This is a genomic window from Streptomyces sp. BRA346 (assembly GCF_052851135.1).
The window spans coordinates 1-113,333 of the sequence record NZ_JAIWIH010000025.1; the positions used below are offsets into that span (position 1 = coordinate 1).

Annotated in this window: 107 protein-coding genes, 1 tRNA gene and 2 pseudogenes (1 of these 110 running past the window's edge); 55 read left to right on the forward strand and 55 right to left on the reverse strand. The window is 70.7% G+C overall.

Features of this window, described 5'->3' with window-relative positions:
- Positions 1 to 719: 719 nt before the first annotated feature.
- Complete coding sequence (locus tag LCH29_RS27130) at positions 720 to 1,331, forward strand: hypothetical protein (RefSeq protein WP_446464340.1); 612 nt, start codon at positions 720 to 722, stop codon at positions 1,329 to 1,331.
- A 17-nt stretch (positions 1,332 to 1,348) separates the two neighbouring features.
- On the forward strand, positions 1,349 to 1,762 hold the full coding sequence (locus tag LCH29_RS27135; protein ID WP_446464341.1) for a hypothetical protein: 414 nt from the start codon (positions 1,349 to 1,351) through the stop codon (positions 1,760 to 1,762).
- A gap of 100 nt (positions 1,763 to 1,862) precedes the next feature.
- Here LCH29_RS27135 and LCH29_RS27140 read toward each other — a convergent pair whose 3' ends face one another.
- Positions 1,863 to 2,153 carry a hypothetical protein gene (locus LCH29_RS27140; protein ID WP_446464537.1) on the reverse strand — a complete coding sequence of 97 codons (291 nt, stop codon included), beginning with the start codon at positions 2,151 to 2,153 and terminating at the stop codon, positions 1,863 to 1,865.
- A gap of 575 nt (positions 2,154 to 2,728) precedes the next feature.
- Complete coding sequence (locus tag LCH29_RS27145; RefSeq protein ID WP_446464342.1) at positions 2,729 to 3,007, reverse strand: hypothetical protein; 279 nt, start codon at positions 3,005 to 3,007, stop codon at positions 2,729 to 2,731.
- 79 nt (positions 3,008 to 3,086) lie between these two features.
- Here LCH29_RS27145 and LCH29_RS27150 point away from each other — a divergent pair, with 79 nt between their 5' ends.
- Complete coding sequence (locus LCH29_RS27150) at positions 3,087 to 3,842, forward strand: GntR family transcriptional regulator (protein ID WP_446464343.1); 756 nt, start codon at positions 3,087 to 3,089, stop codon at positions 3,840 to 3,842.
- Between the two features lie 124 nt (positions 3,843 to 3,966).
- On the opposite strand, the gene LCH29_RS27155 is transcribed toward LCH29_RS27150, so the two are convergent.
- Both LCH29_RS27155 and LCH29_RS27160 read right to left on the reverse strand, forming a co-directional pair.
- Positions 3,967 to 4,053 (reverse strand) — tRNA-Ser (locus LCH29_RS27155).
- Positions 4,054 to 4,092: 39 nt separating this feature from the next.
- On the reverse strand, positions 4,093 to 5,673 hold the full coding sequence (locus LCH29_RS27160) for a S1C family serine protease (RefSeq protein ID WP_446464344.1): 1,581 nt from the start codon (positions 5,671 to 5,673) through the stop codon (positions 4,093 to 4,095).
- A 218-nt stretch (positions 5,674 to 5,891) separates the two neighbouring features.
- Between LCH29_RS27160 and LCH29_RS27165 the strand changes: the two genes are divergently transcribed.
- The 3 genes from LCH29_RS27165 (at position 5,892) to LCH29_RS27175 (ending at position 8,688) form a co-directional block, all read left to right on the forward strand.
- Positions 5,892 to 6,725, forward strand: a complete 834-nt coding sequence (locus tag LCH29_RS27165; protein WP_446464345.1) for a glycerophosphodiester phosphodiesterase — start codon at positions 5,892 to 5,894, stop codon at positions 6,723 to 6,725.
- A gap of 140 nt (positions 6,726 to 6,865) precedes the next feature.
- Positions 6,866 to 7,540 (forward strand): ATP-binding protein, encoded by a 675-nt coding sequence (locus LCH29_RS27170; RefSeq protein WP_446464346.1) that lies wholly within the window; start codon positions 6,866 to 6,868, stop codon positions 7,538 to 7,540.
- Between the two features lie 179 nt (positions 7,541 to 7,719).
- Positions 7,720 to 8,688 carry a DUF5926 family protein gene (locus LCH29_RS27175; protein WP_446464347.1) on the forward strand — a complete coding sequence of 323 codons (969 nt, stop codon included), beginning with the start codon at positions 7,720 to 7,722 and terminating at the stop codon, positions 8,686 to 8,688.
- A 380-nt stretch (positions 8,689 to 9,068) separates the two neighbouring features.
- Here LCH29_RS27175 and LCH29_RS27180 read toward each other — a convergent pair whose 3' ends face one another.
- On the reverse strand, positions 9,069 to 9,743 hold the full coding sequence (locus LCH29_RS27180; RefSeq protein ID WP_123106177.1) for a bifunctional DNA primase/polymerase: 675 nt from the start codon (positions 9,741 to 9,743) through the stop codon (positions 9,069 to 9,071).
- A gap of 575 nt (positions 9,744 to 10,318) precedes the next feature.
- Between LCH29_RS27180 and LCH29_RS27185 the strand changes: the two genes are divergently transcribed.
- The 3 genes and pseudogenes from LCH29_RS27185 to LCH29_RS27195 all read left to right on the forward strand — a co-directional run.
- Complete coding sequence (locus tag LCH29_RS27185; RefSeq protein WP_446464348.1) at positions 10,319 to 11,902, forward strand: SpoIIE family protein phosphatase; 1,584 nt, start codon at positions 10,319 to 10,321, stop codon at positions 11,900 to 11,902.
- A gap of 94 nt (positions 11,903 to 11,996) precedes the next feature.
- Positions 11,997 to 13,505 (forward strand): aminopeptidase P family protein, encoded by a 1,509-nt coding sequence (locus LCH29_RS27190; protein ID WP_446464349.1) that lies wholly within the window; start codon positions 11,997 to 11,999, stop codon positions 13,503 to 13,505.
- Positions 13,506 to 13,715: 210 nt separating this feature from the next.
- Positions 13,716 to 14,063 (forward strand): annotated as a pseudogene (locus LCH29_RS27195) (PLP-dependent aminotransferase family protein); the annotation flags it as partial.
- On the opposite strand, the gene LCH29_RS27200 reads toward LCH29_RS27195, so the two are convergent.
- Together LCH29_RS27200 and LCH29_RS27205 are read right to left on the reverse strand one after the other, a co-directional pair.
- Positions 14,050 to 15,765: a serine/threonine-protein kinase gene (locus tag LCH29_RS27200; protein ID WP_446464350.1), complete on the reverse strand. Its 1,716-nt coding sequence runs from the start codon at positions 15,763 to 15,765 to the stop codon at positions 14,050 to 14,052. The pseudogene LCH29_RS27195 and the gene LCH29_RS27200 overlap by 14 nt on opposite strands.
- 30 nt (positions 15,766 to 15,795) lie before the next feature.
- Positions 15,796 to 16,299, reverse strand: a complete 504-nt coding sequence (locus tag LCH29_RS27205; protein ID WP_123105525.1) for an ATP-binding protein — start codon at positions 16,297 to 16,299, stop codon at positions 15,796 to 15,798.
- A gap of 201 nt (positions 16,300 to 16,500) precedes the next feature.
- Here LCH29_RS27205 and LCH29_RS27210 point away from each other — a divergent pair, with 201 nt between their 5' ends.
- The 9 genes from LCH29_RS27210 to LCH29_RS27250 all read left to right on the forward strand — a co-directional run bounded on the left by LCH29_RS27210 (position 16,501) and on the right by LCH29_RS27250 (position 26,460).
- Positions 16,501 to 17,313, forward strand: a complete 813-nt coding sequence (locus LCH29_RS27210) for a hypothetical protein (protein ID WP_446464351.1) — start codon at positions 16,501 to 16,503, stop codon at positions 17,311 to 17,313.
- Between the two features lie 91 nt (positions 17,314 to 17,404).
- Positions 17,405 to 18,151, forward strand: coding sequence for a YcnI family copper-binding membrane protein (locus tag LCH29_RS27215; RefSeq protein ID WP_446464352.1), 747 nt, complete (start codon positions 17,405 to 17,407; stop codon positions 18,149 to 18,151).
- 109 nt (positions 18,152 to 18,260) lie between these two features.
- Positions 18,261 to 18,923, forward strand: coding sequence for an SCO family protein (locus tag LCH29_RS27220; RefSeq protein WP_446464353.1), 663 nt, complete (start codon positions 18,261 to 18,263; stop codon positions 18,921 to 18,923).
- Positions 18,920 to 19,381, forward strand: coding sequence for a copper chaperone PCu(A)C (locus LCH29_RS27225; RefSeq protein WP_446464354.1), 462 nt, complete (start codon positions 18,920 to 18,922; stop codon positions 19,379 to 19,381). The genes LCH29_RS27220 and LCH29_RS27225 overlap by 4 nt, the downstream gene beginning before the upstream one ends.
- A 6-nt stretch (positions 19,382 to 19,387) precedes the next feature.
- Positions 19,388 to 21,511, forward strand: coding sequence for a copper resistance CopC/CopD family protein (locus tag LCH29_RS27230; RefSeq protein ID WP_446464355.1), 2,124 nt, complete (start codon positions 19,388 to 19,390; stop codon positions 21,509 to 21,511).
- Entirely contained in the window at positions 21,508 to 22,803 is a 1,296-nt protein-coding gene (gene efeB, locus LCH29_RS27235) for an iron uptake transporter deferrochelatase/peroxidase subunit (protein ID WP_446464356.1), read from the forward strand. Before LCH29_RS27230 ends, efeB begins: the two co-directional genes overlap by 4 nt.
- 93 nt (positions 22,804 to 22,896) lie before the next feature.
- Entirely contained in the window at positions 22,897 to 23,832 is a 936-nt protein-coding gene (pheA, locus tag LCH29_RS27240; RefSeq protein ID WP_446464357.1) for a prephenate dehydratase, read from the forward strand.
- A 544-nt stretch (positions 23,833 to 24,376) separates the two neighbouring features.
- Positions 24,377 to 25,654 (forward strand): serine--tRNA ligase, encoded by a 1,278-nt coding sequence (gene serS / locus LCH29_RS27245; protein ID WP_446464358.1) that lies wholly within the window; start codon positions 24,377 to 24,379, stop codon positions 25,652 to 25,654.
- Positions 25,651 to 26,460 (forward strand): HAD family hydrolase, encoded by an 810-nt coding sequence (locus tag LCH29_RS27250; RefSeq protein WP_446464359.1) that lies wholly within the window; start codon positions 25,651 to 25,653, stop codon positions 26,458 to 26,460. Before serS ends, LCH29_RS27250 begins: the two co-directional genes overlap by 4 nt.
- A 101-nt stretch (positions 26,461 to 26,561) precedes the next feature.
- Here the strand turns inward: LCH29_RS27250 and LCH29_RS27255 are convergent, their stop codons facing one another.
- Both LCH29_RS27255 and LCH29_RS27260 read right to left on the reverse strand, forming a co-directional pair.
- Positions 26,562 to 27,014 carry a phospholipase gene (locus LCH29_RS27255; RefSeq protein ID WP_446464360.1) on the reverse strand — a complete coding sequence of 151 codons (453 nt, stop codon included), beginning with the start codon at positions 27,012 to 27,014 and terminating at the stop codon, positions 26,562 to 26,564.
- Positions 27,015 to 27,251: 237 nt separating this feature from the next.
- Entirely contained in the window at positions 27,252 to 27,803 is a 552-nt protein-coding gene (locus LCH29_RS27260; RefSeq protein WP_446464361.1) for an Lrp/AsnC family transcriptional regulator, read from the reverse strand.
- A gap of 48 nt (positions 27,804 to 27,851) precedes the next feature.
- On the opposite strand from LCH29_RS27260, the gene LCH29_RS27265 reads away from it, so the two are divergent.
- The 3 genes from LCH29_RS27265 to LCH29_RS27275 all read left to right on the forward strand — a co-directional run bounded on the left by LCH29_RS27265 (position 27,852) and on the right by LCH29_RS27275 (position 29,630).
- Positions 27,852 to 28,238, forward strand: a complete 387-nt coding sequence (locus LCH29_RS27265; RefSeq protein ID WP_446464362.1) for a hypothetical protein — start codon at positions 27,852 to 27,854, stop codon at positions 28,236 to 28,238.
- 277 nt (positions 28,239 to 28,515) lie between these two features.
- Positions 28,516 to 29,268, forward strand: coding sequence for a hypothetical protein (locus tag LCH29_RS27270; protein ID WP_446464363.1), 753 nt, complete (start codon positions 28,516 to 28,518; stop codon positions 29,266 to 29,268).
- Positions 29,269 to 29,405: 137 nt separating this feature from the next.
- Complete coding sequence (locus tag LCH29_RS27275; protein ID WP_446464364.1) at positions 29,406 to 29,630, forward strand: hypothetical protein; 225 nt, start codon at positions 29,406 to 29,408, stop codon at positions 29,628 to 29,630.
- A 15-nt stretch (positions 29,631 to 29,645) separates the two neighbouring features.
- On the opposite strand, the gene LCH29_RS27280 is transcribed toward LCH29_RS27275, so the two are convergent.
- The 4 genes from LCH29_RS27280 to LCH29_RS27295 are packed head-to-tail and all read right to left on the reverse strand — an operon-like array spanning position 29,646 to position 33,229.
- Positions 29,646 to 30,371, reverse strand: a complete 726-nt coding sequence (locus LCH29_RS27280) for an ABC transporter permease subunit (protein WP_446464365.1) — start codon at positions 30,369 to 30,371, stop codon at positions 29,646 to 29,648.
- Positions 30,372 to 30,385: 14 nt separating this feature from the next.
- Positions 30,386 to 31,312 carry an ABC transporter ATP-binding protein gene (locus tag LCH29_RS27285; RefSeq protein ID WP_446464366.1) on the reverse strand — a complete coding sequence of 309 codons (927 nt, stop codon included), beginning with the start codon at positions 31,310 to 31,312 and terminating at the stop codon, positions 30,386 to 30,388.
- On the reverse strand, positions 31,309 to 32,211 hold the full coding sequence (locus LCH29_RS27290; protein WP_446464367.1) for an ABC transporter permease subunit: 903 nt from the start codon (positions 32,209 to 32,211) through the stop codon (positions 31,309 to 31,311). Before LCH29_RS27290 ends, LCH29_RS27285 begins: the two co-directional genes overlap by 4 nt.
- Positions 32,201 to 33,229 (reverse strand): ABC transporter ATP-binding protein, encoded by a 1,029-nt coding sequence (locus LCH29_RS27295; RefSeq protein ID WP_446464368.1) that lies wholly within the window; start codon positions 33,227 to 33,229, stop codon positions 32,201 to 32,203. The genes LCH29_RS27290 and LCH29_RS27295 overlap by 11 nt, the downstream gene beginning before the upstream one ends.
- A 112-nt stretch (positions 33,230 to 33,341) precedes the next feature.
- Between LCH29_RS27295 and LCH29_RS27300 the strand changes: the two are divergent.
- Positions 33,342 to 34,259: pseudogene (locus LCH29_RS27300) on the forward strand (alpha/beta fold hydrolase); the annotation flags it as partial.
- 70 nt (positions 34,260 to 34,329) lie between these two features.
- Here the strand turns inward: LCH29_RS27300 and LCH29_RS27305 are convergent.
- The 4 genes from LCH29_RS27305 to LCH29_RS27320 form a co-directional block, all read right to left on the reverse strand.
- A complete protein-coding gene (locus tag LCH29_RS27305; protein ID WP_179935433.1) occupies positions 34,330 to 34,893 on the reverse strand; it encodes a hypothetical protein in 564 nt (187 codons plus the stop codon).
- Positions 34,894 to 35,021: 128 nt separating this feature from the next.
- A complete protein-coding gene (gene pspAB / locus LCH29_RS27310) occupies positions 35,022 to 35,612 on the reverse strand; it encodes a PspA-associated protein PspAB (protein WP_123100611.1) in 591 nt (196 codons plus the stop codon).
- A gap of 6 nt (positions 35,613 to 35,618) precedes the next feature.
- On the reverse strand, positions 35,619 to 36,527 hold the full coding sequence (gene htpX / locus LCH29_RS27315) for a zinc metalloprotease HtpX (protein WP_446464369.1): 909 nt from the start codon (positions 36,525 to 36,527) through the stop codon (positions 35,619 to 35,621).
- Between the two features lie 119 nt (positions 36,528 to 36,646).
- Positions 36,647 to 37,555, reverse strand: a complete 909-nt coding sequence (locus tag LCH29_RS27320) for an LLM class flavin-dependent oxidoreductase (RefSeq protein WP_446464370.1) — start codon at positions 37,553 to 37,555, stop codon at positions 36,647 to 36,649.
- A 100-nt stretch (positions 37,556 to 37,655) separates the two neighbouring features.
- Here LCH29_RS27320 and LCH29_RS27325 point away from each other — a divergent pair, with 100 nt between their 5' ends.
- Positions 37,656 to 38,537, forward strand: coding sequence for a Cof-type HAD-IIB family hydrolase (locus LCH29_RS27325; protein ID WP_446464371.1), 882 nt, complete (start codon positions 37,656 to 37,658; stop codon positions 38,535 to 38,537).
- A gap of 70 nt (positions 38,538 to 38,607) precedes the next feature.
- Here the strand turns inward: LCH29_RS27325 and LCH29_RS27330 are convergent, their stop codons facing one another.
- The 6 genes from LCH29_RS27330 to hisC form a co-directional block, all read right to left on the reverse strand.
- Positions 38,608 to 39,438, reverse strand: coding sequence for a hypothetical protein (locus LCH29_RS27330; RefSeq protein ID WP_446464372.1), 831 nt, complete (start codon positions 39,436 to 39,438; stop codon positions 38,608 to 38,610).
- A 168-nt stretch (positions 39,439 to 39,606) separates the two neighbouring features.
- Entirely contained in the window at positions 39,607 to 41,292 is a 1,686-nt protein-coding gene (locus LCH29_RS27335) for a sensor histidine kinase (RefSeq protein WP_446464373.1), read from the reverse strand.
- Positions 41,293 to 41,363: 71 nt separating this feature from the next.
- Positions 41,364 to 44,957, reverse strand: a complete 3,594-nt coding sequence (cydD, locus tag LCH29_RS27340) for a thiol reductant ABC exporter subunit CydD (RefSeq protein ID WP_446464374.1) — start codon at positions 44,955 to 44,957, stop codon at positions 41,364 to 41,366.
- 28 nt (positions 44,958 to 44,985) lie between these two features.
- The gene (gene cydB / locus LCH29_RS27345) at positions 44,986 to 45,987 is read right to left on the reverse strand and encodes a cytochrome d ubiquinol oxidase subunit II (protein WP_446464375.1); all 1,002 of its coding nucleotides are present in this window, start codon (positions 45,985 to 45,987) and stop codon (positions 44,986 to 44,988) included.
- Between the two features lie 25 nt (positions 45,988 to 46,012).
- Positions 46,013 to 47,608, reverse strand: a complete 1,596-nt coding sequence (locus LCH29_RS27350; RefSeq protein ID WP_446464376.1) for a cytochrome ubiquinol oxidase subunit I — start codon at positions 47,606 to 47,608, stop codon at positions 46,013 to 46,015.
- A gap of 228 nt (positions 47,609 to 47,836) precedes the next feature.
- The gene (hisC, locus tag LCH29_RS27355; protein WP_446464377.1) at positions 47,837 to 48,916 is read right to left on the reverse strand and encodes a histidinol-phosphate transaminase; all 1,080 of its coding nucleotides are present in this window, start codon (positions 48,914 to 48,916) and stop codon (positions 47,837 to 47,839) included.
- A 403-nt stretch (positions 48,917 to 49,319) separates the two neighbouring features.
- On the opposite strand from hisC, the gene LCH29_RS27360 reads away from it, so the two are divergent.
- The 4 genes from LCH29_RS27360 (at position 49,320) to LCH29_RS27375 (ending at position 53,839) form a co-directional block, all read left to right on the forward strand.
- Positions 49,320 to 50,420, forward strand: a complete 1,101-nt coding sequence (locus LCH29_RS27360) for a LacI family DNA-binding transcriptional regulator (RefSeq protein ID WP_446464378.1) — start codon at positions 49,320 to 49,322, stop codon at positions 50,418 to 50,420.
- A gap of 231 nt (positions 50,421 to 50,651) precedes the next feature.
- Complete coding sequence (locus tag LCH29_RS27365) at positions 50,652 to 51,749, forward strand: metallophosphoesterase (RefSeq protein ID WP_446464379.1); 1,098 nt, start codon at positions 50,652 to 50,654, stop codon at positions 51,747 to 51,749.
- Between the two features lie 189 nt (positions 51,750 to 51,938).
- Positions 51,939 to 52,787: a hypothetical protein gene (locus LCH29_RS27370; protein ID WP_446464380.1), complete on the forward strand. Its 849-nt coding sequence runs from the start codon at positions 51,939 to 51,941 to the stop codon at positions 52,785 to 52,787.
- Positions 52,788 to 52,933: 146 nt separating this feature from the next.
- A complete protein-coding gene (locus tag LCH29_RS27375) occupies positions 52,934 to 53,839 on the forward strand; it encodes a BRO-N domain-containing protein (protein ID WP_446464381.1) in 906 nt (301 codons plus the stop codon).
- Positions 53,840 to 53,914: 75 nt separating this feature from the next.
- Here LCH29_RS27375 and thiC read toward each other — a convergent pair whose 3' ends face one another.
- Positions 53,915 to 55,678, reverse strand: a complete 1,764-nt coding sequence (gene thiC, locus LCH29_RS27380; protein WP_446464382.1) for a phosphomethylpyrimidine synthase ThiC — start codon at positions 55,676 to 55,678, stop codon at positions 53,915 to 53,917.
- Between the two features lie 178 nt (positions 55,679 to 55,856).
- Between thiC and LCH29_RS27385 the strand changes: the two genes are divergently transcribed.
- Entirely contained in the window at positions 55,857 to 57,323 is a 1,467-nt protein-coding gene (locus tag LCH29_RS27385) for a YibE/F family protein (protein WP_446464383.1), read from the forward strand.
- Between the two features lie 36 nt (positions 57,324 to 57,359).
- On the opposite strand, the gene LCH29_RS27390 is transcribed toward LCH29_RS27385, so the two are convergent.
- From LCH29_RS27390 to LCH29_RS27400, 3 genes are all read right to left on the reverse strand, one after another.
- A complete protein-coding gene (locus LCH29_RS27390; RefSeq protein WP_009716535.1) occupies positions 57,360 to 57,794 on the reverse strand; it encodes an SsgA family sporulation/cell division regulator in 435 nt (144 codons plus the stop codon).
- Positions 57,795 to 58,165: 371 nt separating this feature from the next.
- Positions 58,166 to 58,417 (reverse strand): DUF5326 family protein, encoded by a 252-nt coding sequence (locus tag LCH29_RS27395; protein ID WP_446464384.1) that lies wholly within the window; start codon positions 58,415 to 58,417, stop codon positions 58,166 to 58,168.
- 286 nt (positions 58,418 to 58,703) lie between these two features.
- A complete protein-coding gene (locus LCH29_RS27400; protein ID WP_446464385.1) occupies positions 58,704 to 59,021 on the reverse strand; it encodes a cupin domain-containing protein in 318 nt (105 codons plus the stop codon).
- 66 nt (positions 59,022 to 59,087) lie between these two features.
- On the opposite strand from LCH29_RS27400, the gene LCH29_RS27405 reads away from it, so the two are divergent.
- The 5 genes from LCH29_RS27405 to LCH29_RS27425 all read left to right on the forward strand — a co-directional run bounded on the left by LCH29_RS27405 (position 59,088) and on the right by LCH29_RS27425 (position 62,857).
- Complete coding sequence (locus LCH29_RS27405; RefSeq protein ID WP_446464386.1) at positions 59,088 to 59,468, forward strand: phage holin family protein; 381 nt, start codon at positions 59,088 to 59,090, stop codon at positions 59,466 to 59,468.
- 87 nt (positions 59,469 to 59,555) lie between these two features.
- On the forward strand, positions 59,556 to 60,050 hold the full coding sequence (locus LCH29_RS27410; protein WP_446464387.1) for a low molecular weight protein-tyrosine-phosphatase: 495 nt from the start codon (positions 59,556 to 59,558) through the stop codon (positions 60,048 to 60,050).
- The gene (locus tag LCH29_RS27415) at positions 60,047 to 61,180 is read left to right on the forward strand and encodes a cystathionine gamma-lyase (RefSeq protein WP_446464388.1); all 1,134 of its coding nucleotides are present in this window, start codon (positions 60,047 to 60,049) and stop codon (positions 61,178 to 61,180) included. The genes LCH29_RS27410 and LCH29_RS27415 overlap by 4 nt, the downstream gene beginning before the upstream one ends.
- Before the next feature lie 231 nt (positions 61,181 to 61,411).
- Positions 61,412 to 62,308, forward strand: a complete 897-nt coding sequence (locus LCH29_RS27420; RefSeq protein WP_446464389.1) for a LysR family transcriptional regulator — start codon at positions 61,412 to 61,414, stop codon at positions 62,306 to 62,308.
- Between the two features lie 60 nt (positions 62,309 to 62,368).
- Positions 62,369 to 62,857, forward strand: a complete 489-nt coding sequence (locus LCH29_RS27425) for an NUDIX domain-containing protein (RefSeq protein WP_446464390.1) — start codon at positions 62,369 to 62,371, stop codon at positions 62,855 to 62,857.
- Between the two features lie 30 nt (positions 62,858 to 62,887).
- Here LCH29_RS27425 and LCH29_RS27430 read toward each other — a convergent pair whose 3' ends face one another.
- From LCH29_RS27430 to LCH29_RS27440, 3 genes are all read right to left on the reverse strand, one after another.
- Positions 62,888 to 63,775, reverse strand: a complete 888-nt coding sequence (locus tag LCH29_RS27430) for a pyridoxamine 5'-phosphate oxidase family protein (RefSeq protein WP_446464538.1) — start codon at positions 63,773 to 63,775, stop codon at positions 62,888 to 62,890.
- A 108-nt stretch (positions 63,776 to 63,883) separates the two neighbouring features.
- A complete protein-coding gene (locus LCH29_RS27435; RefSeq protein WP_446464391.1) occupies positions 63,884 to 65,386 on the reverse strand; it encodes a globin domain-containing protein in 1,503 nt (500 codons plus the stop codon).
- A 351-nt stretch (positions 65,387 to 65,737) separates the two neighbouring features.
- Entirely contained in the window at positions 65,738 to 66,370 is a 633-nt protein-coding gene (locus LCH29_RS27440) for an HAD family hydrolase (protein WP_446464392.1), read from the reverse strand.
- A gap of 271 nt (positions 66,371 to 66,641) precedes the next feature.
- Here LCH29_RS27440 and LCH29_RS27445 point away from each other — a divergent pair, with 271 nt between their 5' ends.
- The gene (locus LCH29_RS27445) at positions 66,642 to 67,178 is read left to right on the forward strand and encodes a DUF2269 domain-containing protein (protein WP_446464393.1); all 537 of its coding nucleotides are present in this window, start codon (positions 66,642 to 66,644) and stop codon (positions 67,176 to 67,178) included.
- Complete coding sequence (locus LCH29_RS27450) at positions 67,175 to 67,633, forward strand: N-acetyltransferase family protein (protein WP_446464394.1); 459 nt, start codon at positions 67,175 to 67,177, stop codon at positions 67,631 to 67,633. The genes LCH29_RS27445 and LCH29_RS27450 overlap by 4 nt, the downstream gene beginning before the upstream one ends.
- Positions 67,634 to 67,645: 12 nt before the next feature.
- Here the strand turns inward: LCH29_RS27450 and LCH29_RS27455 are convergent, their stop codons facing one another.
- Complete coding sequence (locus LCH29_RS27455) at positions 67,646 to 69,028, reverse strand: serine hydrolase domain-containing protein (protein ID WP_446464395.1); 1,383 nt, start codon at positions 69,026 to 69,028, stop codon at positions 67,646 to 67,648.
- Between the two features lie 55 nt (positions 69,029 to 69,083).
- On the opposite strand from LCH29_RS27455, the gene LCH29_RS27460 reads away from it, so the two are divergent.
- Together LCH29_RS27460 and trxA (LCH29_RS27465) are read left to right on the forward strand one after the other, a co-directional pair.
- Entirely contained in the window at positions 69,084 to 69,554 is a 471-nt protein-coding gene (locus tag LCH29_RS27460; RefSeq protein ID WP_446464396.1) for a MerR family transcriptional regulator, read from the forward strand.
- A gap of 5 nt (positions 69,555 to 69,559) precedes the next feature.
- Positions 69,560 to 69,898 (forward strand): thioredoxin, encoded by a 339-nt coding sequence (trxA, locus tag LCH29_RS27465; protein ID WP_446464397.1) that lies wholly within the window; start codon positions 69,560 to 69,562, stop codon positions 69,896 to 69,898.
- Positions 69,899 to 69,941: 43 nt separating this feature from the next.
- Here trxA (LCH29_RS27465) and LCH29_RS27470 read toward each other — a convergent pair whose 3' ends face one another.
- The 3 genes from LCH29_RS27470 to LCH29_RS27480 form a co-directional block, all read right to left on the reverse strand.
- Positions 69,942 to 70,589 (reverse strand): class I SAM-dependent DNA methyltransferase, encoded by a 648-nt coding sequence (locus tag LCH29_RS27470; protein ID WP_446464398.1) that lies wholly within the window; start codon positions 70,587 to 70,589, stop codon positions 69,942 to 69,944.
- A 48-nt stretch (positions 70,590 to 70,637) separates the two neighbouring features.
- Positions 70,638 to 71,240: a class I SAM-dependent methyltransferase gene (locus LCH29_RS27475; RefSeq protein ID WP_446464399.1), complete on the reverse strand. Its 603-nt coding sequence runs from the start codon at positions 71,238 to 71,240 to the stop codon at positions 70,638 to 70,640.
- Between the two features lie 122 nt (positions 71,241 to 71,362).
- Positions 71,363 to 71,920 (reverse strand): winged helix-turn-helix domain-containing protein, encoded by a 558-nt coding sequence (locus LCH29_RS27480; RefSeq protein WP_446464539.1) that lies wholly within the window; start codon positions 71,918 to 71,920, stop codon positions 71,363 to 71,365.
- Positions 71,921 to 71,997: 77 nt separating this feature from the next.
- On the opposite strand from LCH29_RS27480, the gene def reads away from it, so the two are divergent.
- The gene (gene def, locus LCH29_RS27485) at positions 71,998 to 72,582 is read left to right on the forward strand and encodes a peptide deformylase (RefSeq protein ID WP_446464400.1); all 585 of its coding nucleotides are present in this window, start codon (positions 71,998 to 72,000) and stop codon (positions 72,580 to 72,582) included.
- Between the two features lie 60 nt (positions 72,583 to 72,642).
- Here def and LCH29_RS27490 read toward each other — a convergent pair whose 3' ends face one another.
- On the reverse strand, positions 72,643 to 73,611 hold the full coding sequence (locus tag LCH29_RS27490) for a cupin domain-containing protein (protein ID WP_446464401.1): 969 nt from the start codon (positions 73,609 to 73,611) through the stop codon (positions 72,643 to 72,645).
- Between the two features lie 181 nt (positions 73,612 to 73,792).
- On the opposite strand from LCH29_RS27490, the gene LCH29_RS27495 reads away from it, so the two are divergent.
- Positions 73,793 to 74,545, forward strand: a complete 753-nt coding sequence (locus LCH29_RS27495) for an NmrA family NAD(P)-binding protein (RefSeq protein WP_446464402.1) — start codon at positions 73,793 to 73,795, stop codon at positions 74,543 to 74,545.
- Positions 74,546 to 74,711: 166 nt separating this feature from the next.
- Here LCH29_RS27495 and LCH29_RS27500 read toward each other — a convergent pair whose 3' ends face one another.
- Genes LCH29_RS27500 through LCH29_RS27510 form a run of 3 tightly spaced genes read right to left on the reverse strand, consistent with a single transcriptional unit; the run spans position 74,712 to position 75,843 of the window.
- Positions 74,712 to 75,107: a hypothetical protein gene (locus tag LCH29_RS27500; RefSeq protein ID WP_327373075.1), complete on the reverse strand. Its 396-nt coding sequence runs from the start codon at positions 75,105 to 75,107 to the stop codon at positions 74,712 to 74,714.
- Between the two features lie 39 nt (positions 75,108 to 75,146).
- The gene (locus tag LCH29_RS27505) at positions 75,147 to 75,449 is read right to left on the reverse strand and encodes a hypothetical protein (RefSeq protein ID WP_037645701.1); all 303 of its coding nucleotides are present in this window, start codon (positions 75,447 to 75,449) and stop codon (positions 75,147 to 75,149) included.
- A gap of 58 nt (positions 75,450 to 75,507) precedes the next feature.
- Positions 75,508 to 75,843, reverse strand: coding sequence for a hypothetical protein (locus tag LCH29_RS27510; protein WP_285340249.1), 336 nt, complete (start codon positions 75,841 to 75,843; stop codon positions 75,508 to 75,510).
- Between the two features lie 186 nt (positions 75,844 to 76,029).
- Between LCH29_RS27510 and LCH29_RS27515 the strand changes: the two genes are divergently transcribed.
- A complete protein-coding gene (locus LCH29_RS27515) occupies positions 76,030 to 77,271 on the forward strand; it encodes a hypothetical protein (protein ID WP_446464403.1) in 1,242 nt (413 codons plus the stop codon).
- 199 nt (positions 77,272 to 77,470) lie between these two features.
- Here the strand turns inward: LCH29_RS27515 and dnaB are convergent, their stop codons facing one another.
- Positions 77,471 to 78,961, reverse strand: a complete 1,491-nt coding sequence (gene dnaB, locus LCH29_RS27520) for a replicative DNA helicase (RefSeq protein ID WP_446464404.1) — start codon at positions 78,959 to 78,961, stop codon at positions 77,471 to 77,473.
- 475 nt (positions 78,962 to 79,436) lie between these two features.
- On the opposite strand from dnaB, the gene LCH29_RS27525 reads away from it, so the two are divergent.
- On the forward strand, positions 79,437 to 80,777 hold the full coding sequence (locus LCH29_RS27525) for an MATE family efflux transporter (protein WP_446464405.1): 1,341 nt from the start codon (positions 79,437 to 79,439) through the stop codon (positions 80,775 to 80,777).
- A 159-nt stretch (positions 80,778 to 80,936) separates the two neighbouring features.
- Here LCH29_RS27525 and rplI read toward each other — a convergent pair whose 3' ends face one another.
- From rplI to rpsF, 4 genes are all read right to left on the reverse strand, one after another.
- A complete protein-coding gene (rplI, locus tag LCH29_RS27530) occupies positions 80,937 to 81,383 on the reverse strand; it encodes a 50S ribosomal protein L9 (protein ID WP_123102847.1) in 447 nt (148 codons plus the stop codon).
- A gap of 18 nt (positions 81,384 to 81,401) precedes the next feature.
- The gene (gene rpsR, locus LCH29_RS27535; RefSeq protein WP_003978893.1) at positions 81,402 to 81,638 is read right to left on the reverse strand and encodes a 30S ribosomal protein S18; all 237 of its coding nucleotides are present in this window, start codon (positions 81,636 to 81,638) and stop codon (positions 81,402 to 81,404) included.
- A 96-nt stretch (positions 81,639 to 81,734) separates the two neighbouring features.
- The gene (locus LCH29_RS27540) at positions 81,735 to 82,325 is read right to left on the reverse strand and encodes a single-stranded DNA-binding protein (RefSeq protein ID WP_009716509.1); all 591 of its coding nucleotides are present in this window, start codon (positions 82,323 to 82,325) and stop codon (positions 81,735 to 81,737) included.
- 81 nt (positions 82,326 to 82,406) lie between these two features.
- A complete protein-coding gene (gene rpsF, locus LCH29_RS27545) occupies positions 82,407 to 82,697 on the reverse strand; it encodes a 30S ribosomal protein S6 (RefSeq protein ID WP_123106135.1) in 291 nt (96 codons plus the stop codon).
- Between the two features lie 227 nt (positions 82,698 to 82,924).
- On the opposite strand from rpsF, the gene LCH29_RS27550 reads away from it, so the two are divergent.
- The 3 genes from LCH29_RS27550 (at position 82,925) to LCH29_RS27560 (ending at position 85,588) form a co-directional block, all read left to right on the forward strand.
- On the forward strand, positions 82,925 to 83,242 hold the full coding sequence (locus LCH29_RS27550; protein WP_446464406.1) for a hypothetical protein: 318 nt from the start codon (positions 82,925 to 82,927) through the stop codon (positions 83,240 to 83,242).
- 117 nt (positions 83,243 to 83,359) lie between these two features.
- Positions 83,360 to 84,478 (forward strand): lipid II:glycine glycyltransferase FemX, encoded by a 1,119-nt coding sequence (locus tag LCH29_RS27555; RefSeq protein WP_179935470.1) that lies wholly within the window; start codon positions 83,360 to 83,362, stop codon positions 84,476 to 84,478.
- A 78-nt stretch (positions 84,479 to 84,556) separates the two neighbouring features.
- A complete protein-coding gene (locus LCH29_RS27560; RefSeq protein WP_446464407.1) occupies positions 84,557 to 85,588 on the forward strand; it encodes an alanine racemase in 1,032 nt (343 codons plus the stop codon).
- Positions 85,589 to 85,622: 34 nt separating this feature from the next.
- Here the strand turns inward: LCH29_RS27560 and LCH29_RS27565 are convergent, their stop codons facing one another.
- Both LCH29_RS27565 and LCH29_RS27570 read right to left on the reverse strand, forming a co-directional pair.
- Entirely contained in the window at positions 85,623 to 87,113 is a 1,491-nt protein-coding gene (locus tag LCH29_RS27565; RefSeq protein WP_446464408.1) for a glycosyltransferase family 87 protein, read from the reverse strand.
- A gap of 207 nt (positions 87,114 to 87,320) precedes the next feature.
- Positions 87,321 to 89,996, reverse strand: a complete 2,676-nt coding sequence (locus LCH29_RS27570) for a transglycosylase domain-containing protein (RefSeq protein ID WP_446464409.1) — start codon at positions 89,994 to 89,996, stop codon at positions 87,321 to 87,323.
- A gap of 357 nt (positions 89,997 to 90,353) precedes the next feature.
- Here LCH29_RS27570 and LCH29_RS27575 point away from each other — a divergent pair, with 357 nt between their 5' ends.
- From LCH29_RS27575 to LCH29_RS27585, 3 genes are all read left to right on the forward strand, one after another.
- Complete coding sequence (locus LCH29_RS27575) at positions 90,354 to 91,064, forward strand: helix-turn-helix transcriptional regulator (RefSeq protein ID WP_446464410.1); 711 nt, start codon at positions 90,354 to 90,356, stop codon at positions 91,062 to 91,064.
- A gap of 50 nt (positions 91,065 to 91,114) precedes the next feature.
- Positions 91,115 to 92,197 carry an inositol-3-phosphate synthase gene (locus LCH29_RS27580; protein WP_179935474.1) on the forward strand — a complete coding sequence of 361 codons (1,083 nt, stop codon included), beginning with the start codon at positions 91,115 to 91,117 and terminating at the stop codon, positions 92,195 to 92,197.
- 110 nt (positions 92,198 to 92,307) lie between these two features.
- Positions 92,308 to 93,645 (forward strand): MFS transporter, encoded by a 1,338-nt coding sequence (locus LCH29_RS27585; protein WP_446464411.1) that lies wholly within the window; start codon positions 92,308 to 92,310, stop codon positions 93,643 to 93,645.
- A gap of 19 nt (positions 93,646 to 93,664) precedes the next feature.
- Here LCH29_RS27585 and LCH29_RS27590 read toward each other — a convergent pair whose 3' ends face one another.
- Complete coding sequence (locus LCH29_RS27590; RefSeq protein WP_446464412.1) at positions 93,665 to 95,155, reverse strand: CCA tRNA nucleotidyltransferase; 1,491 nt, start codon at positions 95,153 to 95,155, stop codon at positions 93,665 to 93,667.
- A gap of 179 nt (positions 95,156 to 95,334) precedes the next feature.
- On the opposite strand from LCH29_RS27590, the gene LCH29_RS27595 reads away from it, so the two are divergent.
- The 7 genes from LCH29_RS27595 (at position 95,335) to trxA (LCH29_RS27625) (ending at position 105,096) form a co-directional block, all read left to right on the forward strand.
- Positions 95,335 to 97,680, forward strand: coding sequence for a DUF6049 family protein (locus LCH29_RS27595; protein ID WP_446464413.1), 2,346 nt, complete (start codon positions 95,335 to 95,337; stop codon positions 97,678 to 97,680).
- Between the two features lie 48 nt (positions 97,681 to 97,728).
- Positions 97,729 to 100,077: a murein biosynthesis integral membrane protein MurJ gene (gene murJ, locus LCH29_RS27600; RefSeq protein WP_446464414.1), complete on the forward strand. Its 2,349-nt coding sequence runs from the start codon at positions 97,729 to 97,731 to the stop codon at positions 100,075 to 100,077.
- A gap of 110 nt (positions 100,078 to 100,187) precedes the next feature.
- Entirely contained in the window at positions 100,188 to 101,924 is a 1,737-nt protein-coding gene (locus LCH29_RS27605; RefSeq protein ID WP_446464415.1) for a protein kinase family protein, read from the forward strand.
- A gap of 38 nt (positions 101,925 to 101,962) precedes the next feature.
- Positions 101,963 to 102,652, forward strand: coding sequence for an RNA polymerase sigma factor SigM (sigM, locus tag LCH29_RS27610; protein ID WP_009716495.1), 690 nt, complete (start codon positions 101,963 to 101,965; stop codon positions 102,650 to 102,652).
- On the forward strand, positions 102,649 to 103,617 hold the full coding sequence (locus LCH29_RS27615) for a hypothetical protein (protein ID WP_446464416.1): 969 nt from the start codon (positions 102,649 to 102,651) through the stop codon (positions 103,615 to 103,617). Before sigM ends, LCH29_RS27615 begins: the two co-directional genes overlap by 4 nt.
- A 155-nt stretch (positions 103,618 to 103,772) precedes the next feature.
- Positions 103,773 to 104,726 (forward strand): thioredoxin-disulfide reductase, encoded by a 954-nt coding sequence (gene trxB, locus LCH29_RS27620; protein ID WP_123102385.1) that lies wholly within the window; start codon positions 103,773 to 103,775, stop codon positions 104,724 to 104,726.
- Between the two features lie 40 nt (positions 104,727 to 104,766).
- Entirely contained in the window at positions 104,767 to 105,096 is a 330-nt protein-coding gene (gene trxA / locus LCH29_RS27625; RefSeq protein WP_009716492.1) for a thioredoxin, read from the forward strand.
- Between the two features lie 63 nt (positions 105,097 to 105,159).
- Here trxA (LCH29_RS27625) and LCH29_RS27630 read toward each other — a convergent pair whose 3' ends face one another.
- The 9 genes from LCH29_RS27630 to rpmH all read right to left on the reverse strand — a co-directional run bounded on the left by LCH29_RS27630 (position 105,160) and on the right by rpmH (position 111,962).
- Complete coding sequence (locus tag LCH29_RS27630; protein ID WP_009716491.1) at positions 105,160 to 105,777, reverse strand: GNAT family N-acetyltransferase; 618 nt, start codon at positions 105,775 to 105,777, stop codon at positions 105,160 to 105,162.
- 334 nt (positions 105,778 to 106,111) lie between these two features.
- Entirely contained in the window at positions 106,112 to 107,257 is a 1,146-nt protein-coding gene (locus LCH29_RS27635) for a ParB/RepB/Spo0J family partition protein (RefSeq protein ID WP_446464417.1), read from the reverse strand.
- Entirely contained in the window at positions 107,254 to 108,345 is a 1,092-nt protein-coding gene (locus LCH29_RS27640; RefSeq protein ID WP_446464418.1) for a ParA family protein, read from the reverse strand. The genes LCH29_RS27635 and LCH29_RS27640 overlap by 4 nt, the downstream gene beginning before the upstream one ends.
- 258 nt (positions 108,346 to 108,603) lie before the next feature.
- Positions 108,604 to 109,317, reverse strand: coding sequence for a 16S rRNA (guanine(527)-N(7))-methyltransferase RsmG (gene rsmG, locus LCH29_RS27645; protein WP_009716488.1), 714 nt, complete (start codon positions 109,315 to 109,317; stop codon positions 108,604 to 108,606).
- A gap of 117 nt (positions 109,318 to 109,434) precedes the next feature.
- Positions 109,435 to 109,944 (reverse strand): Jag family protein, encoded by a 510-nt coding sequence (locus LCH29_RS27650; RefSeq protein WP_446464419.1) that lies wholly within the window; start codon positions 109,942 to 109,944, stop codon positions 109,435 to 109,437.
- Between the two features lie 15 nt (positions 109,945 to 109,959).
- A complete protein-coding gene (gene yidC, locus LCH29_RS27655) occupies positions 109,960 to 111,099 on the reverse strand; it encodes a membrane protein insertase YidC (RefSeq protein WP_446464420.1) in 1,140 nt (379 codons plus the stop codon).
- Positions 111,100 to 111,102: 3 nt separating this feature from the next.
- Complete coding sequence (gene yidD / locus LCH29_RS27660; protein WP_009716485.1) at positions 111,103 to 111,420, reverse strand: membrane protein insertion efficiency factor YidD; 318 nt, start codon at positions 111,418 to 111,420, stop codon at positions 111,103 to 111,105.
- Positions 111,417 to 111,800, reverse strand: coding sequence for a ribonuclease P protein component (gene rnpA, locus LCH29_RS27665; RefSeq protein ID WP_009716484.1), 384 nt, complete (start codon positions 111,798 to 111,800; stop codon positions 111,417 to 111,419). Before rnpA ends, yidD begins: the two co-directional genes overlap by 4 nt.
- A gap of 24 nt (positions 111,801 to 111,824) precedes the next feature.
- On the reverse strand, positions 111,825 to 111,962 hold the full coding sequence (rpmH, locus tag LCH29_RS27670) for a 50S ribosomal protein L34 (RefSeq protein ID WP_003956500.1): 138 nt from the start codon (positions 111,960 to 111,962) through the stop codon (positions 111,825 to 111,827).
- A 434-nt stretch (positions 111,963 to 112,396) separates the two neighbouring features.
- On the opposite strand from rpmH, the gene dnaA reads away from it, so the two are divergent.
- Positions 112,397 to 113,333: the start of a chromosomal replication initiator protein DnaA gene (dnaA, locus tag LCH29_RS27675; RefSeq protein ID WP_446464421.1), read on the forward strand. It continues 1,040 nt past the right edge of the window; only the first 937 of its 1,977 coding nucleotides appear in the window; the start codon lies at positions 112,397 to 112,399; its stop codon lies off the right edge, out of view.

The window sequence follows — 113,333 nt, forward strand, 5'->3', positions numbered from 1 at the left end:
GACCATCTCCCCGGCCCATTCACCCTGCATGCCTACAAGACTGGCCCCAACCCTGCCGGGCCGGGGCCAAAACCCCCAACATTTTCAGTGATCTTCTAGACGGTTCCATCGACCAGATGCGTGGCGATCGCGTGCGGCAACTCCTCGCGTCACGCCTCGGCGTCGTCCGCCGCCCCAGCAGACGTAGCCGTCGGGGCGCAGGAACAGCGCGCCCGCGCCCAAGTCGGTCGTGTCGGCGGGGCCTTGGCGCGTACGAGTGTGACGCGTCCCGGTAGCCGTACGTCGTCCGGGACGAGCGCCGTCATGTCCAGCAGTACGACGTGCCCCACCGCTGTCGACCTCACCCGCGTACGTGTTGGCCCCGGCGGTCACGAAGACGTGGCATGGCGCTCGCCCGCAGGCAGAAGTTTCGCCAGATGAACTGGATCACGCCACAATGCTCCTTTCATCCTCAGGTGTAGCTCAAGTTACCTAGACATCCCACTAAGAGATCGAAATAGTCACTCGTGCACGTCCGAACATACGTAGTAGCTCTGTCAGTTGCCGATGAGATCCATCGACTTCGAGAGGCTCCATAATGTTGACTGCATCGCGCCCAACCCTGCGCCGCGTTTCCCTTGCCGTAGCTACTGTGGCTGCCGCATCGATTTTCACGAGCACCGCCGCTCACGCCAGTCCCGCCCATGTGGCATCTCCGTCCTCGGTCACTGTGCCTGCGGATGACGAATTGCCTCCCCCCCACTGCTGAAGAAGAAGCACTGGCAGCCGGAACTGCTGAGGAGATCAATCGGCTCGGGTTATCCGAGGACGAGATCACGGCCGCTTTGGAAACCGCCGCCAAGTACGCACTCCCCGACCTTACGGCTCTGAGAGGCCGACTGCTGGCGCTGCCCGCGTGGCCGACCGCCCAGCAGACGGCGCAGGCGATATATCCAAGTGACGCATCTGCCCAGGCGTCAATCCTGCCGGTCTTGGCTGACGAACAAGCTCGAGCCACCGCCTTGCTGATCCTCGGCGAAACAGCGGAGGCAGCGGCGGTGAACCAGGTGGCCGGGGGAGGCGATGCATCTGCCATGGCGGCATTCGGGTGGTGGAGCAAGGCCAAATACTTCGCCAAGTGTGGCGCCGCGCTCGGCATCTTCCTGCTCAACTTCATCCCCGCCGGAGCCAGTGTCAAAGTCACGCGCGCCTACCGGCTGATCAAGAGTTATGGAGCGAAGAAGGCGGTATCAATCCTCTGGCGATTCGTGAAGGGCAAGAACGTCACCTCTAAGGAACGGCGTCTTGTCGCCGCTTTGTTTGGTATTCCTGCGTTGGCCGCGGCCTGCTAAATCCAAGGAGAACTCCTATGCCCTCGGCATCTGAAATTCTGGCCGTGATCGTCCTCATTGCTGAGATCACGCTGATGTTCCTTGCCTGGCGGGCGGCGTCCCGGCGGACTGTCGCCCACGCCCGTGAGCACGGACCCAAGCCCCATGTCCATGATCACCCGGGTCAGGTCGGTGTCACGATGCTGGGTATCGCGGCTCTGACCACCGCCGTAGCAGCCGCGATTCGTCTCGGCTCATGGGAGTTGACCTGGACCAACATGACTCAGCTGCTGCTCTTCGGCGTAATCGCGGGAGGGATGGCCGGTCACTCGATCATGATGCTGGCCACCCACGGTCGACTTGACGCCGAGAAGCCACGATGGGCGATCGGCAGCGCGGTCACAGTCGCCGCCATCGGAGGTGCCGTCTCAACCGGCTGGGTCCTCGGCTGAGAAGGCAGTGCCGCAGAAGCTTGTGGTCCCAGGCCAGCGGTCTGGGACCACAAGCGTGTACACCCGCGGTGGCAAGTCGAGCGGGCGTTCCCTGAAGGTGCTACTCAGGCGTTGGCAGACGACTCCCGCGGCTGGTCGCCACGCGCAGAGCGTCTCGCAGTGCGCCAGCCAACTGCGCGGCGACGAGCCTCAGTTTCTCCAGGTCTTCGGTCTCATCGTCGAGTACCTGAGCTGTTTGCCCGAGCAGTTCGGCCGCCATCTCGAGCTGCACCGACTCGATGTGGTCCGCCAGGCGGGACATGTAGCCCTCCCGGTCGTCGGTGTCCAGGTAGCACGGCTTGCCCTCTGGTCCAGCCCACGGGAGAAGCCTCAGTTCGTTCTGTGCCGTCATCCCTGCGTCTGCCTCTCGGTGGATCTCGCTACTAGATGTCGGCGCGCCGCCGGGTGCCCAGTCGCTCATTGCTTGGCCTCCGCTGGCCCGGCCTGGCTGGAAGCCGAGTGACACGGGCATGCGCACGCCTCATAGATCAACGGCATGTCGGCCGGTGCCGGAGCTGGAGAGGACTCCGCGCAAGCCTGGTGCGTGCCGATCCGGCAGGCGGGCGAGCGGTAGGGGACGGCCGAGGCGGCCGGGGTGGGGGTGTGCCGTCGGGAGGGCATCAGCGGGCCCCCAGGAGAGCCGACCGGGCCTCAGTCGGCAGATGGGGAGCGACGACAACCGTCAGGCGCTGTCGCGCGCGCCTTTCCCAGGCCAGCACGTACGGGCGTACGAGCGCGGTTTCCTCGGCTGCGAGCGAGTAGCGATGCCTCGCCCAGTCGGAGACGCGCGGCAGGATGAGCGTCGGTTCGTCAGCGCCCGGCGGTCGGGAGGGCGTTAAGGGGCGGCGGTGCCTGCCCTTGGAGAAGTGCCGCGCCCTGGTGAGGGACACGGCACGGCGGATACGGTTGAGCACGCTGAATCAGCTCCTATCGCTGATGGCTCGGTCCCCCGACATCGCCCGTCGCGGGGACCGGTTTGTTTACGACCGCCCGGAGAGTGCGGCCGTCCCGGCATGTGGCGAGGAGCCCGAACCGATCGGCCTCGGCCACCACCGCCAGGACCTCCGCCCATGACTCGGTGGAGAGTGATTCCGGCACCTCTGCCTCGACCGATGTGAATCGGGCGTGCTCCTCCACGCGCGTGGGGAGCCCGACGGCGGACAGCCGGGCGGCGATGGCCGCCGCGCTAACTCCCGAAGCGGGCACAGGGCAGCCTCCGTCAACTGGCGATCACTTTCAGTGAAGCTAGTTAGCTAGATTAGAGCTAGTGGACTAGATTTTCCATATGCCTGAGCAGCCGCCCTATCTCCGCGTCGCCGACGAACTCCGGCGGCGGATCGCGGAGCACGTATGGGAGCCGGGAGACCGCCTGCCGTCCCGCGCCCAGATCGGCCAGGAGTGCGGGGTGGGCGAGAACGTGGTCCGCCGGGCGCAGGAGCTGCTGATCTCCCAGGGTGTGCTGGAAGGCCGAGCCGGATCGGGCACCTACGTCGCCGAGCCCCGGCAACGGGTACGGGTTGTCCGGTCATCGGCGCGCGAGCAGCCTGAAGGGTCGCCGTTCCGCGCGGACATGAGGGCCGTCGGCAAGCACGGCGACTGGGAGAGCCGGACCGATGCCAAGGTTCCGGCACCGGCGGACATCGCGGCGCGACTCGGTATCGCCGAGGGCGAGTTGTGCGTCCGGACGTCGTACGAGTTCCTGGCCGACAGCAGGCCCGTGCAGCTGTCGATGAGTTGGGAGCCGTACGACCTCACCGCGGGCACGCTCGTCGTCCTTCCCGAGGGAGGGCCACACGCCGGAGCGGGCGTCGTGAATCGCATGGCCGCTATCGGAATCACCGTCAGCCATGCCGTGGAGCAGCCGGAGCCGAGGCAGGCGACCGCCGAGGAGGCATCGCTTCTCGGAGTCCAGAAGGCCGCGCTCGTCACGCACATCCGGCGGACGTACTACAGCGACCAGGGGCGGCCCGTCGAGACGGCGGACATCGTCGTACCCGCCGCTCGCTGCGAGATCGTGTACGAGATTCCGATCAATCGGTAGGTGTTCGGCCGTGCCCCTTCCGTGCCCGATCGGTCAGGGAATCACGGGGAACGGCGGCGCTTGTTGGGGAGCACGCATGGCGACGGCCCCCGACCGTCTTGCCTGGTCAGGGGCCGTTCACTTGCGGAGGCTGTGGGATTTGAACCCACGGTGACATCGCTGCCACGACGGTTTTCAAGACCGTTCCCTTAGGCCGCTCGGGCAAGCCTCCCCGCGCCACCTTTGGTGGCGCGGGGATCAGCCTAGCGTGTCAGCTGTCTCCCTTGCGCTGCCCCAGGGTGACGTCGACCGTTGACGTCTTGCCGTCGCGCTTGTAGGTCAGGGTGACCTTGTCGCCGGGCTTGTGGGTCCAGATCTCGCTGATCAGGGTCGGGCCGCTGTCGATCACGGTGTCGTCCAGCTTGGTGATCACGTCGCCGGACTTGAGGCCCGCCTTGGCGGCCGGGCCGCCGGGGACGACGGCGGGGCTGCCGCCGGCGCCGTTGGCGGCGATGGTGGCGCCCGCGCTGCTGTCCTTCATGCTGACCGTGGCCTCGATCACCGGGTAGACCGGCTGGCCGGTCTTGATCAGCTGCTGGGCGACGTTCTTCGCCGTGTTGATCGGGATGGCGAAGCCGAGGCCGATGCTGCCGGACTGCTGGGACTCGCCGAGGCCGCTGCCGCTGCCCGCGGACTGGATGGCCGAGTTGATGCCGATGACGCCGCCGTCGGCGTTGAGCAGCGGGCCGCCGGAGTTGCCGGGGTTGATGGAGGCGTCGGTCTGGAGGGCGCTCATGTAGGAGGCGCTGCCACCGCCGCCGTCGCTGGAGGCGACCGGCCGGTTCTTGGCGCTCACGATGCCGGTGGTGACGGTGCCGGAGAGGCCGAAGGGGGCGCCGATGGCGACCGTGGCGTCGCCGACGACGACCTTGTCGGAGTCACCGAGCGGCAGCGGGTTGAGCTTGGCGCCGGAGGCGTTCTTCAGCTTGATGACGGCGACGTCGTAGCCCTGGGCCTTGCCGACGACCTCGGCGGTGTACCGCTTGCCGTTGGAGAAGGTGGCCGTGAGTTTGCCCTGGTCGGCGGCGGAGGCGACGACGTGGTTGTTGGTGAGGATGTGGCCCTGCTTGTCGTAGACGAAGCCGGTGCCGGTGCCGCCCTCACCGTTGTTGCCCTGCGCCTCGATGGTGACGACGCTGGGGAGGGTCTTGCCCGCGATGTTGGACACGGAGCCGGGGGCGCGGCTTTCGGCCTTCGGGTTGCCGACGGCGGAGACGGTGGTGGTGTCGCCGCTGTCGTTCTCCCGGTCGGCGGCCCAGAAGCCGACGCCGCCGCCGATGCCGCCCGCAACGAGCACGGCGGCCAGGACGGCGGCCACGAGCCCGCGCGGCTTGCGCTCCGGCGTACCGGGAGGCGGCGGTACGGGGGCGGTCCCCCACGGGCCGCCGCCCAGGCCGCCGGCGCCGGGGGCACCCGGTTCGCCCGGCTGTCCGCCGTCGGCGGGCCACTGCCCGGTGCCGGAGCCGGGGGCGCCGTAGCCAGGGGTGCCGCCGGGGTCGCCCGCACCGGTCGACGCGAACGCCGCCGGGGGCTGGGCCGGGGCCGGGGGCTGGGCCGGAGGGGTGGGGGACGGCGCGGGGTCGCCCGCCTTCGTCATCTGGTCCGGCGCTGTCCGGTCCGGTGCCGGGCCTATCGGCGCGTCCGGCGCCTCCGGCCGCGCGTCCGGCTTCGCGCCCGCGGTGGGCTCGAAGTCCGGTGCGGGGGGCACCGCGGGGTTCGGGTGCGGCGCCGGAGGGGCCGGTTGCGGCCCGGCCGCAGGCGGTACGGCAGCGCCCTCGTTCTCGGTGCTCACAGCTGTCTCCTCAGGTGCACGACAGTTTTTCCATGACGGCCCACGCGTACGTATTACCGTTGTCAGCATTTCCCACGGCGCGTCAGACCGCCGTAAGGAGCGGCGGCCGTGTGGACTACCACCCTTTATCCCGGACAATTCGCCCTACCGCCATTCCGGGCAACGGCCGGAAGCGGAACCTTCCACCGATGGACACCGGGCGGTGGCACCATAACGCGGTGACCTATGCGCGTTCTGACCGGGACATCCGCCCGGGTCCGCACACCGTGTCCGTCGTCGCCCACCGCGGGGCCTCCGAGGACGCGCCGGAGCACACCCTGGCGGCGTACCGCAGGGCGATCGAGGACGGCGCCGACGCCCTCGAATGCGATGTCCGGCTGACCGCCGACGGTCACCTCGTCTGCGTCCACGACCGGCGCATCGACCGCACGTCCAACGGCCGCGGCGCGGTCTCCGGGCTGGAGCTGGCCGATCTCGCAGCCCTCGACTTCGGCTCCTGGAAGGGGCAGGCCACCGACAAGGAGGCGCCGGATCGGAAGAGCCGCGACAGTACGTCCGTCCTCACCCTCGAACGGCTGCTGGGGCTGATCGCCGACGCCGGGCGCCATGTCGAACTGGCTATCGAGACCAAGCACCCCACCCGCTGGGCGGGTCAGGTCGAGGACCGGCTGATCCAGCTGCTGCGCCGGTACGGGCTCGACGCGCCGCCGCCCGGCGAGCCGCCGCCGGTGCGCGTGATGAGTTTCTCGGCACGCTCGCTGCACCGGGTGCGGATCGCGGCGCCCGCCATCCCCACCGTCTATCTGATGCAGTTCGTCCTGCCGCGCCACCGGGACGGGCAGCTCCCGCCGGGGGTGCGGATCGCGGGGCCCAGCATCCGGATCGTGCGCAACCACCCGACGTATGTGGCGCGGCTCCAGCGCGCGGGGCACCGAGTGCACGTGTGGACCGTCGACGAACCGGACGATGTCGAGCTGTGCGTACGTTTGGGCGTCGACGCACTGATCACGAATCGCCCCAAACAGGTACTGTCCCAACTCGGGCGCTCATAGTGGGCATTACAAGGCGTGCACCGGCGCGTTCATTACGTATTCGATCGTGACGAGTGCGTCACACGATGCCACTTGGCCGGTTTCCGCTCCAGCCCATCGGGGCATCCATCCCCTGGCGTGGGGCTAAGGAGGTCTCGGGGGTGGCGTTGGTGGTGGCACAGAAGGTGCCGACGTCGTCGACCATGGCCGTACCCCATGGTCCTGCGGGCGTCCGCGCGGCAAGACAGTGGATGCGCGGCGATTTGGGCAGGACTGGGGTATCGGATTCGGTCATAGACGACGCAGTGTTGATCCTTTCGGAACTACTCAGCAATGCGTGGCGGCATGGCAGCCCATGCCGCTCCGGCCCTGGCGGCGGGACGGTTCTCGCGGCCTGGAGCGTCGATGAGGACGATCGGGTGACGGTCGAAGTCACCGATGGCGGTGGCCCCACAAGGCCACTTCCGGCCAAACCTTCCGTGACGGCCCGCGGCGGCCGCGGGCTGAACATCATCAGGTCGCTGGCCGACGACTGGGGCGTGCGGGACGGCACGGGCGAGGTCACCGTCTGGGCCCTCCTCCCGGCCGACACCGGCTTCTCCGGCCGGGTCATGCTGCCGACCGGCCTCGGCGCGGAGCTGCGCGCGGAGCTGGAGCCCGGCCTCCGTACGAACAGCACACACGGCGGCGCGAACGGCAGCACGAACGGCGGCGCGAAGAACGGCGCGAACGGCGGCGCGGGCGCCGGCGCGGGTCTCGTGGCGAATATCGACACGAACATCGATCCCGATTTCGACCGCGAGCTGGGCTTCGCCGATCTGGACGAGCTGGCGTGACCGACGCGGCGCATCTGGCCGACCAGGTTCGGTCGAAGGGCTAGGCTCCCGCCCGTACGCGTAGCCGTACGACGACGTACGCGCCGATACGAGCCCGTAGCGATACGAGCAACCATTCGAGCCGCATCCGAGCCGTACGGACAAGCCCTGAGCCGCCACGATCGGGAGACAGCCACACCATGGCCAAGAAGCGCCGCCCCCAGACGAAGGCCGCAGGACCACGGGGCGCCTCGGGCGACATCCCCGTGGTCGGTGCGCGGGAGCCCTGCCCGTGCGGTTCGGGCCGCCGCTACAAGGCCTGCCACGGCCGGGAGGCCGCCCACGCGGTCACCGAGCTGGTGCAGCGGCCCTTCGAGGGCCTCCCCAGCGAATGCGACTGGGTGGCGCTGCGCGAGCTGGTGCCCGCCGCGACCGTCCGGCTGACCCTCGCCGAGGGGCTGCCCGAGGGTGTGCCGTCCGTCACCCTGGCGACCGTGCTGCCGATGGCCTGGCCCGCGCTGCGCCGGGACAGCGGCGCCGTGCTGCTCGGCCTCCAGAACGACACGGCCTCCGGCGACCTCAGTCGCGACCTGGCCGACACGCTGCGGCGCGCGCTGACCGCCGAGCCCGGCACGCCGGTGGCGGCCCAGCGGGCCCCCGGCGACGGTCCGCGCCTCCAGGATCTGCTCGACCCGAAGGGCGCTTTCACGCCGACCCTGCACGAGGGGTTCGAGTTCTGGCTGGAGGATGCCGCGAACGCGACCGGAGAGGTCGCCGCGTCCCTGGAACGGGCCAACGCGGCCGCGATCCCGACCACCCGGCTCACCGGTGTGGAGGCGGCCTACTGGTGCGAGACGCCGGAGAAGAACCACCTGCGCTGGGTGATGCCCCACCCCGAGGAGAAGCTGCTCGACGCGCTCGCGCGGCTGCATGCCGCGGGGGTGTCCTCACTGGGCGAAGGCACCCGTCTGGTGGGCTCTTTCCGGGCCCACGGGCTCACCGTGCCGGTGTGGGACCTGCCCCGCGGCATGGGCGCGGAGGAGACCGAGAAGCCGGCCGCGGCGCTGGCGGAGCGGCTGGGCGAGGCCCTCGCCTCGGACGAGCCGCTGACCGCCGAACAGCGGCGCGCCCGGGGCGGTCTCACCAACCGTCAGGTGACGCTCAGCTGAGCACCCCGACGGGTCGACCGAGCGAGCCGGGAGGCGTGACACTGCTCACAACTCGCGGTTACGCCCTGGAAGTACGCGTCCGGAAATCCGCGATCGAATTTGCTTAGGGCCGATCTCTTGTTACGGTTCTAAAAGCCCGGTCGCTGGTGCATCCCCCGTCGCCAGCGACCGGGCGCTTTCATGTCCGGAACCGGAACGCACGAGTCCGGGACGGATCAACGGGCCGCGGCGGCGCGGGAGTTGCCCCCGCCGCGGACGCCGTGGGCAGGACCCCGGGTCGGCACCGGCCACCTGAAGATCACCCGAACGCAGGACACGCGGCGAGGCCGTGGGCCGCGCCGCGTGTGCAGATGCATCGGATGGTGCGAGGGACGTCCCGGTCAGTACGCGAGCCGGCTGCCCCCGTCGGGCGCGCTGCTGCTCGCCTCGACGAGCGCGTCCACCACGGTGGCCACCTCCGGCAGCCAGGGCCGCCCGCGGCGGCGCTGTGGCGCGCGCTCCCAGCGCACCCGGCCCAGCCCGGTCTGCGACGGCGGCAGCACCAGATAGCCGCCCTCGCCGTGGAACCGCAGCGAGCTGGGCACCCAGTCCTGGCGGTTGAGGAGCTCCCCCAGCTCTTCGAGGGAGTACGGGGCCACCAGCAGCGACCAGCGGGTGGGCGTGGCGACCACCGGGCCGAGCCGGACGCCCGCCCGGTCGAAGGCGGCCAGCGCCCTGGCCCCGGCGACCGCGGGCAGGCTGAGCGCGCACGGGGCCGTGCCGCCGGTGGCGAGCAGGAGCGGCGCACCGGGGCGGTTGGTCCACCACCAGCGCACCATGCGCGGATCGGTGGTGGCCGCGAGGAGAACGGGGTCGAAGGGGTGGCCGCCCGGCACCGCACAGTCCGGGTCGGGACAGCCGCACACCCGCATGCGTCCGCCGCCGGGCCGGAGGCCGATGCCCGGCAGGACGGGCCACTGCCACTCGGTGGCGCAGGTGAGCGCCGCGCGGAGCTGCGGCGAGCGTGCGCCGCGCCGCAGCGAGAACTTGCGTCGCCTTCCGAGGATCTCGCGCATGAGCGCTCGTTCCTTTCCGTTAACGCCGAGGGCTGTATCCGTTCGCACTACATGGCACTACACATGGCACTACGTGGCGCTGCCGGGCGTCGTTCGGCCACTCACAGCACGTGGATCACAAGTCACTGCGCGTACAAGGCAGCGCATCACGCCGCGGGCCGAGCGTGGAACGTGGCGAGGGGTGGCGCGCGCATGGCGCTTACCGACCTGGGTGGTGCGTTTTCCTCGCCACTCGGGGAGGGGCGCGGCCGTTGTGGTCTATGACGCCTGGACCGGCCACGGGGTTCCGGGGCGGTCCGATCTGCCCCAGGCCCTCTCCGAATGTGTACCCGCCGCGATGGAGACGACGCGCTGTCGAATGACGTCAGTCGACCTCAAATTGACAGCGTAACGACTTTTTTTCAGCCAAGTTCAATTCCCCACAGACACTAACAAGACCACCGGGACAATGCTGGACATCGCCTCTCCCGTGCGTGTACATCTGGAGACAGTAGCGGCACAGTAGCGGCGCAGCATGACAGGGGGTTTGCGATGCTATTGAGCAAGCTGGGCGCGACGGGTGAAGGCAGCGGTCCATGAACTCGCCCCATCCGCCGAAAGTGGCTGGAATCGATTCTTCCCTCCCCGCACCCACGCAAACTGCCGATCCCATCGGTCAGCCCCTCGCCGCGCCCGACCCCGGGGTCCAGGACCGGCTCGCCGGGTGGGTCTCGGATCTCACCACGCTGCACGAACTCACCGAGCGGCTGGTCCACACCAGCACCCTCGACAAGGCGCTGAGGGAGCTGCTGCGCGCGGGCGCCGCGCTCGTGGGCGCGCAGCGCGGGCTGGTCGCGCTCGAACCGGCGGACGGGCAGGGCCCGGTGACCACCGTGGGCCTCGGCCTCGGCCGCGCCGACCTCGGTCAGATCGAGACGATCCCGGGCAGCTCCGCGCCCGGCGGCCATCTCCTCGACGGTCTGCCCGAGCCGGGCGGCAAGCGGCGCGCCGACGTCACCCACCCCGACATCGCGGGCGAGACCGGTCTCCACCCGCGCCACCGCGAGGTCGCCGCCCGCCTCGGCTTCGCCGCCAGCTACGCGGTCCCGCTGGACCCGTTCCCCGGCTCCGGCCCGGCCCCCGGGCTCACCACCGTGCCCGCCCCCGCCGCCGAGGACGCGTCCCCGGGCGCGGGCGACCGTACGGCGCCGGGCGCGGGCCAGGGCGCCGCGCAGGCCCCCGCCCCGGCCGCCGCGCCCGGCATGGCGGGCGTGCCAGCGGGGCGCCTCGGCGCGGTCGCGTGGCTCTACGACGAACCGGCCGAGCCCGAGGAGCACCAGCGCCATCTGGTGGCCCTGTACTGCCGTTACGCCGCCGCCCACATCACCCGGCTGATCGAGCTGGCCCGCGCCCGCGCCACCGTGGCGACCGTTCGGGAGGAGCTGCTGCCCACCCGGCTGCCGCGGCTTCCCGGGGTGCGCCTGGCCGTCCGCCACCGCCCCGGCCCGCGGGGCGGCGGGGACTGGTACGACGCGCTGCCGCTGCCGGACGGCGCCCTCGGCCTCTCGGTCGGCGCGGTCACCGGTTCCGGGCCCAGCACCATCGTCGCGATGGGGCGGCTGCGGGCCTCGCTCCGCGCGTACGCCGTGATGGAGGGCGAGGATCCGGTCGCCGTGCTCTCCGATCTGGAGCTGCTGCTGCGGCTCACCGAGCCCGCCCGCTCCGCGACCGCCCTGTTCGCCTACTGCGAGCCCGGGGTGCGCCGGGTGCTGCTGGCCGGGGCGGGGCACTGCCCGCCGCTGATCACCGGGGAGCGGCGCACGGAGTTCGTGGAGACCACGCTGTCCGCGCCGCTGGGCATGCTCTCCTGCTGGGAGGCGCCGAGCGTGGAGATCGAGCCCGCCTGCGGAGAAACGCTTTTGTTCTACAGCGACGGGCTGCTCCACCGCACCGGTGAGCCGATGGACCGGGCCTTCGCCCGGCTGCACGCGGCCGCGGCGGGCGCTCCCAGGGCGGTGCGCGCCGATCCGGACGCCTTCGCGGACCATGTGCTGCTGGCGATGTTCCCCGGCGACGGCGAGGCCGTCGAGACCCATGACGCAGGCACCGGGCCCCACGCGGGGACGGACGGGGAGGACGGCGGGGAGGACATCGTCCTGCTCGTCGCCCACTTCGACTGAGCGGCGCCCGAGCGAGCGCCCGATCGGCGACTGATCGGGCGGCTGATCAGGGCTGCCCATAACGTCTCCCGGGGCCCGTACCCCCGGATCTACCATGGGAGAGGTCCAGTTCGAGGAGGATGACGTGACCGAGGAGCCCACTCCTGACGCCCTGGAGACCCCGGAGGCCGAGGAGCAGCCCATCAAGCAGCGGAAGAACGGCCTCTACCCGGGCTTGTCCGATGAGCTTGCCGAGAACATGAAGTCCGGCTGGGCGGACACCGAGCTGCACGATCTGAGCCCCATCGAACAGGCCCCGAACACCGCCCGCCGGCGCGCCGCGCTCTCCGCGCGCTTCCCCGGCGAGCGCCTGGTCATCCCCGCGGGCAACCTCCGCACCCGTTCCAACGACACGGAGTACAGCTTCCGCGCCGCGACCGAGTACGCGTACCTCACCGGCGACCAGACGGAGAACGGCGTCCTGGTGCTGGAGCCGGACGCGGGCGGCGGCCACAAGGCGACGGTGTACCTCCTGCCGCGCTCCAACCGGGAGAACGGCGAGTTCTGGCTGGACGGCCAGGGCGAGCTGTGGGTCGGGCGGCGGCACAGCCTCGGCGAGGCCGAGCGGCTCCTGGGCCTGCCCGCCAAGGACGTGCGCGAGCTGCCCGACCAGCTCCGCGCCGCGACCGGACCGGTGCGTGTCGTGCGCGGCCATGACGCGGGGATCGAGGCGGCGCTGACCGACAAGGTCACCGCCGAGCGCGACGAGGAGCTGCGGGTCTTCCTCAGCGAGCAGCGCCTGGTCAAGGACGACTTCGAGATCGCCCAGCTCCAGGCGGCCGTCGACTCGACCGTGCGGGGCTTCGAGGACGTCGTGAAGGTCCTCGACAAGGCGGAGGCGACCTCCGAGCGCTACATCGAGGGCACGTTCTTCCTGCGCGCCCGCGTCGAGGGGAACGACGTCGGCTACGGCTCGATCTGCGCCGCCGGTCCGCACGCCACCACCCTCCACTGGGTGCGCAACGACGGCCCGGTCCGCTCCGGCGACCTGCTCCTCCTCGACGCCGGGGTCGAGACCACCACCCTCTACACGGCGGACGTCACCCGCACCCTGCCGGTCAATGGCAGCTACGGCCCGCTCCAGCGGAAGATCTACGACGCGGTGTACGAGGCGCAGGAGGCGGGCATCGCGGCGGTCAAGCCGGGCGCGAAGTACCGCGACTTCCACGACGCCGCCCAGCGCGTCCTGGCCACCAAGCTCGTCGAATGGGGCCTGGTCGAGGGCCCCGTCGAGCGCGTCCTGGAGCTGGGGCTCCAGCGCCGCTGGACGCTGCACGGCACCGGCCACATGCTCGGCCTGGACGTGCACGACTGCGCCGTGGCCCGCACCGAGACGTACGTGGAGGGCACGCTGGAGCCCGGCATGTGCCTCACCGTCGAGCCCGGCCTCTACTTCCAGCCGGACGACCTGACCGTGCCCGAGGAGTACCGGGGCATCGGCGTCCGGATCGAGGACGACATCCTGGTGACGGAGGACGGCAACCGCAATCTGTCGGCGGGGCTGCCGCGGACCGCCGATGACGTCGAGGCGTGGATGGCCCGGATCATCGCCCAGCGGAGCTGAGGCGGGAGGAATACCGGTGGGGGGAGCGGCGGACGCCGCTCCCCCCACCGGTATTGATCGCCTGTCGTTGATCGCCTGTCGCTGACCGCCTGTCGTTGACCGCCGATAGGGTGCGTGCCCATGGCGGAATCATGGGTCGATTCGGCGGAGGCCCTGGGCAGTGATCTGCATCTGGAGCTGGCCGCGGCGGGCGGCCGCCGCACCGCCCTGAGCGACCGCCATGTGCGCCGGATGCGTCAGCGCTACCGGTGCCGCCGCGACCAGCTGGTGGCCGCCCTCGCCGAGCGCGCCCCGCACATCCGGGCCTCCGGCATCGCCGCCGGGCTGCACGCGGTCCTCGCGCTGCCGCCCGGCACCGAGCGGTCCGCCGTACGGGCCGCCGCCGCACAGGGGCTCGCCCTCGACGGGCTGGCGGATTACCGCCACCCCGATGCCATGGGCCCGGCCCCTGACGGCCTGGTGGTGGGATATGCGGCACCGCCCGATCACGCATTCGCGGGGGCATTGGAAGCGCTGTGCCGGGCACTGCCGCCCGGTGATTCCCTTATTTCCAGGTGAAACCCGTACAGATGACGCTCGCGTATTCCCTCGGCTTCTCCACGTGCAGGAACTGCACCGTCCAGTCGCCCGGATCGTTGCTCAGGGGGATGGCTTCGTGCTTCTTCTTCCCCTGGAACCACCCCGCGAAGTCGTCCGGGTAGGTCAGACGGGCCTCGTCGGACGTACCGGCCAGGCTGTACAGATCGAAGGGTTTGCTGGTGTAGCCCAGGTCGAGGTTCTGCTGGGCGGGTCCCCCACCGAAGTCGTAGGGCTTGCCCGTAGCCGAGTCGATCTCGTGCGGGGGCTTGACCGCGACGGACAGGTAATACTTCCGGGACGTCTTCTTCAGCGCGTACTTGTCGCGGAATGCGATGTGCACCTTGCCGGTCTTCGGATCAGGCTCGACGGAGTGCACGATGTCCCCCTCCTGCCGCTCCTCGGACGGCAGGTTGCATTCCCCTCCGGCCCATTTATCGGGATCGGGAGTCCAGAAATCGCGCGAGATGTCCACATCGCTGTCGATATAGGTCGGCGCCTTCTTCTTCGGCGCCTTCGAAGCCGTCGGCGTCTTCTTCCCGTCGTCCTTCGCCTCCGTGCCCCGGTCGCCATCGCCCAGCCCCTGGACGAGGAGCACCGCGACGACGGCCAGCGCGGCGGCGCCGAGCCCGACCGACGTACCCAGCAGCCAGGTGCGCCGCTTCGCCGGGGCGCCGGGCGCGGACAGCTGGGTCGGGGTGTAGGCGTACGGCCCCGGGGGCGGTGGCGCAGGAGGCAGGCTGGTCTGCGTGAAGGCCTCGGCCGGGCCGAAGCCGGGGGTCGTTGACGGCCTGCCGTCCGGCACCCCGGAGACCGACGGCGCCCGCGGTGCCGGTTCGGCGAGGGCCACGAGGGCGGCGTACGTGGGGTCCTCCGCCAGGGCCGACCGCACGGAGCAGCGCGCGACGATCTCCTGGAGCCCCGGCCGCGCGCCGGGGTCCTTGGCCACGCACGCCCGGATCAGCTCCGCGAGGTGCGGGTCCATACCGGCCACGTCGATGTCCTCGTGCACCGCGCGATAGCTGACACCGGCCGCCTCGCCGTGGCCGAAGGGAGGCCGTCCGGTGGCGGCGAACGCCATGGTGGCGCCGAGGGCGAAGACATCCGCCGCGGGGCCCGCCTCGTTGCGCAGCAGCACTTCGGGGGCGGTGAAACCGGGCGTTCCCGACGCGTACCCCATCTCGGTGAGGACGGTCTGCCCGGCCCCGCGCGCGATGCCGAAGTCGATGAGCTGGGGGCCCTGGGCCGAGAGGATCACGTTCTGCGGCTTGAGGTCCCGGTGGGTGACGCCGTACGCGTGGACCGCCGCGAGCCCCTCCGCCAGGGCGGCGAACACGCCGCGGCAGGTTTCCGCGGGCAACGGGCCGCGCGCGTCGGCCGCCTTGCTCAGGGTGGGGCCCGAGACATACTCGGTCGCCAGCCAGTAGGGGGCCGCATCCAGGGACGCGTCGATCAGGCTCGCGGTGTAGGCGCTGCGCACCGCCCGCACCGTCTCGACCTCGCGCCGGAACCGGGCGAGCGCACCGGGATGGTCGACGATCTCTTCCCGGATCACCTTGATCGCCACCAGGCGGCCACCCGGCGAACGGCCGAGGTACACCTGCCCCATGCCGCCCGCTCCCAGCCTCTCCAGCAGGGCGTACGGGCCTATGTGGACAGGGTCTTGGGGTCGGAGAGCGTTCACCCGACTGATCCTAGAGGCGGTGTTCCCCGCTCACGACGCTCTGAGCAGCGAGTCCTCGCGCCACTTGAGGATCTTGTCGAAACTCACCACCACCCCGCCGCGGCCCGGTCGGTCGCGGTAGCGGACGTGGTCGGTGAGGGCCTCGATGAGAAAGAGCCCCCGCCCGTGCTCCGCGTGCGCGGGAGCCGGGCTCTGCGGGTGCTGCGGCCTCGGCGCCGATGCCGGACGCCGCTCGCTCCGGGTGCGCGACTCACGGCGGACGGTGCCCCGGTGGGCGAAGCCGGGACCCGAGTCGGTGACCTCGATGCGGCAGGTGTCGCCGTCGATGAAGGCCGTGACGCGGTAGTCCCCGCCCGTACCGTCGCTGCCGCCGTGCTCCACCGCGTTCGCGCATGCCTCGGAAAGGGCGACCGACAGGTCGTAGGAGATCTCCGGATCGACTCCGGCCGTCTCCATGGTGCCGAGGAGCAGTCGTCGTGCGAGCGGAACGCTCGCCGCCTCGCGGGGCAAATGGAGTGACCACCAGATGCTCATGCTCCAGCCTCCCGGCCGCGGCTCGACATACCGTTACGTATTGCCTGGGTCCATGGTCCGTAAGCGTCCGATTGACGTGACTCCGCTCATTCGGCGGACGCGCGCGGTAGGCGCACCGGTGTATAGGCCTGTCCCGGTGTGCGCCGGTACGCCCTACCCGCCGTGGGGAACGCGTTTACCCAGTGGGATGATGGCGCGGCCATGGCTTCCCCTGTCGCCCGTGCGGGTGCCGATCTGCGCATGTTGCGGGCCGCGGTGTTCACCGCGGCCTGTGTCGTGCTGTCCGCGGCGGGGCATGTGCTGGCGTCCTGTGCCACCGTGCCGCTGTGGACGCTCGGCGTGGGCGCCGCGGCGATGTTCGCGATGGTGCTGCCGCTGGCCGGGCGGGAGCGGTCGCTGCCCGGGATCGCGTCGGTGCTGGCCCTGGGGCAGCTCGCGCTGCATTCCCTCTTCGGCTACGGGCAGCAGGCGGCCGCCGCCGCGGAGGCCGCCCACCGTGCGCACGCCGCCGACGGCCGCGTCATCGGCATGGCGGCGAAGCTGCTGTGCACGACGCTCCCCGGCCGCCTCGACGCGGCCACGGCGCACCGGATCGTCGCCCGGTCGGGCATCGATCCGTCGGCCGTGCACTCCGCGCCGTCCACCGCGACTCCTCAGCCCGCGCACCACCTGGGCCTGACGGCCCTGCTGCCGTCGCTGCCCATGACCCTGGGCCATCTGCTGGCCGCGCTCGCCGTCGGCTGGCTGCTGCGGCGCGGCGAGCGGGCCGTGTGGCGGGCGGTACGGCTGTCGCTGGACGGGGCGCGCGGGGTCGCGGAAGCGGCGCTCGTACGGTCGCTGCGCGCCGCGCTGGGCCTCGTACGGACGCTGCTCACCGGGCTCATGGACGCCGCGTCCGGCACCGCGCCGCCCCGCCCGCGTAACGACGGGGCGGACGAGGGCGGGACGGCGGCCGTCGTCCTCCAGCACAGCGTGATCAGGCGGGGACCGCCGGCGTACGACCTCGCGGCCTGACGCGACACTCCTCCAGCGGGACCGGAGGGTGGCCGCGCCGGAGCCGCACGCGCGCCACCCCACCGATCACTCCTCATCTGGAGCTTTTGACATGAACGCCATGCGTCGTCGCCGTCTGCCGGTTCTCGGAGGTCTCACCGCGGGCGCCCTGGTGCTGCTCGCCGCGGGCCCCGCCTTCGCGCACGTCACCGTGCAGCCGGAGCAGGCCGAGAAGGGCGGCTACAGCACCGTCGACTTCAAGGTGCCCAACGAGCGGGACGACTCCTCGACCGTCAAGCTCGAGGTCAACCTGCCCACCGACCATCCGCTCGCCTCCGTCATGCCCCAGCCGGTGCCCGGCTGGGACGTGAAGGTCACCAAGTCCAAGCTGCCGAAGCCCCTCGAGACGGACGACGGCAAGGTGACCGAGGCGGTCACCAAGATCACCTGGACCGGCGGAAAGATCGAACCGGGCATGTTCCAGCAGTTCCCGGTCTCGGTCGGCCCGCTGCCGAAGGACGCCGACCAGCTCGCCTTCAAGGCCCTCCAGACGTACGACGACAAGCAGGTCGTCCGTTGGATCGAGGAGCCCGAGGAGGGCGCGCCGGAGCCGGAGAACCCGGCGCCGGTCCTCAAGCTCACCGACGCGGCCGAGGGCTCGCACGGGCACGGCTCCGCGAGCGCGGGCGACGCCGGGGGGACGAAGGCCACGGCGTCCGGCGACACGGCGAAGACCGCGTCGGAGTCGGACGACGACGGCACCGACACCACCGCACGGGTGCTGGGCATCGCGGGCATCGTCATCGGCGCCGCCGGGGTCACCTTCGGTGTCCTCGCGGGCCGCCGCCGCTCCGCCTGACCAGAGCTCGACCAGCCTGACCAGCCGGTACCCCGCGTGACGGCGGCGGGCCGCGGGCCCGCCGCCGTCACGCACCACCGATCCGACGATCTCTTTGGAGAACAGCTCCATGCGCACCAAGATCCTGGGCTCCGCCCTCGTCGTCGCCGCCGCGCTCACCCTCACCGCCTGCGGCGGCTCCGGCGACGGCGGTGACAAGGGGGACAGCGCCGCCAGCGTCTCGGGCGGCCGGAAGACGGGACAGGCGATCGTCCTGAACAACGACGCCAAGACCAAGCCCGACCTGGTCCTCACCGACACCGAGGGCAAGAAGTACGACCTGCTCAAGGAGACCAAGGGCCACCCGACCCTGCTCTTCTTCGGCTACACCCACTGCCCGGACGTCTGTCCGCTGACCATGAGCAACCTCGGCATCGCCGTGTCCAAGCTGTCCAAGGCCGAGCGGGAGAAGCTGCGGGTCGTGATGGTCACCACCGACCCGGAGCGCGACACCCCGCAGCGGATGCGGAAGTGGCTGGACGCCCAGGGCGGCAAGGACTTCGTCGGGCTGACCGGCGACTTCGACACCATCCAGGCCGGGGCCAAGCCGCTCGGCATCTTCATCGAGAAGCCGAAGAAGGAGAAGGACGGCAGCGTCCTCGTCAACCACGGCGCCCAGGTGCTGGGCTTCTCGCCCAAGGACGACAAGGGGCACTGGATCTACACCACGTCGACCTCGCCCCAGCAGTACGCCAAGGACCTCCCGAAGATCATCAAGGGGGAGAACCCGTGACCGCCCGGCGCCGGGCCGCCGCCGCGGCCGCCCTCGCCCTCGGACTGACCGGCACGCTCGCGGCCTGCGGCGGCGACGACGGCGGGGACCGCCCCGAACTGTCCGTCGGCGGCGCCTACATCCCGCGGCCCGCGATGGCCGACATGGCGGCGGGCTTCCTGACCGTGACCAACAAGGGGGGCGGCGCGGACAAGCTGACGTCCGTCACCACCCCGCTCGCCCGCGACGTCACGATGCACACCACCAAGGGCACCCAGATGAAGCAGGTCGGCTCGCTCGACGTGCCCGCGGACGGAGAACTGAAGCTGACCAGCGGCGGCGATCATCTGATGCTGACAAAACTGGTCCACCGTCCGAAGGTCGGTGAGAAGGTCGAATTCACCCTGCACTTCGCCACCTCCGAACCCGTCACGATCAAGGTCCCGGTCGAGCCGATGACGTACCGTCCCAAGGACTGACAGCCGATGCCCTCGCTGACCTCCCCGACCGCCCGGCCCCGGCCCGGTGCCCGGATCTCCGTCACCGCCCGGCGGCTGCTGTCGGTCCTCGGCACGCTGCTCGCCGCGCTGCTGTGCGCGCTGAGCTTCGGCGCCGGGCCCGCGTCCGCGCACGCCGCGCTCACCTCCACCAGTCCCGGTGAGGGCGCGGTGGTGAAGTCCGCGCCGTCGGACGTCTCGCTCACCTTCACGGAGGGCGTGCTGCTCGGCCGGGACGCGGTGCGCGTCCTGGACCCCAAGGGCAAGCGCGTGGACGCCGGGAAGGCGGCGCACGTGGGCGGCACGTCGTCGACCGCGTCGGTCGCGCTGCGCTCCGGGCTGGCCGACGGCACCTACACGGTGGCGTGGAAGGCGGTCTCGGAGGACAGCCACCCGGTGAGCGGCGCGTTCACCTTCTCCATCGGCGCCCCGTCCAAGACCTCGGTCACGGCGCCGACGGGCGAGAGCGGCGACAGCACGGTCACGACCCTGTACGGCATCGGGCGGTACGCGGCCTACGGCGGCTTCGCGGCGCTGGTCGGCGCTTGCGTGTTCGCCGGGGTGTGCCGCTCCTCCCGCCCGGTCCGGAAGATCGCCGTCGGCGGCTGGGCGACGCTCTTCGGCGCCACCCTGATGCTGTTGCTGCTGCGCGCCCCCTACGCCAACTCCGAGGGGCTCGGCACGGTCTTCGACCTCGGCGGGCTCGGCGGCGTCCTCGACACCAAGCCGGGCGCGGCGCTGCTGTCGCGGCTGCTGCTGCTCGGCGTGGCGGCCGTCTTCCTGGCCGTGCTCTTCGGCTCGTACACCCGCCACACCGAGGCGGCGGAGGAAGACGCCAAGCGGCGCCAGGACCTCGCCTTCGGGCTCGGCTTCGGCGGCGTCGTCGTCGCGGTGGGCCTCGCCGCGACCTGGGCGATGGCCGAGCACGCCTCGGTCGGTATCCAGCGGCAGCTGGCCATGCCGGTGGACGTGATCCACCTGGTCGCGGTCGGGGTGTGGCTGGGCGGTCTGGCCTCGCTCGCGGTGACGCTCCGCGCGGGCGTGCCGATCGAGCGGGCGGCCGTGCTCCGCTTCTCCCGGCTCGCCTTCGGCTCCGTCGTCGCCCTGGTCCTCACCGGGCTGTACCAGTCGTGGCGGCAGGTCGGCTCCTGGAAGGCGCTGACCGGCACGGAGTACGGGCGGTGGCTGCTGATCAAGGTGGCGCTGGTGGCGGTGCTCGTCGGCATCGCCGCCGTCTCGCGCCGCTGGACCGCCCGCTTGACGGACGCCGGGAGCACGGAGAAGGCACAGGTGGCGGCGGAAGCGGAGGTCCGGACGGAGGCCAAGGCGGTGGTGAAGGAGCCGGTCCGTACCGGCGCCGCCGGAGCCGACTCCGGCTCGGACTCCGGATCGGACTCCGGATCGGACTCCGACTCCGGCGACAGCTCCGGCGAGGAGTCCCCCGCGGACTCCTCGGCCGGTGAGGCGGCCGCGTCCGGCGACGAGGGCAGGGGCCCGGCGAAGACCGGGGACGGTGACGGGGCCGACGACGACCCCGTACGCGCCGCCCAGCTCGCCCGTCAGCGCGCGGCCAAGGACAAGACCGCCGCCCAGCGGGAGCGCGACGCCGACCCGCAGCGCAGCGGACTGCGCCGCTCCGTGATCGCCGAGACCGTCGTGGCCGCCGTGCTGCTCGCGGTGACCACCGTGCTGAGCGGCACCCAGCCGGGCCGGGCGGAGACCGGGAAGCCCGCGGCCGCGGCCGCGGACCCCGGTGGGCTGAACGTCGATCCGGTGAGCGTGTCGATCCCGTACAACACGGGGCCCAAGAGCGGGCGCGGCAAGGCCATCGTCATGCTCGACCCGGCGCTGCCCGGCGACAACGCCCTCAACGTCTTCATCAGCGACTTCGCCGACCGCCCGATCGACGTGCCGGAGGTGAAGGTCTCGCTGACCCTGAAGCAGAAGGGCCTGGGCCCGCTGTCGATCCCCCTCAAGCACCGCTCCACCGGACACTGGAGCGCCCAGAGCGTGCAGCTCCCCATGGCCGGGAAGTGGCTGCTCTCCCTGACCGTACGCACCTCCGACATCGACCAGGTGACGGAGACCAGGAACGTGAAGGTCGCACAATGACCACTCGGCAGGCCGCGAAGGCCCCCGAAACCCCTGAAACCCCCGACACACCGCAGGACCCGCACACCACCCCCGCCGGGGTGTCCCGGCGCCGTCTGCTGGGCACGGCCGGCGCCGCGGGCGCGGCCGGGCTCGTCGTCGGCGGGGCGGCCGGCGCGTACGCCGCGGAGGCGACGCGGAACACGCCCTCGCCGCTCAGTTCGGTCGGCTCCACGACCGTCCCCTTCCACGGCACGCACCAGGCCGGGATCACCACCCCGCTCCAGGCCCACGGCCATCTCATCGCCTTCGACCTGGCGCCCGGCGCGAACCGCAAGCAGGCCGCCGCGCTGCTGCGCCGGTGGTCGAGGACGGCGCGCGAGCTGACCGAGGGCAAGGCCCCGCCGGACGACACGGGCATCGCGCTCGACGCCGGACCGTCGTCCCTCACGGTCACCTTCGGCTTCGGCCGCACCTTCTTCGGCAGGGCCGGGCTGAAGGACCGGCTCCCGGAGGCGCTCGCCCCGCTGCCCGACTTCGCCTCGGACGCGCTCGACGCGAAGCGCAGCAACGGCGATCTGTGGATCCAGATCGGCGCCAATGACGGGCTCGTCGCCTTCCACGCGCTGCGCGCGCTCCAGCGGGAGGCCGGGGACGCGGCCCGGCTGCGCTGGCAGATGAACGGCTTCAACCGCACCCCCGGGGCCACCGGCCACCCCATGACCGTGCGCAATCTGATGGGCCAGGTCGACGGGACGAACAACCCCAAACCGGAGGAGCCGGACTTCGACCGGCGCATCTTCGTACCGGACAAGGGGGAACCGGCCTGGATGGCGGGCGGTTCGTACGCCGTGGTGCGCCGCATCCGGATGCTGCTCGACTCCTGGGACAACCTGTCCCTGGAGCGGCAGGAGAAGGTCATCGGCCGCCGCAAGTCGGACGGGGCCCCGCTGTCCGGCGGCACCGAGACGACCCCGGTACGGCTCGACAAGATGGGCGCGGACGGCGGGCTGGCCATCGGGGGCGCCGCCCACGTACGGGTCGCGGCGCCCGAGTCCAACCAGGGCGCGGCCATGCTGCGCCGCCCGTTCTCGTACCACGACGGCTACCGCGACGACGGGGCGCCGGACGCGGGGCTGCTGTTCATCGCCTGGCAGGCGGATCCGATGAAGGGGTTCGTCCCGGTGCAGCGGAAGCTGGACCTCGGGGACGACCTGTCCCGGTTCCTGCGGCACGAGGCGAGCGCGCTCTTCGCGGTGCCGGGCGGCCCCGCCCGGGACGAGTACGTGGGTCAGGCACTCTTGGAAGGGTGAGCGAGAAAGGGTGAGCGGGGGACGGACCCGGCTCGCCCCCGGCCGCCGCTGGGTATCGTGGCGGCTCTCATACGATCACAGGGAGCCACCGTGATGTCGGCCAGTCACTACGTCTACCTCGGCCCCGAGGGCACCTTCACCGAGGCCGCGCTGCGGTCCCTGCCGGAGGCTGCCACGCGCGAGCTGGTCCCGATGGTCTCGGTGCCGGCGGCGCTGGACGCCGTGCGCAGCGGCGCCGCGGCGGCCGCCCTGGTGCCCATCGAGAACTCGGTCGAGGGCGGGGTCACCGCGACCCTCGACGAGCTGGCCACCGGCGAACCGCTGATGATCTACCGCGAGGTGCTGCTGCCGATCAGCTTCGCGCTGCTGGCGCGGCCGGGCACCACGCTCGCGGACGTCAAGACGGTGACCGGGCACCCGGTGTCCCAGCCGCAGGTCCGCAACTGGCTCGCGGCGAACCTGCCGGACGCCCTGTGGGAGTCGGCGGCCTCGAACGCGGACGGCGCGCGGCTGGTACAGGAGGGGCGCTACGACGCGGCGTTCGCGGGCGCGTTCGCGGGGCCGAAGTACGGCCTGGAGCCGCTGGTCACCGACATCCACGACGCGGAGAACGCGATGACCCGCTTCGTGCTGGCCGGGCGCCCGGCCCGGCCGGCCGCCCGGACCGGCGCGGACAAGACGTCCGTGGTGATCTGGCTCGGCGACGACCACCCGGGCGCGCTGCTGGAGCTGCTCCAGGAGTTCTCGGCGCGCGGCGTCAACATGATGCGGATCGAGTCGCGCCCGACCGGCGAGGGCATCGGCCGCTACTGCTTCTCGGTGGACTGTGAGGGGCACATCGCGGACCGGCGGGTGGGGTCGGCCCTGATGGGGCTGAAGCGGATCTGCCCGAAGGTGCGCTTCCTGGGGTCGTACCCGCGGGCGGGGGTGGAGGCGGCGGACCTGGCTCCGCTGCGCGCCGGCACCTCGGACGAGGCGTTCGCGGAGGCGACGGAGTGGCTGGCCCGCTGCCAGGACGGGCGGGGCTGAGCACGGGGCTTCGGGGCCCGTCAACCACGGGCCCGGACCGTCGTCGCCAAAAGTTATCCACAGGCTCGACTCCGCGCTGGGGACAAGTCGACAACACCAAACCGGCAATGTCGACACATCACCACAGTCACCTCATCGGCTCACAACACCGGACATTGTGCATCCGTCACCGCAATTCCAAAGATCCGCTCTTTGGAGTGAGGGATTCCTCTCTCAAAGAGTGTGTGAACGCGGTTCGATAGGGGAATCCATCGCCGAGCACTCGGCGGACCAAACGATCAACGCGACATCCACAGATCTCACACACAGGCTGTGGATAACCCAGCGGTATCCCAACAGGCCTGTGGACAACGAACCGCCAACTCGCCCCGCACACACGGGAAGCCAGTCATCTCTTTGCCCCTTTTCGGGGAATGCGCACGCATTCCTTGACGCCGGTCCCCACAGGAATTCCCAGGTTTTCCCACAGCCCTAAATAGGGGCAAAAAGGGGCACATCGGAATATCGCGTCGAGCCCCCGAGGTCACACCGGTAACCTGGGGGGGTGATTGACCTTCGCCTGCTCCGTGAGGACCCCGACCGTGTGCGCGCCTCCCAGCGCGCCCGTGGAGAAGACGTCGGCATCGTCGACGCGCTCCTGGCCGCCGACGAGCGGCGCAGGTCCTCCAGCGTCCGCTTCGACGAGCTGCGCTCCGAACAGAAGTCGCTCGGCAAGCTCGTCCCCAAGGCTTCCGGGGACGAGAAGGCCGAGCTCCTGAAGAAGGCGGGCGAGCTGTCCGCCGCGGTCAAGGCGGCCGACGCCGAGCAGGACGCGGCGGCCGAGGAGACCCAGACACTGCTGCGCCAACTGGGCAACCTCGTCCACCCGGACGTCCCCGTGGGCGGCGAGGACGACTTCACCGTCCTGGAGACCGTCGGCACCCCGCGCGACTTCGCGGCCGAGGGCATCGACCCCAAGGACCACCTGGAACTGGGCGAGCTGCTCGGCGCGATCGACACCGAGCGCGGCGCCAAGGTCTCCGGATCGCGCTTCTACTACCTCACCGGCGTCGGCGCGCTGCTGGAGCTCGCGCTGGTGAACGCGGCGATGGCGCAGGCCACCGCGGCGGGCTTCACCCCGGTGCTCACCCCGGCGCTGGTCAAGCCGAAGGCCATGGAGGGCACCGGCTTCCTGGGCCAGGCCGCGGAGGACGTCTACCACCTGGACAAGGACGACCTCTACCTGGTCGGCACCTCCGAGGTGCCGCTGGCCGCGTACCACATGGACGAGATCCTGGACGCGGAGCAGCTGCCCCGGCGCTACGCGGGCTTCTCCTCCTGCTTCCGCCGCGAGGCCGGGTCGTACGGCAAGGACACCCGGGGCATCTTCCGGGTGCACCAGTTCGACAAGGTCGAGATGTTCGTCTACACGACGCCGGAGGACGCCGAGGCCGAGCACCAGCGGCTGCTGGAGTGGGAGAAGCAGTGGCTGACCTCGCTGGAGCTGCCGTTCCGGGTGGTCGACCTGGCCTCGGGTGACCTGGGCTCGTCCGCGACGCGGAAGTTCGACTGCGAGGCGTGGATCCCGACCCAGAGCAAGTACCGCGAGCTGACCTCGACATCCAACACCACCGAGTTCCAGTCGCGGCGGCTGTCGATCCGGATGCGCGAGGGCAAGAAGGTGCGTCCGCTGGCGACGCTGAACGGCACGCTGTGCGCGGTCACCCGGACCATCGTCGCGATCCTGGAGAACCACCAGCAGGCCGACGGTTCGGTGCGGGTGCCCGAGGTGCTGCGGCCGTTCCTGGGCGGGCGCGAGGTCCTGGCACCGGTCGCCCGGTGAGCGCCGGGGACCTTCCGTATCGCCTGGTCGCGACGGATCTGGACGGGACGCTGCTGCGTCCCGACCACACCGTCTCGGCCCGCACCCGCGCCGCGCTCGCCGCAGCCACCGCGGCCGGTGCCGCCCATATCGTCGTCACCGGGCGGACCGTGCCGGTGGCCCGGCACATACTGGACGACCTCGGCTACGACGGGCTCGCGGTGTGCGGTCAGGGCGCGCAGCTCTACCACGCGGGCGAGCACCGGCTGCTGACCTCCGTCACGCTGGACCGCAAGGTGGCGATGCTGGCGCTGGAGAAGATCGCGGCGGAGACCGGTCCGCTGCTGCTGGCCGCGGCCCGCGACGGCCTCGACGGCCAAGTGCTGTTCGGCCCGGGATACCGGGTCGGGCACGGGGAGATGCCGGTCACCTCCTTCAGCGACCTGGACGAGGTGTGGTCCGCGCCCATCAGCAAGCTCTACATCCAGCACGCCCAGCTGGACGACGACGCGCTCGCGGACGCCGCGCGGATCGCCGCCGGGGGTCTGGTCGGGGTGACGATGGCGGGCGTGGGGCTGGTGGAGCTGCTGCCGCTGGGGCTGACGAAGGCCACGGGCCTCTCGCTGGCCGCCCGCAGGCTGAAGATGACGGCGGCGGACACCATCGCGTTCGGCGACATGCCCAACGACATCCCGATGTTCGGCTGGGCGGAGCACGGGGTCGCGATGGCCAACGCGCACGAAGAATTGAAGGGCGTCGCCGACGAGATCACCGCCTCCAATGAGGAGGACGGCATCGCCGTGGTGCTGGAGCGGCTCCTCGGCTGAGGCTTCGAGCGGATGCGGATGACGCGTGACGGACGGGCGGCCCGGGCTCATGGCGGGCCGCCCGTCGTCATGCGGTATCCGGCTCAGCCTCGGCTTCAGCCTCAGCCGAGGTTCTTCACGGCCTGGTAGTAGGTCCAGGCGGTGCCGTCGCAGGCGCTCTTCTTCGCGCCGGTGTAGGCGGCGCACACCCGCTTGAGGTCCTCGTAGAAGGCGCTGTCGATACGGGCCTTGTTGGCGTCGAAGATGCCGAGGGCCTTGTGGTTGCGGTACCCGAAGTCATGGCGGGCGCACGAGGTCTGGAAGGGGAAGCCGAAGGGGTTGTCGGGCGAGGTGCTGCAATAGTCGGTGGACCAGTCGAACGCGTACGCGGCCCACGCGGCCTGGTTGTTGCGGGCCGCGAGCCAGGCGTTGTAGCTGGCGGCACTGGTCTGGGTCCAGCTCGCGAGCACCTGTGTCTTGTCGGCGGGGACGGCGGCTTGGGCGGGAGCGGCCAGGGCGACGGTGGCGGCTGCGGTGACGGCGGTGGCGGCAAGACTCGTGGCAAGACGACGCATGTCGGTTCCCTCCGTTGGGTGGTGACGGCACCTCAAACCGCCGCGTGCGGCGCGGGTTACGGGGCGGTGTGAGGTGTCGCACATCCAGAGTTCGGCAGGTTCCTGACAAGCGTCAAGATCTGGACAGGCGTATGCATGAACAGAGTTCAACCAACGGAGATTCGGAGGTTCCTCCAAGGAGGAGGAGAGAACGGCCAGTTCAGGCAGGTAGTGAGGACGGCCGTTCCGTCGGCCGGTTCAGGAAGGAAGGCGCGACGGGTCGTGCGGCGTCGGGGGCAGCGGACCCGGCCCCTTGATCCGGCGGATGACCGGCGAGGTCTCCATGTGCCGCACGGCGGGCAGCGCGGCGATGCGCGTCGTCAGATAGGTGTACAGCGCGGAGACGTCCTCGCACACCACCGTCGCCATCAGGTTGCTGGGCCCCGTGGTCGCGCACGCGAACGCGACCTCGGAGTGATCCGCGAGCGCCTGCCCCGTGGCGGCCAGTTCGGAGGGCGGCACCGACAGCCAGAGCACGGTCGTCATGGTGAACCCGAAGATGCGCTGGCGCTGATCGACGTCGAAGTACAGCGTGCCGTCGGCGCGCAGCGCGGCGAGCCGACGGCGCACCGTCGACTGCGACCAGCCGGTGGCGGCGGCGAGCTCGGCCAGCGGCGCCCGACCGTCGCGCGCGAGGACCGCCAGCAGCTTCCGGTCCTCGGCGGTCAGGGGCCCGGCGGAGCCCGCGGAACCGGCGGAACGGTCCGGCTCGGGCACGGCGAGCCGCGCCACCTGCTCGGGGCTCAGCACACCGGACTCTCGGCGGCCCGCGGCGCCGCCCCGCCGGAGCGGGCGGGCATGGCCAGCGGCGCGGTGAACACCTTCCGCCAGCTGGGGTACGCGCTCGGCATCGCGGTCCTGGGCACGGTCTTCTCGGCCCGGGTCCGGGACGCGGTCACCGACAGCGGCGCCGTCCCGCCCCGGTCCTCCGCCCGGGCGGCCGACGCGATCTCCGGCGGCCACGCCGACGCCGTCATCGCCGCCGCCCCACCGGACCACGCCGCGGCGGCCCGCGCCCTGGTCCACGAGTCGTTCGCCGTCGGCCTCGACCGTATCTGCGTGATCTCCGGCATCACGGCCCTGGCGGCGGGCCTCCTCGTCCTCGCCGTCGTCCGCGGCCGCCCGAAGCCCCCGGCGCCGGAGCCCCACCCCGACCCGTCCCCGACCGAGCCGGTCGCGGCCTGAGCGCGACTCCGTCGTGTCGACGGCTCCGATGGCCGTCAACACGACGGAGTCGCGTAACCGTCCTGCGGTCGGATCGTTGTTCTAGATGACGCGTTATGCGCGGAGGCAACGCGGGCTTGAAGCCTCGGCCGGGCGACGGATCGACGGACAGCGATGTCACGGCGGTTGGGTCCGAATGAGGTAGGCAGCCTCCGCTCCTGGTCCCTGGATACGGGCGGCCATCACCCCTGGCTTGTGGGGCGCAACCACACCCGTATCCACACCGGAAGGCACACCCATGCCACCCGAGACCGCACTGCTGGAGTCGCGCGCGCTGCGCGACAGCGTGATCGAACGGACCGACGTCCTCGACAAGGTCAAGATCCTCACCATGCTCCCCGACGGGGTTCACGTCACCACACGAATCGTGGCGGCGTACTTCGAGGTTGGGGAAGAAGCCATCAAGAGTCTGGCCAAGCGACACCGGGAGGAGTTCCACAGCAACGGAATGCATACGCTCCGAGGCTCTGACCTGCAAGCCTTTGAAAGGTCCAACTTGGACCTTTCAGATGTGAGTTATCCACAGGGGCGCGCCCACCTCACGCTCTACCCCCGTCGCGCGGTGCTCAACGTCGCCATGCTGCTACGGGACAGCGATATCGCCAGGCGGGTACGGACGTATCTCCTCGATGTCGAGGGGCGCGCCCGGGCGGGGCAGGAGTCCGACCCGGCGCGGCCCCCGCTCGAACAGATCCTGACCGAGCGGCTGCTGGAGGGGCCGATCGGTACCCGGCTCGACGCCGTCGAATCGCGTCTGACCGATGTCGGTTCCGCGCTGCGGGAGCTGACCCCGTGGCTGGCCAGGATGTCGGCCCGGTTGGACGGCATGGACCGGCGGCTCGACGCGCACGGCCGGGTGATCTGCGCCATGAGCGAGCGGCTCTGCGACCTCGGCGAGGACATGAAGGAAGTCCGTCGTGATGTCGCTCGGCTCAAGACCGCCGTGGAGCCGGGGCGGGCAGTGAGGGGCAAGGGGCGGCGTCGGCGGTAGCCGCCCGAGCGGGGCGGCACCCGCCCGGCGGGTGCCGCCCCGCGTTCACAGCTCATCCGCAGGCGGCGGAGGGGAAGCGGACAAGCCCGGCCGTCACGCTCGCTGTCATCGGGTAACGGCGAGGATCGGAGGACGAGATGACCGGCAGGGACGTGACAGGAGCGCGGGCGTGGCGGCGGATGCTGCGGGCGCCGTGGATCGTGGCCGGTGCGGTCGCGACCGTACTGTTCGGCTCGTCCGCGACCGTGGCCTCGGCCCTCGACCAGGCCAATGCCGCCCCCGGACACACCGTGGCGGCGGTCGTTTCGACGACCGCCGCCACGGGAGAGACCGGCCGCTTCGTCAACCGCTGGCGGCCGTAGGTGCCTTGAGGGCGCTCACTCCTCCCCGGCGAGGGTGAGGGAGCGCATCTTGTGTCCGGCGTACCAGGTGGCGGCGCCGGTCACGGCGATCAGCAGGATCACGCCGGTCGTGAGGCCCACGTCCGAGGTGACCGCCTCGTCCGTGATCTTCTGGGCGATCGCCAGCGACCACTGCTGGACGCTGAGGGCCTTGGCCCCGGCCACCAGGCTGCCGAAGAAGGTTTCCCAGACCAGGGCGTAGACCAGGCCGAACACGACCGCGTGCCGGGTGATGGTGCCCAGCAGCAGGAAGATGGCGCTGTAGGCGACGGACGCCACGGCGGCGGCCACGGCGTAGCCGACCGCCAGGTTGTGCGCGTTGCCATTGAGGATGAAGCCCGCCAGCAGCGTCGGCACGGCGGAGAAGGCGACCGTGACGCCGATCGCGACGACCAGCTTGGTGACGATGATCGTGGGCCGCTTCACCGGCTTGGCCAGCAGATAGATGACCGAGCCGTCGTCGATCTCCGGGCCGATCGCCCCGGTCCCGGCGATCACGCCGATCAGCGGGACCATGGTGGCGATCGCGAAGCCGCCCAGCAGGGAATTGGCGGTGGCGTCGTCGACGCCGGTCAGCAGCCGTACGGCGAGCGAAATGACCACCAGCAGCGCGGGCAGCAGGAAGAGGATCATCGCGCGGCGGCGGCCGAGCAGCGCCCGGTAGGTGAGCCGGGCGACGGTGGGATGGTAGAGCGCGGACATCGCAGGGGCTCCTTTCAGGCCGCGACGAGGTAGGAGAACACGCTCTCCAGGGACTCGTCGGAGGGCGAGACCGTGAGGAGCCGGATGCCCTGTTCACGGGCCACACGGGGCAGCAGTTCGGTGAAGCGCGGGAAGTCGACGGCCTGGATGTGCAGTCCGCCGTCGGCGCCGTCGCTCGCGTCCACCTGGATGCCGGTGGTCGACGGGTCGGCGATGAGGGCGGCGGCGAGCGCGCGGTCGTCGCTGGACCGTACGAGATAGCGGTGCGGACGGTCCGTCATCAGCCGTCGGATCTTGCGGAAGTCGCCGGAGGCGGCGTGCCGTCCCGCGACGATCACCTCGATGTGCGCGGCCAGTTGCTCGACCTCCTCCAGGATGTGCGAGGAGAACAGCACCGTACGGCCCTCCGCGCCCATCCGCCGGAGCAGCTCCATCAGCTGCATCCGCTGGCGCGGGTCCATGCCGTTGAACGGCTCGTCGAGGAGCAGCACCGACGGCTCGTGGACCAGGGCGGAGGCCATCTTCACGCGCTGGCGCATGCCCTTGCTGTACGTGGAGATCTTGCGCGACCCGGCGTAGTCCATCTCGACGGTGTCGAGCGCCTTGCGGGCGGCGGCGCGGGGATCGGGCAGCCCGTGCAGCTCGGCGTTGGCGATGACGAACTCGCGGCCGGTGAGGAAGTCGTACATCCCCTCGCGCTCGGGGACGATGCCGATGTGGCGGTAGGCCTGCTCGTTGCGCCAGATCGCGGCGCCGTCGAGGGTGACGCTCCCGGTGGAGGGGGCCAGGAAGCCGCCCATCATGTTGATGAGGGTGGACTTGCCCGCGCCGTTGGGGCCGAGGAGCCCGGTGACCCCGGGGCCGATGGTCATGGTCACGTCGTTGACGGCCACGACGTTCCCGAACCAGCGCGAGACGTTGTCGATGGCGATCGTGGTCACAGCCCGACCTTTCGGTAGCGGCGCATCAGCAGCCCGAACGAGCCGGCGATCAGGCCGAGGAGGACGAGGACGTAGACGGCGCCGGGCCCGGCACCCGGGCCGAAGCCGCCGGGGAAGGAGGACTCGGCGCCGAGGAACGCCGTCTGCACCCCGTCGATGATCGTGATCGGCGAGAACAGCCCGAGCCAGCGCACCACGCCGGTGGAGTCCTGCGCGAACGCTATGGCCTGGACGGTGGACACCGCGCCGTAGGAGATGGTCAGGACGGCGATGACGGCGGCGACGCCGAAGCCGCGCCGCGGGGTGACCGCGGCGATGACCAGACTGAGGCCGGCGAAGAGGAGCGAGAGCAGACCCACGGAGACCAGTCCTTGCGCGAAGCCCTTCGTCTGGTCGGCGAAGTCGAGCTTGGCGAGCAGGGCCCCGGTGTACAGGATCACCAGGGGCGCGGCGGTGATCAGGAAGAGGGCGGAGGCCATGGCGCCGAACTTGGCCACCACGTAGTCCACCGTTTCGATGGGACGCGAGAAGTAGAGCGGGATCGTCTTGAAGCGCAGATCGCGCGAGACGGCCTGCGGCGCCTGGGCGGCGATGTAGAGGCCGATGACCGCCTGGAGCATGATCGCGTAACGGGTGTACTCGACCGGGAGCTCCTTGAGCTTGGTCGCGATGGCGACCGAGACGATGATCGCCGCGGGCACGCACATGACGGCGAACAGCAGCATCGGCGCGACCTTGGACTTCGCCGAGCGGCCGAGGCCGTAGGCGCCGCGCAGGCTCTGGGCGAAGAGCGAGCGGCGGGCGTAGGCGCGGCCGAGCCGGGGGCCCTCGTAGTGGCGGTAGCCGATGTTGTGAATGACGTCGGCGCGCTGTTGCTGGGGCACGGTCTCAGACGGCATCGACGGCACCTCCGTTTCCGTTGCCTTCGCTGTCGCTGTCGCTTCCGCTGTCGGAGCTGAAGATCTCCGCGATGCGGTGGCGGCGCTGTTCCATGCGGACCAGGCCGAGGCCGAGACCGGCGATGGTGTCCCGGACCGTGTCGTACGTCTCCTCGCCCGCGACGTCCACGAGCAGCAGATGGTCGGATGCGGGCGCCCCGTCCGCGCCGCGGCGCGCGGGCGAGGCGGTGAGCCCGGCCCGGCCGAGGGCGGCGCGCAGCGCGGCGGTGCCGTCCGGGTGCTCGTCGGTGTCGGTGACCTCGACCGCGAGGGAGGCCGTCACCTGGGTGAAGTCGCTGGTGGAGCTGGAGCGCAGCAGCTTGCCGCCGTCGATGACCACCACGTGGTCGCAGGTGCGCTCCAGTTCGCCGAGCAGGTGCGAGGTGACCAGCACCGAGATGCCGAAGTCCGTGTGGATGCGGCGGATCAGGCCGAGCATGTCGTCGCGGCCGACCGGGTCGAGGCCGTTCGTCGGCTCGTCCAGCAGGACCAGCTTCGGGTCGTGCACCAGCGCCTGGGCGAGCTTGACGCGCTGCTTCATACCGGTCGAGTAGCCGCCGATGGGGCGATATCGCTCCTCGTACAGCCCGACGTGGCGCAACGTGTCGGCGGTGCGCTCGCGGGCGGCGGACGGCGGCAGACCGGACATGCGCGCCATGTGGACGACGAACTCCGTCGCCGACACATCGGGCGGCAGACAGTCGTGCTCGGGCATGTAGCCCACGCTTTCGCGGATGGCACTGCCCTCGGTGGCCACGTCGAGGCCGAGGACGGCGGCGCGGCCCTCGCTGGCGGGGGACAGCCCGAGCAGGATCTTGATCAGAGTCGACTTGCCGGCACCGTTGGCACCCACCAGGCCGGTAACGCCCGGGGTGATGTCGACGGTCAGCCGGTCGAGCGCGGTGACCCTGGGGAACCGCTTGCTCAGGCTTTCGGTGGCGATCACAGTCACGTGTTCGACGGTAGTGGTGTGAGCCACAGTCCACGTCACCCCAGACGGCTGTATTTCCCTACTCCTCGGGTCTGACACGCCCGTAAGGGGAAGACCGGCCCTGGGACGGCGGACCCCGTCCACGGTAGGGGAGGACGGCATGACGGACGGGATGACGGGCGGGATCGCGGGAGCGGCCGAGCGCACGGTCGCTACGGACGGCGTGGAGCTGTGCGTCGCCGAACTGGGCGACCCGGCGCGGCCCACGGTCGTGCTGCTGCACGGCTATCCGGACAGCAAGGAGGTGTGGGCGGCGGTGGCGTCCGGGCTCGCCGCGCGCTGGGGCTTCCACGTCGTCCTGTACGACGTGCGCGGCTGCGGCCGCTCGACGGCCCCGGCGCCGCTGCGCGGCGGCTTCACCCTGGAGAAGCTGACCGATGACTTCCTGGCGGTGGCCGACGCCGTCAGCCCGGAGCGGCCGGTGCATCTCGTCGGCCATGACTGGGGGTCGGTGCAGGGGTGGGAGTTCGTCAGCGTGGGGCGCGCCGAGCGGCGGATCGCCTCGTTCACCTCGCTGTCCGGCCCGTCGCTGGACCACTTCGGGCACTGGATCAGGAGGCGGCTGACCCGGCCGACCCCGCGCCGGGCCGCCCAGCTCCTCGGCCAGTCCGCCCGGTCCTGGTACGTGACCGCGCTGCACCTGCCCAAGGTCCCCGAGGCGCTGTGGCGCGGCTGGTTCGGCAGGCACTGGCCCCGGCTGCTGGAGCGCATGGAGCGGGTGCCGAGCGACGGCTATCCGACCGCGTCGCTGCCGGATGACGCCGCCCACGGCGCCTGGCTGTACCGCGACAACATCCGGAGGCGGTTCCTCCGGCCCCGCGGCGACGCGTACGCCCATGCCCCGGTCCAGCTGATCGTCCCCACCCGGGACCCGTTCCTGTCGGTGCGGCTGTACGACGAGCTGGAGACCTGGGTGCCCCGGCTGACCCGGCGCACCCTGGCCGCCCGGCACGGAATGCCGCGCTCCCGGCCCGGTCAGCTCACCACCTGGATCGGCGAGTTCGTCACCTCGGTCGAGAGGGACGCGTCGGTCGAGAAGGGCGCCTGAGCCGGGAACGGAGCCGGGCGGGGAACGTAGCCGGGCGGGGTCACGCCCGGGCGGCGTCCGGGGCGAGACGGGCCCGGGCGCGCTCCGGGTAGCGAGCGGTGAACAGGGCGGGCAGGACGAACCCGGCGGCCTGCACCGCCAGCGGCACCCAGCTGTCCAGACCGGCGGCCACCGAGGCGGCCAGCGCCGCGGCGGTCAGAGTGAAGGCGACCGCCCAGACCGAGGAGATCACCACGTTGATCCGCCGGAACACCGCGGTGTGCCACACCTCGCGCGGCGCCTGCCGCCGGGCGATACCGGTGGTGAAGGGGTGCCCGATCACGAGCGTCGCCCAGGCGGTGACGGCCAGCCAGCCCATCGCCAGCCCGCCGCCGTAGTCCTTGAGGCCGCTGTCGGGGCGGGCGAAGGCCCAGGCGGTGAGCGCCGCGAAGAACAGGACCGTGCTGGCGTCCAGGATCAGGGCGTCCGCGGCCACCCCCTCCCTGCGGCACTGGATCAGCAGCCAGCCGCCGAGCACCAGCCCGGCCAGCGCGCCCCACTGCCAGCCCAGCATCGCCACGACGGAGAAGGCGATCCATGGAGCGAAGCCGCGCAGGTAACCCATGTCCGCTCCCCCTTGATCGCTCGGTCCCGGTGAACCCGCCGCCGTGCGGCTGTTACCGCGCGTGCCCCCGTCCGGCACGAGAAAACCCGGTGCCGTGGGCCCGCCACCTTCCCGGATGAGCGTGAGCGTCAGGTGTGGAGTCCGGGCGCGCCCCACACCGGGAACCACCGGCTCAGGTCCTGCTCGATCCGCAGATCGTCCCCGAGCAGCGCCCGCACCTGGAGTTCCAGCGCGTTGTCCCGCTTCTCGGCGGCGCCCGGCAGCGGTGCGAAGGGGTAGAACGTACCGCGCTTGTAGAGGTAGACGAGCGCGAGCGAGCGCCCCGCCGCCTCGTGGAACCCGAGCAGCGAGCACAGCAGTTGCGGGCCGAACCCCCCGTCCTGGAGCAGCGTGTTGACCGCGTGCAGGTCGTTCACCAGGGCCGCCACGTCGTCCGGCGGCTGCCGGGCCAGCAGCCAGGTGTAGCCGTAACCGTCCTGGCTGAACTCCACCGGCACCCCGCCCCGGTCGGTGTCCGCGTCCAGCAGTTCCCGTACGTCGCTCTGGAGGCGGCCGAAGGCGCCGCCCTCGACGCTGGCGAAGCAGACCGACCCGAGCCCCGTCGGAGTGAACCCCGCCCCCGCCTCCAGGGTGACCGCGGCCGACGGCAGCCCGAAGAGCTGGTCGAGGTCGGGCCGTACGGGCTTGCTGCGGCCGAGGATGACGTCGAGGAATCCCATGCGCCCTCAGCCCCTCCCCGGCCGGCCCAGCTGGGCGGAGATGCGCCCGAGCTGGTCGAGCCGCCGCTCCAGCGTCGGATGCGAGGACAGCAGCGTGCTGAGGCTCTGCCCGGAGAGCGCCGGGGCGAAGAAGAAGGCGTTGAACGGCTCGACCTTGCGCAGATCGCGGGTCGGGATGCGGGCCATCTGCCCGGTCACCTTGGTGAGCGCGGCGGCGAGCGCCGACGGGCGCCCGGTCAGCAGGGCACCGGCCCGGTCGGCGGACAGCTCGCGGTAGCGGGACAGCAGCCGGGTCAGCAGAAAGCTGATCGCGTACACCACGGCGCTGACCAGCGGGATCAGCAGGACCGCGATGCCTACGTTGTTGTTGCGGCTGCTGCGGGACAGCCCGCCCCACAGGGCGGCCCGGGTCATGATGCCCGCCAGCACGCCGAGGAACGAGGCGATGGTCATGACCGCCACATCGCGGTGCGCGACATGGGACAGCTCATGGGCGAGGACGCCTTCCAGCTCGTCCGGCTCCAGCCGCCGCAGCAGCCCCGTCGTCGCGCACACCAGCGCGTTCTTCTGGCTGCGGCCGGTCGCGAACGCGTTCGGCACATCGGTGTCGGCGATCGCCACCCGCGGCTTCGGCATGTCGGCCAGCGCGCACAGCCGGTCCACCGCGCCGTGCAGCTCGGGCGCCTGCTGCGGGGTGACCTCCCGGGCACCCATGCTGAACGCCGCGATCTTGTCGCTGAACCAGAACTGCGCGATGAACAGCCCGCCCGCGATGAGCAGGATCAGCGGCCAGGCACCGCGCAGCAGCGCGATCAGCACACCGACGAAGACCACGTAGAGCAGGCCGATGAGGAACATGGTCACGACCATGCGGGTGGTCAGCCCACGGTCAGGGACGTAGCGGGTATGCGGCATGGGTGCCTCCACAGTCACTGCGGCAGCGGGAGCCTCTCTACCCGATTCTGCTCCTCATTCCGGCCTTCGCGGCATCTGCGGCGCATGCGGCATAACGGAACCCGGTGTCCCCAGGGGTGTCAGAGGGCAGCCACCCGCTCCGCGCCCTCCGTGGCGATCTTCTCGAAGACCCCGGGGTCGGCTTCGAAGACCGAGTCGGCGATCGGCCAGTGCAGCACGATCTCGTCGATGCCCAGCCGCGCGTGCTCGCCCGCGAAGTCGACGAAGGCGTCCACCGAACTGAGCGGACGGGTCCCGTCCGGGGTGAAGCCGGTGAGCAGGATCTTGTCCGGCTCATCCGCCCGCCCGGCGTCGGCGCAGGCCTTGCCGAGCCGCTCGACCTGGCGGCCGATGGCGGCCAGCGAGTCGGCGGGCGTCCCCGTCTCGAAGAGCTTCGGATCGCCCGTGGTCACCCACGCCTGCCCGTACCGCGCCGCGAGCCGCATCCCGCGCGGGCCGGTGGCCGCGACCGCGAACGGCAGCCGGGGGCGCTGCACACAGCCGGGGATGTTGCGCACCTCGCGCGCGCTGTAGTGCTCACCCTCGTAACTCACCACGTCATGCGTCAGCAGCCGGTCGAGCAGGTCGACGAACTCGCCGAACCGGTCCGCCCGCTCCCGCGGCGTCCACGCCTCCTCCGCGCCGCGCAGCAGCGCCGTCGCGTCGAAGCCGGAACCGCCCGCGCCGATGCCGAGCGTGACGCGCCCGCCGGAGATGTCGTCCAGCGAGATCAGCTCCTTGGCGAGCGTCACGGGGTGCCGGAAGTTGGGAGAGGTGACCAGCGTGCCCAGCCGCAGCCGCGAGGTCGCCGCGGCGGCCGCCGTCAGCGTCGGCACCGCCCCGAACCAGGGCCCGTCACGGAAGCTGCGCCAGGAAAGGTGGTCGTAGGTGTACGCCGCGTGGAAACCCAGCTCCTCGGCGCGCTGCCATAGCTCCCTGCCGCCATCGGCCCAGCGGTCGACGGGCAGGATCACGGTGCTCACTCGCATGGCGTCGAGCCTAAGCGCTGCCTCTGACAGAGCCACGCGCGGTGGGGGCGGACCCCAGTCGAGCGCCCTTCCCTCACCGATGAGCGGCCCATACGGGAAGATGGGGGCCGTGACCCCAGCCATCGAGCAGCCCGAGAACCCGGCCCCTGACCGTTCCGCCTCCGCCACACCCCGCCCCCGGCTGATCGCCACCGACCTCGACGGCACCCTGCTGCGGGACGACAAGACGGTCTCGGACCGCACCGTCGCGGCCCTCGCCGCGGCCGAGCGGGCGGGCATCGAGGTGTTCTTCGTCACCGGCCGCCCGGCCCGCTGGATGGACGTCGTCAGCGCCCATGTGCACGGACACGGCCTGGCGATCTGCGCGAACGGCGCCGCCGTGGTCGACCTGCACCAGGGCGGGCTGCTGGTCGAGGTCCGCCCGCTGGCCGCCGGCCGGGCGCTGGCCGTCGTGGAGGCGCTGCGCCGGGCCGCCCCCGGCACGTCCTTCGCGGTCGAGCGCAGCGGCGGCATCTTCTACGAGGCGGAGTACCCGCCCTTCCACCTCGACCCGGGCGCGATCATCGCCCCCGCCGAGAAGCTGCTCGACGACGGCTTCCCGCACGCCGACACCCCCGTCCTCAAGCTGCTCGCCCACCACAAGGAGCTGGCGCCCGACGCCTTCCTCCAGCTGGCCCGCACCGCCGCGGGCGAGCACGGCGCCTTCACCCGCTCCAGCCCGTCCGCCCTGCTGGAGGTCAGCGGGCCGGGGGTCTCCAAAGCGTCCACCCTGGCCATGTGCTGCGAGGAGCGCGGCATCGCCGCGGAGGAGGTCGTGGCGTTCGGCGACATGCCCAACGACCTGGAGATGCTGACCTGGGCGGGCACCTCGTACGCCATGGCCAACGCCCACCCGGAGGTGCTCGCCGCGACCACGCACCGCACCGGCGCCAACACCGAGGACGGCGTCGCCGCCGTCATCGAACGGATCCTCGCCGGATAGCCGGACGACGACACGGAACCGCCCCCGGCCGCGGTGTCCGGGGGCGGTTCCGTGTCCGACCGGGGTCGGCTTACCAGAAGATGACGGCGTACCCGTTGCCGCCCGCGGTGCCGTTGTCGCCCGCGTCGCCCGGAGCGCTGCCGCCGGGAGCGCCGCCACTGCCGCCGTCACCGCCCGCGCCGGTGTTCGTCAGCGGAAGCCCCACGATGCCGTCGACCGCGTCGCCACCCTCGCCGCCGTCGCCGCCGGACTCGCCGTTCTCACCGGTCCGGTTGACCGTGTAGATGCTGTTGCAGGCGCCGGTGCCCCCCGCGCCGCCGGTGCCGCCGGCGCCCGCGGTGGTCGTGCCGGCGCCACCGCCGCCACCACCGATGCCGCCGCCGGCGATGAGCTGGGGACCGAGGATGGAGGCCAGGCTCGTCGGGCCGCCGTTACCACCGGCCGTACCCCCGGTGCCGGTCGTGGTGCCACCGGGACCACCGGGACCAAAGGTGCCACCGGTCCCCAAGTCCACCGTGTAGGTGGCGAACGGCACGACCGGGATGACACACCAGGTGAAGCCGCCGGCCCCGCCGCCACCGCCGGGGCCACCCGCGGCGGCGCTGCTCGCGCCGCCACCGCCGCCGCCACCACCGCCCGCGCCCCATGCCTGGACATGCACCGAGGTGACCCCCGGGGGCGGCGTGAAGGTGCCGTCCGCGGTGAACTCCTGCACCCCGTGGATGATGGTCGGCGGCTTCGGCGGCTTGGGGTGCCCGCCACCAGTCATCGTGGTGTCATCCGCCTGGACGGGCGCCATGGTCAGCAGCTGGATGGAAACGGCCGCCGCGGTCGCGACGGAGGCGAAGAAGACCGGGCGGCGCGTCCGGGAACGCTGAGGAGTAGGACTCTGGCTGTTCACGTCATGACTTCCTTCCCCGCAGGAAATGTCGCGGAGTGCGAAGGGATACGAAGGACCGAGGCGGCCCGCGAGGCTCATCCCACCCGCGGGTTCGGCGCCGCGCATGCTGACGGACTGATAGTTGGACCGCGTAGGTGAGGAGTTGGGCCGCCCGGGCGACGTACGCCGCTACAACGGCACCTGCCAGATCACCGTCGTACCGCCCCGGCCCGGCTCCTTCCCCGGCCCGCTCTCCACCCCGTCCTCCGCGCCGAGGCCCGGCCCGTAGCTGCTCGACCCGCCCAGCGCCTCCGCCCGGCGGGCCAGGTTCGCGAGCCCGCTGCGCCGCCCGCCCGCCGGAACGCCCACCCCGTCGTCCGCGACCGTCAGCCGCACCGCCGGACGCCCGTCGGCGAGCCGCGCCGTCACGTCCACGACCACCTCGATACGCGCCGCCCGGGCATGCCGGAACGCGTTGGACAACGCCTCGCGCAGCGCCGCGATGAGGCTGCTTCCGGCCGGTTCACCGACCCGCGAGTCGACCGGGCCGACAAAGCTGAGCGACGGCTGGAAGCCGAGCGGCACCGCGGCCGCCCCGACCTCCCGCAGCACCCGGGTACGCAGCCCCGAGGGCGCCACCTCCGGGCCCTGCTGGAGCGCGAAGATCGTCGTCCGTATCTCCCGGATGGTGGCGCCCAGTTCATCGGCGGCCCGCTCGACCTGCTCCGCCACCTCCGGCGCCCCGGCGTGCCGCCGCGCGCTCTCCAGCAGCATCCCCGTCGCGAACAGCCGCTGGATGACCAGGTCGTGCAGATCGCGGGCGATCCGGTCCCGCTCCTCCAGCACCGCCAGCCGCTCCCGGTCGCGCTGCGCCCCGGCGAGCACCAGCGCGACCGCGGCCTGCGCCGCGAACTGGAGGGCGAGCCTGCGCTCGGCCGCGGTGAAGGGCCGGGCGCCGGGGTCGCGCGGGGTGGCCAGCACGCCCAGCACCCGGTCGCCGCCGCTCAGCGGCAGCATCATGCTCGGCCCGTAGCGGCCCAGGACCCCGGCGGTCGGCCGGAGTCCGTCGGCCGGGTCGTCGACGAAGACCGGCTCCCCGGCCAGCAGCCGCGGCACGGCCGGGGACCGGGCCGGGACGACCGTGCCGAGCAGCGCGGCCCCCTCCGGAGGGTGCGCGGCATCCACCGCCACGATCTCCAGCCCGCCGCCCTCCTCCGGCACCAGCACGAAACCCGCCGCCGAACCGGCCAGCTGACGGGCCTTCTCCGCGACCACCACCAGGGCGTCCTCGGCGTCGCCGGACAGCAAGGAGTGGGTGACGGCCACCGAACCGTCGATCCACCGCTCGCGCTGCCGGGTCGCCTCGTGGAGGCGGGCGTTGCCGATGGCGATCCCCGCCTCCGTCGCCAGCACCTTGACCATGTGCAGATCGGGAACGCTGAACTCCCCGCCGTCCCGCTTCTCGGCGAGGCACAGATGACCGAAGACCTCGTCCCCCACCCGGATCGGCACCCCGAGGAAGGACCGCGGCAGCGGATCGGCCGACAGCAGCCCCGCCCCGGCGGACCGGGCGCTGACCAGCGCGCCGCACCGCTCCCGGTCCGCCTCGGTCACCCCGTACGTGATGACGTCGGCGAGCCCCTGACCCGCCGCGTCGTATCCGCCGATCGCCGCGCACCGGGCGCCCGCCAGCTCGGCCGCGGTCTCGGCGATCCGGTCGAGGACCACACGCAGCTCCAGACCGGTGCCGATGGAGCGCATCGCCTCCAGCAGCCGCGGGACGCGCGCGGTCAGCTCGGTGGACAGCCCCTGGAGCCCTCGGGTCGCCTCCGCGGCGACGTCCAGGGGGTCCGGTGTCGGTACCGAGGCCGCCATGGTCCGAGCGTAATGAATGGCTTTTGCCCGGGAAAGCGGAGGTTTTTTCCGCCGAGAGGCGCCCCCAGCCGTCAGACGGGGGCGCCCGAGCGCAGCCGCAGCGTCGCGTCCCCGCGCCGCGGTCCGGCCTCCGCGGCCTCACGCTCCAGCATCCGGCGGAACGGCCCGTCCACCGCGGCCAGTTCCCCGTACGTGCCGCGCTGCACGGCCCGGCCGCCGTCGAGCACGATCACCTCGTCGACCGCCTCCAGGCCCGCGAGGCGATGGGTGATCAGCACGGTCGTACGGCCCCGGGTCGCCGTCAGCAGGTCGGCGGTCAGCGCGTCGGCCGTCGGCAGGTCCAGGTGCTCGGCGGGCTCGTCCAGCACCAGCACCGGGAAGTCCGCCAGCAGCGCGCGGGCCAGCGCGAGCCGCTGCCGCTGACCGCCGGAGAGCCGCGCGCCCAGCTCGCCGACGTGGGTGTCGAGGCCGTCCGGCAGCCCGTCCACCCACTCCAGCAGCCGGGCGGCGGCCAGCGCCGTGCGCAGCTCGTCGTCGCCCGCGCCGGGGCGCGCGAGCCGCAGGTTCTCCCGCAGCGAGCTGTCGAAGATGTGCGCGTCCTGGGCGCACAGCCCGACCAGCCGCCGCACCGCGTCCCCGTCCACGGCCGTCGCGTCCCGGCCCGCCAGGGTGTACGTACCGTCCTCGGCGTCCAGGAAGCGCAGCAGCACCTGGGCCAGCGTGGTCTTGCCGGAACCGGACGGCCCGACGACCGCGACCCGGCGGCCCGGGCGCAGCTCCAGGTCGAACCCGTCCAGCGCGCGGGTGCGCTGCCCGGCGTGGCGCGCCGACAGCCCGCGCACCACCAGCGGAAAGGCCGACCGGGGCGGCTCCTCGGCGCCGCCGTCCCGTACCGGAAGCGGCGCGTCGATCACCTCGTACACCCGCTCGGCGGCCCGCCGCACCCGCTGCCGGTGCTGCACCGCGAGCGGCAGCCCGGCGACCGCCTCGAAGGCGGCCAGCGGCGTCAGCACCACGACGGCCAGCCACACCCCGTGGATCCGCCCGTCGGCCACCGCCCCGACCCCGGCCCACGCGGCGACGGCCACCGTCAGACCGCACGCGAGCGCGGACAGCCCGGCGCCCGCGCCGGTGGCGGCGGCGCCCCGCCGGGCGATCCGGGTGAGCGCCCCGTCGGTCCGCCGCAGCGCATCCAGCCGACGCGGCAGCGCGCCCGCGACCGTCAGCTCGGCGGTTCCGGCCAGCAGATCCACCACCTGCGCCGACAGCGCGCCGCGCGCGGGCGACAGCCGGCGCTCCGCGCGCCGGGCGAGCGCGCCCGACACGGCGGGCACCCCGGCCCCGGCCACCAGCAGCCCCACCGCGAGCACGGCCCCGGCCCCGGGCAGCACCCAGGCGGTGAACCCGACCGAGGCGGCGCTCACGACGAGCGCCGCGCCGACCGGCAGCAGCCAGCGCAGGAAGTAGTCCTGGACGGCGTCCACGTCGGCCACCAGCCGCGAGAGCAGATCCCCGCGCCGGGTCTCCTTGAGTCCCGCGGGCGCCAGCCGCTCCAGCCGCCGGTAGACGGCGACCCGCAGCTCGGCCAGCACCCGCAGCACCGCGTCGTGCGAGACCAGCCGCTCGGCGTAGCGGAAGACGGCCCGGCCGATGCCGAACGCCCTGGTCGCGGTGACCGCCACCATCAGGTACAGCACCGGCGGCTCCTGGGACGCCCGCGAGATCAGCCACCCGGACACGGCCATCAGCCCCACGGCGCTGATGAGCGCGAGGCTTCCGAGCAGCAGCGCCAGCCCGAAGCGCCCCCGCCCACCGCGCGCGGCAGCCCGCACCCGGGCCAGCACGCCGGGCGCACCCGCGGCCCCGACGCCCGTACCGGCGTCGTACTCGTCGTCCACCGCAGGGCGCACCGGGAGCGCATCAGGCCCGGCCGGGGGCCCGGCGTCCGACGCCGCCGCATCGGCCGTCACCACCCGTGCCGCGTCGGCGGCCTCGGCGCGGCCCGCGCCGACACCAGGGTGTTCGCAACTGGCCACCAGGGGGATGACGCGGTCGGCCAGCGGGAGCAGGGCCGGACGGTGGACGACCAGGAGGACCGTGCGGCCCTCGGCCAGCCGCCGCACCGCGTCGACGACGGCCGCCTCCGTCGCGCCGTCGAGGTTCGCGGTGGGCTCGTCGAGCAGCAGCACCGGGCGGTCGGCCAGGAAGGCGCGGGCCAGGGCGATCCGCTGGCGCTGGCCCGCGGAGAGGCCCGCGCCCATCTCGCCGAGCCGGGTCCCGGCCCCCTCCGGCAGCGCGTCGACGAAGCCGAGGGCGTCGGCCTGCCGCAGGGCGTCGCGCACCGCGGCGTCGTCGGCGTCGGGCCGCGCCAGCCGTACGTTGTCCGCGATGGTGCCCGCGAAGAGGTACGGGCGCTGCGGCACCCAGGCGATCTGGCGGCGCCAGCTCTCGGGGTCGAGCGACACCAGGTCGTGGCCCCCGGCCAGCACCCGGCCCTCGGACGGCTCCGCGAAGCCCAGCACGGCGTTCAGCAGGGTCGTCTTGCCCGCGCCGCTGGGCCCGGTGATCGCCACGGTCTCGCCGGGCCGGACCTCGAACGAGACCGGGGCCAGGGAGGGCGCGGCGCGCCCGGGGTGGCGGACGGCCAGCCCGTCGACCGTGAGCGCCGCGTCCCGGGCATCGGGAGCGGGCACCCCACCGGCGGCGGCCGGTTCCCGCTCCAGCACGGCGAACGCCTCGTCCGCCGCCGCGAGCCCCTCCGCAGCCGCGTGGTACTGCGCGCCCACCTGCCGCAGCGGCAGATACGCCTCGGGCGCCAGGACCAGCACCATCAGCCCGGTGTACAGGTCCAGTTCGCCGTGGACGAGCCGCATCCCGATGCCGACGGCGACCAGCGCGACGGACAGCGTGGACAGCAGCTCCAGGGCGAAGGAGGACAGGAAGGCCAGCCGCAGCGTCTTCAGCGTGGCCCGCCGGTAGTCGGCGGTGATGGACCGGATCGCGGCGGCCTGGGCCTTGGCGCGGCCGAAGACCTTGAGGGTCGGCAGTCCGGCGACGACATCGAGGAAGTGGCCGGACAGCCGGGACAGCAGCCGCCACTGACGGTCCATCCGGGACTGCGTGGCCCAACCGATGAGCACCATGAACAGCGGGATCAGCGGCAGGGTGGCGACGATGACCACCGCCGAGACCCAGTCCGCGGTGACGATCCGGGCGAGCACCGCCGCCGGGACCACCACCGCGAGGCCCAGCTGGGGCAGATAGCGGGCGAAGTAGTCGTCCAGGGCGTCGATGCCACGGGTGGCGAGGGTGGTGAGTTCGCCGGTGCGCTGGGAGTCCAGCCAGCCGGGCCCCAGCCGTACGGCCCGGTCCAGCAGCCGCAGCCGCAGCTCCGACTTGACCGCGGCGCTCGCCCGGTGCGCGGCCAGCTCGGTCAGCCAGGAGACGGCGGCCCGGCCCCCGGCGACCAGCGCCAGCCAGACCAGCGGCGCGGTCAGGGCGCCGGTGCCCTCGTTCCGCTGGAACGCGCCCACCACGATCTCGGCGATGAGCATGGCCTGCGCGATGACGAGCCCGGCCCCGGCGAGCCCCAGCGCGACGGACGCCGCCAGGAAGAACCGGGTCGCCCGCGCGTACCGGAGGAGCCGGGGGTCGATTGGTTTCACGTGAAACACACCACCTGAAGCACGTGCATCAGTGCGCGGCGGGGATGTGCTGGGTGCCGATGCGCTTGCGGAAGACCCAGTACGTCCACGCCTGGTAGGCCATGATCAGCGGCATCATGATGACCCCGACCCACGTCATGATCTTCAGCGGATAGGCGCTCGCGGCCGCGTTCGCCGCCGTCAGGCTCCACTTCGGGTCCAGGGAAGACGGCATGACGTCCGGGAAGAGTGCCAGGAAGAGCATCGCGACCGACGCCGCGATGGCCACGCCGGACAGACCGAACGCCCAGCCCTCGCGCCCCCGCGCGTTCATCACCAGGGCCGCCGCCAGCGCCGACGCCACGAGGACCACCGCGGCCAGGCTGCGCCCGTTGCCGCTGTCGGCCTGTGTCCAGCCGAGGAACAGCAGCGCGGCGACGGCCGCGACCGGGCCGAGCCGGGCCGCGTACCGGCGCGACCGCGCCCGGATGTCCCCGGTCGTCTTGAGCGCGGCGAAGACCGCGCCGTGGAACGTGAACAGCACCAGCGTGACGACGCCGCCGAGCAGGGCGTACGGAGTGATCAGGTCGCCCAGGCCGCCCGTGTAGTTCTTGTCCGGGCCGATCGGCACCCCGTGCACCAGGTTGGCGAAGATCGCGCCCCACAGGAACGCGGGGAGCAGCGAGCACCAGAAGATCGTGTGCTCCCAGTTGCGCTGCCAGCGGTCCTCCGCCCGCTTGTGCCGGTACTCGAAGGCGACACCGCGCAGGATCAGACAGACCAGGATGGCCAGCAGCGGCAGATAGAAGCCGCTGAAGAGGGTCGCGTACCAGTCGGGGAAGGCGGCGAAGGTGGCGCCGGCGGCCGTGATCAGCCAGACCTCGTTGCCGTCCCACACCGGCCCGATGGTGTTGATCAGCACACGGCGCTCGGTGCGGTCCCGGGCGAGCAGCTTGGTCAGCACGCCGATACCGAAGTCGAAGCCTTCGAGGAAGAAGTAGCCGGTCCACAGGAAGGCGATCAGCAGGAACCAGAAGTCGTGAAGGTGCATGAGTCTCTCCGGCCGTCGTGACGCGTCAGTACGCGAAGGTCAGCGGCTTGTCGGCGTCGTCGTCCGCGGCGGACCCGCCGCCGGGACCGCCCGGGCCGCCCGAGGGCAGCCGCAGCTTGGGGTCCTCGGCGGGCGGCTTCTCGTCGGTGTCAGGACCGGCCTTGGCGTACGTGGCCAGCAGCCGCACCTCGATCACGGCGAGCACGCCGTACAGCAGCGTGAAGACGCCGAGGGAGATGAGGACCTCGGTCTGGCTCACCCCGGGGGAGACCGCGTCGGAGGTCTTCATCAGCCCGTACACCACCCAGGGCTGGCGGCCCATCTCGGTGAAGATCCATCCGAAGGAGTTGGCGATCAGCGGGAAGCCCATGGTGAGGATGCCGATCCGCCAGGACCACTTCGTGAGCAGCGGGCTCATCTCGCGCTTCCTGGTGAGCATGAGCCGGGGCACCTCGTCCTCGGCGGTGCGGAAGGCGGGGTCGAGCCAGCGCTTCTTCCGGGTCGTCCACAGCCCGATGACACCGGCGGCGAACGAGGTCATGCCGAAGCCGATCATCAGCCGGAAGCCCCAGAAGGTCATGAAGATGCTGGGGATGTAGTCCTCGGGCCGGCCGCCGTAGGCGGCGGCCTCCTTCTGGGCGACGTCGTTGATGCCGGGGACGGCGTCGGTGAAGTTGCTGTGCGCGAGGAAGGACAGCGCCGCGGGGACCTCCAGCTCGACGCTGTTGTGTCCCTTGCTGACGTCGCCCACCGCGAAGACGGAGAAGGGCGCGGGCGCCTGGGTGTCCCACAGCGCCTCCGCCGAGGCCATCTTCATCGGCTGCTGCTCGAACATCACCTTTCCGAGCGAGTCACCGCTGATCGCCGTGCCCAGTCCGGCGATGACGGCCACGATCAGACCGACCCGCAGGCTGGCCCGCATCGCCCCGATCTGCTTCTTCTCCTTCGGCCCGAGCTCCTCGCCGCGGAGCTGCTTGCGCCTGGCCCGCCACAGGTGCAGGGAGGCGATACCGACGATGAAGGCGCCGCCGGTGAGGAAGGCGGCGGTGAGGGTGTGGAAGACCACGACCAGGGTGGTGTCCTGGGTCAGCACCGCCCAGATGTCGGTCAGCCGGGCCTTTCCGGTGGCCTTGTCGATGGCGTAGCCGGTCGGGTGCTGCATCCAGGAGTTGGCGGCGAGGATGAAGTACGACGACAGGACGGTGCCGAGCGAGACGATCCAGATGCAGGCGCAGTGGATCTTCTTCGGCAGCTTGTCCCAGCCGAATATCCACAGGCCGATGAAGGTGGACTCGAAGAAGAAGGCGAGCAGGGCCTCCATCGCGAGCGGGGCGCCGAAGACGTCGCCGACGAAGCGCGAGTAGTCGGACCAGTTCATGCCGAACTGGAACTCCTGGACGATGCCGGTGACGACACCCATCGCGATGTTGATCAGGAAGAGCTTGCCCCAGAACTTGGTGGCGTGGAAGTACTTCTCCTTGCCCGTGCGCACCCAGGCGGTTTCCAGCCCGGCGGTGATCGCCGCAAGAGAGATCGTCAGGGGCACGAAGAGGAAGTGGTACACGGTCGTGATCCCGAACTGCCATCGCGCCAGCGTCTCCGGCGCCAGAGCCAGCTCCACGTGAATCTCTCCTTACGGTCTTGCCGTGCCGCACGGTCGTGCGGCTGCTCCCCGAAGCGAGCTTGTGAACGTATTCACATTCACAAGCAATGATACGCACACGCCTTCGCCCCCTCCCACCTGGGGGTGGTAGGGGGCGAATGGGTCACGCTTGGGTATCCTTCGCCGATCAGGGAGGGACCGACCGGCCCCTTGACGAAGCGGGGCCGACGGCGCCCGGCGCCGCGCTCACAGCTCCTTGCGGAACTCCTCGGCGGCCCGCAGGAAGAGGTCGTTCGCCTCCCGCTCGCCGATCGTCACGCGCGTCCCCTCGCCCGGGAACGGCCGCACGACCACGCCCGCCGCCTCGCACGCCGCCGCGAAGTCCGCCGTGCGCTCCCCCAGCCGCAGCCAGACGAAGTTCGCGTGCGAGTCCGGCACCGTCCAGCCCTGTCCGGTCAGCGCCCCGGCCACCCGCGCCCGCTCGGCGACCAGCGCCTCCACCCGGTCCCGCAGCGCGTCCTCGCTGTGCAGCGAGGCGACCGCGGCGTCCTGGGCGAGCTGGCTGACGCCGAAGGGGACCGCGGTCTTGCGCAGCGCCGCGGCGACCGGCTCATGGGCGATCGCGAAGCCGACCCGCAGCCCGGCCAGGCCGTACGCCTTGGAGAAGGTGCGCAGGACGCAGACGTTCGGCCGGTCCCGGTAGAGGTCGATGCCGTTGGGGACCCGGTCGTCCCGGATGAACTCGATGTACGCCTCGTCCAGCACCACCAGCACATCGGACGGCACCCGGTCCAGGAACCGCTCCAGCTCCGCCCGGCGCACCACGGTGCTGGTCGGATTGTTGGGGTTACAGACGAAAATCAGCCGGGTGCGGTCGGTGATCGCATCCGCCATCGCGTCCAGGTCGTGGACCTCCGCGTCGGTCAGCGGGACCCGCACCGAGGTCGCGCCCGCGATCTGAGTGATGATCGGATATGCCTCGAAGGACCGCCAGGCGTAGATCACCTCGTCGCCCGGCCCGGCCGTCGACTGGACGATCTGCTGGGCCAGCCCGACCGAGCCGGTCCCGGTGGCCAGGTGCTCCAGCGGGACGTCGAAGCGGCTCGCCAGCTCGGCGATCAGCGCGGTGCAGGCGAGGTCCGGGTAGCGGTTGAAGGACGCGGCGGAGTTCGCGACCGTCTCCAGCACCCCGGCCAGCGGCGGATACGGGTTCTCGTTGGAGGACAGCTTGAAGGACCGGGGGCCGTCCCCGGCGGCCGGCTTACCGGGCTTGTACGTCGGAATCCCGTCCAGCGCCGCGCGCAGCTTGGGGCTCTTCTCACTCACCGGCAGTCCTCCTCGGGCCTTCCCTTCGGCTCCGTGCGCAGGCTTCGCACACGGCAATACTGCACACCTTATGAGGATTGCCCGGCCCGGCGTACCCGCCGGAGCACTCCGCGTACCCGCCGGGGGCGCCCGCGTACCCGCCGGGGGAGCGCCCCGCTCATGTGCGCGCGCCGGTGGCGAGCGCCGTGGCGCGCATCCCTCGTGCAGGTGAGTTGAGACCTCTTCGAGACATCGAGCAATCGCCAGGCGTGGATATGCCAGGGGCGACCAGACCCCTCCCCGGCACCCCAACTGACTTACTTTCCAAGGGAATTGGGCAGAGCGCTCATGCAGAAACGTGCCTTCCGAATACCGATGGCGGAATCGCGCAGACCGGGTACCCGGGCCCTACTATCGGCTGGCCATGACAGCAGCAGGGAAGCACCAGGTGAGCCGGTCGGCCGGCCGCCGGTTAGGCAGGGCGGGCATCCGGGACGTGGCCGCCGCCGCCGGGGTCTCGATCACGACCGTCTCCGACGCGCTCAACGGCAAGGGACGGCTCCCGGATGCCACCCGCCGCCACGTCCGCGAGGTCGCCGAGCGGCTGGGCTATCGCCCGTCCGCCGCGGCCCGTACCCTCCGTACCGGCAAGTCAGGGCTCATCGGCCTGACCGTGACCACGTACGGGGATGAACCTTTCACCTTCACCGAGTTCGCCTACTTCGCCGAGATGGCGCGGGCCGCGACCTCCGCCGCGCTGGCCCGTGGCTACGCGCTCGTCATCCTCCCGGCCACCTCCCGCCACGACGTGTGGTCCAACGTCGCGCTCGACGGCACCATCGTGATCGACCCGTCCGACCACGACCCGGTGGTCGCCGAGCTGCTCCGCCAGGGCCTCCCCGTGGTCAGCGACGGCCGCCCGGCAGGCACCCTCCCGGTGACCGCCTGGGTCGACAACGACCACGAGGCGGCCGTGCTCGGCCTGCTGGACCACCTCGCCGAGGCCGGGGCCCGCCGCATCGGGCTGCTCACCGGCACCAGCACCGACACCTACACCCGGCTGTCGACCGAGGCGTATCTGCACTGGTGCGAGCGGGTGAGCCAGGACCCCGTCTACGAGGCGTACCCGGCCCACGACCCCTGTGCCGGGGCCGTCGCCGCCGACCGGCTGCTCGCCCGGCCGGACCGCCCCGACGCGGTCTACGGGCTCTTCGACCCCAACGGCACGGACCTGCTCGCCGCCGCCCGCCGCTACGGGCTGCGCGTCCCCGAGGACCTGCTGCTGGTGTGCTGTAGCGAGTCCACGGTCTACCGGACCACCGAACCGCCCATCACGACGCTCTCGCTCAAGCCGCGCCGGATCGGCACCGCCGTGGTGCAGTTGCTCATCGACGCCATCGAGGGGCTCGACAGCGACCGGCCCGTCGAGCAGGTGATACCCACCGAACTGATCGTGCGGACGTCGTCCCAGCGCCGTCCGCCGCGGACGACGGTCAGCCCGCCGCGCAGCCGCGCCGGAGGATGATCTGAGAGAGACTCAAGGATGACCCGAGAAGGACTGGAGGCCACGGGGCTTCCCCTACCGGGCCAATCCGGGATAAAAGACCGTCCCAGCGGGACCGAGTACGGATTGACGGCACCCTGGTGCGTCACAAGCCCTCACGGTCATTCCTATGATGGGCGGACGACACCGCGGACCGCCGTCGACCAGGCAAGGTCCACAAGGTGGCACGGCGGCGCGATGGTGGAGGGGTCGATGACTCAGGGGGCCGGTCTGGAAGCCACGGCAGGGACCACGGCGGCGGTGCCGCACGTGCCCGCGTACGGGGCGTCCACGCCGCCCGGTCCGGTGCCTGCGGCACCTGCCCCTGCTCCGATGCCCGACGGGTACACCCCGACGGAGAAGCTGCCGGTGCTGGGCCCGGGGCACACCATCGCGGACACCCAGTTGGTGCCCCCGGAGGACCGCCCGACGATCGCCCTCACCTCGCTGACCGATCCCGAAGCCGACCCGCTCGACGACGGCGAAGGCCCCGGCCCGCTGTACGTCGTGGGCGACGTCCACGGCTACCACGACGAGTTGCGCGAGGCGCTCGCCGCCCAGGGCCTGATCGACGACAAGGGCAGCTGGGCGGCCGGGAACGCCCGCCTGTGGTTCCTCGGCGACTTCACCGACCGCGGCCCGGACGGCATCGGCGTCATCGACCTGGTGATGCAGCTCTCCGCCGAGGCCGCCGCCGCGGGCGGCTACTGCAAGGCTCTGATGGGCAATCACGAACTGCTCCTCATCGGCGCCAAGCGGTTCGGCGACACCCCCGTCAACTCCGGCGCGGGCACCGCCTCCTTCCAGGCCGCCTGGCTGCTCAACGGCGGCCAGCGCACCGACATGGAGCGGCTGGAGGACCACCACCTCCAGTGGATGTCACGGCTGGACGCGATGGCCGAGGAGGACGGGCATCTGCTCGTGCACTCCGACACCACCGCCTATCTCGAGTACGGCGACTCGATCGAGGCCGTCAACGACACCGTCACCGAGACGCTCCAGCGCAGCGACGCGGACGAGTGCTGGGACCTGTTCCGCAAATTCACCAAGCGCTTCGCCTTCCGTGACGAGGACGCCGGACCGACGGCCGTGCGCGAATTGCTCGGCACCTACGGCGGGGAGCGCATCGTCCACGGGCACAGCCCGATCCCGTATCTGCTGGGCGAAGTCGGCTCGGAGGACGGCGAGGACGACGGCGCGCCCGCGGTCGAGGGCCCGCACGTCTACGCGGACAATCTCGCGGTCGCGATGGACGGCGGCATCACCATGGCCGGAAAACTGCTGGTCGTACAACTGCCGCTGGGCGCCTGAGGGTGTTGCGGGCGCACACGGAAGCGGACGGAGGGCCTCACCGGGGCTGAGCAAATCACGAAACTTGCTGTCACCTCGCGCCGGATCGGCTCTACCATCGGTTTATCCGTCGCAGGCTCTCCTCCGTTTCCGCCCGACTGCCCGGCGAAAGCCGGCACCAAGGCCCTACGGAGTATCGGGGGATGCACCATGAAAAGCGCTCCGCACCTGTTCGCCGAAGACCGCCCGGAGTTCGAACGCGTTCTCGACGAGGTGCTGCGTACCGCGGACCGCCGACCGGATCTGAAGGGCATAGGACAGCGGCTCACCGCCGAGCAGCTGCGCACCATGGCGCTCAGCGCCTCGGCCGCCATCACCGCGTGCGCGGCCGCCGAATACCAGGATTACGTCGTCGCCCGCACCAGACTGCGCGAGCCCGCCCCGCCCCTGCCGATGCCCGGGGCACCGGAGGACGACGGCGAACGCGACCACTCCGCCGGATTCACCGGCGCCCTCCTGGACGCCTCCGGGGCGGGACTGTTCCCCATGCTCGCCGTGCTGGCCCCGGTGCTGGCCGGGACCGCCGCGATCATCTTCCTGCTCGTCGGCTATGTGCTGCACGTCCTGGACCCCGCGCCGTCCATCGCCCAGCCGATGATCACCGCGGGCTGGTTCTTCGCCGCCCTCACCGCCGCGGGCATCCTGCTCGCCGCCGTCGGCCTCCTCATCACCGCCCTGCGCAACGGCTCCAGCGCGATCCGCGGCGAGGCGCTGGCCGAGCAGCTGGAGGAGGTGGACCGCGCCAGAGAGGCCTGGCGGCAGGCCCTGCTGGAGCGGGGCGTGCTGCCCTTCCTGCGCGAGGCACTGAGCAATCCGTCGGCCCCCGCCCCGTGGACCGCCTACGTCCCCGGGCGCACCGAAGCGGGCCGCACCCCCCACCTCGGCTACAGCCGCCCGGGCTTCAGCACCGACGACGAGGGCCCCAAGGCCCGCCCCCGCTACAGCAGCCCGGACTACACCAGCCCCGAATACGGCGGCCCGGAGAACCAGCCGGACTGACGAACTGGTGGGGGCGTGTGTCTCCTGGTGAGCGCCCCTTCGTTCCGGAATGCTCCGCTCCCCCCACCTATCGAGCGAACTTCCGTTTATCTGGGGCAATGTGCTCGAAACCCTTGCTTACAGTCCGGGACGGAGGTGATGCGCATATGCGCGAACGCAACATGTCGCCGGGCCGATCCCGTCGGCGCGACGCTTTGGACGTCAACGACTTCGTGTACGCGGCCACGGGAGCTCGCGTCCGCAGGCTCACACTGCCCAACGGAGAACACTGGTTTCCCGCGGCAGATGTATGCCGAGAACTCGGCTACACGACTACCCGCAAGGCTCTGCTCGATCACGTGCCGGAAGAGCGACGAGAGTCTCTCGAGACTGTGACTACAAGTCACAGTCTCGACATTCCCGCAGGTAGGGAATGGCGCCGAGACTTGCAGCTGGTCGATCTCCAAGGTCTCATCCTGCTGGTCAACGGATGCACGAAGCCGTCGTGCCTGCCCTTCAAGCAGTGGGTATCGAGAGTGATCGCCACCGTCCAGCGGGACGGCTCGTACGCCCTGGAGGTGTCCGAACTCTCCCGCGCCGAGCCACCGCCCTCACCCCGTCCCGAGTCCGTGGTGGCTCCGAGCGAGATCATCGACGCGGTCGCCCGGCTGGAGGTCCAGAACGAGCGCTTCCAGGCCGAGGTGATGGCCTCACTGCGCCGTTCCGAGCACGCCTGGACCCAGATCCTCGACGCGCTGGGGCGCCGGCCGGCTGAAGAGCCCGAAGCCGACAAGCGTGAGCTGAGGCTCCGGACGGAAGACATGTTCGCGCAGTGGCAGTCCCGGCTGAGCATCACCGAGGATGTCTGGGCCGTGGCCATCTACATCATGCCCACGCTGGCGGCGGCCGGGCGGGTGGGCCACTCACTGGAGACCCTCGCAAACCGGACGGGACTGACCCGGCAGCGGGTGCACGCCTGCCTTCGCTTCCTCCAGAAGCACCGCTGCATCCGGCAGAGCGGGCTGACCGACGACGGTAACCCCGTCTACGTGGCTGAGCTGCCGCCCGAGTAACTGATCCGCGGAGAGGGCCCGAAGCCGCAAAACGAAGTTGCGGCTTCGGGCCCGGGTCGTAGTTTACCGGCCCGTTCAGTCCGCGATCGGCAGATACACGCGGTTGCCCGCGGCGGCGAACTCGCGGGACTTCTCCGCCATTCCGGCCTCCACTTCCGCCTCGTCCATCGCGTCGCCGTGTTCGCGGCGGATGTCGTGGCTGATCTTCATGGAGCAGAACTTGGGCCCGCACATGGAGCAGAAGTGCGCCGTCTTGGCGGGCTCCGCCGGAAGCGTCTCGTCGTGGAACGAGCGTGCCGTGTCCGGGTCGAGGGCCAGGTTGAACTGGTCCTCCCAGCGGAACTCGAAGCGCGCGTCGGAGAGCGCGTCGTCCCAGGCCTGGGCGTCGGGGTGGCCCTTGGCCAGGTCGGCGGCATGGGCGGCGATCTTGTAGGTGATGACGCCGGTCTTCACGTCGTCGCGGTCCGGCAGCCCCAGGTGCTCCTTGGGGGTGACGTAGCAGAGCATCGCCGTACCCCACCAGGCGATCATCGCGGCGCCGATCCCCGAGGTGATGTGGTCGTAGGCGGGCGCGACGTCCGTGGTGAGGGGGCCCAGGGTGTAGAAGGGGGCCTCATCGCAGATCTCCTGCTGGAGGTCGACGTTCTCCTTGATCTTGTGCATCGGGACATGGCCCGGGCCCTCGATCATCGTCTGGACGCCGTGCTCCTTGGCGATCCGGTTGAGTTCGCCGAGCGTGCGCAGCTCCGCGAACTGGGCCTCGTCGTTGGCGTCGGCGATGGAGCCGGGGCGCAGTCCGTCACCCAGCGAGTAGGTGACGTCGTACGCCGCGAGGATCTCGCACAGCTCCTCGAAGTGGGTGTAGAGGAACGACTCCTGATGGTGGGCCAGGCACCAGGCGGCCATGATCGAGCCGCCGCGGGAGACGATGCCGGTCTTGCGGCGGGCGGTCAGGGGGACGTACGGCAGCCGTACGCCGGCGTGCACCGTCATGTAGTCGACGCCCTGCTCGGCCTGTTCGATGACGGTGTCCTTGTAGACCTCCCAGGTCAGCTCCTCGGCCTTGCCGTCGACCTTCTCCAGCGCCTGGTAGAGCGGCACGGTGCCGATGGGCACCGGGGAGTTGCGCAGCACCCACTCGCGGGTGGTGTGGATGTTGCGGCCGGTCGAGAGGTCCATGACCGTGTCGGCGCCCCAGCGGGTCGCCCAGGTCATCTTCTCGACCTCCTCCTCGATGGACGAGGTGACGGCGGAGTTGCCGATGTTGGCGTTGACCTTCACCAGGAACCGCTTGCCGATGATCATCGGCTCGATCTCCGGGTGGTTGACGTTGACGGGCAGTACGGCCCGGCCCGCCGCGATCTCCTCGCGGACCACCTCGGGGGAGACGTTCTCGCGGAGCGCCACGTACTCCATCTCCGCGGTGACCTCGCCCCGGCGGGCGTAGGCGAGTTGGGTGACGGCGACGCCGTCGCGGGCCCGGCGCGGCTGGCGCGGCCGTCCGGGGAAGACCGCGTCGAGGTTGCGCAGGCCGCCGCGGGGCGCGGTGTGTTTGATCCCGTCGTCCTCGGGCCGGGCCGGACGGCCGGAGTACTCCTCGGTGTCGCCGCGAGCGATGATCCAGTTCTGCCGCAGTGGCGCGAGGCCACGGCGGACGTCGGTTTCGATGTGGGGGTCGGTGTACGGACCGGACGTGTCGTACAGCGTCACGTCCTGGCCATTGGTGAGGTGCACGCGGCGAACCGGGACCTGGATGTCCGGGCGGGAACCCGTGACATATCCCTTATGCCAGCCGAAATCGGCAGTGTTGTCGCGCACGTGTGCATCCTGCTGAGTCATGAGACCCACTCCCTACGCCGGCATTACCCGGTACCAGGTTCAGCGGTCGGCGCAGCTGTCGCTTCAGCGCCCTCTCAGCCCGGTGCTCCGAGCTCCCGCGATTGCAAAGGTGCCCCCACGCTAACGGTTTCCCCGCATACGTGAACAGGGGGCCTGCCACTCTTGCGATGATGCGACGGTGACCGCAACACAGCAGGACCACTCGCCCGAGCAGCCCCACCCGTCCGGCCAGCCCCACGGCCACTCCCACGGGCACGGCCACAGCCATGCCCACGCGCACGGCCCGGCCGCGCCCGTTTCCGGGCGCCTCCGCAAGGTCATCGCGGCGGTACTCATCCCCTTCGCCGTCGCCGTCGTCGCCGGGCTGGTGGCGCTGTGGCCGGGCGGCCCCGAGCACACCACGCACGGCCGCAGCGGGCTCGGATTCGACCAGGATACGGTCGCCGGGCGGGTGGTGAAGGTGGAGGAGATCAACTGCGCCGACGCCAACGCGCAGCCGCAGGCGCCCACCGAACCGGGTCAGCAGGGCGCCGCCCCGGCGCCCGGCGGCGCGGCCGGCGGGGGCACGGGCGGGGCCACCGGCGGCGGAAGCGGCGGCTCCGGCGGCGGCAAGACCGTCTGCGAGAAGGCCACCGTCGAGGTCACCTCGGGCAAGGACAAGGGCCGCACGTTCCCCGAGATCGTCCAGCCGAACGCCTCACGGAAGTTCAGCGCCGGGCAGGAGCTGAAGCTGGCGTACGCGCCCAAGGCGCCGAAGAACCTCCAGTACTCGGTCTCGGACGTCAACCGCTCGTTCCCGATGGCCCTGCTCGCCGGGGTGTTCGCGCTCGTGGTCGTGGCCGTCGGGCGGCTGCGCGGCGTCTTCGCCCTGGTGGCGCTGGCCATCAGCTTCGGGGTGCTGACGCTGTTCATCCTCCCGGCGATACTCCAGGGCTCGAATCCGCTGGTGGTCGCGGTCGTCGGAGGCAGCGCGATCATGCTGCTGGCGCTCTATATGTGCCATGGGCTGAGCGCCCGCACCTCGGTCGCGGTGCTCGGCACCCTGGTCTCGCTGCTGCTGATCGGCGTGCTCGGCTCGCTGTTCATCGGCTGGGCGTCGCTGACCGGCAACACCGACGACCAGACCGGTCTGGTGCACGGCCTCTATCCCGACATCGAGATCAAGGGCTTGCTGCTGGCCGGGGTGATCATCGGTTCGCTGGGTGTGCTGGACGATGTGACGGTCACCCAGACCTCGGCGGTGTGGGAGCTGCGGGAAGCGGACCCCACGACGAGCCGCCGCAAGCTCTACGCGGCCGCGATGCGCATCGGGCGGGACCACATCGCGTCCGTCGTGAACACCCTGGTGCTGGCGTACGCGGGCGCCTCGCTTCCGCTGCTGCTCCTCTTCTCGATCGCGGACAGCGGGGTGGGAACGGTGGCGACGAGCGAGATCGTCGCGGAGGAGATCGTCCGCACGCTGGTGGGCAGCATCGGACTGGTCGCCTCGGTGCCGGTGACCACGGCGCTGGCCGTCCTGGTGGTCTCCGCGGACCACGCGCCGGACGGTGACGGGGCGAAGAGCGGCGGGGCGAAGAGCGCCGCGGCCGGGGCGAGCGGGGGCGGACGGGGGCGCGGACGGCGCCGCCGGGCGCGGGCCCGCTGACCGGCGCGTACGGGCACGTACGCACGCCTGCCGGCGCTACGCGTACCGGTCCTCGGCCAGGATGCGGTCCAGTTCGGCGTCGAGGTCGCCGACCGGGTCGCAGGCCGCGGGCTCCTCGCCGAACGGGACGAGCCGGTCCGTACGGTCCAGGAAGGCCACCAGCGGCGCCGCCCCGGCACGGAACAGGGCTCTCTCGGCCCCCACCTGAAGTCTGATGAACACGTCCGAGAGCCCTTCGGGCGAGGCCGGTGCGATCCGCACATCGCCCTCGCCGGAGGGTTTGCTGAGCCCGTCCAGCAGCAGCTCACGGGCGAAGGCCCAGCTCACCGGCGCGTCGCCGGGCAAGTGGAAGGTGATCTCGACCGCGTAGGGATCGCCGCTGTCGTACGACAGCTCGACCGGGATCCGGAAGGACAGTTCCTGCGAGACCAGAAAGGTCATCGTCACTTCCGCCTGGACTGTGTCACGCATGTCACGCATCGTTCGCCGCCCCGGGTAGTTCAGACTTGGCCGACTCTGGAGCGTAGCGACTCGATTGCGGGGCGGAGTCGCTTTGCCTCATGTGAGGGAACGGAAATGGCCAGTGTTGCCGTGGTGGAACCCACGGGGCCGGGCGACGCCGGCCCGGTGCGCGGGCGATCAGGGCCGCTTCAGCGGCCGTGTCGATGTTCGCTGTCGTCAACAGGCACCCCCGGGGTGTTGTTGCGAGGCAGACGCCGAGATGGGGAACGTCGCGGACTCGCACTCTAACCACAGTGGCACCGTGGGGCCGATGTTTGGCTCCCCGGTATCCCTCGCGCGGCGTACCCGCCGCGCGGGGCCGCGGGGTCACCGGCCACGGGTCACCAGTCGCTGCGGGAGGAGGTGAACTTCCGTACGACGTAGATCAGACCGCCGATCAGCGCCACCAGCAACAGCGCCTTGAAGAGCAGGCCGATGACGAAGCCGACCACGCTCATGATCAGCCCGCCGAAGACGGCGAGGACGAGAACCGGCACCGCGATCCATGTCACCCACCACGGCAAGCCCTGGAATATGCCCTTCGCGGCCACTTTCGCTCCCTGCTTTCTCCTGACCGGATGGGGCCGGTTCATGAACACCGGTCCCGCTGCCTTCGATGCTAGGGCGGGCAGGAACCGGACGGACGGCTTCCATCCCCCGTCCGTCCCTGACCGGACCCGTAGGGGGTGTCTTGTCGGTCAGGCCGGATCAGCGAGCGGCGTCAGGGGGCACCTCCCAGCGGTAGCTGGGGGGAGCGACGAGCGCGGGACCGCGAGGTGCCGCCCGCCGCGGCAGTGGCTGATGTCACAGCGGCGTCGGGAGCCCGGCATGACCGGCAAGACACCCCCTGGGGGACCGGAGCGCTCCCGTCAGTTCCGGTCAGCCTTCAGGGGGAGAGAACACCACCATGACCCGCAGGTCCTCGGTGATGTGGTGGAACTTGTGCGCCACGCCCGCCGGTACGTACACCACGCTGCCGCGCGCCACCTGGGTCGTCTCCATGCCCACCGTGATCGACGCCCGGCCGCTCATCACCAGGTACACCTCGTCCTGGCTGTGCGGCGCCTGCGGATCGGCCTGGCCCGCGTTCAGCGCGTACAGCCCGACCGACATGTTCCGCTCGCGCAGGAACTGTAGATACGCGCCGTCGTTCGCGGCCCGCTCCGCCTCCAGCTCGTCCAGCCGGAACGCCTTCATTCGCCTCTCCACCCCTGCCTGCGATGCCCCTGCCCGTCTCCGGGCCTGTCTGCGACGATCTCAACCATGAAGAATTTGCTCGTCAAGACGCTCGCCAACGCCGGCGCCCTCGGCGTCGCCATCTGGCTGCTCAAGGACATCACGCTGACCGGTGAGAACACCGGACGTCAGACGATCACCCTCATTCTCGTCGCATTGCTCTTCGGCGTGGTGAACGTGGTGGTGAAGCCGGTCGTCAAGCTGCTGGCATTTCCGCTGTTCATCCTCACCCTCGGACTGATCACCCTGGTGATCAATGCCCTGATGCTGCTGCTGACCTCCTGGCTGGCCGGGAAAATGGATCTCAGCTTCCACGTCGAGGGCTTCGGCACGGCCTTCCTCGGCGCCCTGATCGTTTCCATAGTCGCCTGGGCGCTGCACGTCGTCCTGCCCGATGACAAGGACTGACCGCGGCCGGAGATGATGACAGGTATGAGAGCCCCGTCGCCCTATCGTGTCTGCTTCGTCTGCACCGGCAACATATGCCGGTCGCCGATGGCCGAATCCATCGTCCGCGCCCATGCCGCAGAGGCCGGATTCGACGGCCTCGTCGCGTGGGACAGCGCGGGCACCGGCCCCTGGCACGAGGGCGACGGGGCCGACCGTCGCGCGATCGCCGTGCTCACCGACCACGGCTACGAGCAGGATCACATCGCGCGGCAGTTCCAGCCCGCGTGGTTCGCCGACCTCGACCTGGTGATCGCCCTGGACAGCGGCCATCTGCGGGAGCTGCGCGCCCTGGCGCCCACCCCGCGGGACGCCGCGAAGGTGCGGCTGCTACGGGACTACGACCCGGATGCCGACCCGGACGCCCCGGGCGGCCTGGATGTCCCGGACCCCTATTTCGGCGGGACGGACGACTTCGAAGAGGTCCTGGAGATGGTCGAGGCCGCGAGCGGCGGACTGCTGGACGCGGTCGCCGAAGCCCTCGACAGCGTCGCCGGGGCCGTCGACAGCGTGTCCGTCGCGCCCGGTGAGGAGCGCGTATGACCGGCGACGGCACCCGGGCCGTCCGTGCCGGACTGCCCGAGCCCTACGCTTACGAACCGGCGCTGCCCGGCCCCGTCTTCGCCGCGCACTACCACCTCCCCGGCGAGGCCTCCGGCCCCTTCACCTACGGCCGCGACGCCAACCCCACCTGGTCCCGGCTGGAGGAGGCGATCAGCGAGCTGGAGTCCCCGGACGCCGACGCCGAGACCGTCGTCTTCGCCTCCGGCATGGGTGCCGTCGCGGCCGTCCTCCTGTCCCAGCTGCGGCAGGGCGACACCGCCGTCCTGCCGTCCGACGGCTACCAGCTGCTCCCCGCGCTCGCCGAACGGCTGCGGAGCTTCGGCGTCCGGGTGCGCACCGCCCCCACCGGCGGCGACGCCCAGCTGACCGCCCTGGACGACACCACCGGGCTGCTGTGGCTGGAGACCCCGTCCAACCCCGGTCTCGACGTGTGCGACATCCGCAGGCTCGCCGAGGCGGCGCACGCGCGCGGCGCGCTGGTCGCCGTCGACAACACCCTCGCCACCCCGATCGGGCAGCGCCCCCTGGAGCTGGGCGCGGACTTCTCCGTGGCGAGCGGCACCAAGGCGCTCACCGGCCACGGCGACGTCCTGCTCGGCTACGTCACCTGCCGCGATCCGGAGCTGGCCGCCGCCGTGCGCGGCTGGCGCAAGACCGTCGGCGCGATCCCCGGCCCCATGGAGACCTGGCTCGCCCACCGCTCCCTGGCGACCCTCCCGCTGCGCGTCGACCGGCAGGCCGGGACCGCCCTCGCGCTCGCCGGGGCGCTGCGCGACCGGCCCGAGGTCACCGGGGTGCGCCACCCCGGGCTGCCGGACGATCCGGCGCACCCGGTCGCGGCCGGGCAGATGCGCGGCGGGCGCTTCGGCTGCGTGGTCTCGTTCACCCTGCCCGGCAAGGAGCACGCGGAGCGGTTCCTGACCGCGCTGCGGCTGGTCGACGACGCCACCAGCTTCGGCGGCGTGCGCTCCACCGCCGAGCGGCGCGGCCGCTGGGGCGGCGACGCGGTCGCCGAGGGCTTCGTCCGCTTCTCGGTGGGCGCCGAGGACCCGGACGATCTGGTCGCGGACGTGCTGCGTGCGCTCGATGAGGCGCGTGACGGCGGCTGAAGACTGCTGAAGGCGGCCGAAACTCGCCGTACGGCTTGTGCGCGGGTACGCCTGACGGGCGTCTCAAGCCTCCCCCCTCGTGGCTTGAGACGCCCCGGTTCTTCTCGTGGAGAACCGCTTGAACAAGGCTAGTTGACTCAGCGTCAGTGTCCAATCACAGTAGCGACATGGACCTATCGGCATATTTATAGTTGGCATGCGGCGGGAGTGCGTCGAGGCGAGGGGAACCGCATGGATCTGGCCCTCTTACGCACGTTTGTCACGGTGCACCGCGCCGGGTCCTTCACCCGTGCCGCCGCGCTGCTCGGGCTCTCCCAGCCCGCCGTCACAGGCCAGATCCGCACCCTGGAGCGGCAGCTGGGACGGCCGCTGTTCCTCCGTACGGCGCGCGGCGTCATCCCCACCACCGTCGGGGAAGAGCTGGCCCACAAGACCGCCCCGCACCTCGACGCGCTCGTGGAGATCACCGAGGCCGGGCTGGACGACCACTCCCCGCTGCGCACCCTGCACCTCGCGGGTCCCCCGGAGTTCACCGCGCTGCGCGCCCTGCCCGCGCTCACCACGCTCGTCACCCAGGGGCTCGCGCTGCGGTGCGCGTTCGGCAGTTCCGAGGAGCTGTTCCAGGGGCTCGGGGCGGGCTACCACGACCTGGCGATCACCACCGCCCGGCCGCGCGGACGGCTGCTGGCCGCCACCCCGCTGTGCGACGAGGAGCACGTGCTGATCGCGTCCCCGCGCTGGGCGGCCCGGCTCGGCGGCTCCGCGGTCCTCCAGGTCAAGGGCGCGAGCGCGCTGGAGGCGCTGCCCGTGGTCGAGGTCCACGAGAGCCTGCCGCTGGTCAGCCGCTACTGGTCGGCCGTCTTCGACACCCGCCCCGTCACCTCCGGCACGGTCATCGCGCCCGATCTGCGGGCGGTGCTGGCGTGCGTCGCGGAGGGCGCGGGGCTCGGCGTACTGCCGCGCTACCTGTGCATGGACGCCCTCGACGCCGGGGAGGTGGTGGCGCTGCTCAACCCGCCGGTGCCGCCGCTGCGCACCTATTTCCTGGTGGTGCGGACCGGTGGGCTCGCGGTGCCGCACGTCGCCCGGGCGCACGAGTGGCTGCTGCGCGCCGCTGTCGACTGGTGAGCCTCTGTCGGCTGGTGAGTAGGGGGTTTCAGCCGGGGACGGCTGCGGCAGATGTCCTGCATGACCGAACGACCCGTGGTCAAACGCACCGCCCGCGCCATCCTGCTCGACGGCGACACCGACCCGCGGATGATCCTGATCAAGCGGACCAAGCCCGGTCAGCAGCCGTACTGGATCACCCCCGGCGGCGGTGTGGAGCCCGAGGACACCACCGTCGTCCAGGCCCTCCACCGCGAGGTGGACGAGGAGCTGGGCGCGAAGGTGACGGATGTGGTCCCCGCCTTCGTCGACACCGTCCCGCACCCGGACGGGGGCGCGCCGGACGGCGTCAAGGTGCAGCACTTCTTCGTGTGCAGACTCGCCTCGATGGACCTCAGCAGGCGGCACGGCCCGGAGGTGGAGGAGCCCTGCGGGGAGTACGAGGTCGTACGGATCCCGTTCACCCGCGAGGGGATCGCCTCCGTCGGGATGGTGCCGCCGTCGCTGCGCGCCTATCTCGACGCCAACGTCGAGGGCGTGCGCGCGCTGCTCGCGGACGACCTCGGCTGACCTGTGCTGATCAGCCGTGATCAGGGCTGATCAGCGGAACCAGCCGCTGAACGGCTGCGGTCCCTTCTCGGCCGCCCGTCGGCGCGCCTCGGCGAGCACCCGCTCGGCCTCTTCCAGCCACTCCTCGGGACGCGCCGGTTCCGGCAGCTCCGTCCCCGGAACGGGCGCGGCGGGCGCCGGGGCGGCCGATGCCCGGAGAGTCGGCGCGGCCGGGCGCTCGGCGGGGCGCTCGGCGGGGGGCATACGGCGTCCCTCGCGCGCCTCGGCGGCGGCGCCGAAGAAGTCGCCGCCCTTCCGCTTGACGTCGTCCGTCCCCCAGGCCCGGCCCTGCTCCGGCTCACGGGGCCGGTCGGTGCGCGGCCCGTCCCCGGCGCGGCCGCGCCCCCGCGCGGGCACCTTCTGGAGGTGGGGAATGTGCTTGGCGCAGTGGATGTACGCCTCCTCGACGGCCACCTCGACCCAGACGACCGCGCGGCGGCCCGGCACCGGGTCGACCGGCAGGCCGGGGTGGCGGGCGCGCATCTCGTCGTCCTCGACGACCCGGGCCCGGCCGTTGACGTGCAGCCCGATGCGGTCGCGGAAGAAGTCGACCATCAGGATGCCGACGTGCGGGTTCTCCTCGATGTTACCGAGGCTGGCCAGCACGCCGTTCCCCCGGTACTCGGGGTAGGCGAGGGTGCGTCCGTCGAGCACTTCGAGAAAGCCGGGCGGCCCGGCCCGGAAGGTGCTGTCGCACTCCCCGTGCCGGTCGGAGGTGGCCAGGAAGAACATCTCCTGGCGTCCGACGAACTCCCGCATCCGCACGTTGAGGTGGTCCAGCACCTGCTCGTCGTAGAAGCGGTCGGCGCGATCGGCCGTGCCCAGGCGCTGCTGGAGGAGATGCTCGCCGTCGCTCCCCGGACGGCCCGTACGCTCCAGGCGCTCCGCACGGTGGCCGGGTGCAGCGGCAGCCGCCCGCTCGTGCCCGACGTCGTCCACAGTTCCTCGTCCCCGTTCTGCTGTCGCCGTCTGTCTGCTGCTTCCCTGCTACTCCGCCGCCGCCATCAGCTCTTCGATGGAGTCGTGCCGTATGCGGTGGGACGGGACGCCGACGCCCATCAGCGCGTCCACACCGCTGCGGATCATTCCGGGCGGGCCGGAGAGATAGGCATCGAACGCGTTCCACGGGCCGTATTGCCGCACGGCGTCGGGAAGTCTGCCGCTGAGCCCGCTCGTCGGCCCGTCGGAGACCACCGGCCGGACCGAGAGCCAGGGGTGCCGCTGGGCGAGCCGCAGCATGGTGTCGATGTCGTACAGGTCGTGGTCGCTGCGGGCGCCGTAGAAGACCTCGACCGCCCGCTGGCGGCCGTGCTCGGCGACGTCCTCGACCAGCGCCTTGATCGGCGCGATGCCGGTGCCGCCGCCCAGGCACAGCAGCCCGTTGTCGGTCGAGTGGTCGACCGTCATCGAACCGGCGGGCGGGCCGAGCCTGATCACATCGCCGGGCCGCGCGCGGTGCACCAGCGCGGAGGAGACCCATCCGGCCGGGACCGCCTTCACGTGGAAGGACAGCAGCCCGTCGGCGCGGGGCGCGGAGGCGAAGGAGTAGTGCCGCCACACCCGCGGCCACCAGGGCGTCTCCACCGAGGTGTACTGGCCCGCGAGAAAGGGGTACGGCTGGTCCGGGCGGACGGTGACGACGGCGATGTCGGCCGTGCGCGACTCGTGCCCGACGACCTCGGCCTGCCACCACGCGGGCGCGCGCAGCTCGTCCTCGGCCGCCGCGTCGATCATGATCTGCGAGATCGCGGTGTAGGCCCGGACCCACGCCGCCTCGGCCTCGTCGCTCCAGGTGTTGGTCGCGTACCGGGTGAGCGCGGCGAGCAGGCACTCGCCGACGGCCGGATAGTGCTCGGGCTGGGTGCCGTACTTGCGGTGCCCGCGGCCGAGCCGGGAGAGGAAGTCGCCGAGGATGTCGGGGTCGTCGATGAGCCGGGCCGCGGTGAGGATCGCCTTGAACAGCCGGTCGCGCTGGGCGTCCATGGCGGCCGGGAAGAGCGGCCGCAGCTCGGGGTGCTGGACGAAGAGCAGCGCGTAGAAGTACGAGGTGACCTTGTCGCTCACCGGCTCGATCTCGGCCATGGTGCGGCGCAGCAGGATCGCGTCGGGCGAGGCGGTCTCGGGAGCGGTGAAGACGGATTCGGCTGCGGGCCGTGCGCCCTGCGGGGCCGATGCCTCGTCGGGGCGCTGGTGCTCCTCGCGCCCGGCCCCGGGCGGCACCGCGGACGCGGGGGCGACGGGGGAGGCCGGCGGCACCGCGGACGCGGGCGGTATGGGGGGCGCGGGGGCCGGTGCGGGGGGCGCCGGGCGGCGCTCGGCCTCCGTACCGGCCGGGCGTATCGGGTTCACCGGGCGGTCGGCCGCGCCATCCGATTCGGGAGAACGGGGCTGGTCATCGGCCGGTTTCCTGCTCGGGGTGAACCAACCCCAGTCGCCACTGTTTCCCCCGCCGTCGTTCCCGGCCGACGATGTGGTGGTCGGAGCGTCCATGGTTGCCTCGCCTCGAACATCTTTCTGTCGGTCTTCGCACTTCCGCTGGCGGAATGTGCCCGCAATTCCCCGCTCTGGTCGACTGGTTCACGTGATATTGGTCCTGTCGGCCCGCTCCGTGCTCAGTTCCGGGCAGCATGCCACGCTCCTTCCGCACCCCGAGAACTTCGCCCGAAGTCCGGGTAACAGGGGCTGTGTTCCCGATATGCTGGTTGGAGCGGGTTGCCCGGTTGTGGTCCCGTCACGGCTTCGCGGGACGGAACTGCCCCGACCCTACCGGGCCCGGTTGAATTCACAAGCCCCATGGATGACGCATCCATTACACCCGGCAACTCACGTAATTACCCGTAGTTACGTGCAGTTGCCCGCCAATTCGTAGGCCTCTCGGAGATCGTTACCGCTATACCGGCTGGATGCGATTTCGCTCACATGGTGATCCGCGTTCACCGCGACCGAGAAGGGCACCACCGCGAACAGCTCGGCATCCGACATCGAATCCCCATAAGCGACACAGTCCGCCCTGGTCAACCCGAACTTCCCGCAGAGTTCATCCGCGATGCGCACCTTAGCGGCCGGAGTCAGGATGCCCGCGGGATCAAGCCGCTCCCGGAACGGCACCGACGGCCACGCCGACCCGTGCGCCGCGTCCGCGCCCCACTCCAGCAGCCGCTCCACGAAGAACCCGGGCGAGAGCGAGATCACGGCACACCGCTCACCGCGCGCCCGGATGTCCGCCCACACCTCCCGAATCCCCCTCAGCCACGGCGCCCCCGCGAACGCCGCCGCCACCTGCGCCTCCGTCAACTCCCCCCACAGCGCACAGGCCCGCTCCGCGAACCGCGCCGTCGACAGCCCACCCGCCGCGAACTCCCGCTCCAGCTCATCGATCTCCCGCTCCACCCCGAGCTGACGCGATATCTCGACGGCCGCGGCCGAACCATGGATCAGTGTCCCGTCGAGATCGAACAGATGCAGTCTGGTCATGGGGACCGAGCGTAGGGGGTGGGCCGGATCAGCGAGCGGCGTCAGGGGGCACCTCCCAGCGGTAGCTGGAGGAGCGGTAGCTCGCAACCCGCGTGAGGAGAGCGCAGGGGGCACCTCCCAGCGGTAGCTGGGGGAGGCGCGAGGGGGCACCGCCCAGCGGTAGCTGGGGGAGCGACGAGCAGGCAGCCGGGCGCGCCCAGCCCGCCGGGAGTACCCGCGGATACTCCCGCCGTCAGACGCGGCGGCGGTCGGTCCGCGCGACGGTGAACGCATGCAACAGCTGAAACGGCCCGTGCGCCGGGCCCTCCTCGTCGTGCATGTGGTCGTCTCCGTCGGCTGGCTCGGGCTGACGCTCGGCGTGCTGGCCCTGGGCATCACCGGGGCCACGGCCGGGTCGGCCGAGGCCGCCGAAGGGGCGTACCGGTCGATGAACGTCCTCGGGGACTGGTTGCTCATCCCGGTCAGCCTGCTCTCCCTGATCAGCGGGGTGGTGCTGTCGCTCGGCACGCCCTGGGGCCTGGCCCGGTACCGCTGGGTGTACGTGAAGTTCTGGCTGACGCTGCTGACCACCGCCGCGACCGCCTTCGCGCTGCGCGCCCGGATCGACGCGGCGATGGCCGACGTCACGGCGGGCCGGGCGGTCGGCGCCGCCACCGATCTGATCCTGGCGCCGTCGGTCAGCCTGAGCGTCTACGCCTTCCTCACCGCCATCTCGGTGCTCAAGCCGTGGGGCCTGACCGCGCGGGGGCGGCGGCTGCGCGGCCGCGCCGCGGCGGTGAGCGGCCGCCGCGTAGGCTCGCCGGTGTGACCGACTTCGAGATCCGGCGCGCGATCGCCGATGACATACCCGCGATCGTCGCCATGCTCGCCGACGATCCGCTGGGCGCCCGGCGGGAGTCGCCGGACGACCCGGCTCCGTACCGCGCCGCGTTCGAGCGGCTGGAGCGGGACCCCAACCAGCACCTGGTCGTCGCGGTCCGGGACGGGCGTACGGTCGGCACCCTCCAGCTCACCGTGGTGCCCGGGCTCTCCCGGCGCGGCGCCACCCGCTCGATCATCGAGGGGGTGCGGATCCACGCCGACGAGCGCGGCAACGGCCTCGGCACCGAGCTGATCGAGTGGGCGGTCGAGGAGTCGCGCCGCCAGGGCTGTGTGCTGGTGCAGCTGACCTCGGACGCGACCCGCACCGACGCGCACCGCTTCTACGAGCGGCTCGGCTTCGAGGCCAGCCACGTCGGTTTCAAGCTGCCGCTCGACGGCTGACCGAGCCCGCTCCTACCGCGGACGCCATCCGTCCGGGTCGACGCCCCCGGGCACCGCGTCCTCCGGGGCGTACGGAGCCCGCGTCAGCACGAAGGTGCCGAGGTCGAGATGGCCGGGCGCGCCGTCCGCGCCCGCGACGACGCGCAGCGTCTCCCCCGCGTAGTAGCCGTCGAGGCCGGTCCAGGTGCCGTCCGGCTCGGCCCGGAAGCGCGAGGCGCGGCCCGTTCCGCCGACCGGCGACAACTCCAGGCCGCGGTCGGCGCGCAGCCGCAGCAGGAAGGGGGTCGGGCCCCAGTACCAGGGCCCGGTCAGCGCCAGCAGCGCCGGATCGGCCTCGGGCAGCGGCCGCCAGGGGCCGGGGATCCACGGCTCGTGCTCCGCCGTGATCCGTACGAGGTCGGCGGCGACGGTGGCGACGGAGGGCCCCGAGGTGACGTTGGCCAGCGCGATCCCGGCCAGCCGGTCGTCCGCGCTGACCCACAGGGTGGCGAGGAAACCGGGCATGGAGCCGACATGGCCGTACAGGAACCGGCCCTCGCGGCGCGCGAGCTGCACCCCGAGGCCGTAGCCGCCGTCCCAGTCCCGGCCCTCGGGCGGGGCACCGGGCGCGCGCATCTCGGCGAGCGTCGCGGCGCCGAGCACCCGCTCGTCCCCGTCGAGCAGGAAGGCGGCGAAGCGGGCCAGATCGGCGGCGGTCGACCACAGCTGGCCCGCGGGTGCCATCCGGCCGGTGTCCTCGGCGGGTTCCGGCAGCAGCACATCGGCCCAGGGGTGGACGGCCCAGCCCGCGGCGTGCGGGGCGCGCGGTGCGAGGGACGTACGCGTCATCCCCAGCGGCTCCAGCACCTCGCGGGCCAGCACATCGCCCCAGGGCGCGCCGCGCAGCCGCTCGACGAGCGCGCCGAGCAGCGCGAAGCCGGTGTTGGAGTAGTGGTGGCGGCGTCCGGCGGGGTGCACGAGGGGGCGCTCGCCGAAGAGATCCGCCGTCTCGGGGCGCAGCGCGCCCGGTGTGCGCTCCCACCACGGACCGCGCGCCTCGGCGGCCAGCCCCGAGGTGTGGGCGAGGAGCTGGGCGACGGTGGCGCCCTCCGCCTCGGGCACCTCCAGATGCTTGGTCAGCGGATCCCCCAGATCCAGCAGCCCCTCGTCGCGGAGCCGCATCACCAGCACCGCGGTGAACGTCTTGGTCAGCGAACCGATCCGGTACTGGGTGTCGGCGCCGGGCGTCTGCCCGTCCGTACCACCCCGCGCCCCCGTCCACACCAGCTGTCCCTCCCGCACCACGGCCCCCACCAGGGAGGGCGTCCGGCCCTCGGCCTGGCCGACGGCGATGCGGTGGAGCAGGGCGCGGCGGGTGGCGGGCAACAGCTCCGCGAACTCCTCGGATGCGGTCATGCCCGCACCCTACGGTCTGGCCTTGACGTCAGGGGCAAGGTCTACGGTCGGGGCCATGCGGATCGGAGAGCTGGCCGAACGGGCGGGTACGACCACCCGCACCCTGCGCTACTACGAGTCGATCGGCCTGCTGCCCGCGCGGCGGACCGGCAACGGATACCGGGCGTACGACGAGGACGACCTCCGGCTGGTCCGGCAGATCCGCACCCTCCAGGACTTCGGCTTCGGCCTGGAGGAGACCAGGCCGTTCGTGGAGTGCCTGCGCTCCGGCCATCCGGCCGGTGACTCCTGCCCGGCGTCGCTGGAGGTCTACCGGCGCAAGCTGGCCGAACTGGACGACTGCATCGCGCGGCTGGGCGACGTACGGCGGCAGGTGGGAGCGCAGCTCGCCCGGGCGGAGCGGGCCCGAGCGGCGCTGGAGGCGGCGGCGACGGGGCCCGACGGTGCGCCGGAGCCGCGCTGCGAGCTGACGCCGTACGACCCGTCCGCGAGCGACGGCACGCCGAAAACGACACCAAGGGGATGAGCGAAATGACACGGACTCAGGCCAGGGACGTGCCCGCGGTCACGGACGCCACCTTCGCCGAGGAGGTGCTGACGACCGGGCTGCCGGTGCTCGTGGAGTTCACCGCCTCCTGGTGCGCGCCCTGCCACATGATGGCGCCCGTGCTGGCGGAGATCGCCCGGGAGGAGAGGCACCGGCTGAAGGTGGTGCAGCTGGACGTGGACACGAACCCGGAGACGACGGTGGCGTACGGAGTGCTGTCGATGCCGACCCTGATGCTGTTCCGTGCGGGCGAACCGGTGCGGTCGATGGTCGGGGCACGGCCCAAGCGGCGGCTGCTCCAGGAGCTGGCGGACGTGCTCTGAGCCGCCGCCGGGCGGGCTCCGGGGCCTCTCCATGGCTTACGGCTTACGGCTTACGGGCCAGGAGAATGGCCTGCGGCACGACTTCCCTGCCGTCCGGCTCGCGCACCTGCCGCGCCCGTACGGCGAACCCGGCCCCCTCGAGCAGCGCGGCGATCTCGTCGGGCGACAGCCTGCGGAAGTCGAGCGACACGGGGTGGCCGAACGGCTCGGCCAGGTGCAGCGGTTCGTCGCCGACCTGGAAGGCGACCAGCAGATTGCCGCCCGGGGCCAGCAGGCGGTGGAACTCGGCCAGCACCGCGGGCAACCGCTCGGCGGGGGTGTGGATGAGGGAATAGTAGGCGACGATGCCGCCGAGGGCGCCGTCCGGCAGGTCAAGGCCGGTCATCTGCCCCTCGTCGAACCGCAGCTCCGGATGCTCCCGCCGGGCCACCGCGAGCATCCCCGGCGACAGGTCGACACCGAAGACGTCCAGCCCGAGGCCGTGCAGATACGCCGTCACCCGCCCCGGGCCGCAACCGAGGTCGGCGACCGGCCCGGCCGCCTCCCCCTCCCGCACCAGGTCGGCGAACGCGCCGAGCAGGGCCCGGTCCAGCGGCTTGTCGTCCAGCGGGGCCTTGAACATCTCGGCGTAGTCGGCGGCGATGGTGTCGTAGAAGGTCCGGGTGGTCAGCAGATCGGTCGGCTCGGTCATGGACGGGGAGACTAGCCGTCCGCGCTCGGTGCGGGGCGGGGTTTCGGACTACCGCAGCCGCCGCGCCCGCAGGACGGTGTCGTTCGTGTGGTGGGTGCCGGGCGGGGCGAGAGCGGTGCGCGGCCGGGTTTCGTCGACCAGGACCGTCCAGTCGTGGCCGAGGAGCCCGGCGATCTCGCCCGGCTGGTAGTAGTCGCCGGGGACGACGCCGTTCTCCATGCGGGCGGGCACGTCGGCGAGGTCGTGGCCGACGAAGAGCAGGGTGCCGCCGGGAGCGACGGCGTCCAGCAGACCGCGCAGCGCGGTGTGCTCCGGCCGGCGCAGGAGCGGGAAGTACTGGGCGGACACCAGGTCGAACGCGGCGGCCGGGGGTGGCGTGACGGCCAGGTCGATCCGGGTCCACGCCACCCGGTCGGAGAGGTCCGGGGCCGTGGCGGCGGCGCGGTCCAGCGCGATCCGGGAGATGTCGAGCGCGGTGACCTGCCACCCGCGCCGGGCCAGCCAGATGGCGTCGGCGCCCTCACCGCATCCGACGTCGAGCGCCCGTCCCGGCGCCAGATCGGTGACTTCGGTGACGAGCACTCCGTTGGGGTTGCCGCTCATGAGCTGGTCGGCACCGCCGTACATGTCGTCCCAGAACTGTGCGTCCATCGGCTCTGCCTTCGGTAGGTGGCCGTGGCGCCGGTCGCCCACGGCCTGGTGCGCACACCGTCGCCGCATCCATGCCCCCGCGACAAAGTTTTTCGCGGAAACGGCAAATCGCGCGCTCCCCCTCAGCCCTCGCCCGCGCCGTCCGGGGTGTGGGGAAGCAGGGGGAAGAGCCGGGTGATGAGGGCCACCGGCCGGGCGCCGTCGGGCCGGGCCAGGGGGCGTTGTTCGCGGTCCTGGTAAGGCGCGAGCGCGCGTCGGACGACGTCCGCGACCCGGCTCATCTCCTCGGGCGTCAGGTAGGCGACGGCGCTGAAGGCTGCGTCGTGGCGCCACGCGGGCGGCGCCTGGTCCCGCTGGGTCAGCCACCGCTGCCAGCTCTCGTCCTCCAGCCCACGGGCCAGATGACCGAACTGCTCCTCCGCGCTCCCACCACCGGCCGCGGGACTGTCCGAGGAAGTGCGCTGCCTCAGACGCCAGGGGCGTGCGCGGCCCCCGTTGTGAGGGGCCTCTTCGATGTATCCGTGGCGTGCGAGCTGCCGCAGGTGGAACGAGCAGAGCCCGGAGCTGTATCCCAGCCGGGAGGCGGCCTCGGTCGCCGTGACGGTGCCGACTTCCGCGAGCAGGTCGAGCAGGTCGGCACGGACGTGATGATCGCGCAGGTTGACGTCGTCTTCGGTCACTTTGTCCTCAGGCACTTTGCAAAGTCTGCTACTTTGCAAAGCACTTGGCAAGCAGCGCCTGCAAGGGGGAGACAACCATGGAACGGGGTTCGGTTCGCAGGATCACGGTGGTGGGCGAGGAGGTGCTGAGCCGTCCGTGCCGGGAGGTGACCGCCTTCGGTACGCCGGAGCTGTCGGCCCTGATCGACGACATGTTCCTGACCATGTACGTGGCCGACGGCGCGGGCCTGGCCGCCAATCAGGTCGGCGTCGACCTGCGGCTGTTCGTGTACGACTGCCCGGACGAGACCGGGGCCCGGCATGTCGGCCACATCCTCAACCCGGTTCTGGACCTGCCCGATCCGGGTGACCGCCGCCTCGTGGACGACATCGAGGGCTGCCTGTCCGTGCCCGGCGCCGCCATGGCGGTCCCCCGCACCGATCGCGCCGTCGTCCGCGGGTGCGACAAGGACGGCAATCCGCTCGTCGTCGAGGGCCAGGGCTACTTCGCCCGGTGTCTCCAGCACGAGACCGACCACCTCATGGGCCACACGTACCTCGACCGGCTCTCCCAGCGGGACCGCAAGGACGCCCTGCGGCAGATGGAAGAACGCCGCGAGGACGTCTTCGCGCGACGTGCGCTCAAGGCCGCCGCGCTGCGGCCGGACGGGTCTCAGACCTGAAGCGCCACGGCGGCCGCCGTGCGTGTCACGTTCCGACGTCGGAACGACGTCGTTCCGACGTCAAGGACGCTTGCGGGCGTGGGCGCGGTAGCGTTGCGGACTCATCCCACGAGCTCGCTTGAAAGCGGCGCTGAGCGCGAACCCGCTGCCGTAACCGACCTGACGGGCGACGGTGTCCATCGTGGCGTCCGACTCCACGAGCAGGTCGGCGGCAACGTCGATGCGCCGTCCGGTGAGGTAAGCCATGGGCGGCATGCCGACGAGGTCGGTGAAACGGCGCGCCAGTGTCGCTCGGGACACCCCGGCCTCCCGGGCGAGCGCGGCCACCGTCCAGGGGTGGCCCGGGTCACCGTGGATGAGTCGTAGGACGGACCCGACGACGGGATCCCCGTTGGCCGGATACCAGGCGGGCGCATCGGCATCGGGCCGGGTGAGCCATGCGCGGAGGGTGCCGACCAGCAGGAGGTCCAGCAGCCGTTCGAGCACCAGGTCCTGGCCGGGCTCGTTGCGCAGGGTCTCCTTGGCGAGCAGCGACACCAGCGCGGATTCGCTGCGCGCGGCCGTGGGGATGACCAGCAGCGGCGGCAACGCGCGGAGCAGACGTGTGGCGATCTCGCCCGGTCCCGCGTACTTGCCGATCAGCAGCACCGACGAGCCGTCCGCGCCGTCGTCGTGGGCTCGCTCGCCGTTGACCCAGGTGTGCACGCCCATCTCCGGAACCTCGGGCAGTTCCGCCCCGGCTGCGGTCGTCCGGCGGGGGCCGGGCTGAACGACCACCTGGGTGGGAGTGCGGGGATCATCGGCGAACGTGAACGCGTCCGGACCACGCATCATCGCGATGTCGCCCGCGTCCAGGCGTACGGCATCGCCGGAGCTGGGCACGACCCAGGGCATCCCTCGCAGGACGGCCACCAGATTGAGGGGCACCCTGTCCCGCACCCGCACCGACCACGGTGGGTTCAGGATGGTCCGCAGCACGAAGGTGTTCCTTGCCCGGGCTCCGTCGAGCAGGATCGAGAAGGGGTCCACGGGCACAGGGTAAGACGCACCCTTATGGGCCTGCGAGCCTCGACCATGGTCCGTACCCCGGCGTTCCGGTGGACTGGGGAGCATGACAGCGACTACGCCGACCACGTTGGTCCTCGCGGGGACAGGCAAGACCGGACGCCGCGTCGTGTCCGGGCTCCGTGCACGTGACATACCGGTACGGGTGGGTTCACGGAGTGCCGAGCCGCCTTTCGACTGGCAGGACGACACCACGTGGGAACCCGCGCTGCGGGGCATGGACTCCGCTTATGTGGCCTTCCATCCTGACGCGGCGTTCCCCGGCGCGGCCGGAGCCGTGGGTTCCTTCGCAGAACTCGCGGTGGCGTGCGGCGTTCGGCATCTCGTCCTGCTTGCCGACCGTGGTGCCGCTGAGGCCGAGAGGTGCGAACAGGCAGTGCGGGACTCGGGTGCGGAGTGGACCATCGTGCGGGCGGGGTTCATCACGCAGAACTTCAGCGAGGCGTTCCTCGTCGAACTGGTCCGGGCCGGTGTGGTCGCGCTTCCGGTCGGCGACGTCGCGGAGCCGTTCACCGACGCGGAGGACATCGCGGATGTCGCCGTCGCGGCGCTGACCGAAAACGGCCATGCCGGCCAGATACACGAAATCACCGGACCACGGCTGCTCACCTTCGCCGATGCCGTCGCTGAGATCGCGCGCGTGACCCGCAGGGAGGTTCGCTATCTGCCGGTCACGCCCGAGCAGTTCGTCCCGTCGCTGATCCGACGAGGCGTACCGGCCGGGTACGCGACGCAACTGACCAGCCTCATGGTCGAGGTCTTCGACGGCCGCAGGGCCACCACGACCGACACCGTCGAGCGCGTTCTCGGACGGCCGCCCCGCGACTTCACGGACTATGTCCGCACCACCGCCGCAACCGGCATCTGGAACGCGCACACCGAGTCCTCCGGTGCCTGACGTACTCGGGACGTCGCAACCTACCGGGCCGTGTAGGTTCTCACTTTCGATGTCAGGCGCCGACGCTATGACCTGGACGTTCCCCTCCAGTCTCACGACGTGTCGGCAAGCGGCTGTCTCAGATCGATGTCATTTCCTCAGACTGCCCATCCAGCTGCGCCGGACCTCATGAACCTGCATCGGCAGCCGTCCGTTCCATCCACTTCCGCACCTTCACTGCTTGCTCGATGCGGTTGACGATGTCCTTCTTGGACGCCGTGTCCAAGGTCTCCGGGATCTTGTCGAAGGTGTCGGGAAGGACGTCGAGGAGACCCCAGATCTGCTCGCCGGTGCTGACGGTCAGCAGTTGCTGGCACCTCCACTGCAGAGGCACCTCGGGACGGTGCGTGAGCCGCTGCACGAGTGTCGGGAACAGGTAGTGCGTCGCTTCTGCGGCGAGGTGCTCTCGTAGCCAGTCGACCGGGAGCCGCTGGCTGAAGCCATGCATGGCGGCCTCCTGGGCCAGGTCCAGGAGCTGAGCGGTGTCGACGGCTCGGATGGTGCGGGGAAGGGTCGGGGTCATGTCGCGATGATGCCAAGAAGCCAGTGCGGCGCCGAGAGGTCAGCTGGGCCGGGATGCGATCTGCTGACGGGCAGGGCCCCAGACGTCCTCGAACTCCTCGAAGGTGAGTTGTTCGGGGTCGTGGCCTTCCCATTCCGAAACGGGCAGCTCGGCGGTGATCCCGAATCTGCTGTCGTAATCACCGAGGCGGCCTGCGTCGCGGGCCCGCTGCCACTCGGCGAGGGAAGCTGCTGCGATCGGGATCAGCTCTGGCCCTTCGAGTTCGACCTGCCGGATCACCCAGCCTTCGGCGTCGACCTCGAAGTAGAACCAGGTGTCTTCCTCGTCCCAGTAGCAGCGCATCCATGTGGTCACCAGGCCATGATGCCGGGCCAGATGCGCCGCCCTACTCCTCTCTATCTCATGACTGGGCGATGAATCCTGCGGATCGGTCGAGCTGGAAAGGAGAACCGACCCGGGTTGGATCCCAGCCTTGATCCCGTGCCTCTCGAATGCTGGCAGCAACGTGAGCTGGGCGAATGGGCCCCGTCTCGACGCCCACCCAGTTGCTGGGATGGGCCTGACCGCTGGTGAAGATCAAGGTCGTGCCCGGCTGGCTGCCGCTGGCTGCTTCAACCGCATAGGTCAGCGGTGTCCAGCAGAGGCCCTGCATGTAGGAGGGCTTCCTGCGGATCCGCCAGCGGTACTCGATCCCGTCAACGGTTATGCGCCGGGAACCCTTCTTGTTCAGCGCCATCTTCGCCTCCTCCGCTGTGTCGCCGCGGTCGCGAAAAGCAGGTTGCACGCGAACGTACCGAACGTTGTCGCCGACAAGCGCCTTCGGGACTACGGATGGGTTGATCAGCCCATAATTGGAGTCAGTGCCGAGCGACCCGGCGCATCGCACCCGCCCCGGGTGCGCTCACCGCGATCGGAGAGCATCGTGAAGAACAGCCCGTTGTGGCGAGTGGTTGACAACGAGAGTGGTAGCCAGTCCATCGTCAGCACGCCCTCCGAGGCAGTCGCGTTCGTCAACAGCCGGTTCGACACCGATGACGACGACGAGCCGTTCAGCATCACCGAGGTCGGTCCTCTCCTTCCGAAGCCGCTCGGGGTCATCACCGCATGGGCCGCCGAGAAGGACGACGAGCGAACCGACGGGCGTACTGCCCCGATCACCATCAGGCCGGTTGTGACGGACAACGCCGGCGAGTGCGATGACGTGGTGCTCTGGCGCGACGTGTACGTCTCCTGGGACCACGACATGTACACCGTCGAGGAGCCGGACAGCTCCGAGTACAGCGAGGCTTACAGCGCTGCCGAGTTGAGCGCGATCCTCGACGAGTACGCCGACGACTACGAGTACGCGCCTGAAGGGCCCGACAGCCACAGGTGGCCGAAACCGGAAGAGTTGATCACCTACGGCGCCCAGGAGTGCGCCAAGCGGTTCGGGCACCTCGACGACGACGCCCTGCTGTGGCTCGCTGCCACCCGCATCACGCTCGCGGTGTGGCGCAACACACCCGTCGAGAACTGGCATGCCGGGAAGAGTCCGCTCCACGACGGCACAATGATGCGGATCAACACGGCAACCACCCGACTCGTGCGCTCGATGCTGTCGTTCGACCATGTCGACTGGATCGGTCTCGGTCTCGCGATCGTCAACCCGTCCCGGGTTCTACCGACCGGGCAGTCTGTTCTCGAGCTCGGGCTGGCCTGCCACAACCCTGACGACCCGGCGCACGAGGCTGATCCGCGCGAAGAACTCGCGGAGATGGCACAGGACGCGATCGCTTGGGGGCGAGCGTACTGCCTTCGCGAGAAGGAGTTCGGCCTGCGAACCCTGATCGAATTCTTCTGCGCGTCCGACAACGGCTGGTTCGGAACACCGAGTTGGGGGCGCATCGTCGATCGGTTCACTACGGCTGTCGACGACCGGGAGAATGCGCACTGGCGCATGCACCGAGACGAGCCTTGGTTCGACGAGTGGTTCACCAACCGCCCGGCCGACATTGCGGACATCACGGAACTTCGTCGGCTGCTCCATGCCGGGCCCGACCTGCTGTCCGAGGAGGCCGCTGAATGGTGCGTGGATGGTGCCATCGGCTACGTCTGCCGGGACGACCACGCGAACGGCTGCCTGCAGTGCGGCATCCCGCTGGCAACGGAGTCCCTCAACGAGTGAACGTGGGCACCAGCGTAGAAAAGCAGCAACCCACTGACCGCGCTCTCCCGCCTACTCGGCGGCCTCCCCCTGCTCGGGGAGCCTCACCCATACGAGTGAGCGACTTGACCTGCCAGTCTCAGATTCGTGTCCGATATGCCATCGGTTGGCCATCGCTCGTGAGATTTGGCCACGAAATCTGAGACCCCACAGGCCGGGATCAGGTCTGCGCCATGTCCACGAAGCGCGAGTAGTGGCCCTGGAAGGCGACGGTGATGGTGGCCGTCGGACCGTTACGGTGCTTGGCCACGATCAGGTCGGCCTCACCGGCGCGCGGTGACTCCTTCTCGTACGCGTCCTCGCGGTGCAGCAGGATGACCATGTCGGCGTCCTGCTCGATGGAGCCACTCTCGCGGAGGTCCGAGACCATCGGCTTCTTGTCGGTGCGCTGTTCGGGACCACGGTTCAGCTGGGAGAGCGCGATCACCGGCACCTCCAGCTCCTTGGCCAGCAGCTTGAGGTTTCGCGACATGTCCGAGACCTCCTGCTGACGGCTCTCGGGGCGCCGGGCGCCGCCGGACTGCATCAGCTGGAGGTAGTCGATGACGACCAGCTGGAGATCGTTGCGCTGCTTGAGGCGGCGGCACTTGGCGCGGATCTCCATCATCGACAGGTTCGGGGAGTCGTCGATGTACAGCGGGGCCTGGGACACGTCCGGCATGCGCCGGGCGAGCCGGGTCCAGTCCTCGTCGGTCATGCTGCCGGAGCGCATGTGGTGCAGCGCCACCCGGGCCTCGGCGGACAGCAGACGCATCGCGATCTCGTTGCGCCCCATCTCCAGGGAGAAGATGACGCTCGGCATGTTGTTCTTGATCGAGCAGGCGCGGGCGAAGTCGAGGGCGAGGGTGGACTTACCCATGGCGGGCCGGGCCGCGATGACGATCATCTGACCGGGGTGGAGGCCGTTGGTCAGCGAGTCCAGGTCGGTGAAGCCGGTGGGCACGCCGGACATCTGACCGCTGCGCGAGCCGATCGCCTCGATCTCGTCGAGCGCGCCCTCCATGATGTCGCCGAGCGGCAGATAGTCCTCGCTGGTCCGCTGCTCGGTGACGGCGTAGATCTCCGCCTGGGCGTTGTTGACGATCTCGTCGACGTCCCCGTCCGCCGCGTATCCCATCTGGGTGATGCGGGTGCCCGCCTCGACCAGGCGGCGCAGCACGGCGCGCTCGTGGACGATCTCCGCGTAGTACTCGGCGTTGGCCGCGGTGGGGACCGACTGGACCAGGGTGTGGAGGTACGAGGCGCCGCCGACCCGGGCGATCTCGCCGCGTTTGGTCAGCTCGGCCGCGACCGTGATCGGGTCGGCCGGCTCGCCCTTCGCGTACAGGTCCAGGATCGCCTGGTAGACGGTCTCGTGGGCGGGGCGGTAGAAGTCGTTGCCCTGGAGGACCTCGACCACGTCGGCGATGGCGTCCTTGGAGAGCAGCATGCCGCCGAGCACGGACTGCTCGGCGTCGAGGTCCTGCGGCGGGACCCGCTCGAAGCCGGACCCTTCCCAGGAGCCGCCGTCGCGGCCCCGGTCATGCTGATCGTCACGCCCCCGGCCGCCCTCGCCGCGGCCGCCGCCGTCGCCACGGCGGAAGCGGGGGGACGGGAAATCGGACGGGCCGGAGTCCGCCCATGGGTCGTCCATGGGTTCGGGCACGCTCACCCCGCCACCTCCTCCCGTCCGCGGTACGGATCTCGCCGCGACGTCCTCAGTCTTACGGCACGGCTCTGACAAACAGGGCTATGACAAACAGGGCGCCCGGCTTCCGCTCACGACGCGTCGAGTTCAGGTGGATCCGAGGCCGGAACAGATGGCGGGCGCCGGACAACGGTAGGCCCGTCGGGGCCACCGGCCAACTCGGTTATCCACAGGCCATGTGGATGATGCGATCCTTCCTGTGGAGAAGTCGCGCGAACCTGTGCACGGGCCGGGGGACAGCGCTGTGGACAAACACACAATCACCCCAGAGACACTGCTCTGACCTGCGGTTTCTCTATCCCAGGGCTGTGCAGAAGAAAAACTTCCACACCCGATGCAAGATCACGACAAACGGCGCAGAGGCGAGCGTCGCGAGCGCCGTCATGTAAGGACTGCATCAGTCTTGTGTCTCTTACCTGTGGAAGATTAGATTGCCTCCATGACACAGGCCCCCGCGAGCGCCCGGAGCACCGTCCGTCGGCATGACCGCGAGATCGTCGCCCTCGCCGTACCCGCCTTCGGCGCCCTCGTGGCGGAGCCCCTCTTCGTCATGGTCGACAGCGCCATCGTCGGCCATCTCGGCACCCCGCAGCTCGCCGGACTGGGTGTCGCCGCCGCCCTGCTGACCACCGCGGTGAACATCTTCGTCTTCCTCGCCTACGCCACCACCGCCGCCGTGGCCCGCAGGGTCGGCGCGGGCGACCTCCCCGGTGCGATCCGGCAGGGCATGGACGGAATCTGGCTGGCCCTGCTGCTCGGCGCCGCTGTCATCGCCGCCGCCCTCCCCACCGCGCCCGGCCTCGTCGACCTCTTCGGCGCCTCCGACACCGCCGCCCCCTACGCGGTCACCTATCTGCGCATCAGCGCCCTCGGCATCCCCGCGATGCTCGTGGTTCTGGCCGCCACCGGGGTGCTGCGCGGCCTCCAGGACACCCGCACCCCGCTCTACGTGGCCATCGGCGGCTTCACGGCCAACGCGGCACTGAACGCGGGCCTCGTCTACGGCGCCGGGCTCGGCATCGCGGGCTCCGCCTGGGGCACGGCGATCGCCCAGTGGGCCATGGCCGCCGTCTACCTCGCGGTGGTCATCCGGGGAGCCCGGCGCCACGGTACGTCGCTGCGTCCCGACGCCGCCGGGATACGGGCCTGCGCCCACGCCGGGGCACCGCTGCTGGTCCGTACGCTCTCGCTGCGCGCCGTGATGCTGATCGCGACGGCGGTGGCGGCCCGCCTCGGGGACACCGAGGTCGCCGCCCACCAGATCGTGCTGACCCTGTGGACCCTGCTGGCGTTCGCGCTGGACGCCATCGCGATCGCGGGGCAGGCCATTATCGGGCGCTACCTGGGAGCGGAGGACGCCGCGGGGGCTCGCGCCGCCTGCCGCCGCATGGTGCAGTGGGGCATCGTCGCGGGCATCGTGCTCGGCCTGGTGGTGATCGCCTCCCGCCCGCTGTTCATCCCCCTGTTCACCACGGATCCCGGAGTGAAGGACGCCCTGCTGCCGGTGCTGCTGGTGACAGCCCTCGTCCAGCCCGTTTCGGGTGTGGTCTACGTCCTCGACGGCGTGCTGATGGGCGCAGGCGACGGTCCGTATCTCGCGGGGGCCATGATCGTCACGCTCGCGGTCTTCGCCCCGGTCGCGCTCCTCGTCCCCGTGTGGGGCGGGGGACTGACCGCCGTGTGGTGGACCATGGCGCTGATGATGGCGCTCCGGCTGGCCACCCTCTGGCTGCGCGCCCGCTCCGGGCGGTGGATCGTCACCGGCGCGACCCGCGCCTGAGCCGAACGGCGCGGGGCGGCCCGCACGGCGGATCAGTCTGGACGGCGCCGTGGGCTGGACGGCGGGGCGGGCCGCACAGGCAGCCGCCGCACAGCGAGGAGGGCCGCACCCCCGTGGAGTGCGGCCCTCTCACATGCACATGCTCAGCCGAGCACTGCGTCAGGCGGCGACGACCTCGACGCCGACCTTCGCGGCGACCTCGGCGTGCAGCCGGACCGACACCTGGTGCGCGCCCAGGGTCTTGATCGGCTGCTGCACCTCGATACGGCGCTTGTCGACGTCCGGGCCACCCGCGTCCTTGATCGCCGAGGCGATGTCGGCCGGGGTGACGGAGCCGAACAGCCGGCCGGCGTCGCCGGCGCGGGTCTTCAGCTGGACCTTGACGCCCTCGAGCCGCGCCTTGACCTCGTTGGCCTGCTCGATCGTGGCGATCTCGCGGATGCGACGACCGCGGCGGATCTGCTCGACGTCCTTCTCGCCACCCTTGGTCCAGCGGATCGCGAGACCACGCGGAACCAGGTAGTTACGGGCGTACCCGTCGCGGACGTCCACGACGTCACCGGCAGCGCCGAGGCCGGAGACCTCGTGGGTGAGGATGATCTTCATGACTCGGTCACCCTTCCCTTATCGCGCGGTGGACGTGTAGGGCAGCAGCGCCATCTCACGGCTGTTCTTCACGGCCGTGGCGACATCGCGCTGGTGCTGAGTGCAGTTGCCGGTGACCCGGCGGGCACGGATCTTGCCGCGGTCGGAAATGAACTTCCGCAGCAGGTTCGTGTCCTTGTAGTCGACGTAGGAGATCTTCTCCTTGCAGAACACGCAAACCTTCTTCTTAGGCTTGCGAGCAGGCGGCTTCGCCATTGTCTCTCTCCAGTGTGATCAAGAAGTTTGTGCTGGTCGCCCAGACCAGGCAGGGCGATGTTTCACGTGAAACCGCGTGAAACAGCGCGCCGTGGCCTAGAAGGGCGGCTCGTCCGAGTAGCCGCCGCCGCTGCCGGAGCCACCGCCCCAGCCGCCGCCACCGCCGCCCTGGCCGCCACCGGCCGGTGCGCCGGTCGCCCACGGGTCGTCGGCCGGAGCGCCGCCGCCCTGCTGCTGACCGCCGCCGGGGCCACCGCCCCAACCGCCGCCACCGCCGCCGCCCTGGCCGCCACCGCCGCCGTAGCCACCCTGGCCACCGCGCCCGGTGGTCTTGGTGACCTTGGCCGTGGCGTTGCGCAGGCTGGCACCGACCTCGTCGACATCCAGCTCGTAGACCGTGCGCTTGATCCCCTCACGGTCCTCATACGACCGCTGCTTCAGCCGGCCCTGCACGATGACGCGCATACCGCGCTGAAGCGACTCGGCCACGTTCTCCGCGGCCTGCCGCCACACCGAGCACGTGAGGAAGAGGCTCTCGCCGTCCTTCCACTCGTTGGTCTGACGGTCGAACGTACGAGGAGTGGACGCGACACGGAACTTCGCGACCGCCGCACCGGAGGGGGTGAAGCGCAGCTCGGGGTCGTCGACGAGATTGCCGACGACCGTGATGACGGTCTCGCCTGCCATTGGGGAACCTCTCGGCGGGTACTGCTGGGCTGCTTGCTACTCGTTGCGATATGGCCCGGTGACCGTTGAACGCTTACGCGGTCAGTGGGTCTCGGGACGGAGGACCTTGGTCCGGAGGACCGACTCGTTCAGGTTCAGCTGGCGGTCGAGCTCCTTGACGACCGCGGGCTCAGCCTGCAGGTCGATGACCGAGTAGATGCCCTCGGGCTTCTTCTTGATCTCGTACGAGAGACGACGACGCCCCCAGGTGTCGACCTTCTCGACCTTGCCGTTGCCCTCACGGATAACGGAAAGGAAGTTCTCGATCAGCGGGGAGACAGCACGCTCCTCGAGATCGGGGTCGAGGATGACCATCACCTCGTAGTGACGCATGTGGAACCCACCTCCTTTGGACTCAGCGGCCACGGTCGTTCCGTGGCAGGAGGGTCGTGATGCGTTGTGCCGCGGCGTCTGTGCAGACACCACCGCAGACCGTACACAGTACCCGGCTCGTGCCTCCCGCTTGAAATCCGGGCGTCTTGGCCCGCAATCTGTACACATCGGGTGTGAGCGGCGTTACAGTTCGCCGCCCTGCCCATGTGCCTACCTGGAGGTGCCCCATGGCACAGGCAGCACGACCGCAGCACGGACTGCTCTCCTTCCTGGACACCGATGGCAAGGCTCATCCCCGCGAGAACGCCATCGCCGTGGCGACGCTGCTGATCGGTTTGATCTCCTTCGTCACGGCCTACTTCCCCGGCCTCCACCTGGTCAGCTCGTGGGCCGGACTGATCGGCATGCTCGGCGGGGCATGGGGCCAGCTGATCTCCGCGACCACCGGGGAGCGGTTCCTGCTGATCATCGGGCTCGGTGCCTCGGGCGTCGGCTTCTACCTCGGGATGGCGCACGGCGGGCTCTTCGGCGGGCTGCTGGGCTGACTCCCCGAGGGCGGGTTGGCCCCAGGCCCAAACGGGGCACGCCCCGGTCGCAGTAGGCTTCGGCGCGAGAGCCGGAGCCCCGACCCTGGGGACAAACCTGCCGAGGAGCGCCCCGCAATGAGCCTGACCCTGAGGACGATCAGCCGAGAGCAGCATCTGGCGTACATCCAGAGCCTGCCGTCGGCAAGCCACATGCAGGTCCCGGCATGGGCTGACGTCAAGTCGGAATGGCGCTCGGAGAACCTCGGCTGGTTCGACGCCACCGGCCAGCTGGTCGGCGTCGGCCTCGTCCTCTACCGCCAACTGCCCAAGATCAAGCGGTATCTCGCCTACCTCCCCGAGGGCCCGGTCATCAACTGGTACGCGCCCAACCTGGAGGAGTGGCTGCGCCCGATGCTCGCGCATCTCAAGCAGCAGGGCGCCTTCTCCGTGAAGATGGGCCCGCCGGTCATCATCCGCCGCTGGGACGCGGCCGCGATCAAGTCCGGTATCCAGAACCCGGATGTGAAGCGGCTGCGCGACGTCGAGGCCACCCACATCGAGCCGCGGGCCTTCGAGGTCTCCGACCGGCTGCGGCGGATGGGCTGGCAGCAGGGCGAGGACGGCGGCGCGGGCTTCGGAGACGTCCAGCCGCGGTACGTCTTCCAGGTGCCCCTGGAGAACCGCTCCCTGGAGGACGTCCACAAGAGCTTCAACCAGCTCTGGCGCCGCAACATCAAGAAGGCCGACAAGGCGGGCGTCGAGGTCGTCCAGGGCGGCTACGAGCACCTGGGCGAGTGGCAGCGGCTCTACGAGATCACCGCGGAGCGCGACCACTTCCGGCCCCGCCCGCTCAGCTACTTCCAGCGCATGTGGACGGCCCTCAACACCGAGGACCCCAACCGGATGCGGCTGTACTTCGCCATGCACGAGGGCGAGGCGGTGGCCGCCGCCACGATGCTGGTCGTCGGCGGCCACGTCTGGTACTCCTACGGCGCCTCCGCCAACCACAAGCGCGAGGTCCGGCCCTCGAACGCGATGCAGTGGCGGATGCTCCGCGACTCGTACGCGCTCGGCGCGACCGTCTACGACCTCCGCGGCATCTCCGACTCGCTCGACGAGACCGACCATCTCTTCGGCCTGATCCAGTTCAAGGTCGGCACCGGTGGGCAGGCTGCCGAATACCTCGGTGAGTGGGACTTCCCCCTCAACAAGCTGCTCCACAAGGCGCTCGACATCTACATGTCCCGCCGCTGACCCTGTTTTCCTGATCCCCCGCAAAAGCTGCATACCTCGAATACACCGCGGCAACGAGAAAGGTTCCGGGACCGGCCAATGGCGCTCACCCTCTACGTCGACACCGCGCGCTGGCGGGCTCACCAGCAGATGGTCATCCAGCAGTTCCCGGGGATAGTCCCGGTCTGCAAGGGCAACGGCTACGGCTTCGGCCATGAACGGCTGGCCGAGGAAGCCGCCCGCATCGGCGCCGACATCCTCGCCGTGGGCACCACGTACGAGGCCGCCCGGATGAAGGACTACTTCAGCGGCGACCTGCTCGTCCTCACCCCCTTCCGCCGCGGGGAGGAGCCGGTGCCGCTGCCGGACCGGGTGATCCGGTCGGTCTCGTCCGTCGACGGCGTCTACGGCCTGGTGAACGCGCGGGTCGTGATCGAGGTCATGAGCAGCATGAAGCGGCACGGCGTCACCGAGGAGGACCTGCCCAAGCTGCACGCCGCGATAGAGAACGTGCGGCTGGAGGGGTTCGCCATCCACCTCCCGCTCGACCGGACCGACGGCATCGACGCGGTCGAGGAGGTCATCGGGTGGATGGACCGGCTGCGCGCGGCGCGGCTGCCGCTGCACACCATGTTCGTCAGCCATCTCAAGGCGGACGAACTGGCGCGGCTACAGCAGCAGTTCCCGCAGACCCGGTTCCGCGCCCGCATCGGCACCCGGCTGTGGCTGGGCGACCACGAGGCGACGGAGTACCGGGGCTCGGTGCTCGACGTCACCCGGGTCGCCAAGGGTGAACGCTTCGGCTACCGCCAGCAGAAGGCCGCCTCCGACGGTTTCCTGGTGGTCGTCGCGGGCGGCACCTCCCACGGCGTCGGCCTGGAGGCGCCCAAGGCGCTGCACGGGGTGATGCCCCGGGCCAAGGGGGTCGCCCGCGCCGGTCTCGCGACCGTCAACCGCAACCTCTCGCCCTTCGTCTGGGCGGGCAAGCAGCGGTGGTTCGCCGAACCGCCGCACATGCAGGTGTCCATCCTGTTCGTGCCGGGCGATGTCACGGCACCGCAGGTGGGGGATGAGCTGGTGGCCCATCTGCGCCACACCACGACGCAGTTCGACCGCCTCTTCGACCGCTGAGCCCCGTCGCCGCAGGTGGGCTCCCGCGGGGAGCTCACCTGCGGCCGGTGGTGCCCCAGTCCGTGAGCGCCGCGCCCTCGTACTCCGCCGTGCGCCGCGCCTCTCCGAGCACGAACGCGTCCGGCGCCCGGTCGAGTACGCCGCCCCCCGGGTCGTCCGAGCCGTCCCGGCGCACCGGGTCCCGGTCCGGCACCAGCGCGTCCCGCACGACCATCGCGCACAGGAACAGCGTTCCCGCGAAGTGCAGCGCGGTCGCGAGCTGATAGCCCTCGGGCGGCAGCCCCCGGTGCTGATCACCGCTGTTGGTGTACGCGAGGTACATCCAGATCCCGAGGAAGTACATCACCTCGCACGCCTGCCACACCAGGAAGTCCCGCCAGCGCGGCCGCGCCAGCGCGGCGAGCGGAATCAGCCACAGCACGTACTGCGGTGAGTAGACCTTGTTGGTGAGCACGAAGGCCGCGATGACCAGGAAGGCGAGCTGGGCGAAGCGCGGCCGCCGCGGGGCGCACAGGGCGAGGGCCGCCACCCCGGCGCAGGCCAGCACCATGAGGATCATGGCGTAGGTGTTGACGTCGTCCATGGGGTTGCCGGTGCGCTGCGAGATGATCAGCCAGAGCGACCCGAAGTCGACCGGGCGTTCCTCACTGAACGTGTAGAACTGCTTCCACCCCTGGCGGATGTGCAGCCCCCCGCCCTGCGTAGTGATCATCACGGGCACGTTCACCACCAGCCAGGAGGCCGCCGCGCCGCCCGTCGCCGCCCAGAAGGCGCGCCACCGGCCCGCCCGCAGGCACAGCACCAGCAGCGGGCCGAGCAGCAGCACCGGGTAGAGCTTCGCGGCCGTCGCGAGACCGAGCAGCACACCGGCGGCCAGCGGGCGGCTGCGGGACCACATGAGCATGGCGGCGGCGGTGAGGGCGACCGCGAGGAGGTCCCAGTTGATCGTGGCGGTGAGCGCGAAGGCGGGGGCCAGGGCGACGAGCAGAGCGTCCCAGGGGCGGCGGCGGTGGGTACGGGTTACGCAGACCGCGATGACCGCGGTGCAGGCCATGAGCAGAGCCGTGTTGGCCAGCCAGTAGACCTGTTCGCGGGTCTGGAGGTCGCCGCCGTGCGGGGTGAGCCAGGAGGCGACCTCCATCAGGAGGCCGGTGAGGACCGGGTACTCCAGGTACTCCATCCCGCCGGAGACGCTGTCCGGTATCCGGTTGAAGTACGGGACGAGATCGTTGGCGAAGCCGCGACCGTTGTAGAGGTGCGGTATGTCGGAGTAGCAGGCATGGGTGTACTGGGCGGTGGCTCCGTAGAACCAGCCGCCGTTGTAGCAGGGCAGCTTCTGCACCATGCCCAGGGCGAACATTCCGATGGCGATGAGCGCGATGATCCGCACCGGGGTCCACCAGCTCGTGCCCAGCAGCGCCCGGCGCCCGACCGGGCCGCCGATCAGCTCGCTGCCGGCCGCGGCGACCGAATCCTCCGTGGTCGGCCGTACGGGCTGGGCCTGTGGGTCGTCGCGCACGCTCATGGGGCCCATCCTGCCGTACGAGCCGGGCGGGAGGAGTGAGGACCGGCTCAGCGGCCCGCTGAGCGCCTCGGAACGCCCGGGCCACCGGGGAGACCGCGCGCCCGTCCGTGAAGCGCTCAGAGAGCCACAGAGGCCCCCGAACGGCGGCGGCCGCGCCGGAGCGGGATGCTCCGGCGCGGCCGCCGATCGCTGTACGGGACGTCGGGACTACTCGTCCTTGCGGGAGCCGGACGGGCCTCCGAAGATCCCGCCGCCCGGTGGCTCCGTGGTCGGCGAGGGCGAGGTTCCGCCCGGGCCGCCGCTGGGGCCTGCGTTCTCGCCACCCTGGTTGTCGCCGCCCCCGTTGTCGTTGCACTTGAAGTCCAGCGGATCACACGTCTGCGTGGGACTCGGGGTGCCGGAGGGCGTCTGGGACGGCGTCTCGGACGGCGTCTGCGACGGGGTCTCGGACGGCGTCTGCGTCGGCTTCTGGGTCGTCGGCGTGGGGCTCGCGTTCTCGCCGTAGACCTTTTCACCGATCGGTGTGGCCGCCGGGAAGTCCTTGGGCTGCTGGCCCGCCATCGCCTTGCGCATGTAGTCGGCCCAGATCTCGGCGGGGAACGACGCACCGTGGATGGTCTCCTGGCCGCCCACACCGCGCATGGAACGGAAGACCTGCCGCTTGGCCTGGTCGTTCACCCGCCACATGCCGATCGACGTGGACAGCTGCGGGGTGTAACCGGCGAACCAGGCCGACTTGTTCTGGTCGGTGGTTCCGGTCTTGCCCGCCGCCGGGCGGCCGATCTTCGCTGAGGTGCCGGTGCCGCGCTGGATGACGTTCTTCAGCACGTCGGTGACGTTGTTCGCCACGTCCGCGTCGAAGGCCTGCCTGAGCTTGGCCTCGTCCTTGTGGTTGTAGACCTCGCCGTCCTTGTCCTCGACGCGCTCGACCGAGTACGGATCGGCCTGCTGGCCGCTGGCCGCGAACGTCGCGTACGCCCCGGCGAGCCGGATCGCGCTCGGCGCGGAGGTGCCGAGGGAGAACGTCGGGGTGATCGTGGCCAGCTGCTCCTTGCTGAGGCCGGCGTCCAGGGCCGCGTCCCGCACCTTGTCGGTGCCGACGTCCATGCCCAGCTGGATGAAGGGCGTGTTCACCGAGTACTGCATCGCGGTGCGCAGGCTGATCTTGCCCTTGTCCTCGTCACCGTCGTTCCTCTGGTGCCACTCCTGGTTGTTCTTGTCCGTCCAGACGGATCCGTCGTAGTCGCGCAGGGTCAGCTTGTTGTCACCGTCGTAGACACTCGACGGATTGACCCTGGTGCGTTCCGAATCCGGTTGGTCCCGCGGACCGTTGCGGTCCCGGACACCATCCCTCATCGCCGCGGCCAGCACGAAGGGCTTGAAGGTCGAGCCCACCTGGACACCGGTGTAGTCCGCGTTGTTGCGATAGTGCTGCAACGCGTCGGCGCCGCCGTAGATCGCCTTGATCTTGCCCGTCTTGGGCTCCACCGAGGCACCGCCGAATTGCACGTACTTGTCCACAGCGCGCTGTTTCGGCTTGAGGTTCTCCTTGGACACCTTGCTGACCGCGTTCTTCAGCAGGCCCATCTTCTTGCGGTCGAAGGTGGTGTGGATCTGGTAGCCGCCCTTGTCCAGCTTCGCCTGGCTGATGTTGGTGTTGGCGACGACATAGTTGTCGGCGAGCTCGGTGAGATAGCCGATCTGGCCCTGCTTGTTCGTCGCCACCTTCGGGCTCTTTATCTTGGGCAAGCCCTTGGCGAGCCAGGACTGGGCGTCGGCCTTCTTCAGCCGGCCCACCTGGACCTCCCGCTTGAGGATCCACGACCAGCGTGCCGTGGCCCGCTTGGTGTTGGCCTCCGCGCTCGCGGACGGTCCGTAGCCGCCGTTCGGGTCGTACAGGTTGGGCCCGTTGAGCGTCGCGGCGAGGAAGGCGCTCTGGCTCGCGTTGAGCTTCTCGCAGTCCTTGTCGAAGTACGCACGGGCCGCCGCCTGACAGCCGTAGGCACCGCGGCCGTAGTACGCCGTGTTGAGGTACCCCGCGAGGATGTAGTCCTTGCTCTTGGTCGAGCCGACCTTGACGGAGATCAACAACTCCTTGAGCTTGCGTGTCACCGTCTGCGACTGGTCGAGGTACGTGTTCTTCACGAACTGCTGGGTGATGGTCGACCCACTCTGGGTCGCGCCGCCCCGCGCCATGTTGACGACGGCGCGCGCGATACCCATCGGGTCGACGCCCGAGTCCTGGTAGAAGCTGGCGTTCTCGGCCGAGATCACCGCGTTCTGCATGTCCTGGGGGATCTTGTTGAGCGGCACGATCTGCCGGTTGAGGTCACCGCCGCCCGAGACCACCATCTGCTTGCCGTCGCCCCAGTAGTAGACGTTCTTCTGGGCCTGCGACGCGGCCTGCGCGGTGGGGACGTCGACGATCATCCACCCGATGCCCACGGCACTGACCAGCGCCGCGAAGAAGAAGATGAAGGTTCCCGTGACGAGCCGCCAGGACGGCACCCAGCGGCGGAAGCCCGACTTACCCGCGCGCGGGTAGTCGATGAACCGCTTCTTGCCGGGCTGCCCGTCGCCGCCCGCACCCCGGCCACGGCCACCGCCGGTGGCCCGCCGACCGCCGCCACGGCCACCGCGGCCCGCGCCACCGGCGGCCGCGTCGGGTCCTCCTCTTCTCCGCCCGCCGCCGCGTTGCGCGGCGCGGCGGGCCTCGGCCCTGCCGCCGTGGGAAACCTCTTCCCCATAGGAAGCCGAGCCCGACTCGGCGGCGGCGTTGTGCGATGGTGCTGCGCGACGGCCGGACGACTGCTGTCCGGCACGCCGGGCCGCTGCTCGGCCGCCGCCCTGGGGCTGCGGCGGCTTGCGACGGTGCTCGCTCATGGAACGACTACTCCTCGGGCAGGCGCTATCGCCTGAAAGCGGCAGGTGGCTTCCGGTCCCCCCGATGTGCGATCCGGCCACTCCTGGTAACCGGACGCACTGCCTCCAGGACGAGGACGCAGGACAGCGTCACACGGTTCCCTTTGGTCTGCATGGCGAACAGAGTACGCACGGCCAAATCTTGTCTCCTCGGCGCCTTCACTCCATAACGGTCCGGTTGAGTCCCACGAACCGGTGATGTGACCCCGTTCACCGAGGTCGCTCTTGTCCCATGGGGACCACGGTTCTATCGTCTTGATGTATCGAGTCGATACATCAGCTCGGCATAGTGGCCCCAGGAGACGGGAGAGGCAGGCGATGAGCAGACGCTCCGGCATCCTCGAGTTCGCCGTCCTCGGCCTGCTCCGCGAATCCCCGATGCACGGATATGAGCTGCGAAAGCGCCTCAACACCTCGCTCGGGGTGTTTCGCGCGTTCAGCTACGGCAGCCTCTATCCCTGCCTCAAGACGCTGGTCGCCAACGGCTGGTTGATCGAGGAGCCCGGGAACGCCTCCGAGGAGGCCGTCGCGGCCACCCTCGCCGGCCGCCGGGCGAAGATCGTCTACCGGCTGACGGCCGAGGGAAAGGAGCGGTTCGAGGAGCTGCTCTCCCACACCGGCCCGGACGCATGGGAGGACGAGCACTTCGGCGTCCGCTTCGCCTTCTTCGGACAGACGTCGCGGGACGTACGGATGCGCGTGCTCGAAGGGCGGCGCAGCCGCCTGGAGGAGCGCCTGGCGAAGATGCGGGCCTCCCTGGCCCGCACCCGCGAGCGGCTGGACGACTACACCCTCGAACTCCAGCGGCACGGCATGGAGTCGGTGGAGCGCGAGGTCCGCTGGCTGAATGAGCTGATCGAGAGCGAGCGGGCCGGGCGCGACCAGCGCGATGAGCCCGCCGGGCAGGACCGGACGCCTGAGCAGGGGCCGGGCCGGTCGCCGGAGCAGGACCGGTCAGGAGATGCGGACGGCCTGCCCCGGCACCGGGGTGGTTCCCGGCCGGACCCGTCCGATGACACCGCCAAGTGAGGCCCCGCACCCCGCAGGGCTTCGTCGAGTACACACAGGGAGCAACCGGAATGGGTTCGGTTCGTGTAGCCATCGTCGGTGTGGGCAACTGCGCCGCGTCGCTGGTGCAGGGCGTCGAGTACTACAAGGACGCCGACCCGGACACCCGCGTGCCGGGTCTGATGCATGTGCAGTTCGGCGACTACCACGTCCGTGACGTGGAGTTCGTCGCCGCCTTCGACGTCGACGCGAAGAAGGTCGGGCTGGACCTCGCGGACGCCATCGGCGCCAGCGAGAACAACACCATCAAGATCTGCGATGTGCCGTCGACCGGTGTCACGGTCCAGCGCGGCCACACGCACGACGGTCTCGGCAAGTACTACCGCCAGACCATCGACGAGTCCGACGAGGCCCCGGTCGACGTGGTCCAGATCCTCAAGGACAAGCAGGTCGACGTTCTGGTCTGCTACCTGCCCGTGGGCTCGGAGGACGCCGCCAAGTACTACGCCCAGTGCGCCATCGACGCCAAGGTCGCCTTCGTCAACGCGCTCCCGGTGTTCATCGCCGGCACCAAGGAGTGGGCGGACAAGTTCACCGAGGCGGGCGTGCCGATCGTCGGTGACGACATCAAGTCGCAGGTCGGCGCCACGATCACGCACCGGGTGCTGGCGAAGCTGTTCGAGGACCGGGGCGTCATCCTGGACCGCACCATGCAGCTGAACGTCGGCGGCAACATGGACTTCAAGAACATGCTCGAGCGTGAGCGCCTGGAGTCCAAGAAGATCTCCAAGACGCAGGCCGTCACCTCGCAGATCCCGGACCGTGAGCTGGGCGCCGACAACGTCCACATCGGCCCGTCGGACTACGTGGCCTGGCTGGACGACCGCAAGTGGGCGTACGTCCGCCTCGAAGGCCGCGCGTTCGGTGACGTCCCGCTGAACCTGGAGTACAAGCTCGAGGTGTGGGACTCCCCGAACTCCGCGGGCGTCATCATCGACGCGCTGCGCGCCGCGAAGATCGCCAAGGACCGCGGCATCGGCGGCCCGATCCTCTCCGCCTCCTCGTACTTCATGAAGTCGCCGCCGGTGCAGTACTTCGACAACGAGGCCCGGGAGAACGTGGAGAAGTTCATCAAGGGTGAGGTCGAGCGCTGAACCATGGCGCTGCGCCGCGACGGTGCGCCGTGAGGCGCTGATCTCCGCCGCTTGATCACGGGCCTCCGGGAATCCCCCCGGAGGCCCGTGCGGTGTGTGAAGGTGGCGTCATGCCCGTTGTGCGTGATCTCCGCGTGCTGCTGCAACTGCGCGACTTCCGCCATCTGCTGGCCGTCCGTCTGCTGTCCCAGTCCGCCGACGGTGTCTACCAGGTCGCGCTGGCCACCTATGTGGTCTTCTCCCCGGAGAAGGAGACCTCCGCCGCGGCCATCGCCTCCGCCATGGCCGTCCTGCTGCTCCCCTACTCCCTCCTCGGCCCGTTCGCCGGTGTGCTGCTGGACCGCTGGCGCCGCCGTCAGGTTCTGCTCCACGGCAATCTGCTGCGCTCCGGGCTGGCCGCCGGAACCGCGGTGCTGATCCTCGCTCAGGTGCCGGAGTGGCTCTTCTACGTCTCCGCCCTGTCGGTGACGGCGGTCAACCGCTTCGTGCTGGCCGGCCTGTCGGCCTCGCTGCCGCGGGTGGTGGACAGCCAGGAACGTCTGGTCATGGCCAACTCCCTCTCACCGACCGCGGGTACGCTCGCCGCCACCGCGGGCGGCGGCCTGGCGTTCGTGGTCCGGCTCTCGGGCCCGGGCGGCTCCTCTTCGGACGCGCTGGTCGTCCTGCTGGGCGCCGTGCTCTACCTCCTCGCCGGGCTCTCGGCGCTCCGCATGCCCTCCGGCCTCCTGGGGCCTGATCCGGCGGCCCTGCAACCGCACCTCGGGGCCGCCCTGGTGAGCACCGTCCGCGGACTCGTCGCCGGGTTGCGCCACCTCCTGCACCGCAGGGATCCCACGCTGGCCCTGACCGCGATGACGCTGATGCGCTTCTGCTACGGCGCCCTCACCGTCACGGTGCTGATGCTCTGCCGGTACGCATGGGCCGACACCGAGTCCGGCGGGCTGGCGCTCCTCGGCATCGCGGTCGGCGTCTCGGGTGCGGGCTTCTTCGCCGCGGCGGTGATCACCCCATGGGCGATCGGCCGGCTTTCCTCGCTCGACGCCTCCCGGCCGGACGGCCAGCTCCACTGGGTGATGGTGTGCGCGGCGATCGCGGCCGTCCTGGAGCCGGGCCTGGGGCTCCCCTTCGAGCCCGCCCCGATACTGGTCGCCGCCTTCGTTCTCGGCCTCATCACCCAGGGCGCGAAGATCGCCACCGACACCGTCGTCCAGTCCGCGATCGAGGACGACTTCCGCGGGCGGATCTTCTCCCTCTATGACGTGCTCTTCAACGTCGCCTTCGTGGGAGCCGCGGGGGTGGCCGCCCTGATGCTCCCACCGGACGGAACATCGGCCGCCCTGGTGACCGGGGTGGCGCTGCTCTATGCGACGACCGCCACCCTGCTCTTGTTTCACGTGAAACACCGCCCCGGGAAACGCACGGGGCTCGATGTTTCACGTGAAACGTGACGCGCTACGGGGCGCGGCGTCAGTCCTGAGACTGAGCTGCCCACCACTCCTTGAGCGCCGCGACGGCGGCGTCCCGGCCCATGGGGCCGTGCTCCAGCCTCAGCTCCAGCAGATGCTTGTACGCCTTGCCGACCTCAGGGCCCGGGGCGATGCCGAGCACCTTCATGATCTCGTTGCCGTCCAGGTCCGGGCGGATCGCGTCCAGCTCCTCCTGCTCCTGGAGCCTCGCGATCCGCTCCTCCAGACCGTCGTACGCCCGGGAAAGCGCCATGGCCTTCCGCTTGTTGCGCGTCGTGCAGTCCGAGCGGGTCAGCTTGTGCAGCCGGTCCAGCAGCGGCCCGGCGTCGCGCACATAGCGCCGCACGGCCGAGTCGGTCCATTCGCCCGTGCCGTAACCGTGGAAGCGCAGATGCAGCTCGACCAGCCGGGAGACCTCCTTGACCAGCTCATTGGAGTACTTGAGCTTCGTCATCCGCGACTTGGTCATCTTGGCGCCCACCACCTCGTGGTGGTGGAAGGAGACGCGGCCGTCCTTCTCGAAGCGGCGCGTCTTCGGCTTCCCGATGTCATGCAGCAGCGCGGCCAGCCGAAGCACCAGATCCGGCCCGTTCTCCTCCAGGTCCATGGCCTGGTCCAGCACGGTCAGCGAGTGCTCGTACACATCCTTGTGCCGGTGGTGCTCATCACGCTCCAGGCGCAGCGCGGGGATCTCCGGCAGGACGCAGTCGGCGAGCCCGGTCTCGACCAGCAGACGCAGGCCCTTCCGGGGGTGGGCGCCCAGGATGAGCTTGTTCAGCTCGTCACGCACCCGCTCCGCCGAGACGATGTCGATCCGTCCGGCCATCGCCTTCATCGCGGCGACCACCTCGGGTGCCACCTCGAAGTCGAGCTGGGAGGCGAACCGCGCCGCGCGCATCATCCGCAGCGGATCGTCGGAGAAGGACTCCTGCGGGGTCCCGGGGGTGCGCAGCACCCGTGCGGCGAGGTCTTCGAGTCCGTTGTGCGGGTCGATGAACTCCTTCTGCGGGAGCGCCACCGCCATGGCGTTGACCGTGAAGTCCCGGCGGACCAGATCTTCCTCGATGGATTCGCCGTAGGACACCTCGGGCTTCCGGGATGTCCGGTCATAGGCTTCCGACCGATACGTCGTGATTTCGATCTGGAAATTCTGATGTGTCCCGTTGTCGCCCGGTCCTTCCTTCTGGCAACCGACCGTGCCGAAGGCGATGCCCACCTCCCACACGGCGTCCGCCCAGGGCCGGACGATCTTCAGCACCTCGTCGGGGCGGGCGTCCGTCGTGAAGTCCAGATCGTTACCGAGGCGGCCGAGCAGCGCGTCCCGTACCGAGCCGCCGACCAGGGCCAGGCTGAATCCCGCCTGCTGAAAGCGTCGGGCAAGGTCGTCGGCGACGGGAGAGACCCGCAAGAGTTCGGCCACGGCGCGGCGCTGCACCTGGTTGAGCTCATTGGTCGACTGCGGGGATCGGCTGTCATTGTTGGCATTCGGCACAACAGAACAGGGTACGTGGCCGCGCGCCCCGGGGCCTCCACGTCGATCGTCGGTTCCGTCACGGTGACGATCTTGTGGAGCCCTCCGCAGCACTTCGCCACAGCGGGGATCGTTACCATGCGTGGACGCACATTGCGACGACCACTGACGATCACAGACGACAAGGGACGGGCGAGCGCGTGGCCGATGCGGCAGACCTCCGGGAGACGACGTCCTCTCGCGCCCGTCGATGGCTACGGCGGACCGGGACGCTGCTCGCAGCGGCGCCGGTGCTCGCGGGCGTACTACAGGTCCCGGCGGCCCCCGCCGTCCATGCGGCGGCCAAACCCACCGGCTCACGCTCGGTGGACGTCGACATCACCTCGCTGACCCCCACCGCACCGACCAAGAGCGACACGCTCACCGTCAGCGGCACCGTCACCAACGACAGCGGTTCGACGGTCTCCGGTGCCCACGTCGGCCTCCGTGTCGGCCCCACCATGGAGGGCCGCAACGCCATCGACGGCGCCGCCAAGCGGACCGGCTACCAGCAGGGCGCCGACGGCAACGAGATCGGCGGCAAGTACACCGAGAAGATCGGCAAGCTGGGGGCGGGGGCCAGCCGGGACTTCACGCTCTCCATACCGGTGAACGAGCTGCACCTCGGGGAGAACGGCGTCTATCAGCTCGGTGTCTCGCTCACCGGCCAGTCCCGGAGCCGCCCCTGGCAGCAGGTGCTGGGCATCGAGCGCACCTTCCTGCCCTGGCAGTCGAGCTCTCCGGCCAAGAAGACCCAGCTCACCTACCTGTGGCCGCTGATCTCCACACCCCATGTGACACCGCGCACCGATGCCGACGAGGATCGGACACCGATCTTCCGGGACGACCGACTCAAGGCGGAGCTGGCCCCTGGCGGCCGGCTCCAGCAGATGGTCAGCCTGGGGAAGAACCTCCCCATCACCTGGGTGATCGACCCCGATCTGCTCGCCACGGTCGACGCGATGACGCGGGAGTACGAGGTCCAGAACCGGCACGGGGACGGCACGACAACCGGTCGCGGCCAGATGGTCGCCAAGCGGTGGCTGAACGACCTCCAGAAGGCCGTGGAAGGCCACCAGGTGGTCGCCCTGCCGTTCTCCGACCCCGACATCGCGTCGCTGGCCCACCACGGCAAGAACGTCCCCGGCGCCCTGAGCCACCTCCGGGACGCCACCGAGCTGGCCTCCACGACCGTGCAGACGGTCCTCGGGGTGAAGCCGCGCACCGACTTCGCCTGGCCCGCCGACGGCGCGGTCGACTCCTCGATCGTCGACGTCGCCACCTCCGCGGGCGCCCACAACGTCATCGCCCGGAGCGACAGCCTCCGGGAGACCGGCAACCTCTCGTACACCCCCACCGCGGCCCGGCAGATCGGCGGCGGCAACACGGCGGTGGTCGCTGACGCCCGGCTGTCCACCGCCTTCACCGGCGACATGTCCAAGGCGGACAACTCCACGCTCGCCATCCAGCGGTTCCTCGCCCAGAGCCAGATGATCAACCTCCAGTCGCCGGACAGGCAGCGCAGCATCGTGGTGGCCCCGCAGCGCATCCCCACCACCAGCCAGGCGCAGGCGATGGCGGCCGCCCTGGACGGCGTGTCCGGGGAGTGGACCCAGCTGATGAACCTGGGGGAGGCCGCGAAGGCCAAGCCCGATCCGAACGCCACCCAGCGCGTGCCCAGCACCCGCCTGTACCCCGGTTCGCTCCGTCGCCAGGAGCTGCCGACCCGGGCGTTCGAAAACGTCTACAAGACCCAGTCCACGCTCAACCGATTCGAGAAGATCCTCACCGCCAAGTACCGGGTGGTCACCCCCTTCGGCAACGCGATCCGGCGGGAGATGTCCACCTCGTGGCGGGGTAACGCGCTGGGAGCCACCCACTTCCGCGACGGCGTCCAGCATTATCTGGACGGGCTGACCAAGAAGGTGCGCCTGATCCCGAAGACGGACATGACGCTGTCCGGGCGGAGCGCGACCATCCCGGTGACCGTGCAGAACAACCTGGTGCAGGGTGTCCGGCTGCGGCTGGTCCTCACGTCCCAGCAGGGCAACCGTCTGGCGGTCAGCGAGCCCCAGGTGGTCAATGTCGAGGGCGGGCACAGCCAGTCCGTGAAGTTCGGGACGACGGCCAACGCGAATGGTCCGGTGTGGGTGTCGGCCCAGCTGGTCACGGAGGACGGGCAGACCTACGGCGACGAGATGCCGTTCGAGGTGAATGTCACCGAAATCACATCGACCGTCATCCTCGTGATCGCGGGCGGTGTGCTGCTGCTGGTCCTCGCCGGAATCCGGATCTACCTCCAGCGCAAGCGGGCCGCCACCGCGAACGGCGACGAGGACCCGCAGGACGACGGGGCCGACGGGGGCGACGAGGCCGACGGGGCCACCGACGCGGAGAGCGATGGAAACGCCCCCGCTCTCGTGCCCGAGCAGCCGAGTGACCCGGCGCCGGACACCGGTCCGCAAAGCGCCGGGGCGTCCGGCGCGGGTGAGAAAGTGGACCATTGAGCAATTCCGGGGCCGGTCGGCCGCAGCGGACGATGAGGTGGGGTAGCGATGAACGCGCCGTATGACGGTGAGAGGCGGATGCCACCGCCTTCCCCCCACGCGCCCCAGGAACCCTACGGACAGGAACCGCACCAGAACGATCCGTACCTGGGCGACGGCTCCCAGGCGCCCGCGAGCGATCCGCGCCAGGACTACGGGCAGTACTACGTGCAGGACCCGTATGGCGACGACCCGTACGCGACCGGCAGCTTCACGCCGTATCCCTATCCGACGCAGGACGGGTACGGCCATGACCCGCTGACGGATCCGCTGTACGACCGGTCCGGGCCCCAGCAGGGCGGGTATCCGCAGCAGACGCCGTACCAGCAGCAGTCCGCCGCCCCGCAGGGCGCCGACCCGCGGGCGTGGCCGGCGGCACCCGGCTCCCAGGAGCCGGTGCAGCAGAGTTACGCGGCCGAGCCCACCGCCCCCGGATACGGCGACCAGGGCGGCTACGGGGCGGGGGAGCAGCCGCAGCAGGACGCCTTCGCGCACCTCTACCGCGACCAGCAGCAGCCCTACGACCCGCGGCGCTCCCAGGGGCATCCGCAGGCCGCCCAGGGCTATCCGCCGGTGCCCCCGCCGGGCCAGCCGCCGGTGCCCGGGCCCGCGCGGCACGAGTCCGCGCCTCCGTCGGCCGGAGCTCCCACGGTGGCCGCGCCGGTGGTGAGCGCCCCCGAGGCCGAGGAGCAGGCCGAGGCCGCGCCGAAGCGCTCCGGCGGGCGTGCGGCGAGCCTGCTCCAGTCCAGCGCGCTCATGGCCGCCGGCACCCTGGTGTCCCGGCTGACCGGCTTCGTCCGGCAGATGGTGATCGTCGCGGGGCTCGGCGCCGCGTCCCTGGGCCAGGCGTACGCGGTCGCGTATCAGCTGCCCGCGATGATCTACTTCCTCACCGTCGGTGGCGGGCTGAACTCCGTCTTCGTCCCGCAGCTCGTGCGCGCGATGAAGGAGGACAAGGACGGCGGCATCGCCTACGCCAACCGTCTGCTCACCCTCGCGATGGTCGCCCTCGGCAGCCTGGTCGCCCTGTCCATGCTCGCGGCCCCGGCACTGATCCGGATGCTCTCGGCGGACATCGCGGGCGACCCGGCGGCCAACGAGGTCGCGGTCGCCTTCGCCCGCTACTGCCTGCCCACCATCTTCTTCATGGGCGTGCACGTCGTGGTCGGCCAGGTACTCAACGCCCGCGGCAAGTTCGGCGCGATGATGTGGACCCCGGTTCTCAACAACATCGTCGTCATCGCCACCTTCGGCCTCTTCATCTGGGTGTTCGGCACCTCGAGCACCTCCCACATGGGCGTCACCACCATCACGGACGAGGGCGTCCGGCTGCTCGGCATCGGCACCCTGCTCGGTCTCACCGTCCAGGCCCTGGCCATGTTCCCCTACCTCCGGGCCTCCGGCTTCCGCTTCCGTCCCCGCTTCGACTGGCGGGGCCATGGCCTCGGCAAGGCCGCCAAGCTCGCCAAGTGGACCGTGCTGTTCGTGCTCGCCAACCAGGCGGGCAACATCGTGGTGACCCAGCTCGCCACCGCGGCCGGATCCGACGCCGAGAACATGAACGCCCCCGGGGCCAGCTACGTCGGCTACACCAGCGCGCAGCTCATCTGGAACATGCCGCAGGCCATCATCACCGTCTCGGTGATGGCCGCCCTGCTGCCCCGGCTCTCCAGGTCGGCCCACGACGGCGACCCCGGGGCGGTCCGCGACGACATCTCCCAGGGCCTGCGCACCTCCGCCGTCGCCATCGTTCCGCTCGCGTTCGGCTTCGTGGCGCTCGGCGTCCCCCTGTGCACCCTGCTCTTCGGCACCTCGGGCACCGCGACGGCGCAGAACATGGGATACATCCTGATGGCGTTCGGCCTCGGGCTCATCCCGTTCTCGGTGCAGTACGTCGTCCTGCGCGGCTTCTACGCCTACGAGGACACCCGCACCCCCTTCTACAACACGGTGATCGTCGCCGCCGTCAACGCGGCCGCCTCCGCGCTCTGCTATTTCGTTCTCCCGACCCGATGGATCGTGGCGGGCATGGCCGCCTCCTACGGCCTGGCGTACGCCGCCGGCGTGGGCGTGGCCTGGAAGCGACTGGGCAACCGGCTGGGCGGCGACCTCGACGGCCGTCGTGTCGTGCGCACCTACACCCGCCTGGTGGGCGCCAGCCTTCCCGCCACTCTGCTGAGCGGCGCGGCGGCTTATGCCATCACTCAGGCGCTGGGTTCCGGCATGTCCGGTTCCCTAGCCGCATTGGCGGGTGGAGGTCTCGTTCTTATCGCGGTCTTCTACATTGCTGCGAAACGGATGCGCATTGAAGAGCTGACGGCCATGGTCGGTATGGTGCGCGGACGACTCGGACGCTGATCATTGAGCACAACCATCGTCCGCCATCGCGTGTCGTGCATAGCGGCGGACTGTGGGCACAATTGTCTTGGCTCGGAGTAGGCGCAACGGATGGGGAGGCAGGAACGACGGTGGCGGAACGGAGCACGGCTGCCGTCGACGTGGCCGACAGCGACGGCGAGGAGTCGCTGACCGCCGAGGCGGGAAAGGCCACGGCCGACGGGGCGGGGACGCAACAGAAGGCCGGTAAGGAAACAGAGGCCGCGGGCAACCGGGACAAAGGTGCCGCGGCCGATGTAAATCCCCCCGAGCTGCACAGCGGCCACAAGTTGGCCAGACGCTACCGTTTGGAGGAGTGCGTCACCCGACTGGACGGATTCAGCAGTTGGCGTGCGGTGGACGAGAAATTGCGCCGAGCCGTCGGCGTTCACGTCCTGCCCGCCGACCATCCGCGGGCCCGTCCGGTGCTGGCCGCCGCCCGCTCGGCGGCGCTGCTGGGTGACCCCCGCTTCGTCCAGGTACTCGACGCCGTCGAGGAGAACGACCTCGTCTACGTCGTCCATGAATGGCTTCCCGACGCCACCGAGCTGACCACCGTGCTCGCGTCGGGGCCCCTCGAGCCACACGACGCCTATCAACTGGTCAGCCAGGTCTCCCAGGCCATGGCCGCCGCTCACCGCGAGGGCCTGGCCCATCTGCGGCTGAACCCCGGCTCCGTGCTGCGCACGGAATCGGGCCAGTACCGCATCCGCGGCCTCGCCGTCCTGGCCGCCCTGCGCGGCATCAGCTCCGAACACCCGCAGCGCACCGACACCGAGTCGATCGGCGCGCTGCTGTACGCCGGGCTCACCCAGCGCTGGCCGTACGACCAGGACGCCCACGGCCTCTCCGGGCTACCCAAGGGCGTCGGCCTGATCGCACCCGACCAGGTCCGCGCGGGAGTCCACCGTGGCCTGTCCGAGCTGGCGATGCGCGCGCTGGTCAACGACGGCGCCACCGCCTCCCGTCAGGACCAGCCCTGCACCACCCCGGAGGAGCTGTCCAAGGCGGTCGCGGCCATGCCGCGCATCCGGCCGCCCGAGCCCGCCTTCACGCCCTCCCCGGCGTACCAGCGCACGAATTACCAGCAGGGCTACGGCCAGCCGCCCGCCCATGGCGGCTCGTCACGCACTATCGGCCCCGCCGCGGCCCCCATGCCGCCACCGGCTCCCCTCCAGAGCCGTACCGGCAAGGCCCTCAAGTGGACCGTCTCGGCCCTGCTGATCGCGGCCCTGGGCCTCGGCAGCTGGCAACTCGCGGACACCCTTCTGAAGGAGGAGAACAAGCCGGACCCCGGCAGTTCCACCAGTGAGAAGGACGACGACAAGCCCGGTCAGGTTGCCAGCAAGCCGATCTCGATCCAGGACGCCGCCGAGTTCGCCCCGGACGGCAGCGCGCAGAACGCCGACGAGGCCAACCTCACCCACGACGGGAAAGCGTCGACTGCCTGGCATACCAAGAGCTTCTTCGACGGCCCTCAGCTCGCCCCAAGCATCAAGCAGGGGGTCGGCATCGTCTACGACCTCGGCTCGGAGCAGAAGATCAGTGGCGCCTCGCTCTCGCTTCGGTTCGGCGGCCCCTACACCGAAGTCTCGCTGTACGGAACGGATTCCCTCACACCATCCGCGTCGGCAGGGGACCCCGTCGGCTCGTTCACGAAGCTTGCTTCGGGCAAGACGTCGTCCAAAACATCCGATCTGAGGGTCAAGGGCACCAAGAAGAGCCGCTACGTCCTCGTCTGGGTGACCGCGATGCCGAGTGCACCAGGCGACGAGTACAGCCAAGCTGGTCACAAGCAGGCCATCACTGAAGTGAAGTTCACCGGCTGACCCCAGGGCAGCCGGCCGACCGGGGAGGGGGCTCAACGTTGGACGACGCCACCATCGGCGGAGCGAGCGACGGCGAGCTCCTTGCCCAGCACGTGGCCGGCGATCCGCATGCCTTCGGTGAGATCGTGCGACGCCACCGCGACAGACTCTGGGCGGTGGCGCTGCGCACTCTCGGCGACCGGGAGGAGGCCGCCGACGCGGTCCAGGACGCGCTCGTCTCCGCCTACCGCGCCGCCCACACCTTCCGGGGCCAGTCCGCCGTGACGACCTGGCTCCACCGCATCACGGTCAACGCGTGTCTGGACCGGGCGCGCAAGGCCGCCTCCCGGCGCACCTCCCCCGTCGATGACACCGAGCGGCTCGAGCAGCTGCTGGAGCCCCACGAATCGGCCGCGGCGCCCGCCGAGCGCGGTGATCTCCATCGCGAGCTGCTGGGGGCACTGCGCACCCTCCCGCCCGAGCAGCGCGCTGCCCTGGTGCTGGTCGACATGCAGGGCTATCCCGTGGCGGAGGCCGCCAAGGTCCTGGACGTCCCCACCGGCACCGTGAAAAGCCGCTGCGCACGGGGACGCGCCCGGCTGCTGCCGCTGCTCTCGCATCTCCATCCGAACGGGCGGGGTAGCGTCCCCTCCGGCGGGGGAAGGAACCGGTCGCAGGGGACATCCGTCCCACCGGCGGCAGGACCGACTGACACAGATGCCGTGAAGGGCGGAGGTGGGCGAGCGTGACATCCTCGACGGACACGGACGAGCACCCGGAAGTCGCGGAGATCTCCGCACTCACCGAAGGTCTGCTCTCTCCGTCCCGCACCGTCGATGTGCGCACGCACCTCGCCGCTTGCGGGCTGTGTGCCGATGTACAGACGTCCCTGGACGAGATCCGCTCGACGCTGGGCACCCTCCCGGGGCCGGTGCGGATGCCCGACGACATCGCGGGCCGGATCGACGCCGCGCTCGCCGCAGAAGCTCTCCTCGACGCGACAGCTCCCGGCGACCGCGCCTCGGTTTCACGTGAAACCGAGGACGCCGACTCCGCAGGGCATGTTTCACGTGAAACCGAGCCCACGGCAGCACCCTCGGCCCCCGCGACGGACGGCAAGCCCTCCCCGGCCGTGGACCGGCCCGCAGGGCGCCCGCGTGCCGCCACCGGGCCGGGGCGCAAGAGCGCTCCCCGCACCGGCGCAGGTGCCCGTGGAGGCCGCTCCCGGCGCTGGCCCAAGGTGCTGCTCGGCAGCGCGTGCGCCGCTGCCGTGATCGGCATCGGCACCCTCTTCTTCCCGAGCGGCTCCGACCACGACAACGGCGGCCCCGGCACCACGGCCCACGCGGACCCCAGCTCCACGGCGAAGTCCACCCTCTCCGAGGGGGCCCTCAAGGACCGGGTGCAGGAGATGCTCGCCGACCAGAAGGCCACCCCGTCGCGCGGTGTCACCACCCAGAACACTCCGGATATGCCGCTGCGCGCGGACGACCCGGTGGTTCCGTCCTGCGTCCAGCGCGGGACCGGCCGCTCCGAGCCGGTCCTCGCCGCGCAGCAGGACACCTACGACGGCAAGACCGCCTACGTCGTCGTGATGCCGCACCGCTCCGACAGTTCGCTTGTCGACGCCTTCGTGATCGACGCCTCCTGCGTCTCCGCTTCCCACTCCTCTCCCGGGAAGCTTCTGGTGTCCCGCACGTATCCGCGAGGCTGAGGCACAGCCCACAACCACGGCCCGCCTGGCAGCGCGCGGGAATGCCGGACCCGTAGGATCCGTTGGGTGGGATGGCAGCGGTTCTCCGGGCTTCCGGGGAGTACGCCGCCGTCCAGTCAGGCAGTCGGCAGTCGGCAGAGACAAGGAAGACATCCGTGAGCGACGTCCGCAACGTGATCATCATCGGTTCCGGGCCCGCGGGCTATACGGCCGCGCTCTACACCGCCCGCGCTTCCTTGAAGCCGCTGGTCTTCGAAGGATCCGTGACCGCCGGTGGTGCCTTGATGAACACCACCGACGTGGAGAACTTCCCCGGCTTCCGGGAGGGCATCATGGGCCCTGACCTCATGGACAACATGCGGGGGCAGGCCGAGCGCTTCGGCGCCGAGCTGGTCCCGGACGATGTGGTCGCGGTCGACCTCAGCGAGGACATCAAGACCGTCACCGACTCCGCCGGTACGGTGCACCGCGCGAAGACCATCATCGTCAGCACCGGCTCCCAGCACCGCAAGCTGGGGCTGGCCCGTGAGGACGAGCTGTCGGGCCGTGGCGTCTCCTGGTGTGCCACCTGCGACGGGTTCTTCTTCAAGGACCAGGACATCGCCGTCATCGGCGGCGGTGACACCGCGATGGAGGAAGCGACCTTCCTGTCGCGGTTCGCCAAGTCGGTCACCGTGGTCCACCGCCGGGACACGCTGCGTGCCAGCAAGGCGATGCAGGAGCGTGCCTTCGCCGACCCGAAGATCTCGTTCATCTGGGACAGCGAGGTCACGGAGATCCACGGCGACGGCAAGCTCTCCGGCCTCACCCTGCGCGACGTCAAGAAGGACGAGACCTCCGAGCTGCCGGTCACCGGTCTGTTCATCGCGATCGGCCATGACCCGCGGACCGAGCTGTTCAAGGGCCAGCTGCACCTGGACGACGAGGGCTACCTGAAGGTCGAGTCGCCCTCCACCCGCACGAACCTCCCGGGCGTCTTCGCCGCGGGTGATGTCGTGGACCACACCTACCGTCAGGCGATCACCGCCGCCGGTACCGGCTGTGCGGCCGCCCTGGACGCCGAGCGCTTCCTCGCCTCCCTGGGCGACAGCGAAGACGCCACCGTCTGAATCCGCTTCCCTCCCTGCACCAACGATTAAGGAGAAAACCATGGCCGGTGCCACGGTCACCGTGACAGACGCCGACTTCGAGGAGACCGTCCTCAAGAGCGACAAGCCGGTACTCGTCGACTTCTGGGCCGCGTGGTGCGGTCCGTGCCGGCAGATCGCCCCCTCCCTGGAGGCCATCGCCGCCGAGCACGCCGACAAGATCGTCATCGCGAAGCTCAACATCGACGAGAACCCGGCCACGGCCGCCAAGTACGGCGTGATGTCCATTCCGACGCTCAACGTCTACCAGGGCGGCGAGGTCGCCAAGACCATCGTCGGCGCCAAGCCGAAGGCCGCGATCGAGCGCGACCTGGCCGACTTCATCGGCTGAGCCACCCGCACCGACGAAGGGGCTGCCCGAGAGGGCAGCCCCTTCGCGTTTCACGTGGAACTCTCAGAGCGGCCGAAGCGCCGGTTCCTTCTGGACCGCACCGAGCAGCCGGTCCAGCGCCAGCTCGACGTCCTCCTTCCAGGAGATCGTCGTCCTCAGTTCAAGCCGCAGCCGGGGATACCGCGGATGCGGCCGCACGGTCTTGAAGCCCACCGCCAGAAGGTGATCAGCGGGGAGCACACACGCCGGTTCCTTCCAGGTGGCGTCCCCGAAGGCCTCGATCGCCTTGAAGCCCCGGCGGATCAGATCCTTCGCGACGGTCTGCACCATCACCCGGCCCAGCCCCTGGCCCTGGTATCCCGGCATGAGCCAGGCGGTCATCAGCTGCACGGCATCCGCCGCGACCGGGCTCGTCGGAAAGGCCGTGGACCGCGGCACATACGCAGGCGGCGCGTAGAGCACGAAGCCCACCGGCACCTCATCGACGTAGACCACCCGGCCGCAGGATCCCCACTCCAGCAGAACGGCCGAGATCCAGGCTTCCTTCTCCAGCTCCGGACGTCCGGCCCTTACCGCAGCCTCGCCGCTGACCGGGTCGAGCTCCCAGAAGACACATGCGCGACAGCGCTTGGGGATGTCCGGGAGGTTGTCCAACGTGAGCGGTACAAGCCGACGCCCCATGAAGCCAGTCCCTCACTTCCGTGGCCAGCCGCGGCACGGGCGGCTGACAGCGCACTACGCTCCCTGATCAGACTACCGACGAAACCGCCGACAGCGCCCAGGCCCAACCCTGTGGCCACCAGTCCGGTGCGGCTCACCGATCGCATGGCCCTGCCCTCCGCATGAGGTGCCTCCCATGGATCCGCCCTACCTGATCACATCGTATCCGTGCGGACATTGCACCGATACCGCCCTTGAGCAAAGAGCGGGTCGTGTTCCGATGTCATCGGAACACGACCCGCCCCCTGCGCGCTTTTCCGGCTTCGGAGTGTCGCCAAGCCGTACGGTCAGCGCCTCATTCGTCCTCGTCCGCCGCCTCGTCCTCGGCGGACAGCGGCTGCTCCAGCACCGGTCCTTCGCCCGGGGCCAGGGTGCCGAGAATCCGCTCCAGATCGTCTATCGAGGCGAACTCGACGACGATCTTTCCCTTCTTCTGACCGAGGTCGACCTTCACCCGGGTCTCGAAGCGGTCCGACAGCCGGGACGCCAGATCCGTGAGCGCGGGGGACACCCGGGTACCGGCCCGCGGCCCCTTCGACTTGGGAGCACCGCCCGACCGCGACCCCATCAGGGTGACGATCTCCTCGACCGCCCGCACCGACAGCCCCTCAGCCACGATGCGGTGCGCCAACCGATCCTGTTCCTCCGCGTCCTCCACGGAGAGCAGGGCCCGGGCATGGCCCGCGGAGAGCACGCCCGCCGCGACCCTGCGCTGGACGGAGGGAGAGAGCTTCAACAGCCGCAGCGTATTGGAGACCTGGGGACGCGAACGACCGATGCGGTCCGCCAGCTCGTCATGCGTGCAGTTGAAGTCCTTCAGCAACTGGTCGTACGCCGCGGCCTCTTCGAGCGGGTTGAGCTGTGCCCGGTGCAGGTTCTCCAGCAGCGCGTCGAGCAGAAGCTTCTCGTCGTCGGTGGCCCGGACGATGGCGGGGATCTTCTCCAGCCCCGCCTCACGGCAGGCCCGCCAGCGCCGCTCACCCATGATGAGCTCATAGCGCTCCGGCGCCAACTGCCGCACCACGACCGGCTGGAGAAGGCCGACCTCCTGGATCGAGGTGACCAGCTCGGCCAGGGCGTCCTCGTCGAACACCTCGCGCGGCTGACGGGGGTTGGGCGTGATGAAGTCGAGCGGCAGCTCGGCGAAGTGCGCCCCGGCCACCTCGTCCACCACGGGCGCCGGCGGGGCCTCGGGCTCCTGCTCCGGCGGGGCGGGCGGCTCGGTTTCACGTGGAACGCTCTGCGTGGACAGAGCGGCCACCTTGGCCGCCGCCACTCCGCGCTCCTGGGTGAGTACCGGCACCGCAGTCGGTGACGTCGAGCCCCCTGAATTGGTGGCCGTCCCCCCGCCCGTCGTGGGTCCGGCGTTGTCGGTCCCCTTCGGCGCGGGAGGGATCAAAGCACCGAGCCCACGGCCCAGTCCTCTCCGTCGCTCACTCACTGAATCCCCTCCTGCATGCTGTGCTGGTCGTGCTGGCTGATCTCGGGCATGGGCAGGGCATGAGCGTGCTGAGCGTCGTACTGCACGTTAACCCCGCGAAGCGCGATCTCCCGGGCCGCCTCAAGATAGGAGAGCGCACCGCTCGATGCCGGATCGTAGGTCAGGACCGTCTGCCCATAGCTGGGGGCCTCGGAGATGCGCACCGATCTCGGGATGCTCGTCCGGAGCACCTCGCCTCCGAAGTGGCTGCGGACTTCGTCCGCCACCTGGGAGGCCAGCCGGGTCCGGCCGTCGTACATCGTGAGCAGAATCGTCGAGACATGGAGCTTGGGGTTGAGATGACCCCGCACCAGATCGACGTTGCGCAGGAGCTGTCCGAGCCCCTCCAGAGCGTAGTACTCGCACTGGATCGGGATCAGCACTTCCGCCCCGGCCACCAGCGCGTTGACCGTCAGCAGCCCGAGCGAGGGCGGACAGTCGATGAGGATGTAGTCCAGTGGCTGTTCATAGGCCTGAATGGCTCGCTCCAGCCGACTCTCCCTCGCCACCAGGGAGACCAGCTCGATCTCGGCGCCGGCGAGGTCGATCGTGGCCGGGGCACAGAACAGCCCCTCCACGTCCGGCACCGGCTGCACCACGTCGGACAGCGGCTTGCTGTCGACCAGAACGTCGTAGATCGAGGGGACTTCGGCGTGGTGGTCGATCCCCAACGCCGTTGAGGCATTGCCCTGCGGGTCGAGGTCGATCACGAGGACTCGTCCGCCGTGCAGGGCGAGAGACGCCGCCAGATTGACCGTGGTCGTGGTCTTCCCGACCCCGCCCTTCTGGTTGGCGACCACCATCACCCGGGTCTGCTCCGGCCTGGGCAGTCCCTCACCAGCCCGGCCAAGCGCTTCCACCGCCAGTTGAGCGGCACGGCCAATAGGGGTGTCGTCCATCGGGGGCGGAGTTTCACGTGAAACGTCCTCCCCCGCCGATTCGGTACGGGGGCCGGGGACCGGATCGGTCATCGGCCCCGCGATGTTGGCGTCGGACCGCAAGGATTCACTCTCCTCGACATCAGGCTCGCGATGCACAGAGCCTGCCATGCTTTGGGGGTTGTGAACCAGCGAGGCCCGTTCTCCTGTGGATGAATCCACGTCTTTCCGGGGGCGGCGGTCGCGGGGCAGAGCCGCCGCACGACCGCGACTGATGATTCCATGCAGCAGGGAGCGACGTTTCACGTGAAACACGATGCACGGGCAAGCCCGTTGTTCTGTCGCGACACTCCGGTATGCGTAGTTTAGGCAGCTTGTATGGAGCACCCTGTCCGGCCGGTCGGCCTACGTCAGAGGGCTCAGGAGGGCTCAGGGGCGACGCCGTGGCGCCTTACGTGCCGCCTTGGCACGCTTCGCGGCGAAACGCACACCGCCGGGGCTCTCCCCGACCTCGACCCGCACCACGGTGGACAGCGGATCCACGATGCCCTCGCCGACATGCAGCACCGAGGTGTCCACCACACCGAGCTTGCTCAGCGCCGCCCGGGCGTGCTTCAGCTCCTCCTCGGCCGTGTCGCCCTTCAGCAGCAGCATCTCTCCGTACGGCCGCAGCAGCGGAACCCCCCAGCCCGCCAGCCGGTCCAGCGGGGCCACCGCCCGAGCCGTGACCACATGCACCGGAGGAAGCTTCCCCAGGACCTCCTCGGCGCGGCCCCGCACGACCGTGACATGCTCCAGGCCCAGCAGCTCCACCACTTCCCGCAGGAAGTTCGTACGGCGCAGCAACGGCTCCAGCAGGGTGATCCGCAGATCCGGGCGGGTCAGGGCAAGCGGAATGCCGGGGAGCCCGGCGCCCGAGCCCACATCGCAGACGGTGACGCCCTCGGGCACCACCTCGGAGAGCACGGCGCAGTTCAGTAGATGCCGCTCCCACAGCCGCGGCACCTCGCGCGGGCCGATCAGCCCGCGGGTCACACCCACATCGGCCAGCAGCTCGCCATACCGAACGGCCTCCGGGAAGCACTCACCGAATACATCCCGAGCCTCCTCGGGCGCCGGGGGGAGCTCCGCTGCTTCCGTCACGGGAACCGTCCTTCCGTACCGAGCACTGTGTTGAACGCTGATGCTGATGTAAGGCTGACAAGATTCGGCCCCGCCTGCGCACAGACGGGGCCGGGTAGACCATGAGGCCGGGCCTGGTCAGGCCGGGAGGACGATCACACAGCGCTGGGGCTCCTCGCCCTCGGACTCGCTGTGCAGTCCGGCGGCGGCCACCGCGTCGTGCACCACCTTGCGCTCGAAGGGCGTCATCGCCTTGAGCTTCACCGGCTCGCCGGTGCCCTTCGCCTCTTCCGCGGCCTTGGTGCCCAGCTCGGTGAGCTCGGCACGCTTACGGGCCCGGTATCCGGCGATGTCGAGCATCAGCCGGCTCCGGTCGCCGGTCTCCCGGTGTACCGCGAGCCGGGTCAGCTCCTGAAGGGCTTCCAGCACCTCGCCGTCGCGCCCGACCAGCTTCTGGAGGTCACGGCTGGTCGATTCGCTGATGATCGACACCGCTGCGCGGTCGGCCTCGACGTCCATGTCGATGTCACCGTCGAGGTCCGCGATGTCCAGCAGACCTTCGAGGTAGTCGGCCGCGATCTCCCCTTCCTGTTCGAGGCGGGTCAGGGTGTCGACACCCTCGGCGGCGGGGGTGGTGCCTTCCGTCACGGATGGACTCCTTCGTTACTTCTTGGACGGGTGCTTGGGACGCTGCTGGCCCTTGCGCTGCCCGGACTTCGTGTTCCGGGAGCCGGAGGCCGAGCCGCCGGCCGGCTTGCCGCCCTGCGAGCCCTTCTTCTCCGCCGCGCTCTGCTGCGTCTGCTGCTGTTCGGACTTGGTCAGCTTCGCCGTGGAGCCGGACTGCGCCGACGCCTTGCTGTGGCCGTGGCCGCCCGCGGTGGTGCGCTGCGACTTGGTCTGCCGCTTGGGCTGCTGGCGGTTGGCGCGGGCGGTCTCGGCGGCCTCCTTGGCGGCGACCTCGGCCGGCTCCTCCTTCAGCTTGCCCTTGGCCCGCAGCCGCTCCTGGCGCGCCTTGAAGGCGACGCTGCCCGGGGTCGGGTTACGGCGGATGACGAACATCTGCTGGCCGAGGGTCCAGACGTTGGTGGTCAGCCAGTAGACGAGGACACCGACGGGGAAGTTGATGCCGAAGACGGCGAACATGATCGGGAAGACGTACATCAGCATCTTCTGCTGCTGCATGAACGGCGTCTTCACCGAGAGGTCGACGTTCTTGGTCATCAGCTGGCGCTGAGTGAAGAACTGCGACGCCGACATCAGCACGATCATGGTGATCGTCACGACCCGGACGTCCGTCAGCGACGCGCCGAGGGACTCGACCTTCGAGGCGGAGTCCATGAACTTCACGGACAGGGGAGCGCCGAAGATGTGCGCGTTACGGGCGCTGTCCAGCAGCGACTGGTCGATGACGCCGACCGTCTTGTTGTTCGCGATGTGGTTGAGGACCTGGTAGAGCGCGATGAAGAACGGCGACTGCGCCAGAATCGGGAGACAGCTCGAGAGCGGGTTGGTGCCCGTCTCCTTGTAGAGCTTCATCATCTCTTCGGACTGACGCTGCTTGTCGCTCTTGTAGCGCTCCTGGATCGCCTTCATCTTCGGCTGGAGCGCCTGCATGTTCCGCGTCGCCTTGATCTGCTTCACGAAGAGCGGGATCAGGCAGATACGGATCAGTACCACCAGCGAAACGATGGACAGACCCCACGCCCAGCCACTGTTCCGTTCAAAAATGAGGCTGTAGAACGAGTGGAACTGGACGATGATCCAGGAAACTACGTCATAAAGAGGACCGAGGATCGTGTCCACGAATCAGGCTCCTTGGGCGTTGGGCTGGGTCTCGGGCTGTGCGGCAGGTTCCACAGCGGAGTGCCCGCCGAAGCGGTTCCGCAGCCGCTGGTGCCACACCGGATGCTTCCGGGGCGGCACGTGGTCGACGCCACCGAGCGACCATGGGTTGCAGCGCAGGATGCGCCACGCCGTCAGCGCCGTTCCTTTTACCGCGCCGTGCCGGTCAATGGCCGTGTAGCCATAGTGCGAGCACGACGGGTAGTACTTGCAGACCGGTCCCAACATGGGGCTGATGGTCCACTGGTACAGCTTGATCAACCACAGCAGCGGGTACTTCATCGCGGCACCCCTCCCAGTAGCCGCTGCACTGCGGTGTCGAGGTCGCGGGCCAGCTGGTCGTGACCCGCCTCACCCGCACCGGGCAGCGCCCGTACGACCACAAGGCTACCTGCGGGAAAATGATCGAGACGGTCCCGCATGAGATGGCGCAGTCTGCGCTTCACCAGATTGCGGACGACGGCACCGCCGACCGCCTTGCTGACGACGAAACCCGCACGCGCCGGGGGAGCACTCTCCCCAGGTGCGTGCGGGTCCGTGTTTTTGCTGGTGAGGCCGCTGCGAAAGTGCACGACAAGAAGCGGGCGACCCGCCCTGCGTCCTCGGCGTACCGCGGCCGCGAAGTCCTGGCGCCGCCTCAGCCGATGCTCGGTAGGCAGCACGTCATGGACCTTGGGTCAGGCTGCTCAGGCCGACAGGCGGGCGCGACCCTTGCTACGGCGGGACGCGAGAATCGCGCGGCCGGCACGGGTGCGCATACGCAGCCGGAAGCCGTGGGTCTTCGCGCGGCGGCGGTTGTTCGGCTGGAAGGTGCGCTTGCTCACTCGGGGGCTCCAGAAATGAATCGGGTAGTGGCGGTACATCGCCTGGCTGTCACCGTGCGCCCACGAGTAGCTCGCAATACGCCCGAGTGCACCGCTTCACGATCACGGATCATGAAGTCCGTGACCCTTGCCCATCGGAGGCAGGCGGCAGCAGCCATCGACAACTCGACCTGGTTACGGTACGCGCGGTTACGCCATCCGGTCAAACCGACAGACGGCCCGGACAGTGCCCCACCCGTACCACCCGCGGGGGCAAGGGAACGACCGGCGACATCACATGGCACATTTGTACACACCCTGTGGACAACGACTTGAACCCTGAACCCCGGCCTGACTACCGTGGCCAGGCTCCGATTCCTTCCCACCCGTCCCGAGAACCACCTTTCGTGGGACATGTCGGCGTCCCCCACCCAGCGAGTGAGAGAGCGTGCCCTGTGGCTGACGTACCTGCCGATCTTGCCGCAGTGTGGCCACGCGTGCTCGAACGGCTTCTGGGAGAAGGCACGGGTCAGGGGGGACAGGGCGTCGAGGCCAAGGACGAGCACTGGATCAAACGGTGCCAGCCCCTCGCACTCGTCGCCGACACCGCCCTGCTGGCCGTCCCCAATGAATTCGCCAAGGGCGTACTGGAGGGCAGGCTGGCCCCCATCGTCAGCGAAACGCTGAGCCGGGAGTGCGGCCGCCCGATCCGCATCGCGATCACCGTCGACGAGTCGGCCGGCGAGCCGATCGTCCCGCAGCAGCCGCAGCGCGACAGCCGGGACGGCTATGAGAATCGCCGCGACGGATACGAGAGCCGGGACGGTTACGACGGCCGGGACGGTCGCGACGGCTACGAGAGTTACGAGAGCCGCGACGGCTACGGCCGCCAGGCGCCCGACGAGCTGCCGACCGCCCGCCCCGCGTACCCCGGCTATCAGCAGCAGCGCCCCGAGCCCGCCGCGTGGCAGCGGCCCCATGACGACTACGGCTGGCAGCAGCCCCGGCTCGGCGGCTTCCCCGAGGCCGATCCGTACGCATCACAGCACTCCTCGTCCGGCTACGACCAGCAGCCGTACGACCAGCAGCCGCGCGGCGACTACCGGAGCCCCGGAGCGGAGCGCCCCGGTCCGGGCGCCCCCGGGGGAGGCCCGGTATCAGGCGGCCCGGGTGGTCCGGGCGGCCCAGGCGGTCCGGGAAACCACGGCGGCCCCGGAGGGCCCGGTGGCCCCGGTGGCCCCGGCGGCGTACCCGAGCGTCCGCCGTACGAGCAGCAGCGCCACGATCTCCCCGACCCGCTGGAGCGCGCCCGCGGCGGGCCGCCCGTCCTGCCCTCGCAGACCGGCGCCCCCGGCCCGCTCGCCGCGCAGCCCGCGCCCGCGTCCGGCCCCG

Coding starts and splice junctions, on each gene's coding strand:
- LCH29_RS27130 (WP_446464340.1), top strand. CDS start 720: ATGACGAATTGCCTCCCCCCCACTGCTGAAGAAGAAGCACTGGCAGCC.
- LCH29_RS27135 (WP_446464341.1), top strand. CDS start 1,349: ATGCCCTCGGCATCTGAAATTCTGGCCGTGATCGTCCTCATTGCTGAG.
- LCH29_RS27140 (WP_446464537.1), bottom strand. CDS start 2,153: ATGACGGCACAGAACGAACTGAGGCTTCTCCCGTGGGCTGGACCAGAG.
- LCH29_RS27150 (WP_446464343.1), top strand. CDS start 3,087: ATGCCTGAGCAGCCGCCCTATCTCCGCGTCGCCGACGAACTCCGGCGG.
- LCH29_RS27175 (WP_446464347.1), top strand. CDS start 7,720: ATGGCCAAGAAGCGCCGCCCCCAGACGAAGGCCGCAGGACCACGGGGC.
- LCH29_RS27180 (WP_123106177.1), bottom strand. CDS start 9,743: ATGCGCGAGATCCTCGGAAGGCGACGCAAGTTCTCGCTGCGGCGCGGC.
- LCH29_RS27185 (WP_446464348.1), top strand. CDS start 10,319: ATGAACTCGCCCCATCCGCCGAAAGTGGCTGGAATCGATTCTTCCCTC.
- LCH29_RS27190 (WP_446464349.1), top strand. CDS start 11,997: ATGGGAGAGGTCCAGTTCGAGGAGGATGACGTGACCGAGGAGCCCACT.
- LCH29_RS27205 (WP_123105525.1), bottom strand. CDS start 16,299: ATGAGCATCTGGTGGTCACTCCATTTGCCCCGCGAGGCGGCGAGCGTT.
- LCH29_RS27210 (WP_446464351.1), top strand. CDS start 16,501: ATGGCTTCCCCTGTCGCCCGTGCGGGTGCCGATCTGCGCATGTTGCGG.
- LCH29_RS27215 (WP_446464352.1), top strand. CDS start 17,405: ATGAACGCCATGCGTCGTCGCCGTCTGCCGGTTCTCGGAGGTCTCACC.
- LCH29_RS27220 (WP_446464353.1), top strand. CDS start 18,261: ATGCGCACCAAGATCCTGGGCTCCGCCCTCGTCGTCGCCGCCGCGCTC.
- LCH29_RS27230 (WP_446464355.1), top strand. CDS start 19,388: ATGCCCTCGCTGACCTCCCCGACCGCCCGGCCCCGGCCCGGTGCCCGG.
- efeB (WP_446464356.1), top strand. CDS start 21,508: ATGACCACTCGGCAGGCCGCGAAGGCCCCCGAAACCCCTGAAACCCCC.
- pheA (WP_446464357.1), top strand. CDS start 22,897: ATGTCGGCCAGTCACTACGTCTACCTCGGCCCCGAGGGCACCTTCACC.
- LCH29_RS27255 (WP_446464360.1), bottom strand. CDS start 27,014: ATGCGTCGTCTTGCCACGAGTCTTGCCGCCACCGCCGTCACCGCAGCC.
- LCH29_RS27265 (WP_446464362.1), top strand. CDS start 27,852: ATGGCCAGCGGCGCGGTGAACACCTTCCGCCAGCTGGGGTACGCGCTC.
- LCH29_RS27270 (WP_446464363.1), top strand. CDS start 28,516: ATGCCACCCGAGACCGCACTGCTGGAGTCGCGCGCGCTGCGCGACAGC.
- LCH29_RS27275 (WP_446464364.1), top strand. CDS start 29,406: ATGACCGGCAGGGACGTGACAGGAGCGCGGGCGTGGCGGCGGATGCTG.
- LCH29_RS27280 (WP_446464365.1), bottom strand. CDS start 30,371: ATGTCCGCGCTCTACCATCCCACCGTCGCCCGGCTCACCTACCGGGCG.
- LCH29_RS27290 (WP_446464367.1), bottom strand. CDS start 32,211: ATGCCGTCTGAGACCGTGCCCCAGCAACAGCGCGCCGACGTCATTCAC.
- LCH29_RS27305 (WP_179935433.1), bottom strand. CDS start 34,893: ATGGGTTACCTGCGCGGCTTCGCTCCATGGATCGCCTTCTCCGTCGTG.
- pspAB (WP_123100611.1), bottom strand. CDS start 35,612: ATGGGATTCCTCGACGTCATCCTCGGCCGCAGCAAGCCCGTACGGCCC.
- htpX (WP_446464369.1), bottom strand. CDS start 36,527: ATGCCGCATACCCGCTACGTCCCTGACCGTGGGCTGACCACCCGCATG.
- LCH29_RS27320 (WP_446464370.1), bottom strand. CDS start 37,555: ATGCGAGTGAGCACCGTGATCCTGCCCGTCGACCGCTGGGCCGATGGC.
- LCH29_RS27325 (WP_446464371.1), top strand. CDS start 37,656: ATGGGGGCCGTGACCCCAGCCATCGAGCAGCCCGAGAACCCGGCCCCT.
- LCH29_RS27335 (WP_446464373.1), bottom strand. CDS start 41,292: ATGGCGGCCTCGGTACCGACACCGGACCCCCTGGACGTCGCCGCGGAG.
- cydB (WP_446464375.1), bottom strand. CDS start 45,987: ATGCACCTTCACGACTTCTGGTTCCTGCTGATCGCCTTCCTGTGGACC.
- LCH29_RS27360 (WP_446464378.1), top strand. CDS start 49,320: ATGACAGCAGCAGGGAAGCACCAGGTGAGCCGGTCGGCCGGCCGCCGG.
- LCH29_RS27365 (WP_446464379.1), top strand. CDS start 50,652: ATGACTCAGGGGGCCGGTCTGGAAGCCACGGCAGGGACCACGGCGGCG.
- LCH29_RS27370 (WP_446464380.1), top strand. CDS start 51,939: ATGAAAAGCGCTCCGCACCTGTTCGCCGAAGACCGCCCGGAGTTCGAA.
- LCH29_RS27375 (WP_446464381.1), top strand. CDS start 52,934: ATGCGCGAACGCAACATGTCGCCGGGCCGATCCCGTCGGCGCGACGCT.
- thiC (WP_446464382.1), bottom strand. CDS start 55,678: ATGACTCAGCAGGATGCACACGTGCGCGACAACACTGCCGATTTCGGC.
- LCH29_RS27390 (WP_009716535.1), bottom strand. CDS start 57,794: ATGCGTGACACAGTCCAGGCGGAAGTGACGATGACCTTTCTGGTCTCG.
- LCH29_RS27395 (WP_446464384.1), bottom strand. CDS start 58,417: ATGAACCGGCCCCATCCGGTCAGGAGAAAGCAGGGAGCGAAAGTGGCC.
- LCH29_RS27400 (WP_446464385.1), bottom strand. CDS start 59,021: ATGAAGGCGTTCCGGCTGGACGAGCTGGAGGCGGAGCGGGCCGCGAAC.
- LCH29_RS27405 (WP_446464386.1), top strand. CDS start 59,088: ATGAAGAATTTGCTCGTCAAGACGCTCGCCAACGCCGGCGCCCTCGGC.
- LCH29_RS27410 (WP_446464387.1), top strand. CDS start 59,556: ATGGCCGAATCCATCGTCCGCGCCCATGCCGCAGAGGCCGGATTCGAC.
- LCH29_RS27415 (WP_446464388.1), top strand. CDS start 60,047: ATGACCGGCGACGGCACCCGGGCCGTCCGTGCCGGACTGCCCGAGCCC.
- LCH29_RS27420 (WP_446464389.1), top strand. CDS start 61,412: ATGGATCTGGCCCTCTTACGCACGTTTGTCACGGTGCACCGCGCCGGG.
- LCH29_RS27425 (WP_446464390.1), top strand. CDS start 62,369: ATGACCGAACGACCCGTGGTCAAACGCACCGCCCGCGCCATCCTGCTC.
- LCH29_RS27435 (WP_446464391.1), bottom strand. CDS start 65,386: ATGGACGCTCCGACCACCACATCGTCGGCCGGGAACGACGGCGGGGGA.
- LCH29_RS27440 (WP_446464392.1), bottom strand. CDS start 66,370: ATGACCAGACTGCATCTGTTCGATCTCGACGGGACACTGATCCATGGT.
- LCH29_RS27445 (WP_446464393.1), top strand. CDS start 66,642: ATGCAACAGCTGAAACGGCCCGTGCGCCGGGCCCTCCTCGTCGTGCAT.
- LCH29_RS27455 (WP_446464395.1), bottom strand. CDS start 69,028: ATGACCGCATCCGAGGAGTTCGCGGAGCTGTTGCCCGCCACCCGCCGC.
- LCH29_RS27460 (WP_446464396.1), top strand. CDS start 69,084: ATGCGGATCGGAGAGCTGGCCGAACGGGCGGGTACGACCACCCGCACC.
- trxA (WP_446464397.1), top strand. CDS start 69,560: ATGACACGGACTCAGGCCAGGGACGTGCCCGCGGTCACGGACGCCACC.
- LCH29_RS27470 (WP_446464398.1), bottom strand. CDS start 70,589: ATGACCGAGCCGACCGATCTGCTGACCACCCGGACCTTCTACGACACC.
- LCH29_RS27475 (WP_446464399.1), bottom strand. CDS start 71,240: ATGGACGCACAGTTCTGGGACGACATGTACGGCGGTGCCGACCAGCTC.
- def (WP_446464400.1), top strand. CDS start 71,998: ATGGAACGGGGTTCGGTTCGCAGGATCACGGTGGTGGGCGAGGAGGTG.
- LCH29_RS27500 (WP_327373075.1), bottom strand. CDS start 75,107: ATGACCCCGACCCTTCCCCGCACCATCCGAGCCGTCGACACCGCTCAG.
- LCH29_RS27505 (WP_037645701.1), bottom strand. CDS start 75,449: ATGCGCTGCTACTGGGACGAGGAAGACACCTGGTTCTACTTCGAGGTC.
- LCH29_RS27510 (WP_285340249.1), bottom strand. CDS start 75,843: ATGGCGCTGAACAAGAAGGGTTCCCGGCGCATAACCGTTGACGGGATC.
- LCH29_RS27525 (WP_446464405.1), top strand. CDS start 79,437: ATGACACAGGCCCCCGCGAGCGCCCGGAGCACCGTCCGTCGGCATGAC.
- rplI (WP_123102847.1), bottom strand. CDS start 81,383: ATGAAGATCATCCTCACCCACGAGGTCTCCGGCCTCGGCGCTGCCGGT.
- rpsR (WP_003978893.1), bottom strand. CDS start 81,638: ATGGCGAAGCCGCCTGCTCGCAAGCCTAAGAAGAAGGTTTGCGTGTTC.
- LCH29_RS27540 (WP_009716509.1), bottom strand. CDS start 82,325: ATGGCAGGCGAGACCGTCATCACGGTCGTCGGCAATCTCGTCGACGAC.
- rpsF (WP_123106135.1), bottom strand. CDS start 82,697: ATGCGTCACTACGAGGTGATGGTCATCCTCGACCCCGATCTCGAGGAG.
- LCH29_RS27550 (WP_446464406.1), top strand. CDS start 82,925: ATGGCACAGGCAGCACGACCGCAGCACGGACTGCTCTCCTTCCTGGAC.
- LCH29_RS27555 (WP_179935470.1), top strand. CDS start 83,360: ATGAGCCTGACCCTGAGGACGATCAGCCGAGAGCAGCATCTGGCGTAC.
- LCH29_RS27560 (WP_446464407.1), top strand. CDS start 84,557: ATGGCGCTCACCCTCTACGTCGACACCGCGCGCTGGCGGGCTCACCAG.
- LCH29_RS27565 (WP_446464408.1), bottom strand. CDS start 87,113: ATGAGCGTGCGCGACGACCCACAGGCCCAGCCCGTACGGCCGACCACG.
- LCH29_RS27570 (WP_446464409.1), bottom strand. CDS start 89,996: ATGAGCGAGCACCGTCGCAAGCCGCCGCAGCCCCAGGGCGGCGGCCGA.
- LCH29_RS27575 (WP_446464410.1), top strand. CDS start 90,354: ATGAGCAGACGCTCCGGCATCCTCGAGTTCGCCGTCCTCGGCCTGCTC.
- LCH29_RS27580 (WP_179935474.1), top strand. CDS start 91,115: ATGGGTTCGGTTCGTGTAGCCATCGTCGGTGTGGGCAACTGCGCCGCG.
- LCH29_RS27585 (WP_446464411.1), top strand. CDS start 92,308: ATGCCCGTTGTGCGTGATCTCCGCGTGCTGCTGCAACTGCGCGACTTC.
- murJ (WP_446464414.1), top strand. CDS start 97,729: ATGAACGCGCCGTATGACGGTGAGAGGCGGATGCCACCGCCTTCCCCC.
- trxA (WP_009716492.1), top strand. CDS start 104,767: ATGGCCGGTGCCACGGTCACCGTGACAGACGCCGACTTCGAGGAGACC.
- LCH29_RS27630 (WP_009716491.1), bottom strand. CDS start 105,777: ATGGGGCGTCGGCTTGTACCGCTCACGTTGGACAACCTCCCGGACATC.
- LCH29_RS27640 (WP_446464418.1), bottom strand. CDS start 108,345: ATGGCAGGCTCTGTGCATCGCGAGCCTGATGTCGAGGAGAGTGAATCC.
- yidD (WP_009716485.1), bottom strand. CDS start 111,420: ATGAAGTACCCGCTGCTGTGGTTGATCAAGCTGTACCAGTGGACCATC.